Source organism: Bacillus aerius, assembly GCF_029894105.1.
GTDB classification, from domain to species: domain Bacteria; phylum Bacillota; class Bacilli; order Bacillales; family Bacillaceae; genus Bacillus; species Bacillus altitudinis.
The window spans coordinates 2762442-2873335 of sequence record NZ_JARYHO010000001.1 but is presented as its reverse complement, the minus strand read 5'-3'; the positions used below and the strand labels follow the sequence as shown (position 1 = coordinate 2873335).

Below are 110894 nucleotides of genomic sequence, written 5' to 3'. Positions count from 1 at the left end.
ATTTTTTCTTTCACTGCTTTTTTGTATTGCTTCTTAGTAATGACACCATCTTTTTCTAAAATACCAAGCAGCCGTTCCTGGCGTTTCTTTGTATGTTTGAATTGTTTCAATGGGTCATACAGCGTAGGGTTGTTAGGAATCGCAGAAATAAATGCCATCTGTGCAAGCGTCAAAGAACTAAGCGGCTTATCAAAATAGTAATTAGCCGCAGAACCGACACCGTAAACCCCGTTACTGAAATAAATCGTATTTAAATAGCTTTCGAGAATTTCCTCTTTTGTAAATTTTCGCTCGAGCTCATAGGAATAGAGCAGTTCTGTAAACTTTCGGCTGAATGAACGTTCATGACTTAAATATAAATTACGGGATAACTGTTGTGTGATGGTGCTAGCGCCTTGGCTAATGCCATGGTTTTTCACATTTGCGGCAAGGGCACGAATCACGCCCATAAAGTCAATGCCTTTATGGTCATAAAAGTTGCGGTCCTCTGATCGGAGGAACAGCTCCTTGACGGAATCAGGAATTTTATCGTACTTCACGAAAACACGGTTCTCATCGTTTGATACGATCTCAGAGATAAGAGAACCATCTCGATCATACATATAACTGTTTTGGGAAAAGTCTACCTTTTCCAGCTTGATTTTTTGATCAAGCACTTCGTTAACAGGTTTTACACTTGCGGCTTCTTCCTTTGATAGATAAAAAGTCAGAACAAATAATGGGATGAGGGCAGCAAGTAATAACCAACCAATGATTGCACGAAACATGAGGTCACTCACTTTCTTCGGATTTCTAGCCATATCGTACCATTCTTTTGCGATTACGAGAAGGTTATTTTTAGAAAAGAATAGACGTGAAGTCTAGTAAACAAGGCATTTAGACAGAAGAAAAGAGTATCTGATGATGGATCAGACACTCCTCTCTTTTGTCTTTGATTGTGAGCGGACCGCCCATAAAAATAATGCCCCGAAAAGGAAAATGCCGGCGGTGACATAAAAGACAGCTGGAATTCCGTAATGACTCGCCACAATGCCGCCTATAACGGGTCCGACGACATTTCCAAGAAAGCGGAAGCTGACATTGTAACCAAGCACTTCCCCTTGCATAGAGGCAGGCGCTTTGATGCGAATATAGGCCGTCGTACAAGGAATGATGCCGCCTAGTGCCATCCCGTATAAGAAACGGAAGATCACTAACATCCCGTAGGAATCCGCCATCGCTTGCGGGATAAATAAAATGGAGGAGAGGATGAGAAGGGCTAGCAGCACCTTATCGTGACCAATTCGATCTCCAAGGTCTCCCCATTTCCGTGTAAACAGCAAATTGCCAAGCCCCGTTGCAGAAAACGCCAGTCCTGCATAAAAGGCAAGGTTGACTGGGCCGTGTAAATCATGAATGTACAAGGCTAAAAGCGGCTGAATACTAAAGTTCCCGACTTGCGTAATGAATGTGAGAAGCATGGTGACGACAAGTAAAGGCTGTTTGAAAATATGGACAAGGACGTCCTTCCGTGAGTAAGAAACCCGTTTTGCTTCTTTTGAACGGATCGGCTGTTCTTTCACACCGAAGATAATGACAATCGCTGACACATATATGACAGCAGCTGTTAAGAAAAATGTATAAATGAATCCGACACTGTCTGCCATAAATCCACCCATTAATGGACCAAATAACCCTCCGGCGACATTACTCATCTGCATTGTACCAAGGGTCTTACCGGCTGTTGCCTTTTCGGTCTGTGCAGAAATCAGTGCCATCGAAGTCGAAATAAAGCCTGTCACAAGCCCCATGAAAAGCCGTAACGCAAATAGTTGATAAACGGTTTGAACAAGCCCCATTAATAAAATGCTTGTTGCAATCCCAATGCCGTTAATGAGCAAAATCTTTTTATAGCCATGCCGGTCACCAATCCGTCCCCAAATTGGAGAAATGAGAAAGGCTGTTAAAAACGTAACCCCAAAGACATAGCCGCTCCATCTTTGAACAAATTCATTCGAATAACTGCTATCAAGAGACTCTATGTAAAGTGATAAAAAAGGGACGATCATTGTAATGCTGGCAGATACAAAAAAGTTCACAAACCACATGATGTACAAGTTTTTCTTCCTGTTTGTGATAAAGACCACCTTCTTTATTTATTTCGTGTTCCTTAATAATTATAAAGGAAAATAAACGATCTTTCATCTGATGAATAGGTTGGGCATAGTGAATCTGCATTATTTTCACGAAAATGAAGTGATTTCAAAGTCCGTCTTAATATAATAGTAGCAGGATGGAAAACAGACGAGAAAGTGGGGTGAGACTGATGGAACAGAAGACGCTGCTTGTGGTCGATTTTGAATTTACGATGCCAGATGGGAAATATCATCCGCAAAATTTTTTCCCGGAAATCATTGAGGCCGGTGTCGTTAAAGCATCAAATGAAACGATCATAGACACATTCTCAAGCTATGTCAAACCGAAAAAGTTCCCGAAGCTGACAAAGCGCTGTAAATCGTTCCTTGGCATTACGCAGCAGGATGTAGAAAGCGGGATTTCTTTTGAGACGTTTATCGAGAAGCTCGTGTCACTCGATGGGGGAGAAGACTGTGAGATTATCACATGGGGAAATATGGACATGAAGGTACTGAAGCAAAACTGTATGCTCAATCATATTGGCTTTCCTTTTAAGGGGAATCAAAGGGATCTGGCTTTTGAATATAAAACCTTTTTTGGTGATAGAACACTCACAGGACTTCGGAAAGCAGCTAAGGAGTACGGCAGTGAAGGAGCTGGTAAGCATCATAAAGCACTCGATGATGCCATGACCACTTATCAGCTGTTCACCCTTTTTGAAAAAGATCGATCCTATGTGGAAAATCCGCAAACAACCAAAATTGGTGAACTCATTGACTTCTCTCACTTTTTTGATTCGGCAGATTAGCGGGCGTCTTCTGGAAAATAATCTTTTTCAAGAGAAGAGAGGCACGCTCTTGATTTTTCAGCCCACTTGGAATCATCCGCACTGAGCCCTTTTTTCAATTTGTCTACGGCGTCTTTCAGTGATACTTGATAATCAGGGATGTCGCCATCATAAGGCTTGACCATATGATGAGGGATGTTCGTCTGTTCCCTAAAGGCCAAAGCCCGTCTTTCCTGAAAAAAAGGTACGTCCGCTTCTTTTGGATGATGCAGGTCACCTTGAGTGGGGTGTGTTAAAACCGCTTTTACTTGAACGAGATAAGTAGATGGTTTAACGGCTGTCACTTCCCCAATGTAAACACCTGTTTTGTAAAAACCTTTCACGATTTGTCCAATCTGAATGTCTGTCATATGAAATTCCTCCATTTCCTTCGCATAAGAAGGTATTTCCTTTCTTTTAGCCAATATAGTGAAGTAAACGAGCAAAAGGGGGAAGAGCGGAACATGTCGTTCATCATATTCTTTCTACTGTATTTTCCTGAAGATAAAAGGGAGTATATCCCTGCGGCAATCACGACGGTGCTTTTCTTTGCTGCTGCATTTATTTGCTTTCGTCTGATCGTTCGTGCTTCTAAAAAGCAGGAGCAGATCGATGAAAAAAGGACAAAAAAAATGGATTGATCATTTTCTTCTTGTATCTTCAGGAAACTTCACGGTGACTGTTGTACCAGACTGCAATGAGCTTTTGAAACGAATCGTTCCATGATGATTTTCAATGATGGAAAATGTCACTGTCAACCCAAGCCCTGTTCCTTTATTTTTCAATGTGTAATAGGGTTCACCAAGCTTTTTCATTTGACTTTCTGACATGCCTACACCGTTATCAACGAAATAAAGGCAGATTCGATGATTTTCTTTTGAAGCAAATAGTTCGATTTTACCTTCGTGTTCGGGCGCTGCTTCGATTGCATTTTTGATTAAATTAATCATGACTTGTTTGATTTTCGTTTCATCACCTTGGATGTATAAGTCTGGTTCAATCGATTGATGAATCGTGACCGACTTAAAATTCGCATAGGATGTCATCAGCGATGCACACTCTTCAAGTAATTTAGATAAATTGAGAGACTCAATTTGATAATAATTTTGTTTCGCAATATCAAGATAGCTCGTAATAATATCCTGCGCACGGTCAAGTTCAGATAAAACGAGATTTTTATAATCTTTATTGGTTGACGGCTCTTTTGTATTGTCACTTGAAAAGAGCAGTTGGATAAATCCTCTCACCACCGTCAGTGGATTGCGGACTTCATGGGCGACACTTGCTGCAAGTTCACTCACAATCGTCAGTTTCTCTGATTGGACAAGCTGTGTTCTCATTTGCGCATTCTCTTTCACAAACTCAATGGAATAAATACTCAGCACAAGAAAGAATATGTAGTAAAGAGTTGAGAAAAATAATTCGAGCAGCTTTTGTTGCATAATGAATGCAGGACTGTACTCTATTAAGCTGACCACAAGCAGTCCAATGTAAATAAACATCCCTTTTGATAACGCAATCAGGACTCCGTATAACAGCTTTCTCTGCTTAGAATATTGGCGCCATTTCCGGTAAAGCAGGAAAGGAATGAAAAAGTAAATCGGTACAACAATCAATCCAACCCATAAAAAAGAGCCATACATCACGAACTTTACGGTTGAACTAACTAAGATAGCGACGATTCCGGCGGTATATCCCCCGTATAAAATAGCCAGTACAAGGGGAATCGATTGAAGCCCAGTCTGCAAATCTAAAATCGAACCAACTGGATACATAATACATAGTGCTGATGAAATGGATGCAAATATGGTGATGAGCAGTTTATTCGTTTTAGGGAAATGAGCAGGGGTCCGGCTTAGCCATAGTGCATGATATAAAAAGATTGGAAATAGAATAAAAGATACATGGAGCAGAAAATCCTTGAACATTTCCATTTAAATGCTCTCCTCGTAAATAATTGTAATTCCTCTCATTATATCATTTCATGTACAAAGTAGATATGATAATAGGAGGGTTTTTTTCTTTAAAAAGAACACCCGTTAGGATGTTCTTTTGATAGAAATGGTTTTATTCGGATGATAGAGTGAATGCTTGATGAAGGCGCTTCAGACCTTCTTTTACTGTTCCGGCAGGACAGCCTAGATTCATTCGAATAAAGCCGTCTCCTTCGTGCCCATATACGTTTCCGAGCTCTAGTATGACCTTGCCCTTTTTCAGCAGATTACGTTTCAATTCTGCTTGAGTGAGCTCATAATCACGAATATCCAGCCACAATAGATAAGAAGCATCTGGTTTCATATAACGCATGCTCGGCAGATATTCATCAATATAATCCATTGCGATCTTCATATTATTTTCGAGGTAAAGAACAAGTGAATCAAGCCACTCATCTCCGTGGCGATAGGCCGCCTCCATGGCAGGAATCGCAAAGGCATTCAGTTTGGACAATCCATTTCTTTGCAATTCATTGGTGAAAAGGGTTCTTTTTTCTTCATCAGAAATGATAATGGCAGATGCCTGAAGACCAGCTAAATTAAATGTTTTACTCGGTGCAATACACGTTATCGTGATGTTAGCTATCTCATCAGAAAGGCTGGCAAAAGGCACATGCGGCTGTCCGTAAAGCATCAGATCCGAATGAATTTCATCTGACACGACGGTGACACCGTACTGTACACATAGATCTCCTACACGCTTTAATTCCTCTTTTGACCAAGCTCTCCCTGAAGGATTATGCGGATGACAAAGAAACATCAGCTTTGCTTCTGGTCTGCTTAATTTTTTCTCTAAATCATCAAAATCCATCATGTAACGGTTGTTTTCTATTTTTAAAGGATTGGTTGAGACGATACGTCCATTTCTTTCAATCATTTGATAGAAGGGCGTATACACCGGTGACTGAATGACCACTTCATCATTCGGAGCTGTAAAGGCTTGTACCGCAAAACTAAGTGCTGTCACGATACCTGGTGTGAAAGTGACGGCATCTGTTTGTATCGTCCAACTGTGTCTTCTTTTGAGCCAGTCAGCTACTGTTTGCTGCGTTTCCTGATCCTGAAATGCATAGCCAAATACGCCGTGATCTAATCGTTCTTTTAAAGCATCAAGCACGACTTGGGGCGCTTTAAAATCCATATCTGCTACCCACATTGGCAGCGCATCTGTTGTCAGGAACAAAGACTCTGCTTGATCCCATTTGACTGATTTTGAACCTTTACGTATGATCTGTTCGTCGAAATTCATGAAACCCACCTCTAGCCGTTTTTCAACCACTCTTGGTTGTGCTAAAATAAACATCATAAAATTTATTATAAGCGGTGATCCCCATGAAAGATAGTCAAGCTGTAGAAGAGATGATTCAAATCATTAAGGCATGGGACCCTTTTCAGTATGGAGAGGACTTTTACGAAACGGAGCCTGCTGACGTCATCAGTGCCTTATACGACGCAGAAGACCCGTTATCTTTCGCGAAAGACATTCAAGCCATTTACCATCACTCATTTGATCAGCTTCTTCCGATGGAAAGCTGTCAGCATATCGCAAATCAGCTTTTTGTCATAAGAGAAGGTAGCTCCTGCTCGTTTTAAGACAGGCTGAAATGACCAATTTGATCAGACACAAAGACCGGATTTTCCTCAGGGATGAGGTGCCCGGTTTTTTTTAATGCGTGAAAGGTTGAATGCGGCAGATCTTTGTGCAGTCTTTCGCCAATTTGAATAGGAACGATCCGGTCTTCCTCCCCCCAAATTAGCAGGACAGGTGTCTCCATTTTCTTTAAGACATCTGACGCTAAATCACCTTCCCTGTGCCGAATCAAACGAAAAATACCTCTGAAAATTTGGTCATCTGAAAAAGGCTTTAAATATCCGTCCACCATTTCTTGATCAATAATCGAATGATCATGCACAACAGCGGTTAAATTTTTCATAATACCTTGCTTGAACAACTTTCTTTTTAAATAGAGATAAAAATAAGGAATATAAGTGCTGTAAACAAGCGACTTTTTGGACTTATTCATATACCCTGAACTGCATAAAAGAACGGCTTTTTCAAATAGGTCGGGACGCTCAGAGGCAGCATATAAAGCAATTTGTCCTCCCATGGAATGCCCCACGAGGATCGCATGCTGAATCTGCAAATAACCAGCTAGTTCAATGATGATTTTTGCCATGTTGCGATAGCTGTAAATGAACGTATTCGATTTTTCGGACTGCCCGAATGGAGGCAGATCAATCGCAATTAAATTGAAGTCTTGTTTCAGAAGCGGGATGAGCTTTCGATAGCTGAAGGTAGATGAGAAAAGGCCGTGAATCAAAATCAATGTCTTCTTACCTTCATTTGGATAGTGTTCGTAATAGATATCTAAACCGAATTTACTTTTCATATAGGATGGCTGTACAATGTCCACACTCATCAACTCCGATATTTGATACTCACTCTCTGTTAGGTGACTGTATTGTACCCTAAAAAGTGGATTTTAAGCTACGATTAGAATCTTTTCCCTGCTTAGCATAATGGGAAAAACGTGCTATAATGTTCAGAAGATTTTTTAAAACTAGCTTTTTACAATCAGAGGTGTGAAATCAATGAAACTAACCGAAAAAGAAACTGAAATATTAGAGATTTTAGATGAAAACAGCCGCGCCGATTTAAATACAATTGCAAAAATGGCAGGTGTGACATCAGAAGAAGCAGAAGCCATTATTCAAAAGCTGGAAGATCAAAAAGTCATTATTGATTATTCGACCATGATTGACTGGCGAAAAGTAGACGGACACGAAGGCGTTACAGCGATGATTGATGTGAAAGTGACCCCAAAAAGAGGCGTCGGTTTTGATGAAATTGCTGAACGCATTTACAGGTTCCAAGAAGTGGAGTCCGTGTATTTAATGTCAGGCGTGTATGATTTATCTGTTGTGATCAGAGGAAGATCCATGTCTGATATCGCCCGCTTCGTATCTGAAAAATTATCGACACTTGATTCTGTTGTTTCAACCACTACCCACTTTATTTTGAAAAGATATAAGCATGATGGGAAAGTCTTTGAAACAGGGGACGATGACAAAAGAATCGTGGTGTCTCCTTAAATGAAAAAGTCTTATTTATCTGAAACGATACAAAGCATTCAGCCGTCAGGTATTCGGAAATTCTTTGATTTGGCAGCCACAATGGAAGGGGTTATCTCCCTCGGGGTCGGCGAACCGGATTTCGTGACAGCTTGGAATGTGAGAGAAGCCAGTATTATGTCTTTAGAGCAAGGACTGACCTCTTATACAGCAAATGCTGGGCTGCTCTCTTTGCGAAAAGAATTGAGTCATTATTTATATAAGCGGTTTCACATTGAGTACAGTCCTGAAGAAGAACTCATTATTACCGTTGGCGGTAGCCAGGCGCTTGATTTGGCCTTTCGCGCCATTTTAAACAACGGGGACGAAGTAATCATCCCAGAGCCTTGTTTCGTCGCATATGGGGCTCTTACGACACTTGCGGGCGGTGTACCGGTTTATTTAAGTACATCGGCTGAAAAAGATTTTAAAGCCGATTCTGCTGATCTTCGTACGAAGCTGACGCCGAAAACAAAAGCCATCTTGCTATGCTCTCCATCAAACCCAACAGGGTCTGTTTACTCGAAAGAAGAGCTTGAAGATATTGCTCAGTTTGCAAAGGAGCATGATCTTTTAATTATCACGGATGAGATTTATGCAGAGCTGACGTACGATGAAGCTTTTACGAGTGTGGCGGCGATTCAAGATATGAAGGAAAGAACGATTTTGATTTCAGGCTTTTCCAAAGGGTTCGCTATGACGGGGTGGCGCTTAGGATATGTGGCAGCACCGCCAGTCCTCCGTGATGCCATGCTGAAAATACATCAATATTCTATGATGTGTGCACCAGCTATGGCACAATATGCCGCAGAAGAAGCATTAAAAAATGGACTTGAAGATGTGGAGAAAATGAAGAAAAGCTACAGAAGGCGCCGTAATTTGTTTGTCGGCTCTCTCAATGAACTTGGACTCACTTGCCACCAGCCAAACGGAGCGTTTTACGCTTTCCCGTCCATTAAAAGCACAGGCATGACTTCAGAACAATTTGCTGAGGAGCTGCTGCTTAGCGAGAAAGTAGCGGTTGTCCCTGGAAATGTATTCGGTCCAAGTGGTGAAGGACATATTCGTTGTTCATATGCGTCGTCACTCGATCACTTGCAAGAATCACTTTCAAGAATCCAGCGTTTTTTACAGAATAGACAAGTGAAAGAAGAAGCACCTGCTATCTTAAAATAAAAAAAGGCATCAATCCATCTGGACTCATGCCTCTCAAATTAGGGGGGAATACTAGAAAGCATTCTTGTTTTCAGGTATTCCCCCTTTTAAACTGATCTAAACCCAATTAAAAAATATTTTGCGTAAAAGAGCGTTCTGTGATATAGTTTTTAATTGCGTATAAACGAATATTAAAACATTTATTTAGGAGTTGTTATCATGGCGACAAAGTTTGAAGTAGGCAGTGTTTACACTGGTAAAGTAACAGGATTACAAGCGTATGGTGCGTTTGTTGCATTAGATGAAGAAACTCAAGGACTTGTGCATATTTCTGAAGTAACACATGGCTTTGTAAAAGACATCAACGAGCATCTTTCAATTGGTGACGAAGTACAAGTAAAAGTTCTTTCTGTTGATGAAAATGCTGGTAAAATTAGCCTTTCTATCCGTGCGACACAAGATGCACCAGAAAGAAAAGAAAGCAAACCAAAGAAACAAAGACCACAGCAAGCGAAAGAAGAAGCTGCTGCACCACAAGGTTTCAATACACTGAAAGATAAACTTGAAGAGTGGATTGAGCAATCTAACCGTAAAGACCTTATCAAGAAATAAAAAAAGCACCGCTTCAAACGGTGCCTTAGGCTGCCTCATAGGCAGTCTTTTTTTTATGTCTTTTTCATTAGCGGACCTCTGGATTTGGCTCGTCACGGCGGACAGCTTCTTCACTAGGTTTGAACAACAGACCAAGATTGACAAGACCTGCAATTCCAACAAGACCATAAATAATACGTGATAATGCAGCACCTTGACCGCCAAAGATCGCTGCTACTAAGTCAAATTGAAAAAAGCCGATTAGTCCCCAGTTAATAGCACCGATAATCGTGAGCACGAGGGCAATACGCTGAATAGCACTCATCGTGATTCCTCCTTTCGCTACAGTATCAATACATTTATATTTTGCAGATTTTTAGCCAAACTATGCGTAAGAAAATGGATGAAAGCAAATTACTTTACTTTTGGAATGAAAGAAGCGCATAATGTAGCGCGAGGAGGAGATCACATGGATCGATTTACTTATTGGAACCCAACGAAATTAATTTTTGGAAAGGGAGAAGTATCAGCCCTTTCAGATGAACTAAAACACTACGGAAAAAACGTATTGCTTGTATATGGTGGAGGCAGCATTAAACGAAATGGCCTTTATGACCAAGTTGTCAGCATCTTAAAAGAATCAGGAGCTGCAATTACTGAGCTTGCTGGTGTTGAGCCCAACCCGCGCTTAACAACGGTTAGAAAAGGGGTTGAGCTTTGCAAAGAGAACCAAATTGATTTTATTTTGGCAGTCGGCGGCGGTAGCGTCATTGACGCAACAAAAGCGATCGCAGCTGGTGCGAAATACGATGGAGATGCTTGGGATATCGTCACTCGTAAGCATGTCCCAATGGAAGCCATCCCATTTGGTACAGTATTAACACTTGCCGCGACAGGTTCTGAAATGAACTCTGGCTCCGTCATCACAAACTGGGAAACAAATGAGAAATACGGATGGGGCAGTCCAGCTGTCTTCCCTAAATTCTCTATTCTTGACCCAGTCAATACATTTACTGTGCCAAAAAACCATACGATTTATGGCATGGTCGACATGATGTCTCACGTGTTTGAACAATATTTCCATCACACGGAGAATACGCCTTACCAAGATCGTATGTGTGAAGGACTTCTTCGTACGGTCATTGAAACAGCACCGAAGCTGATCAATGATTTGGAAAACTATGAGCTTCGTGAAACGATTTTATTCACAGGCACCATTGCACTAAATGGAATGCTTTCAATGGGCGCACGCGGAGACTGGGCATCTCACAATATTGAGCATGCGGTATCCGCTGTGTATGACATCCCGCATGCAGGCGGTCTTGCGATCTTGTTCCCGAACTGGATGAAGCATGTCATTCAAGAAAACCCAGGTCGCTTCAAGCAATTAGCAGTGCGTGTATTCGATGTAGACCCTGCGGGCAAAACAGACGAAGAAGTTGGCTTAGAAGGAATTGAAAAACTTTCTGCTTTCTGGACAAGTCTAGGCGCACCAAATCGTTTAGCTGACTATGACATCAACGATGAGAAAATTGATCTGATTGCAGACCGTGCAATGGCACGTGGTGAATTTGGCCAATTTAAAAAGCTGAACAAAGAAGATGTTCTAGCTATTTTAAACGCTTCTTTATAATCGAACATGGAAAAGATAGCTGCTTTTAAGCAGTTATCTTTTTTGAGTTCTGCATGTACATATGTTACAGTAGTCTTTCATGTTTTTGGATATAAATGTTTTAAGGAGATGTAGAACAGATGGAAAACTTTATTTACTATAATCCAACGAAATTGATGTTTGGAAAAGGACAACTAGACGGACTAAAAAGCGAACTCGCTCGTTATGGAAAGCGAGTGCTTCTTGTATATGGTGGAGGCAGTATTAAGAAAAATGGTCTTTATGATAAGGTCATCAGCGCTTTAAATGAAGCAGAGGCTGACGTATTTGAACTGTCAGGAGTTGAACCGAACCCTCGTCTCACTACAGTGCAAAAAGGGATCGACATTTGCCAAAATGAGAACATTGATTTCTTATTAGCAGTTGGTGGGGGAAGTGTCATCGACTGTACAAAAGCCATTGCAGCTGGAGCTGAATATGACGGGAATGTTTGGGATATTATTTCAAAGAAAACAACCGCTCAAAAAGCACTGCCATTTGGCACAGTATTGACACTTGCAGCGACAGGCTCAGAAATGAACCCGGATTCTGTGATCACGAACTGGGAAACAAATGAAAAGTACGTGTGGGGCAGTTCAGTCACGCACCCTGCTTTTTCAATTTTAGATCCTGAGCACACATATTCTGTGCCAGAGAATCAAACGGTGTATGGCATGGTTGATATGATGAGCCATGTATTTGAACAATACTTCCATAACGTCAAAAACACGCCTCTACAAGATCGGATGTGTTTTGCTGTTCTTCAAACAGTCATCGAGACAGCGCCAAAGCTACTTGAAGACTTACAAAACTATGAGCACCGTGAAACCATCCTTTATGCAGGAACAATTGCTTTAAATGGCACGCTGCAAATGGGCTATTTTGGCGACTGGGCATCACATACGATTGAGCATGCAGTATCAGCAGTCTATGACATTCCGCATGCAGGTGGACTTGCGATCCTCTTCCCAAACTGGATGCGTCATACACTTGATCATAATGTCGAACGTTTTAAAAACCTCATGTTGAACATGTTTGACATTGAGACAGAAGGAAAATCGGATCGTGACATCGCATTAGAAGGAATCGACAAGCTGTCAGCCTTCTGGACAAGCCTCGGTGCACCGAGCCGTTTAGCGGATTATGATATTGGTGAAGATCAACTGGACAAAATTGCTGACATCGCAGCAAAAGAAATGGAATATGGTGGTTTTGGTAACTTTATGAAACTTGGCCGTGATGACATTTTAGCGATTTTGAAAGCTTCTTTATAATTTGGATGGCCGCTTCTCTTCATGAGGAGCGGCTTTTTGCTGCATCAATGACGATCACTTGATTTCAATAGCTAGTTCCGCTAAAGTGAAAGGGACAGAACTAACGTAATGGAGGGCTTACAAGCGATGACACATATTCAATTTGACTACTCGAAAGCGTTACCTTTCTTTCAAGAACATGAGCTTACATATTTAAAAGATTTTGTGAAGGTGGCCCATCATAATATTCATGAACAAACGGGTACTGGCAGTGATTATTTAGGCTGGGTTGACTTACCGAAGCAATATGATCGCGAAGAATTTGCCCGCATTAAAAAAAGTGCAGAAAAGATTAAATCTGATTCTGATGTATTACTCGTTGTTGGAATTGGTGGTTCTTATCTTGGCGCACGTGCGGCCATTGAGTTTTTAAACCATTCTTTCTATAATAGTTTGCCAAAAGGCAAACGCAAAACACCGCAAATCATCTTTATTGGAAACAACATCAGTTCTTCTTATTTAACAGATGTAATGGATCTGCTAGAAGATGCCGATTTCTCCATTAACGTGATTTCAAAATCTGGTACAACAACAGAGCCAGCCATTGCGTTCCGTATCTTTAAAAAGCTCCTTATCGAAAAATATGGTGCTGAAGAAGCGAAAAAACGCATCTATGCGACAACTGACAAGGCACGCGGGGCACTCAAAACATTAGCAACTGAAGAAGGCTATGAATCATTTATCATTCCTGATGACGTTGGAGGACGCTATTCCGTTTTAACAGCAGTTGGTCTATTGCCAATCGCTGTAAGCGGTGCAGACATTGATCAAATGATGGAAGGTGCTGCGAAAGCAAGTGAAGACTTCGCTTCATCTGAGCTCTCAGAAAATGCGGCTTACCAATATGCGGTTGTCCGTAATGTTCTTTACAATAAAGGACGGACAATTGAAATGCTGATTAACTATGAGCCAGGCTTACAGTACTTTGCGGAGTGGTGGAAGCAGTTATTCGGCGAAAGTGAAGGGAAAGATGAAAAAGGAATCTATCCTTCATCTGCGAACTTCTCAACGGATCTTCATTCACTTGGTCAATATGTACAAGAAGGAAGAAGAGACTTGTTTGAAACCATCGTGAATGTAGACAAGCCACGACATGAACTTGTCATCGAAGCAGAAGAACAAGACCTTGATGGGTTAAACTATCTTGCAGGAAAAACGGTTGATTTCGTCAATAAAAAAGCATTTGAAGGCACAATGCTTGCTCATACGGATGGAAAAGTACCGAACCTGATTGTGACAATTCCTGAAATGGATGCTTATACATTCGGATATCTCGTGTACTTCTTTGAAAAAGCATGTGCGATGTCTGGGTATTTACTAGGCGTCAATCCATTCGACCAGCCTGGAGTAGAAGCGTATAAAGTGAACATGTTTGCTTTATTAGGAAAACCGGGCTTCGAAGAGAAAAAGGCAGAACTTGAGAGCCGTCTCAAACAATCATAAGAATAAAAGGCACATCTTTGCATAAGGTGAGCCTCAGATTTGTTGACAAAGGGCTAAAATGAACTGTATTTTAGCCCTTTGTCTTCTTTTTAGCGTGATAGAAAACCTTTGAAGTCTAGGAAGGACGAGCACTGGAGCGGAGCGAATTTGACATTCGTGAGCACCAGTGCGCAGGACTGACAACGAATGCGAGGGTTTGTCTACACGCTAAGGCACATCTTTGCATAAGGTGTGCCTTTTTTTATGTTCTCATGGTGTCAGTGCAAGCCTCCCTAAGCTCTGTACATAGAATAATCAATGGAGGAGGTTGATGAAGCGATGAGAACAAATCATATTTATATCCATGACATTTCCGGGCAGGCCATCGTTAACTTTGGGAATGTTGGGCGGATTTGTCCAATGAGTGCTACGAAAGAAACATCAGGAGCGGGCAGTGTGAACGAGACAAATGCATCATCCAGCCAAAGCTTATTTGATGCTGCTTTTACAAACAATGTGCAAATCACGAAAGGCAAATGTATGAATTCCTCTCTTTAACGAACCCTATACAAAAAGGAGGGTTCTGTATGATTCATGTACCATCTAGGCTGACTGGTGAAAGCTTTTCACTGTACCATTTAGAAGAAAACATGAAGCCGCTCGGATATGTCATTAATGGGAATTGGGATTATGATCATGGATATTTTGATTATAAAATTGACAACCGTGACGGCTATACCTTTCTCAGAGTTCCGTTTACAGCCGAGAAAGGACAGCTGGATCAGCCAGGCGTTGTGGTGAAAATGGGACATCCATTTCTCTTAAAGCATGTCTATCAAGATAAATTAGATGACCATGCGATGGTTGGAAATGTAGGGGCATCTTTTAACCAATTCCAAGAACCGAAAGAGAAAGACGGGGATGTGTCAAAGGCTTACGCTGAAATTGGCTTTTCACTCGTCAAAGAATTAGAAGATGCACTGCTTTAAAAGCTGATCAGCTCATCCTCTGGATGAAGCTCATATCCAAAAGGAGGATTCATCATGGGTCCTTCTTTTTTTTGTACGCCTACAATGATCACATGATGCTCTAAAAAGTGATGAAGTGCCGTTAAGAATGTCTCTCCAGCTAATGAAGCTGGTACTGGAATGATAGTGATCTGTTTATGGAGGGTCATGTTTCTTTTGATTTTTAACGCCATGAGCTGTTCTTTTAAAAGAAAATGCTCCACCATTAAATGATTCACGGCATCAGAAGTATGGATGACTTGATTGGCTCCAGCCCGCTCAGCATTTTTCACATAGCGATCGGTTAAAATTTCAATTAAACAATATAACGAAGGATTTAATCCTTTTGCCGCAAGCAAGGTTAAGACACTCTGCATATCAGCCGTCACTTCATTTTCATGCTGGTCGGCGGTAATCATCAATGTATCAGCACTCATAATATTTGCTCTGCGAAGTGTGGCATCCTCTGTACCATGGCCTTTAATAAAATGGACATTCTCTAAAAGAGGTCCTTCCTTTAAGGAATCATCAATGAGTACAATCGGCATGGCGGGATCAATGGTTTGAAACGATTGAAGCAGTTTGTTCGTTTTCTCATTCCAGCCAACGATAATGACATGTCCTTTCCCCTTAAAAGCGACCTTTCCTTCTACATAATGGTGCTGCTTACTGAACACAGCGGCAGCGAGTGTGGCAAAATAAGCCGTGACAAAGCTTGCCCCGATCAGAATCAGCGCCATACCTGCGATTTGTCCGGGCATGGTTTGCGGCACAAAATCACCATAGCCTACCGTCGCGACTGTAATGAGAGCCCACCAGATCCCATCAAAGATCGTATGATACTGCTTTGGTTCAAGTATGACGATTAATTGTCCAAAAAAGAGAAGCAAGAAACAGATGATGATCGCAATGCGAACATAAAGAGGCCATCTTAGCCAGGCAATGAAGATACGGTTTGATTTCATCGAACTCGTCCTTTCAGGGAGACTGCTAATGTCAGTATGCCCGATTAGGAAACAATTTTTCATCATCGTCATGTATTGAAACAGAACCCATATCTTAAAATAAGAGAGAAGAAGGAGGGAATGCGAATGTCGTTTGTTCAAAAGACCGTACTTCTTTTTATCGGCGCACACTTTTTATCATCTGCGGTGATTTTACTCGTGTTTGATTTAAATGCGGTGAACCATTTTATGAATGATTTCTCGTGGCTTCGTTTTTTTCAAGACCTATATGGAACGGTGACATTTTATACAGCATGCATCGGAATGTTCTTCTTTTTCATTGGTATAGTGATTCCCCTTAAAAAGACCTAGTGCTTTTTGCTGTACACGTTACATAAAAGTCATTAAAATTGTAAATAAATATATAAAATAAAAAGGAAGCTGATGAGCATGCTGTTTTTTTATTTTTTAACATTTGCCGCATTGGGATTGTCTTTTTGGGCACAATTTAAAGTAAAGAATAATTTTGAAAAGTATTCAAAGGTTGAAGCTGCCAGTATGAAAACAGGTGCTGAAACCGCTCGATATATTTTAGATCGCAACGGGTTATACGATGTACCCGTTGAACCGGTAAGAGGAACTTTGACTGATCATTACGACCCGACGCAGCGTGTGGTTCGTTTATCTGAACCAGTGTATTATGGCCATTCCATTTCGGCCATTTCAGTCGCATCACACGAGGTTGGACATGCCTTGCAGCATCAGGAATCCTATGGTGCGCTTGTCTTGAGACATAAGATCTTCCCTGTCGTGAACTTTGCATCTGGTGTTGCCCCGCTTCTTTTCCTAGGTGGATTATTGCTCGGCAGCCTTAACTTAATCGGGCTTGGGATCGTTCTGTTCTCAGCTGCTGTGTTCTTTCAGCTAGTGACATTGCCTGTTGAGTTTAACGCAAGTTCTCGTGCAAAGAATATCATTGTTTCAGAAGGAATCATTAGAAGCAGTGAAGAAAGAGGCGTGAACAAGGTGTTAAATGCCGCAGCTCTTACGTACGTAGCAGCGGCCCTTGTCTCCCTGTTTGAATTGCTCCGTTTTGTAATGATCTTCCTAAATGGCCGTAATGATTAATTGACGCCAGAGGAGGTGAGCCCTTACCCGTGTTAGGTAAGGGTTTTTTTGTATATTTTAAACGTATTTTTAGTCCTATTACTCATTGCTGCGACAGCATTTTTTGTTGTCACTGAATTTGCGATTGTGAAAATTAGAGGCTCAAAAATCAATCAGCTGATTGAAAGCGGTGATAAGAGAGCCATTCATGTTCAGAAACTGACAACCAACCTTGATGAATATTTATCTGCCTGTCAGCTTGGCATTACCATCACGGCATTAGGCTTAGGGTGGTTAGGGGAGCCGACAGTGGAACATTTCCTGCATCCGCTTTTTGAAAAGGCAGGGCTTCATTCCGCTTTGACAGACATCATATCGTTTATCATTGCCTTTGTGATCATTACGTTTTTGCATGTTGTCGTTGGGGAACTTGCTCCCAAAACGATTGCCATTCAAAAGGCAGAAGCCGTCAGTCTTGTGACGGCAAAACCTCTTATTTTTTTCTATAAAGTCATGTACCCGTTTATTAAAGCATTAAATGGGGCTGCACGAGGCATTGTGAAATTATTTGGTTTTCATTCTGTCAAAGAACATGAAGTGGCGATCAGTGAGGAAGAATTGCGTCTCATCCTGTCTGAAAGCTACGAAAAGGGCGAGATCAACCAATCTGAATACAAATATGTCAATAAAATATTTGAATTTGATAACCGAGTGGCGAGAGAAATCATGATCCCGCGCACAGAAATCTCTGCCATTGAAATTGAACAGAGCCTGGAAGACGTGACTCATTATATGCTGAACGAAAGGTATACACGTTATCCTGTCATTAAAGAAGACAAAGATCATGTCATTGGTGTGATCAATAGCAAAGACGTATTTAAAGCAAGTTTTCTCAATCAAGAGGTGTCCATTGAAGACTTAATGCGCCCTGTCATTCGTGTCATTGAAAGTACACCGATTCAAGAACTGTTGATTTTGATGCAAAAGGAACGGATTCATATGTCGGTGCTTGTAGATGAATACGGCGGAACAGCAGGTCTCGTCACAGTTGAAGACATATTAGAAGAAATTGTTGGCGAAATTCGAGATGAATATGATCAAGATGAAACCCCGCATATTGTGAAAAAAGGTGACTTCCACTATGTCATGGATGGGAAAGCCTTGATCGATGAAGTAAATGATTTATTGGATTTAGCGATTGAAAATGATGATGTTGATACAATTGCAGGCTGGATGATGACGCATAAAATTGATTTTGACATTGGAGATATCATTGAAGCAGAAGGCTGTGAATTTAAAATTGTCGATGCAGAAGATCATCATATTCGAACCATAGAAGTAAAAAAGGTTCACTTTTCCTAAAAACCTCGGAGCTATTGACGAGGTTTTTTTGCTTGGTAAACTTTAGGTAAGAAGATTTGTTTCTGCCAACCGGCAGTGATTGGTTTCACATAAAAAGGGTATGGTTTTATAGACATGATCAAAAGGAGCCAGTGAAATGAAAAAAATCAACGTACAAACAGACAAACACGATGACATGATAGACATTACCCATGAAGTTCAGCAATATGTCCGGGAAACTGGGATTCAAAACGGAACGGTTATGGTCTATTGTCCACATACGACGGCTGGAATCACCATTAATGAAAATGTCGACCCAGACGTCAAACGAGATATGCTGCGCCGGCTTGACGAAGTCTTTCCGTGGGAACATTCAAAAGATCGTCATATGGAAGGCAATACAGCAGCGCATATGAAAGCTAGTTATATGGGAGCATCTCAGCACGTTCTTGTCCATCATGGTGATCTTGTGCTTGGAACGTGGCAGGGAATCTATTTTTGTGAGTTTGACGGACCGAGACATCGTCACTTTTATGTACAGGTGTCATCTAACGAGTAAGGGCGGGGGAGAAGATGGGAGAATTCACAGCGTTACTTCAAATTGAACATGGCATCATTCAAGCACCAATGGCAGGAGGAGCGGTGACGCCGCAGCTTGTCGCCGCTGTTTCACAATATGGGGGTCTCGGCAGCTTAGCAAGTGGTTATGTACAGCCTGAAAAGATGAGGCAGCAAATCAGACAGGTCAAACAGCTGACATCTCGTCCATTTCAAGTGAATGTGTTTGTCCCTGAACCCATTTCAGAAACGAAAACAGAAGATGTATCATTTTGGACAGATCGGCTGCCTGTCATACCAGAAGCACAGATAATCCCTAGCGAAGAAGAATTATGGAAGGACTATGAACAAAAAATCAACATTCTTCAAGAAGAAGAAGTCCCAGCTGTGTCGTTTACATTTGCCTGTCCAAACGAACAAACAATTCATCACCTGAAACAAAAGGGGATCTTTCTCATCGGAACAGCTACAACAAAAAAAGAAGCACTGCTTTTAGAAGAAAAAGGAATGGATGCCATTGTTCTGCAAGGAAGCGAAGCAGGAGGGCACCGAGGCACCTTTTTACCTTCAAAGGGAGATGCTCTGCAGGGACTTTTCTGCCTGATCAGTGATGTCAGGTCTGTCTGTCATATCCCATTGATTGCCGCTGGAGGTATCACAGACAGGACCACTATGAAAGCAGCACTAGCACTTGGAGCAGATTCGGTTCAAATAGGGACACGATTTTTAGCGAGTCAAGAAAGTGGTGCGGCAGATGTGTACAAAAAGGCGCTGTTACAGGCAGAAGGCAGTGAAACAGCGATGACACGGCTTTTCTCTGGAAAAAAAGCCAGAGGTATTGTCAATCAGTGGATGGAGGAAGAAAGACGAAATGAAGACCGGGTTCTTCCCTATCCTATACAGCACGTATGGACAACACCGATGCGAAAAGCGGCAGCTGCTGCAGGAAACCCAGAACAAATGGCTCTTTGGGCAGGTCAGGGGGTTGGCCGTATTCATTCCATTTTAACCGTTGATGAGATCATGCATGAACTTACGCAGATATAATTTGATGATGGGTGGTGTGACAGGATGGAAATCTTAAAACATTCATATCGGAAAAAAGGACAAATTGAATTTCTATTTGATGATTTTCCACACTCCCCTGCCGTCCTTACCCCCATTCGTCATTACTATTTCGTTCGTTATGTGAAATGGAATCAGCACGACCCTCCAGTCACAAGAAACGACCTAGAAGAAATGGAAATCCTAGCAAACGCAATGCTTGGCACGCTCCATGATTACCGCAAACGCAAGGCATACAAAGGCCCCTTGTCATAACCTATAGACAAGAGGCCTTTTTTAGCTGCCAAACATTTGCCTGAGATAAATAACATCCATCCTAGTAGTCTGCGGCAGTAAATAAGCGGACTGAACCGCCCCTGGCCGTCTTCTGGCATTTAATTTATCGATAATCTCTGCAGCTGTTAAGATCCCAAGCCCATGCCCATAATATTGATCCTCCCCTAGGTAAATCACATTTTCTCCGCGCCATTGAGACTGTTGATAGCTAAACTCTGGATTCTCGAAATATAGGCAATCCCCATAAATAAAATCATTTCCGCGCTCTGTATAAATGGACAATGTATCATAGTGCCAGTCATACAGTGTTAAACTTCTAAGTCTTCGATTGAACTTCTCGTCTCCTACCGTTTGCAAGACTCCCATATAAAACACAATGACAATCGCTGTGGCACATTCAAAGGCATATTTTGAGCCATTTTCAAAGATGTCTTTAATCCCTGTAGATGGCTCGACTTGATAGCGCAGTTCTAACGCTCCGGCCTCTGATACACGCCAATAGGCGTCATTCGCACGGGACCTTTGAAAGATAGCAAATGAGGCACCGCTCTTGTTCAAATCTCTTGCTGCATTCATGATATTCGATCTTAGAGTCACTTCAAATAACAAATCAGATGCCTGCCTATAACGGAACGTATCATTTGAGGCTTGTAACTGCATCAAAATGATCCGCTTTTGTCCTTCTAGCTGAAACGATGCCAGCTGCTCATTTGTCACTGGCTGTCCTGAAAGGATAATCATATGAAAAGCGCCCCCTTTTGTATTAGCGTATGCGGGATGCTTGGGCAAGGAATCAATTTGTGAAAATAAACAAAAAGTCATCCTTTTTATTTGAAAAACATGAAAATAATATGAAGCTGTCCGATATAAAACATAACGTTTAAAAGGAGGAAAAACATGAAAAGTATCATAAAATGGTTGAAAAAACCATCGATTTCTAAAAGGCTGATTATTTCATTCACACTTGTTCTCGTCTTGCCTATCATTACACTCAGTACGATTTCATATCAGATTGCCAAAGAAGAATTAGATCATGAAATCATGTACGGAGCAAACGCAAGAGTCAATGAGCTGAATGACATGATTGAGCAAAAGCTTTTGAATAAGGAGAACGCAGTCAAACTGTTTACCGAAACATCCAGTGCTGCAGACTTTAAAAAGAAAAACCAGGACGAACTGTATGAGCATTTTGAAATATACAGCAAAATCAATGAAGATGATGTGGTTGGTTTTTATGCAGCAAGTAAAAATCGTGATTTTATTCAGTATCCTAAAGTGGACATGCCAAAGGACTATGACCCAACAACTCGTGACTGGTATAAAGCGGCAATGCAGGACGAAAAAGGTGAACCTGTGGTCACCAATCCATACGTCTCTGCCACAACAAACGGCATGGTTGTCACAATTGCCCAGCGCTTGAAAGACGGGTCTGGAGTCATAGGTATCGACATTGAAGTTCAAGACATTGTCGATAAAATCAAAGACATTAAAATTGGACGAGAAGGATATCCAATTATTGCAAATAGAAATAAACAAATTGTAGCTCATCCAGAAGAAAAATCAGGCTCAGCAGTTACAGGGAACATTTCATCAATCCTTTACAGCGGCAAAGAAGGAACATCAACTTATGAGAATAAAGGAGAGCAAAAACGCCTCGTTTTTGTAACAAATGATTTAACAGGTTGGAAAATTGCTGGAACGATGTTTGTATCAGAAACAGAAGAAGCAGCACAGCCAGTTTGGAATTCTGCCATTATTCTTTTAATTTCTTCTTTTATCCTTGGCGGTATTGCGATCTTCTTTATCGTTCGCTCCATCACAATTGGACTTCGAAAGCTTGTTAACTTCTCAGAAAAGGTGAGTGAAGGGGATTTAACAGAAACCCTTGAAACCAAATCGAAGGATGAAATAGGAGATCTTACAAGAAGCTTTAGCAAGATGAGTGAATCTTTGCGTGAAGTCATTCGAGCGGTTCAGCAGTCTGTCGACAATGTAGCTTCAGCTTCAGAAGAGCTGACCGCAAGTGCCAGCCAAACGAGTCAAGCGACAGAGCATATCACAATGTCGATTGAACAATTCTCAAATGGAAATGAAGCGCAAAATGAGAAAGTCGAATCTAGTACGAATCAGCTTGTCGCAATGAATGAAGGGTTACAAGGTATGTCACAAACTTCATCAGAAGTGACTGCTGTCTCCATACAATCGACAGAAGCGGCTGGACAAGGCGGACGTATCGTTGAAAGCACAGCGAATCAAATGAAACATATCGATACATCTGTACAAGAAGCCGAACAAGTCATGAAAGAATTAGAATACAAATCTAAAGATATTACGAGCATTTTAAATGTCATTAATGGCATCGCAGATCAAACGAATTTACTTGCACTCAATGCAGCCATAGAAGCAGCAAGAGCAGGTGAATCAGGGCGCGGTTTCTCTGTCGTAGCAGAGGAAGTCAGAAAACTAGCAGTCCAATCCGCAGATTCAGCGAAAGAAATTGAAAAGCTGATCCAAGAAATTGTGTTGGAAATTTCCAAATCTCAAGAGATGTTCAAAGCTGTCAACCGAGAAGTAAATGCAGGACTTGGGATGACAGAAGAAGCAAAAGAAAGCTTCCAAAACATCTATGAAGCGGCAGAAGGTATGTCGAAAAAGCTCACTCAATTAAATGATACAGCGGTTGACCTATCAAGCGGGTCAAAACTTGTATCACAAGCCATGCAAGAGATGCGTCAAGTTTCAAGAGAAAGTGCGGCGAACATTCAAGATATTGCGGCATCTGCTGAAGAACAATTGGCATCTATGGAAGAAATTTCGTCCTCTTCTGTCACACTTGCCAATATGGCTGAGGAACTAAAAGAGCTGACAAGTCAATTTAAAATTGATTAAAAAACGATGAAAAAATATCCAGAATTGTCTGGGTATTTTTTTTATTTTTAAACGTCATTTCCAGCCCTCTAAAAATAAACCTTTCATCCGATAATAACTTTAGAGAAGTAAAGGGGGAAAGAGAAAATGGGAAAAATGATCCAATGGTTCAAAAAACCATCCATTTCTAAAAAATTAGTTATTGCCTTTTTGGTAGTCCTTATACTGCCAACTGTTGCACTGACCATTAGTGCGTTTTTCACATCAAAGACAGAGTTAGACAAACAGATTATGGGCAGTGCGATGAGTCAGGTCAATGCATTTGATACCTTAATCGATGAGAATATTGGGAACAAGGCAGAGGCTGTGACTCTGTTTACAGATGATCTCAAAGCGGCTAATCTTCAAGAAAAAAATAGAAAAGCCACCATTAAAGAATTGCAGCAATATGGAAAAATTAATGAAAAAGATGTCTCAGCCATTTATGCAGGTTCAGAAAAGGGTTTGTTCATGCAATACCCAGTTCAAAAAATGCCTGAAGGCTATGACCCGCGAGAGCGTCCATGGTATCAAGAGGCCATGAGTGCTGATGGTAAACAAGTCATCACGAAGCCATATGTCGCAGCATCTACAGGTAAAATGGTCATCACCATTGCCCAAAAAACGAAAGACGGCTCAGGGGTGATTGGTCTTGATATGGAAATTGACAGCCTCATTCAAAAGCTAAAAGAAATCAAAATAGGTCAAAAAGGATATGCTTTCATCATGGAGAAGGATAAAACTGTGTTAGCAGATCCAACCCAAAAGCCAGGAAGCAAAGTCAATGAGAATTTGGCGAACATTATTTTTAAAAACAAACAAGGAAACGGCAGCTATACACTCAATGGAACAGATAAAAAGGTAGCTTATGTCACCAATGAACTAACCGGCTGGAAAATCGGTGGTACGATGCTCGTATCAGAAGTAGAGGATGCAGCTAAACCCGTTTTTAATACAGCCATTATTGTGTTCAGTGTGACACTGATCGTAGCAGGAACCCTCATCTTCTTTATTGTCCGCTCTATTTCAAGTAGATTATCCAATCTGGCCCGTTTCTCGAAAAAGGTCAGCGATGGTGATTTACGTGATAAACTTCAGATTCAATCAGATGATGAAATAGGACAAGTTGGTAAAGGCTTTAATACGATGATTGACTCATTAAGATCCCTCATTGGTGCCGTCCAAACCTCCGTTGAAAATGTCGCTTCTTCATCAGAAGAACTGACCGCAAGCGCAGGACAAACAAGTAAAGCAACAGAGCATATTACATTAGCCATTGAACAATTCTCTACTGGTAACGAAAGCCAGAATGATAAAGTGGAATCAAGCTCAGAAGAGTTAGAAGAAATGAACAGAGGCCTTCAGCACATGAATGAATCGGCCGAATCGATTACCGCTTCATCCATCAAATCAACAGAGATTGCAGGAGAAGGCGGACAGCTAGTAGAAAAAACCGCTTCTCAAATGAACGTGATTGATCAATCAGTGAAAAAAGCAGAGAATGTCATCAGTGCGCTAGAAAGCAAATCAAAAGATATTACCCAGATTCTTGGTGTCATTAATGGCATCGCAGATCAAACGAATTTACTTGCGCTGAATGCAGCAATTGAGGCAGCAAGAGCTGGAGAATCTGGTCGAGGTTTCTCCGTTGTAGCAGAAGAAGTAAGAAAACTTGCTGTTCAATCTGCCAACTCAGCGAAAGAAATTGAAAACTTAATCAAAGAAATCGTTCAAGATATTGATGTATCACAAGAAGTATTCACAGCAGTAAATCAAGAAGTTCAATCAGGCTTAAGCTTTACTGAACAAACGAAAGTCAGCTTCCACAATATTTTCGACATGACCAAAGAAATCTCAGATCAGCTCCAAACAATGAATCGAACAGTTGTCCAGTTGTCAAAAGGATCTGCACATGTTTCTGAGGCTGTCCGTGAGATTGCAGACGTATCCCGTGAAAGCTCCGCCAATATTCAAGACATTGCGGCTTCAGCAGAAGAACAGCTGGCATCAATGGAAGAGATCAGCTCATCCTCTGCCACCCTTTCTTCAATGGCAGAAGAATTACGTGATTTGATTAGCAAATTTAAAGTCGAATAAACCAAATGAAAAGAACCTCCAGCTTTTTGGGGTTCTTTTTTTGAAGTGAATAAATCGAAAGAAATAGGTAAATATGCTTATTTTAGTGGTTTTTTGAACATTACACCTTGAAAAATAATCCGTATTACCTAAGAATAGAGGGGGATGATCCCAAATCATAAATCAAAAGGAGTAGAGTCATGAAAAAAATCAACTTTTTTAAGCACTTTACGATGTCAAAGAAATTAATTACTGCATTCTTAGCGATTCTCCTAGTGCCCATTCTTGTGTTGGCCGCATTTTCCTATGAAGTGGCGTCTAAGTCTCTCAATGATGAGATTATGTCTAGCGCTGCAAATGGTGTGAATCAATTAAATGAACTGATCAATAAAGATGTACAGCCTAAAATTGATATTGTTTCATATTTATCTAAATCGGTGAAAAAAAAGGAACTGGCCTCTAAAAATAAGGATTTACTTAAGGTGAAATTAGAGCAACTATCGGAAACAGACGACGATGTCGTAGAAGTATTTGTTGCAGATCAGAATGGTAAACTAACTGAATATTCCGAGATTCATAAAGGCAGTACCAAAAGCGCAAAAAATGAACCATGGTTTCAACAATCAATGGGAGATGACAAACTCATCATTTCAGATCCTTTTACAGACAAATCATCAGATGACCTGCTCATCACAATATCAGAACAGTTAGCAGATGGTTCTGGTGTTATCGGCATAAATGTACGATTGAACACAATTGTGAAAGATACAAACAGCATCAAAATTGGTCAAGAAGGTTATGCGTTTGTCGCTACCTCAGACCAACGTTACATTGCTCATAAAACGGAAAAGGCCGGGACGAAACTGACAGGCGATTTCATCGAAAAAATGTATCACAATAAAAAAGGCAGTTTCGAATATGAATTCAATGGACAGCCGAAGCAAATGTTTTATGACACAAATGAAGCGACAGGCTGGAAGCTCGCAGGCACCATGTATGTTAACGAAGTGAAAGAAGCCGCACAGCCAGTGCTTGACTTAACCATGATCATCCTAGCTGCTGCGATTGTCATCGGTGGAATCGCGATTTATTTTATTATTAAATCGATCCGAAAACCACTCATAGAGCTCTCTGAATCGGCTGAGAAAATCAGTCAGGGGGATCTCACCCAGCATATTGAGGTGCGCACACATGATGAAATCGGCAAGCTTGCACAGAGTTTTAACGATATGTCAGCAAAGCTGAAACAAGTCATTCAAGCCGTCCAGAATTCAATTGAAAATGTTGCTGCTTCATCTGAAGAATTAACGGCTAGTGCAGGACAGACAGCCCAAGCGACTGAGCATATTACCTCATCTATTGAACAGTTCTCAAACAGCAATGAACATCAAAATGAGATGATTGAAAAAAGCTCTGTCCAGCTAAATGACATGGATCGCAGCTTATCACATATGGTCAACACGACTTCTCACATGATGGAATCATCTATCGAGTCTAGCAAAACCGCTCAGGCTGGTGGAGAGCTCGTTCAAAAAACAGCAGGTCAAATGCAAACGATTGAACAAGCAGTGAAAGAAGCAGAGCTTGTGATTGCAGGGCTAGAACAGAAATCTAAGGACATTACAAGCATTCTTGGAGTCATCAACGGCATTGCAGATCAGACGAACCTCCTCGCTTTAAATGCAGCGATAGAAGCCGCGCGTGCAGGTGAGGCAGGAAGAGGCTTCTCTGTGGTCGCAGAAGAAGTCCGCAAGCTGGCAGAGCAATCAGGCAGCTCTTCAAAAGAAATTGAAAGCCTAACGAACGAAATTGTAGATGAAATTGAAAAGTCGCAGAAGATGTTTAGACAAGTAGCAGGTGAAGTTCAATCTGGATTAAACATTACAGATGAAACGAAAGTGAGTTTTGAGAAAATCACCCATAAGACATCAGAAATGACAGAACAAATGAAACAAATGAACGGATCAGCCCAAGAACTTTCTCATGGCTCAAACGATATTTCACAAGCAGTCAATCAAATCAAAGAGCTTTCACGTGAAAGTTCCGCAGGTTTCCAAGATATTGCGGCTTCAGCAGAAGAACAGCTGGCATCAATGGAAGAGATCAGCTCATCTTCCGCCACTTTATCTCAAATGGCAGAAGAACTGAGAGAGCTCATCAAACAATTTAAAATATAAGAGTCATAGTAGAACCCCTGACGTTTTGACGTCAGGGGTTTTTCCGTTATTTGCACATAATTTGGGTATTTTGGACTTATCTAGACTTTAATAAGTTAAAAAAGTAAAGAACCTAGTAGTACTTCCGATATATATACTATCTTACTAAAAGGAGTTTTCTTTTTTATGAATTTCATACAGTATTTCAAAAAACCATCGATATCAAAAAAGCTCGTTTTCTCTTTCTTATTTATTCTTTTATGCCCAATTATCGTATTGGCATTCTCTTCATATCATACGGCGAGCACCTCTTTAAATGATCAAATCATGCAAAGTGCAAAGGAAAATGTAGAACAGCTGGACAAAAACATTACGAAGGTTGTAAAAGTAAAAACAGACGCAGCCGATTTCTTTAGCAAATGGATTACGGAGAAAAAGCTGGGGCAAAAAGGAACGACTGATATTCAAGGACGCTTTGAGCAGTTCATGAGCATGAATGATGACACAGAAGGCATCTTTGTTGCTTCAAGTGATGGAAAAGTGTTCTCAAGATATCCTAATCAAAAAATGCCTGCTGATTATGTCGCAACTGAGCGGGATTGGTACAAAGATGGCTGGGCGAAAAACGGTGAGCTGTCTGTTTCCGCTCCATATCCAACCGCATCAACTGGTACGCTTGTTGTGACGATTTCTAAAAAACTAGAGGATGGTTCTGGTGTTATTGCCATGAACCTGGACATTGCGAATCTAGTAAAAGAGTCTAATAGTATCAATATTGGTAAAGAAGGTCATGCTTTTATCGGCAGCCCATATCGAACATACGTGGCACACCCAACGAAAAAAGCAGGAACAAAATTAACAGGTGATTGGGTAGACAAGCTTTATACACAAGACAAAGGTTCAATGAGTTATATGTTTGAAGGAAAAGAAAAGCAAATGGAGTTCACAACAAACAAAGCGACTGGTTGGAAAATTGCCGGTACAATGTTTGTCAATGAAGTAGAAGAAGCGGCGCAGCCAGTCTTCAACATGGCGGCTATTATATTAGCTGGTGCGCTCATCATTGGCGGTATTCTCATCTTCTTTATCATCCGTTCTATTACAAAACCACTTTCCATGCTTGTCTCCTCTTCTAAGAAGATTAGCGAAGGAGATTTAACAGAAAAAATTGATGTTAAATCAAAGGATGAAATTGGTCAGCTCGGTACAAGTTTTAATGAAATGAGTGAGTCACTCAGAGACGTCATCCAAGCTGTACAGACATCTGTTGAAAACGTGGCGTCATCGTCGGAAGAATTGACGGCAAGTGCAGGTCAAACGACAAAAGCAACCGAACACATTACATCATCCATTGAAACATTCTCGAACGGAAACGAAAATCAAAGTGAAATGGTGGAACAAAGTGCAGCCCACTTGAAACAAATGAACGAAGGGCTAAATGAAGTTGCACAAACATCTGATGTCATTACAGAATCATCGGTTCAATCAAAAACAGTCGCAGAAACAGGCGGACAGCTTGTTGAACAGACAGTTGGCCAAATGAAAACGATTGATCATTCAGTGAAAGAAGCTGAAAGTGTGATTAACGGATTAGAGCATAAATCAAAAGATATCACCAACATTTTAGGTGTCATTAACGGTATAGCAGATCAAACGAATTTACTGGCTCTGAATGCAGCCATTGAAGCAGCACGTGCGGGTGAGTCAGGCAGAGGCTTCTCGGTTGTAGCAGAAGAAGTCCGTAAGCTGGCGGTTCAATCATCAGATTCTGCAAAAGAGATTGAAAAACTCGTCAAAGAAATTGTCTCTGAAATAGAAACGTCTCAAAATATGTTCAAATCTGTGAATGAAGAAGTAAAAAATGGCCTATCAATTACAGACCAAACAAAAGAAAGCTTCTCACAAATCAATCAGCAAACGGCAGAAATTGCGACAAGAATCAATGAAATGAATACGACAGTTCGTGAGCTTTCAAAAGGATCTGAGCAAATTTCTAAAGCAGTGAATGAAATTGCAGATGTATCGAGAGAGAGTTCAGCAAGTATTCAAGATATCGCGGCATCAGCAGAAGAACAGCTGGCATCAATGGAAGAGATTAGTTCTTCTTCGACGACGCTTTCCCAAATGGCGGAAGAATTGCGTGACTTAATTAAAAAATTCAAGATCAGTGAATAATGGAAAGTGGTTCTCCTCAAGGGGAACCGCTTTTCTTTTTAAGAGATGATCTCGTACAATAGAGGAAATCCGAAGAAAAGGAGAGATGTTATGCGTTTATCAAATAAGAAGGTCATTGCGTTAGTCAGTGATGATTTTGAAGATTTAGAGCTATGGTATCCCGTTTTGCGATTAAGAGAAGAGGGGGCAACTGTCCATCTCGTAGGCGAAAAAGCAGATCATGAATATATCGGGAAGTACGGAGTGCCAGCTGTATCAGATGTAGACTTCTATTCCATTCAAGCAGATGATTATGATGCGGTTCTCGTTCCTGGGGGATGGGCACCGGATAAACTGCGCCGATATCCAGAAGTATTAGACATCGTTCGTACGTTTGATGCAAAGGGCAAACCGATCGGACAAATCTGTCATGCCGGATGGGTGCTCATTTCAGCTGGTATCCTGAAAGGTAAAAAAGTGACGAGTACACCTGGTATTAAAGATGATATGACGAATGCTGGAGCGGAATGGTTTGATGAAGCCGTTGTGACAGATGGTCATATTGTATCAAGCAGACGCCCGCCGGACCTTCCGCCATATGTGAAAGCATTTGCCGATGTATTAGCGGCAAACTAGATTCACACGAACAAACAAAGGGCTGTAAAACGCCCTTTGTTCATTCAATGCCTCATTACATTTGTCTGTCGGCTGGATAGATAATGCCCATTTGTCTTCTCGCCTCGTCCATGACGGACATGGTTTGAACGGATAAGGCAAATGTATTGACTGGCGACTGTCCCTTTTTTTGCTTGATGCATTGAATGAAGTGATCGATTTCATAATACATAGCAGGTTGATCATCTTTGATAGAAATATCGGTTTGCTTTCCATTTCGATCATGGATGGTGATACGAGAAGGACGGTGAAATTGATCAATCACCATTGTGGCATCCTCCCCTTGAATTTCAGCAGATACATGAGACGTTGAGATTTTTGAATGAAAAAGCAGTGCTTGATGCCCTTCATATTGTAAAAGTAATGAACCGCTCCCATCAACTCCAGAAGAAAGTGTATAGCCTCTCGCGGTGATTTGATGTGGCAGCCCGAATAAATAAATGATGGGAAAGACAAGATACACGCCGATGTCCATTAAGGAGCCATTGGATAATTCCGGCTTAAAAGCATTTGGAATCTCACCGTTTCGGTAGGCATCGTATCTTGAGGAATATTTACAGTAATGAGCGATCACTTGCCGAATGGGGCCTAGTTGATCAAGATGCTGTTTGATTTGAAGAAAATTCGGCAGAAATGTGGTCTTCATCGCTTCCATTAAGCACACCTGATATTTTTTCGCAGCAGCAATCATTTCTTCAGCCTCTTTCCGGTGAGAGGCCAATGGTTTTTCACATAATACATGTTTTTGATGCGCCATCATCAGCATCGCTTGCTCTTTGTGAAGGGCGTTTGGACTTGCGATATACACAGCATCAAACGCATCACTTGCCGCCATTTGCTGTAAATTAGTAAAGACGGTATCAATGCCATACTTGTCTGCAAATGCCTGTCCTTTTTCAGCAGACCGAGAATAGACGGCCGTACATGTAAAATCCGCCACTCCTTCACCAGCCTGTAAGAATCGATCTGTAATCCAATTCGTTCCGATGACAGCAAATCGAATCATCACATTCCCTCCTTCTGCTTTTCTCTGATTATACATGCTTTGAAAGCGTTTGTATGAAAGAATCTTCTTTTTTATTGAAAAGCGGATGAAACCTTTACCTTAGCTGATGCGTCTTACATAAAGAATATAAATGTACGAAAAGTGGATAGTTTCCTCCTTCATTCGGGTAATACTTGAGAAGGAGGGAGGAGGAAACGAACATGAAGCGCATCCTACATATAGGAAGTACATACGCTTTCGCGCTTTTATTCATAGCAGCCGGTGTTTTTCATGTGATAGAGCCAAGCGGCTTTGCCCGCATGATGTCTGGATGGCCATTTCCCTATGGCATCATTTATGCCACCGCATGCTTGGAATGGCTGCTGGCCGTATTACTGCTTCTTCCAAACGTAAGGATTGTGGCAGCAAAAATGATCGCTGTCTATCTGGTGCTCATTTTCCCTGCGAACCTTTTTGCTGCGAGAGAAGGGATTCCATTTCCAGGGCAAGAGAGCACAGAACAAGCCTTGTTATGGATGAGATTAATCGGACAACCGATATTGATTGGATGGGCCATGTCCATTGCGAAACGTGAAAAAAAGCTGAAACAATGATCACAAAATGATGATCAAGTAGTGTACAATTTACTAATAAAATAGCCCGTGTTTGGAGGAAAGATATGAATTCTATGCAAATGTGGAGCAGTCGATTTAGAAAATTTTTTCTTGATAACAAGTTTGTTCTCTTTTTACTCATTCTGCTATTAATAGGTTTGAATATCCTTGTTTTCATGAAAACATCTTTTATTTTCACACCGCTCATTGTACTCATCAAAACCATTGCCTTACCGATTATTTTAACGGGGGTTGTGTATTATTTATTAAATCCGATTGTGAATTTATTAGAGAAATTTAAGGTCAAACGGATCTTTTCGATCTTGCTTTTATATATTCTCATAATTGGGATTATTACAGTGACCATCGTGTCCATTATTCCTTTTTTACAAGCACAAACGATGAGTCTGTTTCATAATCTGCCAAAATACGTTGATACGGTAGAAGAACAGATTAGACAATTAACTGGAAGTAACTTTATTAGTCAAGTGCAGAAAACGATGAACTTTAACGTCTCTGAATTGGTAAGTAAAGCGTCAAGTCAAGCGACGAAGATTTTGGAAAGCACTTTTACCGGAGTCGGCACTTTCTTAGGGGCGCTTACTGAAATTATCATCTCGATCGTGACGGTTCCGTTCATTCTGTTTTATCTATTAAAAGACGGCAAAAAACTGCCTGACTATTTCTTGAAATTTATTCCGAATAAGCTAAGAGACCATACTCATATCGTGCTTCACGAAATGAACCATCGTCTGAGTTCTTATATACGCGGGCAGATCATTGTCAGCTTCTGTATCGGTATTCTTCTTTTAATTGGCTATATGATTATTGGACTTGACTATGCACTGCTGCTGGCGATTATTGCGGCATGTACAAGTGTAGTGCCATACCTTGGTCCAACCATTGCGATTACACCAGCGATTGTGATTGCGCTTGTGACATCACCAGTGATGCTTTTAAAACTCATCATTGTCTGGACAGTGGTTCAGCTCATTGAAGGGAAATTCATTTCTCCTCAGGTCATGGGGAAAAACCTTCATATCCATCCGATTACGATTATTTTTGTTCTATTAACAGCAGGTAAATTGTTCAGCGTAGTCGGCATCATTGTCGCAATTCCGACGTATGCCGTTCTGAAAGTGATCACGACCCACCTGTTTGATTGGTTCAAAATGCGATCCAATTTGTATAAAGAAGAAAAGGTTTGATGTCATAATCTTTTTTAGAAAAAAATATAGTATCATAAAGACGAGCTTTCGAAAAAGAAAGCTTGTCTTTATGTGGACATAGATGTTTGCCTTCAAAAGATCAGAATTGAAAGGAAAGAAAATCATGAATCTATGGGATTTATTCGTGGCACTGGTTTTAGGAATTGTCGAAGGATTAACAGAGTATGCACCTGTCTCGTCTACAGGGCATATGATCATTGTTGATGATCTTTGGCTAAAATCAAAAGACATCATTACGCCAGAGGCTGCAAACACATTTAAAGTCGTGATTCAGTTAGGATCTATTTTAGCTGTCATGATCGTGTTTAAAGATCGTATTTTGAACTTGTTAGGCTTAAAGAAAAATATCACAGAAGAACAAAAACGCAGCGGACATAAGCTGACCATGGCTCAAATTGCTGTTGGACTCGTCCCAGCCGTCATTTTAGGATTCTTATTTGAAGATTATATTGATAAATATTTGTTTGATGTGAGAACGGTCGCTGTCGGTTTGATTTTAGGGGCTGTGCTGATGCTTGTCGCTGATTGGATCAATAAACGTAAAACAGAAACAAGCTCTGTGGATAATATGACGTACAGACAAGCGCTGTATATCGGGTTATTTCAATGTTTAGCACTATGGCCAGGCTTCTCACGTTCGGGTTCTACAATAGCAGGTGGTGTTATTCTTGGTCTGAATCACCGCGCGGCGGCTGACTTTACGTTTATTATGGCCATGCCGATTATGGCGGGAGCAAGCCTCTTAACACTTGTTAAAAATGCCGAATATTTAACAACAGACATGCTTCCATTCTTTATTGTGGGCTTTGTGAGTGCGTTTATTGTGGCTCTCTTTGTTGTTCGATTCTTCCTAAAACTGATTAATAAAATCAAACTTGTGCCTTTTGCGATCTACCGAATCATCCTCGGTCTGATTTTATTTATCCTGTTTATGTAATGATGGAAAACTACTCTTTTAAAAGAGTAGTTTTTTTGTTGTTTTGCCCTTTTAAACAGTAAAAACGGCCTCTTAATTGGTAGAAAAAGAAGTTTTTTCTTAAATTAGTGTTTAAGTGACAAAGAAAAGGGTAGTACATAGACATACCAATTAAAGGAGGAGTTAGAAATAATGAGGGAAACAAGTAAATTTTTTGTTAGCTCTATGATTGCTACGTCAATGGTTGCTGTCCCTTTATCTCTTACGACTTTTGGTCAAAAGGCTGAAGCTGCTACGACAACAGGTGTCGATGGAAGTGTCTCGATTGATCCAGTAGCCATTGCCGATAAAATTGAACAAGCAGTCAAATCATCTCAAAATCGTGATGGATTTGTAAAAAATGCGGCATACAGTGCATTCTATGAAGCAGGTCAAAATTACAATGTAGTTGTTCAAAACTTGAGCCAAGATCATGACTTTAGCGGACTGAACAATGTTGTTTATTATGATAGTGTTGAATATGACGGCATTACGTTTGGTATTTGGGTATTTGAAGATGGTACGTTTGTCAACAATGGTGACGGCGGCTATATTAACTGGACTTTTGTTGGCAGCTTTGACCGCGAAGAAGGAAGCGGTACTGTCGATTTTCATAAAAGATTCTAATCTCAACGTCAAAAGTCTGCCGATCCATCGGCAGACTTTTTTAAAGCGCACATTCTTCTATTTCAAAACCTAAATCTTCAATGATGTGATGATCGGTTTGAACTTGCTGTCCTTTTGTCGTTAAATAATCGCCTACGAAAATAGAGTTCGCTGCATATAATGCGAGAGGCTGAAGCGTTCGCAAATTAAACTCTCTTCCCCCAGATACTCGAATTTCCTTAGCCGGGTTGATAAATCGCATCAGTGCCAAAACCTTCAACGCTTTGATCGGATGTGTGCGTTCTTGATGTTCAAGAGGCGTTCCTTCAATTGCATGGAGAAAGTTGACGGGAATCGAATCCACATCAAGGGCTCTCAGCGAAAAAGCCATTTCGACAATTTGTTGATTGGTTTCGCCCATTCCAATAATAACCCCTGAACATGGTGACATCCCTGACTGTTTGACCTTATCAATGGTCGATACGCGGTCATCATACGTATGGGTCGTTGTAATTTGAGCATGATGATCTTGATGTGTATTGAGATTATGATTATACCGATGAACACCCGCTTCCTTCAGTCGCTTCGCTTTTTCTTCATTTAATAACCCAAGGCATGCACACACCTTCAAAGGCATCGTCTCAGTAATTTCCTTTACTGCTGCGGTGACTTCATCTAATTCAAGGTGCGAAGGTGCTCTCCCGCTTGCTACAATACAATAAGTCCCTGCTTTTCTTTTTAACGCCTCACGCGCACCGGCCACAATGGTTTTTTGGTCAAGCATTGTATACCTCTCAACAGGAGCTGTTGAAATTACCGATTGTGAACAATACCCGCAGTTTTCAGGACAAAATCCGCTTTTGGCGTTAAAGATCATATTTAACTTCACCTTTTTTTTGAAAAAAATGAAATCTCACCTGATAAGCTGCATGCATAATAGGCAGCAACTCTGCGTCGTCTGCTCCAAGAATTTTTAGACCTTCTTCCATAGTAATCGGTTTATGATTGATGGCTTTCTTCACGATCGTTTCCCAAGACAAAGACGTTATTTTTCCCATCATAAGCCCCTCTCAATATGTAAACTTATTTTCATTAAAAGTTAACATAATAGATAGAGATTGGCAAGCACTGGTAAGCAGCTTAAGTAAAAACACAAAAAGGCGATGAACATATAGTCATCGCCTTTTCATATGAAAAAAATCGCTTAACGAACAGTAATATAGTTAATAACAAGCTCACCTAGTGAATTATAGTAAGACACTGTAACAGAACCGCGTTGTACAGCACGGATCCATGTGAAGTTTGGAGCAGTTTGGTCTAATTGAATGGCATACGTTGCGCCTGAGACAGAAATTTGACTTGCTGGAAGTGAAACAGCGATTGAAGAACCTACAGTAAGTGTGCGGTTCACCGTAATCACTTTATTCATAATAGGAGCTTTTGCTATAACTGGTTCTTTAGGCTGTGCAGCTGCATGAGCACCTTCTGTTTGGAAGAACGTAAGAGCACCTAAAGCAGCTAAAGACAATGTACAAGCTTTCATTAATTTTTTCATCGGTAACACTCCTTTTTTTGGTATATACATATATCAATAATAATAGAATTATATGTCAATAAAAATAAGTGGAAAAATGAGTATTTTTGGTGAAAATTGTCACATATTATGTAGGGGAAGACGATTTTATCCCCAAAAAACATGATTTTTTATTCATATGTCATTCTTTTTTAGGGGGAAAAAGAGACATAAAAAAAGCTGGGTATCTACCCAGCTATGTGATGCTTTATGAAAAGAGATCTTTTATTTGTCGTCTGTCTGTTTTGGCTGACGGCCTTTTTGTTTTTCTTTCTCTCTAATGTAGTTAATAAAGTCGATGGTTTGTCTTCGTGCTTCTTCAGAAAAATCGGAGGCAGCTTTAAACGCAATTTGCAAATCAGGATCATCTGCAAGATCGTCATCAGAGGCGTTTTTGTCTTTACCTGTGAGAAGATAATCTGTTGAGACCCCGTATAACTCGGCGATTTTCACAATCATTTCACCATCTGGCTTTCTCAATCCATACTCCCAGTTAGCATAGGTCGACATCGCCTTTAACCCGAGTTTTTTGGCAACGGTAGACTTACTCCATCCATGTTTCTCTCTTAATTCAGTTAGAATCTTTCCAGTCAAATTATCCATCGGAAACACCTTTTTTCATATTATGTGTAAATTTTATCATGAATTACACGGAAAAGATAAATAAATACACAAAAAGAATAAAAATATGATTGACTTACCCGTTTTGTGTATATTATCATAATGAATATAACTTACACATAATGAGTAAGAGGTGGAAACATGAAACTTGAAAATTTACGAGAAGAACGAATATTACAAGGAAAAACACAAACGTATATGGCGAAAAAACTTGGATATAAGTACACGAGTGGCTATGCAAATATAGAAATGGGCCGAACAAAGCCTAGCTTAGAAATAGCCAAGCATATTGCAGATTTGCTAAATATCGGTGTTCAAGAGCTTTTTTTTGGTCAAAAGTTACACAAAAAGAGTAATAGTTTTGAGGAAGACCGTTCTTAAAAAGGGGAGACAAACAGAATGAATATCGAACATCCGATGGTGACACAAATGAATGATTTCGGCTATCCAAAACGTTACTGGCCATATGAAATGTCCCGAAATGGTTATCGATTAGAGGATGAGGACCGTGAGAAAGGATTTGATGATGATGAGACATCAGATGACATTTGATGCCCGAAAAGAAGCACAGCATTGCCTAGTACAAGCTGGCGGCTGGATCACTTTTCATCAAAAAGAGCCGATTTTTGCTTTCCCCACGGCAGAAGAAAAACGCACATACATGACCCTCATGGCAGAAAAAGCCGTTGATGACAAGAAGAAGGAAAGGATGAATGCGACATGAATCGATTGAAGCAAATCATGACATTCCTGAAATGTTTGCTCAATGCGGGTCAAAACGAACAAGACATTCGGCAGTGGGCGAAGGATGACGGGAGATCGTAGCATGGTCCTTCATTTTATCATTGAAAAAGAACATTTATGCACAAAAGAGACATTGATAAACAGAATTCAAACAGCCGCTAAAGCGCAATGCACAAGCAAAATAAAAGGCGCATTATCACTCGACATTCGCTCATTTTACAATATGCCCATTGATCTAGCGAACAGCCAAGACACGCGTACATCTGCTGAAAAAGGCTTGATACGCCCGGTACACATCAGCATTCTTCAACCAAATTTGCAGTACATACAAGAAGCACTTCATGCCGTTACCGATGACGCCTCTTTACAGATTGTAGAATTAAGAGTTTCACAGTTTTATAGCATGCGTCCTCGAATGGAAATCATTTTAAATACGATGGGTGATGATATGAGATCCTCACCACCAAATAAGGAGACAAGCATATGAACGAGCCAAAACAAATCATGATTCAAGAAAACCAGACATTTGTCGGTGAAATGGAAAAAGGAAAGATTCAAGTCATTGTGTTAGATGGAAACGTAGGAACGGCTTATATGATGGATGTACCTGAGCATGGAAAAACGATTATTCAAACAGCAAAAGGACATTTTGCAAGAGTCGATCATGAGATTGGTTTTAAAATCAGCTAGTCTGATGAACAAGAACAACTGAATAAGTCCAAGACGGAAAGCCTGCGGACACTGATCAAGACCCTATAAAAAGGGGCTGATTGGTGTCCGTTTTTTATTTTCTTAAAAAAGGGAGAGAGCACAGATGCAAGATTTACTGATTGAATATAAAAGAAGTTTAAAAGATGCCAGAAAACGATATGAACAATTGAAAGACAAAGAAGAGAAACAGATGTCAGATCAGGACAAACATGATCAAAAAATGATCGCCAGTATGGTCAGTGATTTAGAATACGTAGTGGAATGGCTTCAAATCGGTAGAGAGCCAGGCGCACGCAGAGGATTAGATAGACGGTCTGTGTATCAGCGCACCATTCTTGCTAATCAAGAGGTATTAGAGGCTTTATCACATGAATACACCCTCATTCAAGAGAAAGAAAGAGAGATAAGTGAGCGGGACAAAAGGCGAATTGACGAAGCCTTATCCGTTTTGACAGATCGAGAGAAAGACGTATTTTTTATGCACACAACGCAGGGGCTATCATTTAGCGAGATTGCGATCATGCTAGATGTAAAAAAAGGAACAGTCCAAAAACATATGGAAAGAGCTCGGACCAAAATGTCCAAAAAAGTACAAGAACGCCTATTCAGAGCTGCTGAATAGGCGTTTTTTCTTTCATCACATCAATCTTCAAAAGCTTGTCTTACAGTTGCCACCTATAGTTAGAAAGACCAAACGAATGTTTGCTAGCCCGGCACAAATGATTTCTCTTCAGGGAATCATTCGAACTAAAAGGAGGCGGCAGGTGAATGTAAATGAAAGATAAACGGATAGAGGCTAAGCAGGATTATATGAAAGGGATGACGTACCAGCAACTAGCCGATCATTACAACGTCTCCATCCATACCGTTAAATCATGGAAAAGACGATACGGCTGGCAAAGACAAAAAACACCGTCAAAGCAGGCGCACTTGATCTTTCATCAATTTCTTTCAGATGAAACGATTGAAATCATGGAAAAAATGGATGGGCGCACATCTCTTGATATCATCTGGGATCAAATTCAAATTCAATACGCAGCCATTATTCGAGCGCAGCGCATCATGCATGTAGCAGATCAAGATGACATGATCAAAGAACTGAAAAAGGCGACGTACTTGCCTTCTTCATTAGAGGAAGAAACAGGCGAAGGCATTCATCCAGAGCCAGAGATCACGGCAGAGGAATTTTCGTTTCAATTTTCATGGGATCGGCATGCTACTTTTTTAAATGCCCAATCTCGTGCAATGGGAGAACTAAGACGGCTGATTAAACAGTTTGAAGAGCTCGCTCACGCAAAAGATGAACGAAGATTAAGGCTGAAGCAAATTGAGCTGACAATCGAAAAAACAAAAAAAGCAGTTCGTGAGGAAAAAGAAGAAGATCTTCATATCATGATCAAAAGAAAAGAGGACGATTCATGACGCCGTTGATTGAAAAAGAAGTCAATCCTCACTTTGAACACTTTTTGTTCGATTGGAATCAAAAGTTTCAGTTTTTAGTAGGCGGTTATGGCTCCTCCAAAAGCTATCACATTGCTTTAAAGCTGGTTTTAAAACTGCTTGAGGAAAAACGAACAGCACTTGTCATTCGAGAAGTGTATGATACGCACCGGGAGTCGACCTACTCTCTTTTACAAGAAATCGTCAGCGATCTTGGCATCGATCATCTAGTAAAGTGCCGCAGTTCACCGCTTGCTCTCACTTTTCGCAATGGGAGCAGCATTTTATTTAAAGGACTGGACAAGCCTGAGAAATTGAAGTCGATCAACAACATCTCAATGATTTGGATTGAGGAGTGTTCCGAGGTTTCTTATGAAGGGTTTAAAGAACTGCTTGGAAGGCTGAGACATCCGGTTTTACCTCTTTATATGATGTTATCGACGAATCCCGTTGGTCAGGATAATTGGACGTACAGACATTTCTTTCGAGATGAACAGCTGAAACGATTTGTCCTTGATGACGAAACCTTATACAAACAGCGAACCATCGTGATAAAAGATACGTACTATCACCACTCAACAGCAGAAGACAATCTATTTCTTCCTAGAAGCTATGTCAAGCAGCTGGATGAGCTGAAAGAATACGATCCAGATCTTTATCGAATTGCAAGGAAAGGATACTTCGGTATCAATGGCACAAAAGTGTTTCCGCAATTTGAGGTCAGACAGCATGCTGACGTATTAGATGCGATCGGGCAGATTGAAAGACCGCTGAAACGAGCGGGAATGGATTTTGGATTTGTCGAATCCTACAATGCGCTCATTCGGTTAGCTGTCGATCATGAAAAAAAGTACTTATATATTTATTGGGAATATTACGACCGCGGGAAAACAGATGATGAAACAGCTGTTGATTTGAAAGAATTTGTTGAATCAAAGGAACTCATTAAGGCAGACGCAGCAGAGCCTAAAACGATTCACTATTTTCGGCAGCGCGGATTTCAAATGGTCGCTGCGCATAAGTTCCAAGGGTCGCGTTTGCAATATACAAAGAAAATTAAACGATTTAAGAAAATCATTTGTTCTGATGCTTGCCCTTATACCATCTATGAACTTCAATCACTAACCTATAAGGCAGATAAGAACGGCCGCTTAGAGGAAGATGAATTTCAAATCGACCCACACACATTATCCGCCATTTGGTATGCGCTAGATGATTATGAGGTGACCGATTTGAAACAGACTGCTTCAGAGCGTGTCCGTCCAAACCGAGAGAGGAGGTCCATACAATGAAACAATTAAAAGCAACGATTATGAAGGCCAACATGTCTGATCATACAAAACAAATGTATGAGGATGAATTTTCATACGAAAAAGATGACATTGTCCCGCCGCCCTACCATATCAATGAATTAAAAAGCATGGCAGAATACTCAACGATTCTTCAGCAATGTATAGATGCGTATCGAACAAACATTTTAGGCTTTGGCTTTGGGGTGGAATACGCCTTTGATTTTAATGCGGAAGATGTGAAACCGGTCAAAAAGAAGACAGCCGAGAAGGAATGGACAAGACTCGAAGAGTTTACGAAATACATGAACTATGATGAGTCTGCTGACGTGATTCTTGGTTATGTCCTAGAAGACCGGGAGAAAACAGGAAATGGCTTTTTAGAGGTGCTGCGGGATGGACAAGGAAAGCCGGCAGGAATCGAGTATTTGGATGCACTCCATATTCGCATTTGCAAGCTGAGTGAGCCAGTCGACGTCGAATTCCGCTACACAGAAAACGGCGAATTAATGACGATGAATCGCAAGAAACGATTCCGAAAATATGTGCAGGTCATCAATGAGAAGAAAGTCTTTTTCAAGGAGTATGGTGATCCGCGCATATTAAATTGTGAAACAGGCAAGTACGATGATGCTACACCAGAACCGCTTCAAGCAACAGAAGTCATTCATTTTAAAATTGGCAGTGGGACGTATGGGATTCCCCGCTGGATTGGCAACATCGTCAATATGTATGGCGCACGAAAAGCAGAAGAGCTGAATTATCTTTATTTTAAGCAAGGACGGCATGTACCTGGTGCCATCATTGTCGAAAACGGCATGCTGTCAGAGACTTCTTATCAGCAGCTACAAGATTATATGGATGATATTGAAGGGTCTGATCATGCGCATAAGTTTTTATTGCTTGAAGTAGAAGGGCTTCCGACAGAAAAAGGATTAACAGGTGAAGAAGATGTATCAAATGTCAAAGTGAACTTTAAATCCTTGGCAGAAATCCTGCAAGAGGATGCGCTCTTTTTAGAATACGATGAAAAGACGAGAAACAAAATCCGCTCCGCTTTTCGTCTGCCGCCTATTTACACAGGAGAGTCACAAGATTATAACAAGGCTACAGCAGATACCGCGCGAAAAACAACGGAGGAGCAAGTATTTCAGCCAGAGCGGCATCTTATTACAGGGAAACTCAATACTCTTTTTCTACCGGATTTAGATATATGGCATGTCCGCTTTCTATTAAATGGTCCTGACTTTAGAGATCCATTAGAGATAGCGAAGGTTCTGACACCATTTATTCAGGCTGGGGCAGTATCGCCAAATGATTTACGAGATCTTGCGGGGCGTATTCTTGGTAAGACGTTAGAGGAATGGCCGGAAGAATTCTACCACCGACCTTTAGAAAGCCGCATAAAAACAGCTGATGGGCTGTCTCCATCCGAGTCAAACCAGCTGGAGAAATAGAAGGACGTGAGCTTTTTTTGAAAGGGGGTGAACATATGCCAAGGGAATTAAAAAACGCAAAAATTACACATGTTTCCTATGTGGACAAGGCCGCCAACCAAAAGAAATTTTTCTTGATGAAAGCAAAGAAAAAGCAGCCTGACTTTCAAAAAGAAGTCAGTGTCCTGACGAAGGCAGAGGATGCGCATCGCCTCGTATATGGCGTCGTGTATGAACCCAATACACCTGATGCACATCAAGACTTTATGTCGGCCAAAGAAATTGAAAGAGCAGCACACGGTTTTATGAAAGATGCCCGCCGCATTGATAAACAGCATGATTTTCAAGATGGTGTTGGCGAAGTCGTCGAATCATACATTGCCCCAGCGGATTTTGAAGTAGGCGGGGAGCTGATTCAAAAAGGATCTTGGGTACTTGTGACAAAGGCATCACAAGATATTTGGGACCAAATTCAGCAAGGCCATATTACAGGCTACTCAATGGCTGGAACAGCAGACATCATCGCAATAGAGGAACACGATCAGCTCCTATCTCAAGAAACGAACGAGAGAGGGCTTTTTTCTTTGCTGAAAAATTTCTTTTTGAAAGAGGAAGGTGCAAATATGCCACAACAATTTTGGAGCGTTTTAGATCATCTGCTGGAAACGTTGCAGTCAAATGATGGTGATGATTCTAGCGTAAGAGCGGCACTTGAACAATTGATTCCAATTGTGCAGGATGTGTTGAAAACAAATGATGTCCTCCAAACGATTGGTGAAAGACCAGCATCCGTTCAAAAGCAAGATGCCGGATTAACGACTGATCAAGTACGCGAACTAGAAAAAGCAAAAATGGCCATCGACAACGTTTTACAACAAGCGGATAAACAAGGGACAGATCAAACAGGTGAAGAAGAACCTGTACAAAAAGTGCTGGAGCAAGTGGTTGCGCCAATTCGTCATCAGCTTTCTTCCTTAGAGAAATCAGCAGGCAGAGAAAAAGCAGCGATTCAGGAAGTGCTTCAGCAACAGCTACTGCCTATTTCAGAGCGGATACACATGCTTGAAAAAGCGCGGGGCATTTCTAAACAAACAAATCACGATACACAAAATGATATGACAAAGCCCATATGGGATGGCTTACTATAAGCCTAAATAAGGAGGAAAAAGTGTGAGAAATCAAGAGTTGATTCGCAAGGCTGAAATGACACTTGCCAGCTTAAAAACAGGCGGTCTCATGAACGCAACCCAATCCAACACATTCATTAGAATGATGCAAAATACACCAACCGTTTTAAATGATGCACGTATCATTCCAATGGAAAGTGATTCACAAAAAATCGAAAAAATCGGCTTCGGTCAGCGCATTTTACGCCCAGCAGAAGAAGGCAAAGCGCTTGATGCAAAAGACCGTGTTGTCCCAGCGACAAGCACTGTCCAGCTCAATGCAAAAGAAGTCATTGCTGAGATCCATATGACGTACGACAGCATTGAAAACAACATTGAAAAAGACGGGATTCAGCAGACCATTATGCAAATGCTGGCGGAACGAGCGGCAGTCGATATTGAAGAACTGATCGTCAACGGTGATACAACATCACAAGATCCATTTTTAGCTCAAATGGATGGCGTACGAAAACAGGCAGTTTCTCATATTGTCGATGCGAATGGAGCGGAAATTAGCCGTCAAATGTTCAAACAAGCCTATAAAGCGATGCCGTCAAAATATTTACGTGTACCTCAGGATTTCCGTTTTTATACATCCCCAAGTTTAGAGGTCGAGTGGAAAGACCAAGTAGCAAACCGTCAGACAGGTCTCGGAGATGCGGCGATTCAAGGCGGACTTTCTTCTGCATTCGGTGTTCCGGTCAAAGGTCTTGCCAATATGCAGCCATATGATGAAGAAGGAACAGACGTATCAGATATTTTACTGACACATCCGAAAAACATTATCGTAGGGTTTTCTCGCAATATTCGTATTGAAGTAGAAAAAGATATTCGCAGCCGTAAGTTTATCATTGTTCTGACAGCGAAGCTCGACAGCAAATTTGAGGAAGAGGATGCTGTAGCCAAAGTAATGAAAGTGAAAGAGTAGGTGACAGCAGGCTATGATCATTTCTGCTGAGGAACTACAAGCCTATTCTGTATTTGATCGCGTGAAAAATCGTTCTGTAGAGAGACTAGCGGCAGATATTATTGAAGCAGAAGCAGCGGTATTTCAAATTGTCGGGCACGATTTTACACATGAAAAATATCAGCCCATTCCTGAAAAAGCAAGGATCGCCTTATTAAAAATGGCCCAGTATTTTGCCATGCTGAATGATGATGAATCCATGATAAAAGGCTTGACTTCAGAAAAAATGGGTGATTATTCATATGCAAAGGCAGCGGACAAAGTGAAAGGCAGACCTTATGTGTATGCCCTTCTTGTTGATTATATTGAACCTTCACTAACTGGCGGCAGCGCCAATTTAAAGGTGAGATCATTATGAGTTATGATTCTCTATTAACGGATCGCTGTGATCTTTTTCACTTAGAGAATGAGGAGGCAGTCCGCGGCAAATTTGGTATACCAGCAGGGGATCTGCAAACGGACATCTCTTATCCTGATACACCAAGTATGAGAGATGTGGCTTGCTATGTTGTAGAAAAAAGCCAGTCACTCGTGCAAGAAGAACCAAATACAGTCATCTATCAGTCCTATCTCGTCCATTTCCCTTTAGCAAGCGACATTCGCTTGCATGACAAAATGGTGTGGAACGGCATCTCACTCAAGTTGCAGCAGCCAAAAAGAGTGAAAAATCATCACATGGAAGTGATGGCCGTCAGAAAGGAAAACCTATGAAAATTGATGGACTTGACCGGCTGCTATCCCAGCTCCAGCAGGCAAATAGTGGCGGCTTAACGGCGCAATATCAAGAGTGGTTACAGGAAATGGGCTTACAGTTTTTAGACATCATTCAAGATGAAATCATCAAAGAAAAGGCTGTTGATACAGGCCGACTCCTCAATTCCTTTCAAAAAGGTGACAAGGAGAATTACTTTCTCACTTCCCGAGGCGGGCTCACGCTAGAAGTAGGGACACAGCTTGATTATGCCTCTTACGTGAATGATGGACATGCCGTTTCTTCAAATGGAGAACGAAGATGGGTGCCTGGGAGATGGAACGGCAGCCGCTTTGAATATGATCCGAATGCCAGTACTGGCATGATGCTTTCATCTCAATGGATTGAAGGAAATGGGTACTGGGATCATGCCGTCATGCTCTATGAACAAATGTTTGAACACTCGCTGGATCGAAAGCTTCAAAGCTGGATCGATCGACATTTTGGGAGGTGATGGAATGAATCAAGAAGTCGGGGCAATCATGCATTATATATACACACACTTTCCTGTGAAAATGTATGATCGTCTTCTGCCAGAGCGTTTCCAAGTGCCATCTGTTTATGTGCCGCCAGTGACTGTCATTAGTGGTCCAGATACAGTGTCTACTTTTATGAAATCTTATTCGCTGCAAGTGAAAGTGTTTCATATGGATACAGAAAAAGCGCATGATGCGGCGGAAACAGTCGTCGATGCATTGCTTGCTGATCGTCAAATCATTCAGATGATCAGTGAAGATGGAGAGGTGCTTGATGATTATGTCCGCATAAAAAGAGTGGAAACAAGAATCATAGATCAAGGTGTAGCAGCGATTGTCCTGACATGGGATAGCAGCTATTGGTACAACCGAGATAAACAGCCAAGCCTAGAAGATATCAATTTTTCAGATGGGGTGATCAAACGTGAGCAAGACTAAAAAAACACAGCTCGATCAAACAGCGGGCGAAGAAAAAGAATTTGGCTTTTCATTTGAAGCCTTAAAAGAGTACAGTAAGGATCTTTTTGGGGTAAAACCAGAAATCCTTGAAGGTGCTCTTTTTTATATCAAACATCAACCAATTACAAAAACAGAAGCAAAGAAGCACATCGATGCTTTTTTGTCCAAGGAGGTTTAAAGGATGAACGGAGGCACTTTTACACCAGGTACAGAGAAAAAGCGTCCTGGCATTTACTTTAATTTTAAAACAACAGCAGAGCAGCGAATTACTTTAGGCGAGCGAGGAACAGTTGCACTTCCTCTTGTCATGAGCTGGGGAGAACCAAAAACCTTTATTTCCGTTTCCGATATGGAAGACTTAAATAAAAAGGTCGGGCTTAACATTGATGATAAGTCACTTCTTCTTTTCCGTGAAGCGAAGAAAAAAGCGCAAACGGTCTTGCTTTACCGCCTAAACGAAGGAGAGCCAGCCAAAGCGGAAATCGCAGAAAACTTTGTGGTTACTGCCAATTACGGTGGTCAAAAAGGAAATGAGATTACCATTCAAGTGGCAGAAAATGTACTCGACAGCACAAAACGTGACGTCATCACCTATCTTGGAACAGATATTGTCGATAAGCAGGTGGTCAAAGATGTCAAAGATCTTGTGAAAAACAAATACGTTCAATTTTCTGGTGAAGGCGAAGCGGTCATTACTGCTGGAGCGGCTTTAAGCGGCGGGAAAAACGGTGTGGCAAGTGTCGCAGATTATACAGCTTTCCTAGAAGCAGCTGAAACGGAATACTTTGATGTCATTGCACTCCCAGTCGATAATAGTGAGCAATTAAAAGCAACATTCGTGTCATTTATTGAGCGTTTACGTAATAAGCAAGGACGTAAGGTACAAGGCGTTGTGGCTAACTATGCAGCTGATCAAGAAGGTATCATCAATGTCACAAGCGGTGTTGTTTTAGAAGACGGAACAGAACTTGCGCCTGCTCAAACAACAGCTTGGGTCGCGGGAGCAAGTGCAGGAGCGACTTTTAATCAGTCACTGACCTTTGTTGAATACGAAGGCGCAGTCGATACATTAGAGCGTCTTGATAATGATCAAGTAGAATACTGTTTATCACAAGGAGAGTTTCTTTTCACTTTCGATGCAAGAGACCGCACGGTGAGCGTTGAAAAAGATATTAACTCTTTGACAAGCTTCACGGTTGAAAAGAACCAGCAAATGGCGAAAAACAAAATCATCCGTGTGCTAGATGCAATCAACAATGATTTAACATTTGAACTGAAAAATTTGATTAAATTACGCAAAGCCAATGGCAATGACATTCCAGCATCTGATGATGGAGTGCAGCTTGTGAAAACACTGATTACACAGTATCTCACACAACTTCAAGATGGCAGCGGTATTACAGGCTTTAACTCAGAAACAGACATCGTCATTGGCCTCAATGAAGATCGTGATGGATTTATCATCGATTTAGCAGTACAGCCAGTAGACGCAGCAGAAAAATTCTATTTCAATGTGGAGGTGAAGTAAGATGGCTTTTAAAGCGCAAAATACAATCTCAGGTAAAGAAGGTCGTCTTTTCTTAGAAGGTGAGGAGCTTGCCTTTATCAAAACGTTTGAAGCAAACGTGGAGAAAAATAAATCAGAAGTGAACGTAATGGGCCGCCGAATGACTGGCCATAAAACAACTGGGGCAAACGGAACAGGAACAGCAACATTCTATAAAGTTACGTCACGTTTCGTTCAACTCATGCTCAACTATGTGAAAAAAGGGGAAGATCCTTATTTCACTCTTCAAGCGGTAATTGATGATAAATCATCAGGCCGAGGCACAGAGCGTGTGACATTATTCGATGTCAACTTTGATTCAGCTAAAATTGCTGGACTAGATGTCGATTCAGAGGCACTTGAAGAAGAAGTTCCATTTACATTTGAAGACTTTGATCTGCCTGAAAAGCTGAAGAATTCTTTCTAAGAAATGTGGAGGAAATTAGCTAATTAATTAGCTAAATAAAAACCAAATATGCTATAATGCAAATGTAATGAAAAATGAATGCATTTGTAATGCACATTGCGATAAATGACACACAAAATTATGTTTACATGCAAAGAGATTTGCATACAATAAAAAGAAGCCAGGATGCGCTAACATCCCGGCAATGTACAATGAGGCCCCTCAAGGGGCTGGCCAATCGAATAGGATGTTCAGGATAGACTTTCCCTTTCACCTACCAAAGCTCAAGGGGGAGTCTATTTTTTGTCTATATATGTCAACAGGGCAATGATAAATGACCCGAAAGCAAGCATTAACATCAGTGCTTGGAACGTTGACATGAGCATCACCCCCTTCCTATCGGGGATGAGCCAGACACCCTTGAGCAAGCCGTTCAATTGTACGAGTTATATTATACATGAAAAGATTGGAAAGCACATTCAAAAAATGGATGTGCTTTTTTGTATTCAAAAAAACAAACAAAAGGGAGTTTTTAAACATGAGCGAAAAACAAACATTTGATCTTTCATTTTTTATGCCAGGACAAACAGTAGAAGCGGAAGAGGTCAAAGTACCAATTTCTAAGCGTTTTGTTGATAAAAAAGGGAATGTCATTCCTTTTGTCTTCAAAGCGATTACCACGGAACGTATTGATGAACTGGAAAAAGAAAACACCACGTTCAAAAATGTCAAAGGCAGAGGCCGCGTAAAAGACTTAGACAGCCAGCGCTTCTACGCACGAATTGCCATTGAATCGACGATTTATCCAGATTTCCGCTCAAAGGAATTAAGAGAAGCCTACAGCACACAAGATCCAGTTGAAGTTGCAAAACGTGTTTTATCTGTCGGCGGTGAATACGCAAACTGGTTAAACAAAGCGATTGAAATCAATGGATTTGAAGACGAAATTGAAGATTTAGAAGACGCAGCAAAAAACTAATAAAAGATGGGGATAAGGAAGCGGTGTTTTTATATTACGCCATGCATGAGCTTCACTATTCTCCATCAGAACTCCTCGATTTATACGAAGCACCAAGACAATTTAAGGCATTCTTATTCGGACTCATCAGCTACAAACTCGACATGCTAGAAAAAGAAGCAAAGAAAGGAGGGAAATAAACTGGCGAAGCTCACTGCACGATTTGAATTAGAAGACAAAGTATCAAAGAAGCTGTTGCGCATTCAAAAACGATTTCAAACGTTTGAGAAGCAGCTCAAACCATTTAGAAAACCGGTGAAAATAAGCCTGGAAATGGATGAAAAGAAGCTAAGGAACCTCAATTTATCGATGAGAAGGTTATCTGTATTATCCATGAAGCTAGATCAAGGAATCTATCGTGATCTCAAATCATTAACAAACCAGCTGAACATGATACCGAAACAGATGGTCATAACCATTCAAGCAAAAGGACTAGATGTCATTAAATCCAGTATAGATCGCTTGAAACAATCACAAGCAAGTCCAATCCTGCTGACGTTCAAACTGAATGATCAGTTGTCAGGAAAAATGTCATCAATCAAAAAATCAATCCTTCAGCTCATGAACAGAACGTACTATATGAGATTAAACATGGTTGACCAAGCCACCGCTGCCATTCAACGAATCAAAAAGACACTCAAAAGCTTGACAATGGCTAAACATGAGATCAGAGTGTCTGTTCAAGACAATGCAAAGAGTAAGTTGAAAAAACGAGATCAGGCAGAGTCAGTTGTGAAAGAAAAGAAAATCAAAAAGAAACCTAATGCGACAGCTGCTACAAAAACGCAGGAAAACAAACAAAGCTGGCTGGGGAATTTGGGGAACAAGGCGTTAAAAGAAATTGAAAAATATGCAGGTGACGTCTCAGATAAATTGAAGGAAAAATTAAGCCCTAGGAAATTTTGGGATGAGAAGGCGCTACCTTGGATTGAAACGAAAATAGACGAATACAAGCAAGAAGTAATCGGACGAATTCGTGAGAAAATTAAAATCAATCCTGAAGAGTATCTAGATAAATGGTTTAACAAAGGATTAGATTTGATCCTTGGTCCGAAAAACCAATCGAGCGAAAACAATACTAACTCATCAGCTCAAAATCAAACGACAGAAACCCCAACAAATCCAACTCCTAATACGCAGCAAAATAATCGAAATGGAAAAGGTTTGTTTCGTAGTAGTTGTTGCCCTTGTTGTGCTCGTGGTTTAAGTAGGCGTGGCTCTAATAGGACAAGAAATAGAAATGGTCGTTCACAAAGACAACCCTCAAATCCTACCGCCACAACAAGAACGGAGAGGTATAGAAGACCTCAAGGTAGATTAGGAAAACTTAAAACAAGTGCAGGTAAGATTTTTGAAAAAGTACCTAGTGGATTGAAGAAAACCACAGGTATAGTAGCCTCTGTAGCCGGACTTGCGGGCTTGATGAAAGGTAGTGGGGGGCTAAGTGGATTAGGAGGTGTACTTAAAAATATAGGAAAAGGAAGTAGCCAGCTTTTAAAGAGAGTGCCTATCTTGGGGAACTTATTAAGTGCTACAGATTTGATAGGAACAACGAAAGAAAACGTTGGAGAAAAAGTAGGTGGATTCTCTGGAGGGCTTGCAGGAGGAATCAGTGGAGCAGCAATAGGCCAAACTCTAATTCCTATACCGTTTGTAGGAGCTGCTGTTGGGGGTGTTGCTGGGAGCATCGCCGGAACTTTAGGTGGATCAAAACTTGGGGAATTATTTGATACCTCAAAATTAAAAGAGAATATTTCAAATACGTTATTTAGTGAGGATTGGTGGAGTGAAAAGTGGGGAAGTGTTAAAACCTCCGCAGAGAAATCTTTAGGGAACTTAAGTGAAAAATGGGAAGATATAAAAACAACAGCATCTAATACACTATTTAATTCAGAATGGTGGGCAGAACAGGCCGGGTACGTTACTGGAGCTTTAGAATCTACTGTATTTAATGGAGAATGGTGGAGCGAGAAATGGGATGCTATCAAGGATTGGACGCAAGAAAAATGGGACGGTGCAGTCGAGATATGGAATTCTATCACAAAAAAACTTGGTGAGACCGTTTTTAACGGAGAGTGGTGGGGAGAAAAATGGGATAGCGTAAAAAAATGGACCAAAGAAAAATGGGATGGTGCCGTTGATATATGGAACTCAATTAAAGGAAAAATCCGTGAAACTGTCTTTAATAAAGATTGGTGGGGCGAGAAGTGGAATGATGTAAAAAATTGGTCGAAAAATAAATGGGAACAATCAAAAACAATTTGGTCAGCTGCAAAAGCAACTGCTTCTTCTACCCTATTTAATAAGAACTGGTGGACAAATAAGTGGAATGATGTAAAGTCTTGGGGTAAAAATATTTTAGGAGATACATGGGATTTAATTAAAACTAAAGGCGCGGAAGTTATTGGTAAGCATATTGTGAAATTTGAAAAAGGTCGGGAAAAAGGTCGGAAAGATTTTAAACCTGATCAAAAAGCCACAGGCGGCTATATCACCCAACCTACCTTATCATGGATTGGTGAAGCAGGTAACGAATTTGTCATTCCAACTCAAAATAATCGGGGACGCGGGAAGATGCTGCTTGCACAGGCTGCTTCTCATCTTGGAATGTCTGTTGTGCCAAGCAGCAGCGGAGCAGCAAGTCCAGTTTCTAGCTCTCCAGCTCCAATAACGCCTAATGCTCCAGCAGCTCCAAATGCTTCTGCCGGTTCGATTGGTGGAACGGTTTCAATGAATGGAAACATCCAAGCTGCCAGCATAGGCGAGCAATTTAATCAAGATTTTGAACAAGGGCTGAATCAAAAGGTGGTTTCACTTGATCAATGGAAGCAAAAAAACATTCAGCAGCCATTTAATCAAATGACATCAGATTCAGGAAAGTACGGACAACAAACGGTATCGGCATTTGCTACTGGCCAGCAAATGACACCAACAGGAACTGACAGCTTTTTGCAAAGTCGTGTAAAAGCACCATACCAACAAGTGATGACAACATCACCAACTTGGGGTTCTGGAACTGTTAGTGGCTTTGCAACAGGTCAAAATGCCACATCAATTGGCACAAGCCAATACGTAGACCAACACGTCAAACAACCATTCCTGCAAGCCAAACAAGAATCACCAGGATGGGGTTCAGGAATGATCGACGCCTTCAATAGCGGCATGCGTTCAAAAGCAAGTGAAGTCACACAAGCTGCCAAAGAAATGGCGAAGAAAGTGGAACAGGCGTTTAGAGAAGAACTTGACATTCATTCTCCTTCACGTGTCATGATGAATTTAGGGAAATTCGCATCGATCGGTGTCGTCAAAGGGCTCGATTCAGTTGATGTGAAAAAGTTTGCTGAAAATCAAGCGGGTTCATTAATCGGAGCGTTCAGTGGTATGGGTGCTTCAGGTCTTAGTGTTCAGCAATGGCTCATGGCAGCTCTGATGGCGACTGGCACATCGATGAGTTGGCTTCCAGGTCTTATGACAATCGCTCAGCACGAATCAAATGGTAACCCGAAAGCCATCAACTTGTGGGATTCCAACGCCAAGAAGGGAACACCTTCTAAAGGGTTAATGCAAACCATTGGACCGACCTTCCATTCCAATAAAGGCAAGGGCATGAATGATATTTGGAACCCAATTCATAATGCCGTAGCAGCCATTAACTACATTAAGGGCAGATATGGAACAGTCTTCAATACACCGGGATTACGGAGTATGAGAAGAGGCGGTCCTTATAAAGGCTACGCCAATGGCGGTCTGATTACTCAGGAGCAGGTAGCTAGAGTCGGTGAAGGAAACAAACGTGAATGGATTATTCCAGAAGAAAGAGGCATTCGCGGGAGATATTTATTGACGCAGGCAGCCAAGGCACTTGGGATGCAAGTCTATGATCCATCAAATGCATCTGCTCCTTTACCAGAATCACAGATGCAGCAAGTCACCTCAGCACAGCCAGCTGGGACTGCAACAACGTCTGGTAATAAACAAATCACCATCCAGTTCAATGGTGATCAGCATTTCCATAATGGACAGGATCAGCAATCGCTTGTCGAAAAAATTAGACAAATGCTTGTAGACGAATTGGAAGTAGAGCTTCAGACAGGAACGAAAGGGGTCGTGATCGATGGGTAAATCAGTGTATCAATTGTGGATTTCCCAAGGCAAGGAGAAGTTGCGATTCCCTGTGCTTCCATCCGAACTTGAGATTACAAATAACGTACAAAATGAAACAGTGAAGGTCTCCTCCTTTGGAGAACTGACTTTTATTGATGTACCATCGGCTAAACAAGTATCATTCACCTCATTATTTCCTAAGAAATATTCGCCAATTGCTGAATATAAAAGCATTCCATCACCAGAGAATGCAATAGCAAAAATTGAACGAATGATGCGTTCAAAGAAGTCTGTGCGACTGATTGTGACAGGGACTAAAATCAATATGACGTGCAGCATTGAGAGCTTCACTCACAAGGAAGGGTCTTATGACATAGGGGATCGTGAATTTACGATCGAGTTAAAGGAATATAAAACCGCATCGCCTAGGAAAATCAAACGAAAGAAAAAAGCGAAACAAACCAAAAAGAAAAGACCCTCAAAAACACCACCAAAATTGTACACTGTCAAAAAAGGAGATACTCTTTGGGCCATTTCAGGCCGTTTTTATGGCGATAGTACAAAATGGCGGCGTATTTGGAATGCCAATAAAGCAGCGATGATCAAACGAAGTAAACTCAATATTAAACAGCCGGGATATTGGATTTTTCCAGGGCAAAAATTGAAAATACCACAATAGGGGGGCTGACATTGATTGAGCTTTTTGCCATCAGAAGCGGCACGATGTATGAGCTTGTCACAGAGAGTGTGACACTTCAGGGGCAAAGGTATCAGGCCCCTCGCTCTATTCAGGCGAATATTATCACAAAGCAAGGCAGTCAAACATATTACCGTGTCTCAGAAGGAGACACGGTTCTTTTTAAATGGAAAGGAAAAGAGCTGTTCAGAGGCATCGTGTTTTCTAGGACGCCTGTTGAAGGAAAGCTGACCTTTACCGCATACGATATGCTCCAATATTTAGTGAAAAACCAAGATGTATATGTTTTTTCAAATCAACGGGCAGATCAAATTTTGAGGCGGATCGGGGCAGACTTTCAAATTCCTATGACATCCATCGCAAATACAGGACATATCATGAAGTCTCTCGTTTTTAAAAATGACACGAGTTTATATGACATCATTTTAAAAGCATTGAAAGAAACGAAGCGGCAAACCGGTAGAAATTATCAAATTTATTCTGCTAAAGGCAAGATGGGACTGAGAGCTTGGCCCGATCCAGAGGACGTGTGGGTCATTGAATCAGGCGTCAACCTCATCGGTTATCAGTACAGCACCTCCATTGAAGAGACAGCAACACGTGTGAAGATGCGCACGTCTGTAGACGAACAGGGGAAGAATAAGAAAAAAGGTAGCAAATCAGATATTGTGGTGATCGAACAGGACAAAGCGGGTCAGAGTCAGTACGGCATTTTACAGCATGTGGAGACGGTCACAGGTCAAATCAACCAGCCGCAGCTTCAAAAAAGAGCGAAAGTACGCCTAGCTGAAAAAAAAGGCGTCAAACAAGAAGTGAAAAGCATACAAGCACTCGGAATCCCTGAACTGCAAAGCGGTCTGCCAATCTATTTGAAAATCCCTGAAATCAACATCAAAAAAACCTACTGGATCGATCAAGACAAACATGAATTCAATGGAGTGAAGCACACTATGACAATTGACGTCGTTGAGAAAAATTCCATGCCAAAGGGTGATCAAGCATGAGGTTAAGTGAAGCAATTAAACGACTCGCTGTCAATGCAGTAGATGCAGCTTCTCCAATTGATCTGGTGATTGGAGAGGTCACAATGGCTTCGCCTCTTCACATCCGATTAAATGAGAACAGTAAGCTGATCATTCCAGAAGAACTGCTCATTTGGCCTAAACGCTTAAATAAGGGTGAGGATGATGAGTTGAAAAAGGGAGACAGCATTATGGTACTTGCAATGGCAGGAGGGCAGTCCTTTTACATCATCGACAAATTGTAAGGGAGGTGATGAATGTGGCACTTTCACCAGAGGAAGAAATCGAGGAAACAGAAGAAGACGAAGAGGTAGAAACCTCGACGACGTATCGCATAAATTTTGAAAATGGTAGGCTGACAAATGAAGCCATTACAGGCATTGAAGCGATCCGACAATTTATTTATATGACATTGCGAACAGAGCGCTATGCACATCCCATTTACAGTCACGACATTGGCACTGAAATTCAGGAGCTATTGACCGATACAGAAGCAACAGATGAATACAAAGAAATGGAGATTCCAAGATTGCTAGAAGAAGCATTGGTCGTTGATGAGCGGATTGATCATATTGAAGAGATAGAAGTCACGAAGCAAAATGATGCCTTTCAAGTCAAACTAGCCATTGTCACAGATGAAGGCACATTAGAAATAGAGGAGGTGATGGAGGGAGATGTTTGAGGAGCAAACGTATGAGGCGTTGATGGAAAGAATGCTGGACAGGCTGCCAGATGACATAGATAAAAGAGAAAACAGCGTCATTTGGAATGCCTTGGCACCTGCTGCTGCTGAACTAGCTCAGTCGTATATTTGGCTTGATCAAGTATTGGAGCTTGTCTTTGCTGATACAGCACAGGGGGAATTTTTAGATCGACGAGCAGCAGAAGTGGGGATTGAACGAAAGCCAGCCACCAAAGCGGTCTGGTCCGTAACCATTCAACCAGAGAACGTAAACATTCCAGCAGGATCAAGATTCTTTATTGAAGATGTTTATTTTCAATTTTCAAAGGACGGTACACTAGAATGCGAGACAACAGGTACAGTCGGCAATGGGCAATTAACAGGTCAGCCGCTGCTATCGCTTGATACCATTCCGGGTCTAGAGTCGATGATCATGAAGGAATTGGTGATACCAGGGCAAGAGGAAGAAGATGATGCGTCATTATACGATCGGTATTTAATACGCGCAAGGCGAGAGGCTGTCAGTGCCAACAGAGCACATTACAAAAAGTGGGCCGAGGAAGTGGTTGGTGTCGGCAGAGCGAAAGTTTTCCCGCTATGGAATGGAGAGGGAACGGTCAAAATTGTCATCACAGATGGCAATCTAGATGTAGCATCTGAGCTTCTTGTCAAAAGGGTCCAGGAGTATATCGATCCTGTACCGGGAGAAGGAGAAGGGCAAGCTCCTATTGGTTCAAAAGCAACCGTTGAAAGCGCCAAGTGGCTGGATATTGACATAGAAGTGTCCGTCGAACTTCAGATGGACTGGACACTTGAAGGTGCGCAAAAAGAAATAGAAGAAAAGGTCAAAGCACTGTTAAAATCAATCGCATTTGAAAAAAGTACGATTCGAATGTCCGCCTTAAATGATATTTTGTACCATTCAGAGAGTGTGTCCGATTATGCAAACGTCTTATTGAATGGGGAGTCAAAAAACTTAGTATTAAAGGACATTGAGATACCACGTCTGAGGCAGGTGAAGGTTATTGAGCAAACTTGATGAAATGAAAAACTACTTGCCGCATTATTTCACAGAGATTTATGATGTGGATCATTTACTAAAAACTGAGGCGCCAGAGTTTGAACAATTGGACGAATCCATTTTTGATGTAACGGATCAGTTCTTCCCTTTAACAGCGACGTGGGGATTGAATCGGTGGGAAAGAATGCTCAAGGTGCAGCGAGAGTCAGATGATTCGATTGAGCTGCGCAGGGCACGATTACTTAATATGATGTCGAACATTCCACCAATTACGTATCTGTCATTAGAGAAATCTGTGAATCGATTTCTTAAAAATCCAAGTGCGATCATCCGACTTACAACCAACCGTTATCATTTTGCATTGCGTGTCAACCTGGATGACCTGCAAAACACAAGATATATCGTTGAAATACTCGAAACGTTAAAGCCAGCACATTTGGCGTATACGTTCACCGCCATTCATCATACCGATGTTCATGAAACAAATGATCATCACCAGCGGCTCACACTGCGAAGCAGAGTGGGCTTTTTCGATCATATTCCAATTTTACTCAATGGTGAATTCGTATTAAATGGAACGTTCTATCTCAGCGGGATACGAGGTACTACGGAGGTCCCTGCTCGCTTTCGGCATTCATTAAAGATGAGAATGCCGCTTCAACAAGAGAAAGAAACAGCATATCGTCTGAATTATGTCATGACTGGAGCATCGCATGAAACGAAGCAAGCAGCTACGCTGACTTTGCGCGCAAAGAACCAGCTTTCACATCAAACGAAAAAGAGGATGACGTTCCGCTTACCAGTACTTGTTCAAAATGAACAAGGCGGCAGTTTACTGATCAAGGAGCATTACTGGATTCTGGATGGATCCGTTCCGCTTGACGGATCAAAAATGCTGGCAGCAACTTCTAAAAAAATAGACCTATAAGGAGGATCACAATGGCTGATCAATTAACCGTAACCACACTATATGCACGTCAACAAATGGCAAAGGCACGAGCAGAAGGAACAAAACTCACAAAAGTCGTCAAAATGGCATTCGGAAATGGAGGAACAAAGGATGGAAAACCGATCTCTCTTGACGGAACCGAACAAGCACTCAAAAAAGAACTGATTCAAAAAAATATTGACTCGTTTACCTTCATGGAACCGGCAAAAATCCGCTACACCTGCACCATCGCTGAAGGAGAACTCGCAGGCGAAGTCATCAATGAACTAGCCCTTGTCGACGAAGCCGGCAAATTCACCGCCATCCGCACCATGACAGACAAACAAAAAGACGGCGACATCGAATTTGTTTTTGAGATTGATGATATTTATTAATGGAGGGGAAAAGAAGTGGACATAAAATCACCTTTACCGTTTGAAACCTCTGACAAAGCCCATGCCAACTTATTTAACCGGATGGTCAACACACTTGTGGAGAATGACAATGCGCTCAGTAAACAAATAGAAGGGATCACGAATGAAAGTTTATTCAAATTAACAGGCGATCAAGCCATTCAAGATGCATCAGTCAGCGGCGAGGAATATCCAATAGGTATTACGTTTATGGATATTGGACAAGCGAATGATACCGGTTATCCTACGAGATTTGGCTTTGTAAAAAATGAAAAATATAGTAACTTTCGATTTATCCAATATTACTATGGAACTGGAAACGAAGCAGGCAGCTATTTTGATAGTACAGGTACGTGGTGTCGTCACTGGTGGACGGGGTCTGGCTGGACTGAATGGCACAAAATCTCAGGGTTTTGTCATGCCAATATAGGTACAACTGGAAAGCAGTTATTAACCAAAGGAGAGTATCAAAAAGTCCTTTTTAATCGAAAAATTAAAGACAGTCATAACAATTTTGATATCAAAAATAATCGGTTCATCTGTCCTGAAAACGGAATGTATTCAGTGAATGCAGGTGTTTATATTGAAAGCTTTCAACGATACGCGAACTTTGAATTATCGATCTATTTGAATGGAAAAAGATATAAAAATATTGCACATCAAAGGCAAAGTCCGGTAAGCCCATCTGATACGTTGAGCTTTAGTATGGGACTTTATGGTGCTGCCAATGTACCGGCTAATAAGGGGGACTATTTAGAAATGTACCTATATGTAGGGTATGACGGAGACGTTAGTCGTTATGTATCTGATAATTCAGGTTGGTACAACTATTTCGATATTACGGAAATAGGCGGACGAAATTTCCCGAGAGTGTAGGAGGATTCTGATGATTTTATATGAAGCCATTAAGTATAAATACCCCGATGCGGATCCGCAAAAGGATTTTGAGCTTAGAAATGACGGCGACGGTTCGTATATAAACGAATGGCATCTAGATGTGCCAAAGCCAACGGCAGAAGAATTGAAGGAATGGTGGGAGGCATCTCAAATCAATCCTCGATATCAACCACCTCTGCCGCTTGAATTTCTAGCGCAGGAAGTAGCCAAAGAAAAGCTAATGAGAAAACAGCTTGAACATCAATGTGATCTTCTAACAAACGAACTAAAGGCGCTAAAAAGTGAGATCCTTTTATATAAAGGAGATAGAGAATCATGAATTATTGGGTAATGGCATTATATTTTAAATGGGTGACCCCGGAATTGGTCAAACAAGCAGTCGAGCTAGGTGATTGTTCAATGGAAGATTTAAATGAAGGATATGAGCAAAGAATTCTTACTCTAGAGCAGCTGAAAGAAATGGAAGAAGGCATTAAAGAAAGGGAGTGAAAATTGAATGGATGTAAAAGAACCAAAACCTTTTGAAGTAAATGATAAAGCCCATGCTGATTTGTTTAATGACATGGTCAAAGTCCTTCTTGAAAATGATCATGGATTAATAGAGCAGTTCTTAAAACATACAAATGATGTGAAAGTACACGCATCTGAAATAGAAAAGAAGAAATGGAATGAATCTCAGAGCTATAAAATCACAGCGGATAATGGAAGACAGCTTATGAATGTCCCAGCTGGCGGAAGAATATTTGATGCGATAAAAGATAAAGGAACATGTACATTTTATGCAGCTGCTGGCGCAGAGGATTCTCCGACCTCATCGAATGTCTCAATCAGAGGGCTGCAGACAGTAGGTCAAGAAAACATCGGCTCTGGCTTTGCTGTGGATAGTTCTGGGATTGCTTATTTCTTCTATTATCAGACCGGTCATACATCGATTACTTGGACAAAACTGCCTACAGAAAGCGATAAAAGCAGGTGGGATAACGGTCAATTAGTAAAAATCACTCAAGATAATGGAAAGCCCTTTTATTATGGATTTTCTAGCGAAACAGACTACAATACCCTTACTGAGACAGGGATGTATCTCATATATAATACAGGAGTAAACGGTCCCTCTCCTTCCTTGAATCGAGTGTTTTTATTGGTCATGAGTTATGGCAATACATTAGTTCAAATAGCTTATGAATCTGTTTATGGGAAGAACACCTACTTTAGAGTTCTAAAACACAATGCAGAATCATGGACACCTTGGGAGAAGCAAATTACGCTTTCAGATTTATTGGAAGGTTCTTGGGAAAGACCTAAAGAGATTAAAAGTGATTGGGAGGAATATGATCCTATTAATCTGCCGGTAAAATATCGAAAGAATCTCTTAGGGGAAGTCGAGATCGTAGGTGCGATAAAAGGTGGAATATTAGGAAATACCCCAGTATTTAACTTGCCTGCACCATATCGGCCGCAACAAGCGATGCATTTTATAGGAGTTGCTCAAGTATAGGAACACCAGGAGTACCTCAATTTCATCGTACATTAATAGATAAGAATGGAAATGTATGTGTGCAGTCGTCTTCAAATAATGCCAATCCTACTGAGTTTATTACATTTGGTTTTAAGTTCAGTACAAGATAATGTAATAAAACTGAAATGTGGAAGGAGAATCAGATGGAGATAAAGACGCCTCGTACTTTCAAAACCAGTGACAAAGCTCATGCGGAACTGTTTAATGACATGGTTAAAGTAATTCTTGAAAATGATACTAGACTATTGGATCAAATCAATCAACACAAAAATGACACGACATCTCATGCATCCGAAACAGAAAAGCAGAAATGGAATCAATCCCAGCTCTATAAAATGACGAATGATAACGGGGCCCAGTTGGTCAATATCCCTGCTGGCGGGAGTATTTATAATGGAATTAAATCTTTAGGTGCCTGTTCTTTTTATGCGCCAGGAGGTTCTGGAGTAGTCGATTCTCCCGCAATCGGGAATGCAGCTTTAAGAGGCTTTCAGTTAGTAGGTCAAAATAACATCGGTGTAGGAATTGCAATTGATACATTGGGCAACGCATTTTGTTTTTCCTATCATGTGAATGATGTCGGAATCAACTGGCTTCGATTACCTACTCAAAATGAAAGAAATAAATGGGATGCAGGACAATTATCTAAAATTACTGCTGATGACGGAAGGGCTTACGAAAGAATTAATGCAAATGATCCTAGTATTTTAGATAAGCTCATAAAGTTACCAGGCGTCCATTCGTGGTATATCCATGAAGCACACCCTGATCTGCCGACAAGAAGTTCTATGAGAGCCTTATCAGTTTTTAGTGAAAATACCTATGGCTGGATTATAGGGGCAAATAATACAGGTGATATGTACATCAATCGATCAACGACTGATGTCACGGGCACTCAGCAAGAATGGAGCGGGTGGAAGAGGCTGAACGATCATCCATTATTAAATGCAAATGGAACTAGAATGCTGATTCCTACTGGTACAGATATACTCACCTTGCCCTCTGGTTTTTATTATGTCTCTGGAACGAATGCAGTGAATATGCCAACGACGACCGATGCCTCGTGGTTTAATGTAGATATTTTAGAAACGGGAAATAATCGCAAAACATTTCATGTGAGTCGAAGCTATGATAATAGCCATTGGTACGGAACTACTCATACAGATGGTATTTTCAGAGGCTGGAAACAGCTAATGACCAATACTGAGTTTGAAAATGTCTCGTGGCTTAGTGTTACCTTAGACAAAAGCTCTTCTATAGGGGATAGACCAGTTGAATATGTGAAATGAGGAAATTTATTATTGCTGAGAGGCCACCTAAAAGCAAATAGAGAAGTTATTTTTGGATGGATTCCAGCTGATCGTTTACCAGATAAAGGAATAGTAGTATCAGTTCCGGTATCAGGTACAACGGGTCATAGTAAATTATATATCTATAATACAGGAGAGCTAAAACTAACCGGTTTACATGCAGTGAATAATAGTGCAGTAACTGGCTACTATTTAGACATGGTTGTTCCATTAAATTAAGGAAGTGATACAAATGATACAAGCCTATGAATACAATCAGCAAAATGAATTGATCAGACCTATCGAAGTGTTCGAAAGGGATGATGAAGGAAATTATATTATTCCAGAGCAATGCACAACAATTGCACCACCCAATAATCCTTCTTTTTATAAGGCTGCATTTGATGTAAAAAAACAACAATGGTATGAATCAGCGACCCAAGAGTATATAGACAGCTTAAAACCGGCCCCACTCCCGCCAAGTGATATCGAACTTTTAAAGAAACAAAATGCTTTGTTATCAAAACAATTAACGCAGCTATTAGCTATGCAAAAAGTAGGTGCTTCAGAATGATGTTTCCAACTGTAGCGGATATCAAACAATTCTGGGACTGGAAGTGTTACGGCCCAGAGGACATTGCATTTTATGTAAGCATTGGCTGGATCTCGGCAGAAGACTATCAAAATATAACTGGAGAAATATACAAAGCCTAATGGCTTTATTTTTTTGCCGGAAAGAAGGTGATTCAAATGGAAGTAGATGTCGTTCAAAACTTAATGACACAAGGCCCATTCGCCGTTCTTTTTTGCTGGATTCTGTTTTATGTTCTCAACACTACAAAAGAACGAGAAAACAAACTCAATGAGCAAATCGAGGCGCAAAATGATGTGTTAGCAAAGTTTAGTGAGAAGTATGACGTCGTGATCGACAAGCTCGATAAAATTGAACGGAATTTAAAATAGGAGGAAAACATCATGAAAACATTCGACAAAGGTACTGTGATTCGCACAGTGCTTCTTTTTATTGCGCTTATCAACCAAACGCTTGTCATGTTTGGACAAACAGTGCTGCCGATTAGCGAGGAGCAAGTGCAAACCGCAGGAGAGGCACTATATGTGGCAGGTTCCACAATTTTCACTATGGTCACTGCCGTGATCGCTTGGTTTAAAAATAATTATGTGACCTATAAAGGTCAATTGCAAAAAGATGCCCTGAAACAAAGAGGGTTAACAAAATAATTTTTGAAGGAGAAACAATATGGTGAAGATCATTCAAGCACTCATCCCAAAACAAAATCGCAACAGACCAGGAAACAGGATGAAGCCGCTCTATATTACGGTGCATAATACATCGAACACTGGACGGGGGGCTGATGCGGCAAATCATGCAGCATTTGTTGCTCGGGCAAGTACAGGGGTTAGCTGGCACTACACGGTCGATGATCAGGTCATTTATCAGCATTTACCTTTAAACGAAAATGGCTGGCACGCAGGAGATGGCAGGGGAACCGGCAATATGAAATCAATTGGAATTGAAATTTGTGAAAATGCAGGCGGTAACTTTGAACAAGCCGTTAAAAACGCCCAATGGCTCATTCGAAAACTGATGGGGGATTTAGGAATTCCTTTATCAAACGTGGTGCCGCATAAGCATTGGAGCGGGAAAGAGTGTCCGCGTAAGCTGTTAAATCGTTGGGATGGTTTCAAGGCGGGTATTGCATCAGCATCAAGTCAAATGACAACAGCTAAACCGGTGAAAGAAACATCTATCAAAACCATATCAACGAGATCAACATCTAAAACCAACAAGGTCAAAAAAACATACAGTTTGCCCGCAGGTATTTTAAAAGTGACGAAGCCTCTTACGAAAGGGTCAGCTGTAAAAGCCGTACAACAAGCCTTAGCATCGATTTATTTTTATCCTGATAAGGGAGCGATCAATAATGGAATCGATGGGTACTACGGACCCAAGACTGCGAATGCAGTGTCTCGATTTCAAATGATGCATGGGTTAACCCCAGATGGCATATATGGTCCAAAGACCAAAGAAACATTAAGTAAGGTCATAGAAAGTTAACACATATGGAATGAATCAACCCTTATCCATTATAAAAAGTAAAATAAAACCATTTTTGGATTTATTTGTTGTATAATGGTGAAAATGAATGGAGGGGTTGTATGAAGCGGATAAGTGTAATGATGTCTCTTTGTTTCATCGTCATGTTCCATTTTAATATGGAAAAGGTTGCAGCTAAGACCATTTATCGAGAAGTAGAAGTTGATTTCATCATGACGGAACAGGAAAAATATCTGTGGGTACCAGGAGGTCAAAATAACCCTGAACAATATCCATCTACTCACGGTTATCAATTTTCTATACTAAATGCAGAGGGTTGTACTTTAGAGGTGACACTCTTCAGAACATCCTTATAAGGAACGGATTTTCCGTCATCAGTCAAAGAGTATACAGGTAACCAATATGATCTAAGTGCAACAGACCGAATTTTATCAAGTGGGCGCTACATTTATAGACCCCATGGTATTAAACTGACCAAAAAAGAAGGCTGTGGGGATGTTGAGATAAAAGGAGTCTTTGGTTATCAAATTCAAGAACCAGACAAATAAGCTTTTATGAGTAAAATCAAATGAAAAAGCCTATCCATCATTGGATAGGCTTTTGATAATGGAGCATAGCGGGATCGAACCGCTGACCTCTACGCTGCCAGCGTAGCGCTCTCCCAGCTGAGCTAATGCCCCGAAGTATTACGACATAACTTATTATAATCAATCCTCCTGTAAAATTCAAGCTGTAAAACACAAACACCCCGGCTATTTTTCTTTCTGATCAATCGGAATATAGTCAAAGATTTCTCCCGAATGAACCGAGTGGGCTAATCGTCTAAGCCAGTCATAATAGGCTTTTGAGCTTTCAAGCTGTTCAATGAGCTGTTTCGCTTCCTCTTTTTCATGTTCCTCCGCCTGATCATCACGAGCTACATCTTGAAGGCGTTCTTGCGCTTCTTCAATCGCTGCTAGATTGACCTCAACCTCTCGCTCCCATTTTTGCGGGAAGAAGTTCATGAAAAACTTAAAAAAGTCTTTCTCAGCAACAAAGCTGTGTTTTCTTCGGCCACGGTGAAAAGTCTTTTTGACAATATTCATGTCTTGCAGTTTTTTCACACCCGTACTCATACTAGGCTTACTCATTTGTAGCTCTTCACGCATTTCATCCAGCGTCATTTCCTCATTTAAATACATCGTCCCATATAAAATACCCGCACTTCTAGTAATGCCATAGAGATCCATTGTTTCAGCGATGGAATCAATGACGAGATCTTTAGCAGCTAAAATGCGTTCTTCTGCTTGTGGCTGTTCCTGCTTTTTCATCTTGTCCCTGCTTTCTATTAAGTGAATTCAATACGTTCAAAAAAATCTTTATGGACTATATGTTAACGAAAGAATGCAAAATGTCAAAATAAATGAAACATATCTCCCTTTGACAGAAAAATTTGAACATGTTAAGTTAATTATGTTCAAAACGTTAAATTTTTATTTAACAAACTTACCAAAGAGAATCAGAGGAGGTTCCTTCTATGAGTCAAACACTATTTATCGATGGACAATGGGTTGGCGCTAAGAGTGGCGACACAAGAGATATCATCAATCCATTTAATCAAGAAGTGATCGCGACAGTCAGTGAAGGATCAAGAAATGACGCACAGTTAGCCATTAAGGCAGCAAGAAAAACCTTCGATCAAGGTGATTGGGCAAACATGCCTGGACTTGAAAGAGGAAATATTGTGTTTAAAATTGCTGAATTGATTAGGCGAGACCTAGATGAATTAGCCAAATTAGAATCACTTGATACGGGTAAAACATTAGAAGAAAGCAAAGCTGATATGGACGATATTGCGAACGTGTTCCAATATTATGCGGGGCTTGCTGATAAGGATGGCGGGGAAATCATTGCATCGCCTATTCCAAACTCAAAAAGCGAATTAGTCCGAGAACCTGTCGGTGTATGCGGTCAAATCACTCCTTGGAACTATCCATTGCTTCAAGCGAGCTGGAAAATCGCTCCTGCCCTTGCAGCTGGAAATACAATCGTACTAAAGCCAAGTGAAATTACACCATTAACCACGATCAAAGTTTTCAAACTTATGGAAGAAGCGGGTGTTCCAGCAGGCGTTGCCAACTTAGTGCTTGGACCTGGAGCAACTGTTGGAGATGAGCTGGCTGTCAATGACCAAGTCGATTTAATTTCATTCACAGGCGGTATTGAAACAGGTAAGAAAATCATGCAGGGAGCCAGCGGGAATGTGAAGAAAATCGCCCTTGAGCTCGGCGGGAAAAACCCGAATATCGTCTTTCAAGATGCTGATTTAGACGTAGCGGTTGACCAGGCAATGAATGCTGTGTTTTTCCATGCAGGGCAAGTGTGTTCAGCAGGTTCACGCTTGTTAGTGGAAGAATCCATTCACGATGAATTTTTAGAAGAACTGGTGAAGCGTACGAAAAAAATCAAGCTAGACAACGGCTTTGATGAAGGAACCCAGAGCGGACCGCTTATCTCAGCTGAGCATCGAGAAAAAGTAGAAAAATACGTCAGCATCGGTTTAGACGAAGGCGCAACATTAGAAACAGGTGGGAAACGACCTGATGCAGAAGAGCTTCAAAAAGGATTCTTCTACTTGCCGACGATTTTCTCAGGCTGTACATCAGAGATGCGAATTGTACAGGAAGAAGTGTTTGGACCAGTCCTCACTGTCGAATCCTTCCGATCAGAGGAAGAAGTCATCGAGCTGGCAAATGACACGATTTATGGTTTAGCAGGAGCGGTGTGGTCTTCTGATATCGGCAAAGCCGAACGAGTGGCTCGTCAATTAAGATTAGGCACGGTATGGATCAACGACTTCCATCCTTATTTTGCCCAAGCACCGTGGGGCGGATATAAACAATCAGGTCTTGGACGTGAATTAGGACGTACGGGCCTTGAAGAATATACGGAACTAAAACATTTATATCGAAATACAAAACCAGAAGCGGTTCATTGGTTTAAATAAATATCACTTATCTGGAGGAGATTCTATATGACTTTAAATATGAAAATTGAAAGCATGCAAAAATTCCATACGTTTGAAATTCCGACTGTCATCAAGCATGGCATTGGGGCAGTGAAACATGTTGGGGAAGAAGTGAAAACATACGGCGTTTCAAAGGTATTGCTTGTGACAGATCCTGGTATTTATCAAGCAGGTGTTGTAGATCCAGTGATTGCTTCATTAAAAGAAGCGCAAGTTGATGTGGTTCTATTTAATAAAGTAGAACCAAACCCGCCAGTCCGTTTAGTGAATGAAGGATCTGCGTTATATGAAAAAGAAGGTTGTAATGGTTTAGTCGCAGTAGGCGGCGGAAGCTCAATGGATACAGCGAAGGCTATCGGTGTGGAAGCGACTCATGAAGGATCAGTTCTTGATTACGAAGCGGCTGAGGGGAAAAAACCGCTTGAAAATAGAATCCCTCCGTTAACCACAATTCCGACAACGGCTGGTACAGGTTCAGAGGTCACGCAGTGGGCAGTGATCACTGACGAAGAAAGGGAATTCAAATTCAACACAGGTGGACCGCTCATTGCAGCTCACCTAACAGTGATTGATCCTGAGCTTCATGTATCTATGCCGCCGCATGTGACGGCAATGACGGGTATCGATGCGCTTGCGCACGCGATCGAATGCTATACGATGAAGTTTGCTCAGCCAATTACAGATGCGGTAGCGCTCATGGCCATTGAATATGCTGCTCATTATATTCGCCGTGCCTTTGCCGATGGAGAGGATTTGGAAGCAAGATATGGCATGGCACAAGCTGCGATGCTTGCCGGACTTTCCTATGGCAGTGAATCAGCTGGCGCAGCCCATGCGATGAGCCAAACGCTTGGAGGCATTATTCCAGTCGCGCATGGTCAATGTGTAGCGGCAATGATGGGACCTGTCATGGAATATAACTGGAAAGGGTACCCAGAGAAATTCGCTCGAATTGCGCAAGCATTCGGGATTGATACAAGCAGAATGACAACAGAGGAAGCTGCAAAAGCAGCAGTGAATTGGATGTATGATTTAGTGGAAGACCTAGAAGTTCCTTCATTAGAAGAACAAGGTGTACCAAAAGATATGATCGACCGTTTATCTAAAGAAGCAATGAAAGATCCGCAAACAGTTGGAAACCCAAGAGACCTCAACGAAAAAGCATACAACTGGATTTACGCTCGCTGCTTTGATTTAACACCTAAAACAGTGTAACAATGAAAAAAGGCTCCCAAAAGGGAGTCTTTTTTACATCTTATAGCTGTTCTTTAATTTCTTTAATTTGATGAATATGGCGCTTTTCATGTGCGCCGATAAAATCAAGGTATTGCTTTAATGAAAGTTCTTCAAACACAGGATGTGCAATCACGCGTTTGAAATCTTCCTCTGTAAACGTTGATAAAATTTGATTTAATTTCTCACGAGCTGTATCAAGCTCATCTTTTAAATGTGTAGGTGTCACATGCTTGCGCTCTGGTTCAACAATACTAGGCGCGGTGGCTTTTCTTGAACGATCCTCTGCCATTTCCACCGGCTTTGGCTCATATTCTTTAATCGGTGCTTTTTTCCCCTCGGCAGCTAGATGTTTTGCTGCAACTAGGTCCATCTTCTTTAAATGATCTGCAACTTCTTGAATACTCCAAGTATCATCAGATAATTTTTGATTTAATTGTTCTTCGCTCAATCCTTGCAGCTCCTGCCACAATTCTTGTCTTGCTTCATGTAATAAACTCATTTCTCTCACCTCAAGATCAAATTTTATCATACTGGTACAAGACAATCATTCTTTAGCTATCCGAGAAATCCTTTAATGAATTGTGATGAAAAATGAAACCTTTACAAAAGTGGTTCGTATTACCTGTTAGAAGGAATACACTTGGATGTGAGCATGGTCTAAATGAATGAAAGGCTGCTCATTTCATAAAGAAAGGGTGAGGAAGATGGATGTGTTTGGGCTGCCTCTTCAGACGCTGTACTTATACATATTGATGGTATCAGGAATCCTGACGCTTGTTTTCGTCTTTTTTGGCGATGTATTTGATGGATTGTTTGAAGCGATTCCTGTCCCGTTCCTTCAACCAACATTGATCCTCGCATTTCTTACCTTTTTCTCGGCTGGAGGATTTATCTCTGAAAAAACAGCAATTGTAGGAAGTGGACTTGGCGCCGTATTATCTGCCATCCTCGCAGTGGTTCTCGTTACTTGTTTACATGTATTTGTCTTAGTCCCGCTTTCCTCTGCTGAAGAATCTCTTTCATATACGGAGGCCGACCTAAAAGGAAGAACTGGGGAGATCATTGTATCTGTACCAAAAGATGGGTTTGGAGAAGTGCTGTTAATTAGTAACAGCGGAAAAATCTCAAAGCCTGCCGTCAGTTTCGACGAAGAGGAGATTCCATATGGAACCCGGGTGCTGGTCGTCGAAGTGAACAAAGGCGTGTTATCTGTTATACCAAATGAAGAAATCTAGGAGGGAATGCTATGCCAGGAACAACCATATTAATTATTATTGGAATTGTGCTTGTGATTCTCATTGCACTTATTGGTGTATTTGTTTCGAAATACCGGACAGCTGGTCCAGATGAAGCATTAATCGTCACAGGAAGTTACCTCGGAAGTAAAAATGTCCACGTGGATGAAGGTGGAAACAAGATTAAGATTGTAAGAGGTGGAGGTACCTTTGTACTCCCTGTTTTTCAACAAGCAGAGCCGCTCAGCTTACTATCTAGCAAGCTAGATGTTTCAACGCCTGAAGTCTATACTGAACAGGGTGTACCGGTCATGGCGGATGGAACGGCCATCATTAAAATTGGCGGATCAATTGAAGAAATCGCCACTGCGGCAGAGCAGTTTTTAGGGAAAACAAAAGAAGATCGTGAAAATGAAGCAAGAGAAGTACTAGAAGGACACCTTCGCTCCATTTTAGGGTCAATGACAGTTGAAGAGATTTATAAAAACAGAGAGAAATTTTCTCAAGAAGTACAGCGTGTCGCTTCTCAAGATCTAGCGAAAATGGGTCTTGTCATTGTATCGTTTACAATCAAAGATGTCCGTGATAAAAATGGCTATTTAGAATCACTAGGTAAACCTAGAATTGCTCAAGTGAAACGCGATGCAGATATTGCGACAGCAGAAGCAGATAAAGAAACACGTATCAAACGTGCAGAAGCAGATAAAGATGCGAAGAAATCTGAGCTTGAGCGTGCCACTGAAATCGCTGAAGCAGAAAAAATCAATGAGCTGAAAAGAGCAGAATTCAGACGTGAACAAGATACAGCAAAAGCAAGCGCTGACCAAGCGTACGATCTTGAAACAGCTCGTAATCGTCAGCACGTAACTGAACAAGAAATGCAAGTCAAAATCATTGAACGTCAGAAGCAAATTGAATTAGAAGAAAAAGAGATCCAGCGTCGTGAGCGTCAATACGATTCTGAAGTGAAAAAGAAAGCAGATGCGGACCGTTATGCTGTTGAGCAGTCGGCTGCGGCGGAAAAAGCGAAGCGTCTTGCAGAAGCAGATGCGAAGAAATACAGCATTGAAGCAATGGCAAAAGCAGAAGCAGAGAAAGTTCGGATTGATGGGCTTGCCAAAGCGGAAGCCGATCGTGCAAAAGGGGAAACAGAAGCAGAAGTCATTAGGTTGAAAGGACTTGCGGAAGCAGAAGCGAAAGAGAAAATTGCAGAAGCATTCGAACAGTATGGCCAAGCGGCGATTCTTGATATGATTGTGAAAATGCTACCTGAATATGCGAAACAAGTATCTGCTCCACTTTCTAACATTGATAAAATTACAGTTGTTGATACAGGTGGTAACGGGGAAGGCAGCGGCGCCAACAAAGTGACCGGCTATGCGACAAACCTTATGTCCAGTCTTCAAGAAAGTCTGAAAGCTTCCTCTGGAATTGATGTTAAAGAAATTATTGAGAATTTCTCTGGCAAAGGCAATGTGAAACAAAGCATCCAAGAACTGACGAATGAAATCAAACAGCCAAGAAAAAAAGAAATCGCTGATCGTCAAATAGAAGAATAAAAATCAAAAGACACCTTCTGATAGAGGGTGTCTATTTTACTTGGGGCACATGCCGGTGTCTTTTGATAGATGAAGAGAGATTCACAAGAATGCCTGCAGATATCATCATGAACACCAATGAAGATCCGCCGTAGCTAATAAAGGGAAGAGGAATGCCTGTAATGGGGAGAAGCCCAAAGACAGCTCCTAGATTAAAGGCTGCTTGAATCATAATTTGAAAAGTAAGCCCGATCGTTAATAGCTTTCCAAATGGATCTTGTAAACCTTGAACGATTCGAACGGCGCGATACATGATGAGTAGGTAGGCACCCATCACAAACAACAGCCCCATGATTCCCAGCTCTTCACTAATGATGGCCATAATAAAATCTGTATGGGCTTCAGGAAGAAATCCTAGTTTTTGTATGCTTCCGCCTAAACCATTCCCGGTCAGTCCTCCTGAATCCATGGCGAGATAGGAATGGATCAGCTGATAACCATCTCCATCTTCATACATGAAAGGATCACGAAAAGAAGTGATCCGTTTCAAACGATAAGGAGCGGTCACAGCAAAAAAAGTGATCCCTGCCGCAGCCGTCGAACCTAGTAGAATGAGGTGGCGTGTTTTAAGTCCAGCACATAATAAGACGATACCGCAGCTCAATAAAATAGAAACTGCTGTACCTAAATCTGGCTGTTTTAAAATCAATAAAAAAGCTAGACTTAAAAGAAGAAGTGGAGGTAGTACTCCTTTTTTAAAGGATGTAATGTACGCTTGTTTCCTTGCATATACATAGGCAAAATAGATGATCATCACTAATTTCACAGCCTCAGACGGCTGGATGATCAGAGAGCCCAATTGAATCCATCGCTGTGAATTGTTTTTGACAACACCGATTCCAGGAAGCAGGACAAGGAGAAGACATAACAATGACAGCATCACAAGCCACCGAATCCATTTACGGTAAGCTTGATATGGAACAAGGGCCGCAGCGATGAAAAAGAAGAACCCAATCAAAAGCCATTGCCACTGTTTCATGAAGAAGTAGCTGCCCTGTCCATATTTTATTTCGCCTAAAGGATAACTCGCACTGTACACCATCAGTAATCCGAAGAAACAAAGACAAACAATCGTCCCAGCAAGAATGTGGTCGATTTTTTTTAGGTGAGAAAGAATCAATGACATCACCTTCAATCCCAGTTACGTCCAAACATGTAGGATGAGGACCTCAGATTGACACTAAACACAAGGCCAATGGCGATCATATTGGTTAAAAGCGCACTGCCCCCATAGCTGATAAAAGGAAGGGCAAGACCAGTCACAGGCATTAGCCCTACTGTCATCCCAACGTTTTGGAAGACTTGAAAGACGATCAGCCCAACCACCCCAGCACATATATAAAGCCCATAAAGGGTATTCGCATGCATAGCCACATGAATCATTCGATAGACCATCATAAGATATAAACAGATCAATAGGGAGGCGCCGATAAAACCAAACTCCTCGCCAATGACTGCAAATATAAAATCTGTATGGGCTTCAGGGATATTTCCCCCTTGTACTTGATTTCCTTTTGTATACCCGCTTCCTGATAATTGCCCTGACCCAATGCCAAGCATTGCTTGTTTCAGTTGATACCCATATGTCGAATCAAATTCATCTGGGGAGAGCCACCCATAAATGCGATCAAGCTGATGAGGTTTAATCACTTTTGTAAAGTGCTCAAAATGTTCATTGTGCAAGTAGGTCAAAAATGCAAGAAACGCGAGAAAAGAAGCGATTAATGCAGCGATCATCTTACTTGAAATACCTGACACAAGCATCAGTGTAAAAGCGATAGACAAGATCACAAGTGCCGTCCCCAAATCTGGCTGAATTAAAATCAGGAAAAAAGGAACAGAGGTCCAGCATATGATGTTCATTGTAGGAATCATGCTTTCTTTAAACGAAAAGCGCTGATGTTTGTATCGATTTAAAATAGCCGCTAACAGAAGAATGACAAAAATTTACATAAATTCTGATGGTTGCACTTTCATGGGCCCCAAGCTGATCCATCTTTGGGAGCCATTTTGATTCGTGCCAAAAAAATGAACGAGAATGATGAGGAAGAGACCACCTGCAAATAATCGAAAAGATAACCGCTCAAGCAGTTCATAATCAAAGTAAGCAACTGCCGCCATAAGGCCAAAGCCGACGATATACCAGAAAACTTGTCTTTTGACGAAATAAAACATATCTTGCGTTTCATACTGTCCCGATCCGCTATACACAGCCAGCAGGCTGATCACAAAGAAACAAATGACAGTGAATAATAATGCGAAGTCAATGCTGTTCTGTTTTTTCATGTCTCCGTCACCTACTATGACCTATTTGTCAGCTGGTTTAATACGACCTGCACCGCTGCAGCGTCATCAATATAGCCGATCGGAAAAATATAATCTGGTATTAAATCAACGGGCATAATGAAGTAAAGTAATGCGCCTCCCATCAACATCAATTCTCGAGAAGTCCCCCGTCCGCTCATGAACGAGCAGTACATGCTTTTCAATTGATCAAGAAATGGCCCAACACCGCTTATCATATCTATCTTTTTTTCAAAATTTGCTGAGATTGTTTCTTTTCCCTCATCTGATTGACTATAGGTTTCATATTCATTTAACTTCTGTTTCAATTCATTCTCGCTGAACGTCCCGTCATAGACATCATGATCTTTCAGCGTTCGCTCAATCTCTTCTACGGCTTGAATGAACGTATTACCGTGAACTCTTTCGTTTTTAATTGAAAATCCAGCCGTGGCCAATAGATGATCTAAAGAAATGTGGAGAGCATCTGAAAGCCGCTGTAAATGGTTCAAAGTCGGTTTTCTTTTTCCGTTCATGATTCTAGACAGTGTGGCTTTATCAATTTCTGTTTGTGTACTGAGTTCTCTTAATGAAAGAGAACGTATTTGCAGTTGTTCTTTTAAAAACTGCCGAAGCTCAGTTGTTTTAAATTCCATCTCTTTCTTCCCCCTTTTCATAAAGTTCAACTCTTCAATAGAAGAAGTCGTACCCAATATATAGGGGTGTTGACGAAATGTCAACGAATATCCATTAAGGATTGAATTTTATAAAATAGCAACTTATCATATGAAACATAGACTATAAAATGGCTAAAAGGGGTGTGCAGATGAAGGTTAGACATGCAGTACATAATGATATTCCTAAAATTGCCGAAATTCATGTGAAGAGCTGGCAAACGACTTATCACGGCATTATTTTACAAGAGTATTTAGATGCTTTGAATGTAGAGGAGCGGGAAGAGAGCTGGAGAAGCAGGTCGCTTGAAGGCACGTTTGTCGCAGAGGATGCTGACGGAGTATTTGGTTTTGCTTCCTTCGGAAAACAGCGTGATGAGAGATATTCAATATATGATGGTGAGCTTTATGCCATCTATTTGTTGCAGAGAAAACAGAAATCAGGAGCGGGTATGGCTTTGATTGCAAAAGGTGTGGATTATTTAATAGAGAAAGGCTATCAGAATATGCTGCTCTGGGTATTTGAGCAAAACTCAGCGAAGCAATTTTATCAAAAACTTCAACCTAGTTTTGCCGTCACCAGCCAGTTTGAGCTGGCTGGTGAGAACCATGAAGAAATAGGGTATGGATGGGAACTGTCTGTCCTAAGTGATCATGTTCAACAGATTATATCGTCAGCTTCCAGTAATAATGAGAGAAAAAAGTAAAAAGGGTGGCGAGTAAAATATAAGATATAAAAGGAGAAGCCTCTACTTTTCCTTTCACACCTGCTATTTTTAATGCCTCATAGAAACTTGCCAAAAAGTAGGCGAGACTGAGGATGTAACAGCACAGCATAATGGAGTAAGGATTCATTGTCGTACCTCCAGCATGAAATCTTCTACTATTAATAGATTCAATAGAGCAGCAAATTATGCATAAAAAAATAACCCGCTGAAACAGCTGGGTTATTTTTGTCGAGGAAAAACCAAACGAGACGCACTAGGGATGAGTAAACAAAGAACAATACTACAAATGATAAATGAAGGAATCATATATGTGCTGTTATAAACTAATGAATACACCCAGCCTGGTGTTCCTTTTGGTGCATAATGAGAAAAGAAAACTACACCTGAAATAAAGAACGTCAGCAGTCTGAAGAAACTGGCGACAAATACAGCTAGGATAATATAGAAGAATTGTTTCTTTCGCTGTTTATCCTGAATGGCTTTTTTAATTGATCCTGAGAATAGCCCGCTTAAACAAATCACAACAGATGCGACAAAGTAATCGAGAAATCCTTGTACAGGTGTAGCAATAATAGGATTGTTCATCAGCTGCAGTCCTGCGATTAACACACCGATGATAAATCCAGCAGACACGCCCCATCTAATGGACATGAGAATGACAGGAATCATGATCAGTGCAATTGACCCGCCGTTCGGCATTCTTAAAAAGAGACCTGATAAATAATCTAAAACAAGTGCAAGAGAAGTCATGATGGCGATCTCCATCAGTCGTACTAATTGATTTGATTGCTGCATAAAAAAATCCCCTTTTCACGAATTGTGCAAGGAGAGACCATGTCAGGATGAGTATGTGATTCATAGAAAAACATATCGGCTTGAATACAATGCATGTATGCAAGTGATTCCACATTCCTACTTCAGTATTAACTGACAGGTTCAAAGGGTCAGAACAACGAATTGTTCACTCTCAGCACAAAGCTCCCCCTGCGGTTATTTAATTTCAATCTATTATAAATATACTAAAGACCTACAGGATCAACAATAGTGAATTACGGAGTTAAGCCCTTTTTGTACGAATATATAGGAAGAGATCAAGAAAAATAAATTATTTAGAAAAAGTACTTGTTTCTTCTTTTAAAAGGTGTTATATTTGTATTCGCCGCTGAAACAGCGCGGTTGAGAAATAACATTCAAGAAAAAAGTTGTTGACTTCATCTTGATAGAATGTTATATTAATAAAGTCGCCTCTGAGCGAAAATGAAGATGATCTTTGAAAACTAAACAAGACAAAACGTACCTGTTAATTCGAGTTTTTATAAAAAAATCCTATGATACATCATAGGTAGTCAGTCAAACTGGCGAGGCAGGAAATGATCACATGCTAAGTTCGCTACATCGTGTAGCAACGCATGTGTGATATGCATCCTGCATACCTCGGAGAGTTTGATCCTGGCTCAGGACGAACGCTGGCGGCGTGCCTAATACATGCAAGTCGAGCGGACAGAAGGGAGCTTGCTCCCGGATGTTAGCGGCGGACGGGTGAGTAACACGTGGGTAACCTGCCTGTAAGACTGGGATAACTCCGGGAAACCGGAGCTAATACCGGATAGTTCCTTGAACCGCATGGTTCAAGGATGAAAGACGGTTTCGGCTGTCACTTACAGATGGACCCGCGGCGCATTAGCTAGTTGGTGAGGTAACGGCTCACCAAGGCGACGATGCGTAGCCGACCTGAGAGGGTGATCGGCCACACTGGGACTGAGACACGGCCCAGACTCCTACGGGAGGCAGCAGTAGGGAATCTTCCGCAATGGACGAAAGTCTGACGGAGCAACGCCGCGTGAGTGATGAAGGTTTTCGGATCGTAAAGCTCTGTTGTTAGGGAAGAACAAGTGCAAGAGTAACTGCTTGCACCTTGACGGTACCTAACCAGAAAGCCACGGCTAACTACGTGCCAGCAGCCGCGGTAATACGTAGGTGGCAAGCGTTGTCCGGAATTATTGGGCGTAAAGGGCTCGCAGGCGGTTTCTTAAGTCTGATGTGAAAGCCCCCGGCTCAACCGGGGAGGGTCATTGGAAACTGGGAAACTTGAGTGCAGAAGAGGAGAGTGGAATTCCACGTGTAGCGGTGAAATGCGTAGAGATGTGGAGGAACACCAGTGGCGAAGGCGACTCTCTGGTCTGTAACTGACGCTGAGGAGCGAAAGCGTGGGGAGCGAACAGGATTAGATACCCTGGTAGTCCACGCCGTAAACGATGAGTGCTAAGTGTTAGGGGGTTTCCGCCCCTTAGTGCTGCAGCTAACGCATTAAGCACTCCGCCTGGGGAGTACGGTCGCAAGACTGAAACTCAAAGGAATTGACGGGGGCCCGCACAAGCGGTGGAGCATGTGGTTTAATTCGAAGCAACGCGAAGAACCTTACCAGGTCTTGACATCCTCTGACAACCCTAGAGATAGGGCTTTCCCTTCGGGGACAGAGTGACAGGTGGTGCATGGTTGTCGTCAGCTCGTGTCGTGAGATGTTGGGTTAAGTCCCGCAACGAGCGCAACCCTTGATCTTAGTTGCCAGCATTTAGTTGGGCACTCTAAGGTGACTGCCGGTGACAAACCGGAGGAAGGTGGGGATGACGTCAAATCATCATGCCCCTTATGACCTGGGCTACACACGTGCTACAATGGACAGAACAAAGGGCTGCGAGACCGCAAGGTTTAGCCAATCCCACAAATCTGTTCTCAGTTCGGATCGCAGTCTGCAACTCGACTGCGTGAAGCTGGAATCGCTAGTAATCGCGGATCAGCATGCCGCGGTGAATACGTTCCCGGGCCTTGTACACACCGCCCGTCACACCACGAGAGTTTGCAACACCCGAAGTCGGTGAGGTAACCTTTATGGAGCCAGCCGCCGAAGGTGGGGCAGATGATTGGGGTGAAGTCGTAACAAGGTAGCCGTATCGGAAGGTGCGGCTGGATCACCTCCTTTCTAAGGATATATGGAGCAGCGTACGTTTTTCGTCTTGTTTAGTTTTGAAGGATCATTCCTTCAAACATGTCTCTAGCGAGACAGGATTGTTCTTTGAAAACTAGATAACAATAAGTAATACATTCACATTGAATGCAATGCAAAGTTCATCACACATAGTGATTCTTTCTAAAGTAAGAAATGGTTAAGTTAGAAAGGGCGCACGGTGGATGCCTTGGCACTAGGAGCCGATGAAGGACGGGACGAACACCGATATGCTTCGGGGAGCTGTAAGCAAGCTTTGATCCGGAGATTTCCGAATGGGGAAACCCACTGCTCGTAATGGAGTAGTATCCATACTTGAATACATAGAGTATGAGAAGGCATACCCGGGGAACTGAAACATCTAAGTACCCGGAGGAAGAGAAAGCAAATGCGATTCCCTGAGTAGCGGCGAGCGAAACGGGAACAGCCCAAACCAAGAGGCTTGCCTCTTGGGGTTGTAGGACACTCTATACGGAGTTACAAAGGAACGATATAAGCGAAGAGGTCTGGAAAGGCCCGCCAAAGAAGGTAACAGCCCTGTAACTGAAATGTTGTTCTCTCCAGAGTGGATCCTGAGTACGGCGGAACACGTGAAATTCCGTCGGAATCCGGGAGGACCATCTCCCAAGGCTAAATACTCCCTAGTGACCGATAGTGAACCAGTACCGTGAGGGAAAGGTGAAAAGCACCCCGGAAGGGGAGTGAAATAGATCCTGAAACCGTGTGCCTACAAGTAGTCAGAGCCCGTTAACGGGTGATGGCGTGCCTTTTGTAGAATGAACCGGCGAGTTACGATCCCGTGCAAGGTTAAGCAGAAGATGCGGAGCCGCAGCGAAAGCGAGTCTGAATAGGGCGCATGAGTACGTGGTCGTAGACCCGAAACCAGGTGATCTACCCATGTCCAGGGTGAAGTTCAGGTAACACTGAATGGAGGCCCGAACCCACGCACGTTGAAAAGTGCGGGGATGAGGTGTGGGTAGGGGTGAAATGCCAATCGAACCTGGAGATAGCTGGTTCTCTCCGAAATAGCTTTAGGGCTAGCCTCAAGGTAAGAGTCTCGGAGGTAGAGCACTGATTGGACTAGGGGCCCCTACCGGGTTACCGAATTCAGTCAAACTCCGAATGCCGATGACTTATCCTTGGGAGTCAGACTGCGAGTGATAAGATCCGTAGTCGAAAGGGAAACAGCCCAGACCGCCAGCTAAGGTCCCAAAGTATACGTTAAGTGGAAAAGGATGTGGAGTTGCTTAGACAACCAGGATGTTGGCTTAGAAGCAGCCACCATTTAAAGAGTGCGTAATAGCTCACTGGTCGAGTGACTCTGCGCCGAAAATGTACCGGGGCTAAACGTATCACCGAAGCTGCGGACTGTTCTTACGAACAGTGGTAGGAGAGCGTTCTAAGTGCAGTGAAGTCAGACCGGAAGGACTGGTGGAGCGCTTAGAAGTGAGAATGCCGGTATGAGTAGCGAAAGACGGGTGAGAATCCCGTCCACCGAATGCCTAAGGTTTCCTGAGGAAGGCTCGTCCGCTCAGGGTTAGTCGGGACCTAAGCCGAGGCCGAAAGGCGTAGGCGATGGACAACAGGTTGATATTCCTGTACCACCTCCTCACCATTTGAGCAATGGGGGGACGCAGGAGGATAGGGTAAGCGCGGTATTGGATATCCGCGTCCAAGCAGTTAGGCTGGGAAATAGGCAAATCCGTTTCCCGTGAAGGCTGAGCTGTGATGGCGAGCGAAATTTAGTAGCGAAGTTCCTGATTCCACACTGCCAAGAAAAGCCTCTAGCGAGGTGAGAGGTGCCCGTACCGCAAACCGACACAGGTAGGCGAGGAGAGAATCCTAAGGTGATCGAGAGAACTCTCGTTAAGGAACTCGGCAAAATGACCCCGTAACTTCGGGAGAAGGGGTGCTTCTTAGGGTGTTAAAGCCCCGAGAAGCCGCAGTGAATAGGCCCAGGCGACTGTTTAGCAAAAACACAGGTCTCTGCGAAGCCGTAAGGCGAAGTATAGGGGCTGACGCCTGCCCGGTGCTGGAAGGTTAAGAGGAGCGCTTAGCGTAAGCGAAGGTGCGAATTGAAGCCCCAGTAAACGGCGGCCGTAACTATAACGGTCCTAAGGTAGCGAAATTCCTTGTCGGGTAAGTTCCGACCCGCACGAAAGGCGCAACGATCTGGGCACTGTCTCAACGAGAGACTCGGTGAAATTATAGTACCTGTGAAGATGCAGGTTACCCGCGACAGGACGGAAAGACCCCGTGGAGCTTTACTGCAGCCTGATATTGAATGTTGGTACAGCTTGTACAGGATAGGTAGGAGCCTTGGAAACCGGAGCGCTAGCTTCGGTGGAGGCATCGGTGGGATACTACCCTGGCTGTATTGACCTTCTAACCCGCTGCCCTTATCGGGCAGGGAGACAGTGTCAGGTGGGCAGTTTGACTGGGGCGGTCGCCTCCTAAAATGTAACGGAGGCGCCCAAAGGTTCCCTCAGAATGGTTGGAAATCATTCGCAGAGTGTAAAGGCACAAGGGAGCTTGACTGCGAGACCTACAAGTCGAGCAGGGACGAAAGTCGGGCTTAGTGATCCGGTGGTTCCGCATGGAAGGGCCATCGCTCAACGGATAAAAGCTACCCCGGGGATAACAGGCTTATCTCCCCCAAGAGTCCACATCGACGGGGAGGTTTGGCACCTCGATGTCGGCTCATCGCATCCTGGGGCTGTAGTCGGTCCCAAGGGTTGGGCTGTTCGCCCATTAAAGCGGTACGCGAGCTGGGTTCAGAACGTCGTGAGACAGTTCGGTCCCTATCCGTCGCGGGCGCAGGAAATTTGAGAGGAGCTGTCCTTAGTACGAGAGGACCGGGATGGACGCACCGCTGGTGTACCAGTTGTTCTGCCAAGGGCATCGCTGGGTAGCTATGTGCGGACGGGATAAGTGCTGAAAGCATCTAAGCATGAAGCCCCCCTCAAGATGAGATTTCCCATTCCGCAAGGAAGTAAGATCCCTGAAAGATGATCAGGTTGATAGGTCTGAGGTGGAAGCGTGGTGACACGTGGAGCTGACAGATACTAATAGATCGAGGACTTAACCTATATTCTAATGTGAAAAATGAACATTGTTATCTAGTTTTGAGAGAACATTCTCTCCATCAGGTTTGGTGGCGATAGCGAAGAGGTCACACCCGTTCCCATACCGAACACGGAAGTTAAGCTCTTCAGCGCCGATGGTAGTTGGGGGTTTCCCCCTGTGAGAGTAGGACGCCGCCAAGCTTTTCAAAGGATCAGTTCCAGTCGGAACTGGTCTTTTTTGTGTTTTTTGAAAGAAGATGAACCTAATTGATATGTTGTATGAACCAGATTGATTTAATTGGCGACAAGTGTGCAGGATGCTCTCAAACAACGAGAAAGTCTGTGAAGCATGTTCACTTTTTTAAATGTAGAGAAAAATAATAGAGAGAAAGAATAGCAGGTGTATAGTCAAAACATTCATTGCGTTTAACAGTTAAAATGAAGAAATATCTATATCATTAAAGCATAAAAATTGAAAGTCTGCTGATATTTTTAAAGGATTTACTCGTTTTTAAAGAGAATATAGAGAAGAGAAATACAGCTGTTAATCGCTGAATTGAAGCTGTTTTGACTGGTAACATCAACATCATCTGTTAAAAGAAATACGTCATGAAAAATGAAATAAAATTTTTTTAATATAGCCTTTACAAATGAGTGAAACCTGTATATAATAATCTTTGTCGGATCGAGAGATTCCTACATAGTGGAGGATTAGCTCAGCTGGGAGAGCATCTGCCTTACAAGCAGAGGGTCGGCGGTTCGAGCCCGTCATCCTCCACCATATTTATTCTTACATAATGTTAGGATAGATAAAGCCGGTGTAGCTCAACTGGTAGAGCAACTGACTTGTAATCAGTAGGTTGGGGGTTCAAGTCCTCTTGCCGGCACCACTTTCATATGGTAAGATAGACAAGTCGCTTTAAAAGCGAGCCATTAGCTCAGTTGGTAGAGCATCTGACTTTTAATCAGAGGGTCGAAGGTTCGAGTCCTTCATGGCTCACCATTTTCATGCGGGTGTGGCGGAATTGGCAGACGCGCTAGACTTAGGATCTAGTGTCTTTATGACGTGGGGGTTCAAGTCCCTTCACCCGCATTGCCAAACAACATAAAGAAATCCTGTAATGCGGAAGTAGTTCAGTGGTAGAACACCACCTTGCCAAGGTGGGGGTCGCGGGTTCGAATCCCGTCTTCCGCTTATACCATCCACGCCGGGGTGGTGGAATTGGCAGACACACAGGACTTAAAATCCTGCGGTAGGTGACTACCGTGCCGGTTCAAGTCCGGCCCTCGGCATTATAAAATAAGCGCCCGTAGCTCAATTGGATAGAGCGTTTGACTACGGATCAAAAGGTTAGGGGTTCGACTCCTCTCGGGCGCGCCATTAAGATCGGGAAGTAGCTCAGCTTGGTAGAGCACTTGGTTTGGGACCAAGGGGTCGCAGGTTCGAATCCTGTCTTCCCGACCATCTTTTATGGGGCCTTAGCTCAGCTGGGAGAGCGCCTGCCTTGCACGCAGGAGGTCAGCGGTTCGATCCCGCTAGGCTCCACTTTTTAAAAGATTATTTTATATCATGGCGGTGTAGCTCAGCTGGCTAGAGCGTACGGTTCATACCCGTGAGGTCGGGGGTTCGATCCCCTCCGCCGCTATAAAGGACCTTTAGCTCAGTTGGTTAGAGCAGACGGCTCATAACCGTCCGGTCGTAGGTTCGAGTCCTACAAGGTCCACCATCTATACGGAGGAATACCCAAGTCCGGCTGAAGGGATCGGTCTTGAAAACCGACAGGGGTGTCAAAGCCCGCGGGGGTTCGAATCCCTCTTCCTCCGCCATATTTTTAAAAAATGATATCATCGCGGGGTGGAGCAGTTCGGTAGCTCGTCGGGCTCATAACCCGAAGGTCGCAGGTTCAAATCCTGCCCCCGCAACCAAATTTTTTCTCTAATGGTCCGGTAGTTCAGTTGGTTAGAATGCCTGCCTGTCACGCAGGAGGTCGCGGGTTCGAGTCCCGTCCGGACCGCCACTTTCAAATGAATACTTGGCTCGGTAGCTCAGTTGGTAGAGCAACGGACTGAAAATCCGTGTGTCGGCGGTTCGATTCCGTCCCGAGCCACTTTTATAAATAAATATCAGTATGGCGGTTGTGGCGAAGTGGTTAACGCACCAGATTGTGGCTCTGGCACTCGTGGGTTCGATTCCCATCAATCGCCCCATACATATTTTTGCGGGTGTAGTTTAGTGGTAAAACCTCAGCCTTCCAAGCTGATGTCGTGGGTTCGATTCCCATCACCCGCTCCATTTGCATATCGTTCATGGGCCTGTAGCTCAGCTGGTTAGAGCGCACGCCTGATAAGCGTGAGGTCGGTGGTTCGAGTCCACTCAGGCCCACCATGACTTTCCGCAGTAGCTCAGTGGTAGAGCTATCGGCTGTTAACCGATCGGTCGTAGGTTCGAATCCTACCTGCGGAGCCAAATGGAGAAGTACTCAAGTGGCTGAAGAGGCGCCCCTGCTAAGGGTGTAGGTCGCGCAAGCGGCGCGAGGGTTCAAATCCCTCCTTCTCCGCCATTTTTCTGGCCCGTTGGTCAAGCGGTTAAGACACCGCCCTTTCACGGCGGTAACACGGGTTCGAATCCCGTACGGGTCATTTTTTAAAGAGGTCTAATAAAGACCTCTTTTTTATTTTCCACAAAACGAAAGACCGCCATCATAGCGGTCTTTTTTACATATTCATGGAATAGATCGTATAAGACAAGTATGTCGCAAAGAATCCCCATAAAACATAAGGAATTAATAAAATTGGGACAACTTTGCTTAGTTTACGTGAGACGATGACAAGTGCGAGTGCTGTCAGTGCTACAAGCAGGCAGTCGATCGTAGCTGCAAATAGATCTTTTTGTGTAAATTGAAAAAAGCTAAAGGCTTGATTGAATACATAATTTAAAAGAAACAGAATCCAAAATGGTAATGTGATTTTTTGAAAACCATACTTTGCATAAATGATGGCGGCAGATAACGAAATGAGGGCGAATAAGACAGCCCAGACCGTACCGATGACACCACCACTAGGTGTCCATTCAGGTTTATTTAGTGCGTCATACCATTCTCTGTCGATAGGGAACAGGAACCCTGCAATAGAAAATAATGCGTATGTAATAAAGAAGACGATAACCGCCCAAATGATACTTTTTTTAGCCATCCAGAAATCTCCTCCCAATCAAATTCACTCTTCAACTTATTTCCCAATTATTACATGATATAAACATCAAGCCCCCAATATGTGGGGACTAATCATTTTTTTTAGTATAAGGATCTTCTTCGTAAGGCTTCAAGTCACCAAACACCGTCATGACGCCTTCTTCATCTAATGCTTCTTCATAAGCTTCGTGTGCTTTATTTGGATAGACCTTGCTTGCTTTTCCTTCAATATCAGCAGCTGCAAACCCTTCGTAGTCTTCCACATAATCTTCATCTTCTGATTGTGTATACACATCATCGTATGTCAATGGAGGAAATTCCATATCGGACGGGGTATCAGAGTTCCCATAGCGTTCTAAGTCTTGGTAGGCATCTTCTCCATCATATGCAGCACTTTCTTCATTTTCAAATTTCCCTGATGGTGGACTTAATAAATCTTCTTCAATGGGACGGTTTTGTGAAACGGTCTGTTCTTTTGAATGCTCTGTGCATGTGACGGCGGTGGGAAGGGCTTCTAAGCGTTCTTTAGGAATAGGGGCTTTACACACTTTACACAAACCATAAGAGCCGTCTGCCACTGCTTGGAGTGCTTCATTGATATCGGAAAGATGCTCATGTTCCAAACTGTTTAAGGCAATGTCTTTTCCGCGTTCGAATAGTTCTGTCCCTTGGTCGCCAGGGTGGTTATCATAGGCTGACAGTTCACCCACTGAATCATAAGGAAATGATACTTTCTGTTCATCATCATGGCTTTTGGCTTCAATTTCTTGTTTTTCATCGAGAAGTCGCTGCTTCAACTGATGTAATTCGTTTTTAGACAACAAAGCGATCACCCTTTCATATCAAACATATTGTTAGTATGAGCAAATTTTTATGTAAGACTTGTGCCAATTTGAAGCAATTCTTCAATAAAAAACGCCTGCGGCTGCAGGCGTTTCGTGTTATGCGAGATAATATTGTAAGATCAATGCGATCGTTAACAGGAAACCAAAAAACGTATTGGTTTGTGCTGTCGACTTCATGGCATTCATTAATTCAATTGGTTTTTCTTTTTGCTTAAATTCTTTAATGGCTGTATAAGCTTTTGGCACACTGAGTAAGACAAGAAGACTCCAAAGACCCACGATATCCATAAAGATATAAACAAAAATGAGTACATATGAGATCACAAACATGGAAAGTAGGATGTTGACTGCCGCTTTACGTCCAGCTAGGATAGCAAGTGTCTTTCGTCCATTCTCTTTATCACCGTCTAAATCACGGATATTGTTCGACAGTAAGATGGCACCAACTAAAATAGAGATGGGTATTGAAATGAGCACAGATTTTGATGTCAATGTTCCTGTTTGGATATAGAAACTAATTAAAATGATGCCTAGTCCCATAAAAGCACCTGATACAAGTTCTCCAAATGGTGTATAAGCAATTGGTACAGGGCCACCGGTATAAAAATAGCCTGCTGCCATACAAATTAGTCCTATGAGTGCAATCCACCAGCTAGACATCATGCAAATATAGATCCCAAGTAATAAAGAAAGCGCGAATAAGGCATAAGCGAGGCCTAAAACTGTTTTTGGTTTTACACCGTTTCTCACGATCGCTCCGCCGATACCGACAGATTTCTCATTGTCCAATCCGCGGACATAATCAAAGTACTCATTAAACATGTTCGTTGCAATTTGGATAAACATCGATGCAAATAGCATAGCTAAAAATAGCCCAACATGTATTTGACCACTAGGAAGTGCTAGGACAGTTCCTAAAGTAACGGGAATAAATGCCGCTGTTAATGTATGCGGTCGTAGTAAATTCCACCAAATCCGCCAGTTTTTATCAGGCTTAATTGGTGAAAGCTGATCTGATATCGATTGATGCTGCATAAAATATACTCCTTTAAATAAAAAAATACGTACACGTCCAAATTCCAGTTTAGCAAAGTTCAAAAAGGTGTCAATATATTGATGCGATGAAACAAGAAAAAGATGTTTGCTAATCGTTCCCATCTAGAGAGAAAGCTTGATCTTCGAACAGGTCTTACCATTTTTTAAGGATGTTCTCATTTCAATAAGCGGGAGCGAAAAAATCTTGAAAGCGTGATATAATAAGGATTCGAGGTTTTAAAAGCTGTTTTCTTTACTAAGTTCATCTGTTAAGGTTTATAATAGAAAAGCAGGTCATTCGACATACTCGAATGTTCATGTATTTTTTTACATGATGGTTTTATTTTTATATGTTATTTCATGGATTTTGGAGGAATGTATCATGGTGACAACAGTGCAAAGTACTTTCCGGCAGGAAGCGCTTGCGACATTAGAAGAAGCGAATAACGTCAACCATGCTGTTTTGATAAGCTACTCCAGAAGAGTTGACGATCTGGATCCTCTTGCCTTTTTCCAAAGCGGCGAAGCGGATTTTTTAGGCGAGCGGTTTTTTTGGTCTGATCCAGAAAGCCAAATGATATTTTCTGGACTTGGCAGAGCGGCCGTGATTAAATCATCAGAGCAAGGCAAAGAACGATTCAATATCGTCCATCAAGAATGGGAGCAGCTGAAACAGCATATGTTCCATTTTCATGATGAGAAGGAGTTAAAGCAAGCGGCAGTTGGTCCGCTTTTATTTGGAGGATTTTCATTTGATCCATATGAAGAGAAGGCGCGTCACTGGGAAGCATTTGGCGAGGCTCATTTTTTTGTGCCATCGATGATGCTGACTGTTTCAAAAGAAGGCACGTTTCTAACGATCAATGAATGGAACGAGGTGGACGGGAATGTTCATCAGCTCATTCAAGAGTTAGAACAGAAAGCTTCTAATTTTGATGCATTGCCTGTCAGAAATCATGGACAAGCTGAGCTTGTTCATATGGAAGAGTTAGATGTCCAGGAATGGATGAAAGCAATCCATGAAGCGACAGAACACATTCGTGTGAACGAATATGAAAAGGTTGTTTTAGCAAGAGAAGTCTTGCTTCACTATAAAAATCAAATTGAACTCGCTCCACTATTAGCAGAATTACTAAAACATCAAACAACGAGTTATGTATTTGCTATAGAGCAGGGAAGACAAGCGTTTGTCGGGGCGACTCCTGAACGTTTAGTGAAAAAAAGCGGTGGTGAAGTCTTTTCATCTTGTTTGGCAGGTTCTATTGTACGTGGTCAAGATGAAGTAGAAGATCAGGCACTAGGTGAGGAACTGCTTCATGATGAGAAAAATTTGATTGAACATCAAATTGTCGTGAATATGATTGAGCAGGCATTTGAAGCAAACTGCCATCATGTGCATAAGCCAAATCAACCAAGTCTTTATAAAACGAAAAACATTCAGCATTTATTTACACCCATTGTGGGAGAAATCAAAAGCAGCTGTTCACTCTTTTCATTAATTGAACAGCTTCATCCAACACCAGCGCTTGGAGGATATCCTAAGGAAAAAGCGGTAGAGGTGATTCGTGAAATCGAACCGTTGAAACGCGGTTGGTATGCGGCGCCAGTGGGATGGATTGATTCTAAGGACAATGGAGAATTTGCTGTCGCCATTCGATCAGGTCTTATTGAGGAAGACCAAGTTCGTTTGTTTGCTGGATGTGGAATTGTAGAGGATTCCCTTGCAAAACAAGAGTATGAAGAAACGCAAGTGAAATTAAGACCAATGCTGTCTGCTCTTGGAGGTCGTCCTATTGAATAATCAAATCATGACAAGATATATTGGCAGATTAATGGATGAATTTGTGCAAAGTGGTGTGAAGGAGGCAGTTGTTTGTCCTGGCTCCCGTTCAACACCGCTTGCGATGCTCGCTCTTGCTCATCAAGAAATCAATGTCCATGTGTTAGTGGATGAACGGTCTGCTGCTTTTTATGCACTGGGTCTTGCGAAAGCGAGCCAAACACCAGTGCTACTCATTTGTACATCAGGTACGGCAGCAGCTAACTTTTACCCAGCTGTTGTCGAGGCACATTATTCCCGGGTACCACTGATTGTTTTAACTGCTGATCGGCCGCACGAATTGAGGGAGGTTGGGGCACCTCAAGCGATTGATCAGCAATTCTTATTCGGTAAGTTTGTTAAATGGTTCACAGACTTAGCCTTGCCAGAAGAAAGCCAAACGATGCTGCGGTATGTCCAAACTGCTGCTGCTAGGGCAAGTCATGTGTCAACGCAGGAGCCAAAGGGACCAGTTCAGGTGAATGTGCCGCTGAGAGAACCATTGCTACCTGACTTGTCTATCGATCCTTTTGATAGAGAAGAAGGAGCTGCGAACAAAGTTTTAGCAGCAGGTCAAGCTCGTCCGGATGATCGGGTTATGTCAGAATTAGTGTCTATCATGAACAAAGCGGCAAAAGGAATCATTGTTGCTGGTGAACTTCACTCGGCGGAAGAGCAGGCGTCAGTGTTACGTCTTGCAAAAGCTTTGCATCTGCCAATTTTAGCTGACCCGCTTTCTCTTTTGCGAAATGGACATGAAAGTGAAGAATACATCATAGATGCGTACGATTCTTTGTTAAAAGATGAGGCATTGCAGCAGCATCTCTTGCCTGAAATGGTCATTCGTTTTGGACCGATGCCTGTGTCTAAGCCTTTATTTAAGTGGCTGGAAAAGCATGCGGAAGTGAAGCAGATTGTCGTCGATGCTGCGGGTGGTTATCGAGATCCTGGTTTAAGCGCATCATACATGATTGAAAGTCATGCAGCCTCTTTTGTAGAAGAAGTCTTGATTAGAGCGGAAAAGCGTCAGGATACATCTAATTTACGACGCTGGCAGAGTGTCAATTCTTCTTTTAGAATGCATGTAAATCAATACAATGATGAGGACCTGACATTTGAGGGAAATGTGTATCGTCAGCTGCAGCACCTTTTGCCAAAAGAGAGTGTGCTCTTTATCGGAAATAGTATGCCTATTCGAGATGTCGATACCTTTTTTGAAACGCAGTCAAAACCGTTTCGGATGATGGCGAATCGCGGAGCAAATGGCATTGATGGTGTTGTGTCCACAGCTCTTGGAACATATGCAGCCTTGAAACAACCCATCACTTTAGTCATCGGCGATTTGTCTTTTTACCATGATATGAACGGTCTTCTTGCAGCTAAGCTAATGGACATTCCGCTCACGGTTGTGTTGTTAAACAATGATGGAGGAGGAATCTTTTCTTTCCTTCCGCAGGCATCCGATGAACCGTATTATGAAAAGCTCTTTGGTACGCCGACTGGGTTGAATTTTGAGTATGCATCAAAGCTATATGGGGGAACCTATTCGAAGCCGACAACGAAAGAAGAGTTAAAAGATGTGTACTTGGCGCATATCCAAGAACCAGGGCTTCATTTAATTGAGATTGAAACTGACCGGCATTCTCGCGTGGGCAAACATCGCCAAATGATGGACGAGATATTGAGGGAAGTGAAAAAAGAATGCCTTCACTCATAATACGAATGCACGATGGTGTGGCGTATGAGGTGATAGACCATAACCCATCTGCTGAAAATGCCACGTTATGTTTACATGGCTTTACAGGGAGTGCAGCTTCTTGGGCTTTTTTGAATACTTATACAGAAAAACATACAAGATTGATTCAGGTCAGCTTGCTTGGACATGGCCGCACAGACTCACCAAAGAGTATAAGAAGATATGCAATGTCCCAGCAGCTGGCAGATCTTGTTGAGATTTTAGATCAATTAAAGCTTCACAAAGTGAATATTCTCGGATATTCTATGGGAGGGCGTATTGCTTTATCATTTGCCTCCCGTTATCCAGAACGTGTAAACAAGTTGATTCTTGAGAGTACATCTCCAGGGCTGAACTCTTTTAAAGAGCGGATGGCGAGGCTGAATCATGATCATCAGCTAGCTCAAAAGATCAGACATGAAGGATTAGCGCAGTTTGTGGATTTTTGGGAGAACATTCCGCTGTTTGCTTCGCAGAAATCCTTGCCAGCGGACAGGCTAACGCAACTGAGAGAGGGAAGGCTAAAAGCCGATCCTAACGGGCTGGCTCGCAGCTTAGAAGGTATAGGAACGGGCTCACAGCCGTCTATGTGGGAAGCATTAAAGCAGATAAAACAGCCTGTTTTACTCATTTGCGGAACACTTGATAAAAAGTTCTGTCACATCGCCAAACGTATGCAGCAGGCGCTTGAATACAGTCAATTCACAGTAGCAGAGCATGCTGGGCATACAGTTCATGTGGAACAACCACATTTTTTTGGTAAAATAGTAAGTGAGTTTATTTTATCGCAAGATTAGAGGAGGAAATATTGATGGCTATTGAATGGCAAACTGAGCGTCAGTATGACGAAATTTTATATGAAACATATAATGGGATTGCAAAAATCACCATTAACCGTCCGCATGTACATAATGCATTTACGCCAAAGACTGTAAGTGAATTAATTGATGCATTCTCACGTGCTCGCGACAATTCAGATGTTGGTGTCATTGTCCTTGCAGGTGCTGGAGGAAAAGCATTCTGTTCAGGTGGAGACCAAAAAGTACGCGGTCATGGCGGCTATGTAGGAGACGATCAAATTCCGCGTCTAAACGTCCTAGACTTACAGCGTTTAATTCGTGTCATTCCAAAACCAGTTATTGCGATGGTTGCGGGCTATGCGATTGGCGGCGGGCATGTGCTTCATGTCGTGTGTGACCTTACCATTGCAGCAGACAATGCGATTTTTGGACAAACAGGACCAAAAGTGGGCAGCTTTGATGCTGGTTATGGATCTGGCTATCTTGCACGTATTGTGGGCCATAAGAAAGCAAGAGAGATCTGGTACTTATGTCGTCAATACAATGCACAAGAAGCGCTTGATATGGGACTTGTCAACACAGTTGTACCATTAGAGCAGCTGGAAGAAGAAACAGTGAAGTGGTGTGAGGACATGCTAGAAAAGAGCCCGACCGCTTTACGATTCTTGAAAGCTGCATTTAATGCTGACACAGATGGATTAGCTGGTATTCAGCAATTTGCAGGAGATGCGACCCTTCTTTATTACACAACAGATGAAGCAAAAGAAGGACGCGATTCCTTTAAGGAAAAACGGAAGCCAGACTTCGGTCAGTTCCCTCGTTTCCCTTGATTCAATGATATTGATGAAAACAGCTTAGTGCATCAGACTGAGCTGTTTTCTTTTATGAAAAGGAGGTGTCATGATGAAGCAACCCAATTGGCTGCTGCACCGTGCGTATTTAACGCCAGACCGGGTCGCACTCATTTATCAAGACAAAGAGTGGACATTTCGTGATTTAGCGAATGATGTAGACCAACTTGCGAATCGACTGACACGTGTCTCTTTTAAAAAAGGGGATACGGTTGCGATTTTAATGAACAACCATCCTCATATGGTCATGCTTGTTCACGCTTGTTTTTTATTAGGCTTCAAGATTGTGTTATTGAACAATAAGTTAACAAAAGCAGAGAGACGTTTTCAGTTGGAAGATGCGAAAGTCATGGCTTTATTAACAGAGCCTGCATATGCAAATGAGCATCATGGTGATTTACCTGTTTATACAATAGAGACTTTACCTGATGCAGATCATGATATGGAAAAGAAGGTCGTACATGATATTGATTTAAATGAGACGGCGACGATTATGTATACATCTGGAACGACAGGACGCCCTAAAGGGGTGGAGCAAACGTTTGGCAATCATTTTCATAGTGCTGTTTCCTCGGCATTGAATTTAGGGATCAGGGAGGACGACCGCTGGCTCATTGCCTTGCCTCTTTTTCATATAAGCGGTTTATCCGCTATATTTAAATCTGTCATATACGGTATGACTGTCGTGCTTCATCAAAAGTTTGATGTCGATGAAGTCAAGAATGCTATTGAACAGCATCGAGTGACGATGTTGTCAGTTGTTCAAACCATGCTGTCCCGTTTATTAAGTGGACTTGAAGAATGTCCGTCTTCTTTGCGCTGCCTGCTGTTAGGCGGAGGCCCTGCACCTTATGCGATGCTTCAAGAGAGTAAGGAGAAAGGATTTCCTGTGTTTCAATCGTACGGTATGACGGAGACCTGCTCGCAAATTGTGACACTTGCGCCAGAATTTAGTGTGGAAAAGCTTGGATCAGCGGGAAAACCCCTTTTTGGGTGTGAATTAAAGATTCAAGATGAGGACCGTCCGTGTCGTCCTTTTGAGCATGGTGAAATCATGGTAAAAGGTGCAAATGTCATGAAAGGCTACCTTCATCGTCAAGAGGCAACAGCTGCTGCATTTGAGCAGGGCTGGCTGAAAACGGGTGATATTGGCTATGTAGATGAGGACGGATTCTTATTTGTGCTTGATCGGCGGTCAGACTTAATTATTTCTGGCGGAGAAAATATTTATCCAGCAGAAATTGAAGCAGTTCTTTTAACACATCCAAATGTAAAGGAAGCTGGAGTGACGGGTATGTATGATAAAAAATGGGGAGAGGTACCTGCTGCCTTCCTTGTGACAGATGAGCAGATTCCGGAGAATGAGCTCTATGCTTTATGTCAGTCGCAATTAGCCAAGTATAAATGGCCCGCCGCTTTTCACTTTGTGGATGAGCTGCCAAGGAATGCGTCGAATAAATTGCAGAGGCACAGACTCAAATCAAAGGGGTTTTTAGATGATTCAAATTGAACGTGTGATCTTATATCATGTCACGATGAAACTCAAACAGCCATTTACAACGAGCCTTGGGACCATTTCAGAGCGTGAGTTTATTATTGTCGAGGTCAAAGATCAAACAGGATTAACTGGATGGGGAGAGGTATCTGCCTTCTCTTCTCCGTGGTATACAGAAGAAACCATCGAGACCTGCTATCACATGCTCAGGGCTTTCTTTATCCCGAACGTGCTGACCCGATCTTTTACACATCCTTCGGACATACCAGACAGCTTGTACCATTTTAAAGGCAATAGAATGGCCAAAGCGGGAATTGAGGCAGCTGTGTGGGATATTTATGCGAAGCGAGAAAATAAGTCCTTACGTGACGTCTTAGGCGGTACTAGAGATAGAATTCCATCTGGTGTCGTTGCGGGGTTAGGACCAATAGATGATATGATTCAGCAAATCGAGCAGTTTGTTGATCAAGGCTATCAGCGTGTGAAAGTGAAGATTAAGCCGGGACAAGATATTGGACTTCTACAAAAGATAAGGGAGTCTTTCCCTCACCTCCCGTTAATGGCGGATGCAAACTCTGCTTATGAATTAAAGGATATTAGCAAACTGAAGCAGCTCGACGATATTCGTTTATTAATGATTGAACAGCCTTTAGCTGCAGATGACATTGTCGATCATCGGCATTTGCAAAAGCATTTAAAAACACCAATCTGTTTGGATGAAAGTATTTGTTCTTTAGATGATGCGAGAAAAGCTGTAGAACTTGGAAGCTGTCAGATTATTAATGTGAAGCCTTCACGAGTTGGAGGGCTGACTGAAGCACTTAAAATTCATGCGTTCTGCAAGGAGCAGCAGATTCCGTTATGGTGCGGTGGAATGATTGAAACAGGCATTTCTCGCGCACAAAACGTGGCACTTGCATCACTTCCGCAATTTACGATTCCTGGGGATATTTCAGCATCGTCGAAATATTGGGAGCAGGATATCATTTTTCCTGAAATTAAAGTTGAAAATGGGTTTATTGAAGTACCGCGTTCTCCAGGTATGGGTGTAGAAGTTGATTATCAAGCGCTTCGTTCTTTCTCAGATAAAATTGATGTGTTTACAAAACATGATTTTGTGAAATGAAAACGAATGAATCGCCATTTGCACCAATCAATAGAACCACTGTATAGTTGAGGAAAGTTTTTCCTTCCTGTCTGAACAAAAAGAAAGAGCGGTTATCCGCTCTTTCTTACTCTTCTACAAGCCCGCTGTCGTAAGCAAGCTGGCCAATATACTGATGCATGTCATTGGGCATGTCGGAAACATGTCCGTATTCATAATCCCAAAGATTTAAAAAGGAGTGAGCTGCTTGATAAAATGCAGCCTCGTCCGCGTCCTGAATTTCTTCAAGAAACGTTTGAGCAAGCCGATCGTTTTTCAAAGCGAAGCGCCTCCTTTAATGAGACTTAAAGGTCTTGAGGTTTAAACGTTTTACAGTCAGTTTCTTCACTTTTCTCAGCCGTATTTCCTGTATGGCTGACGACATAAATTGCATCTGCACCACAACGATTTCCAGCATTCCAGTAGGAACAGTTGTTTACTTCACAAAGGATTTTTTGACTCATACAGATGACCTCCTTTTGAGTATGTCTTTCATCTATAATGTAACCGAAGTAAGGGGCGTTCATTCATGTTAATCTTCCTGACGAATATAACGCTTATCTTTCATAAACAATTTCCAGAAGAAGTAGAACCCAGGGAAGAGGATGATAAACCCTACAATATACGTAATAAATAATGCCCTAAATGTGACGGGATCTGTAAACCCAGACATGATGGTAATATCAGGATAGGCCATATAGGGCAAATGCGCATGTCCATACACATAGCTTGCTAAGAAATATTGAATTGTAATGGCGATAACCGCTAAACGTGGTCTCCCTTTCCGATGTTTAAAGCGGCTGTTTGGTAAAAATAGAGCCAAACCTGCAAGCAAAAACATGAGCAGAGAAACAAGCAGGATCGGGATGTTCTGCATCATTTTTGTGAACAGCCAATTGGCCTCACTTCTCAGTGTGAGCATGATAAAGAAAGCCATCATGAGAGAAAGCGGACCTGTAATCAGTGCTCCTCTTCTATAAATGTTATAAGCCTCATCTTCGTTTGCAACATTAGAAAAATCAGCTAAAAGCAAAGATGAGAGGAAAAGGGTACTGAAAATCGCAAAACCTACGAAAGAATAGACATTTGCGCTTGTAAAGACCAATCCTAAATCTAATGAGTAGACATTATTCTCCTGAAAGATGAATCCACCATGTGTAATGGGGAGAACCATGATGAGGATGGACGGAATAATAAAGCCGCTAATTCCTGAAATATATGTCACGGCTTTTCTATATTTTTTAGGTAGTGAATGAGAGAAGACGAGAAATCCGCTTCGCAGTGCAAGAAGCAACAAAATAATGCTGCCGGGTATTAATAGAACAGTGCCTAGCACAAATGTTGCACCTGGAAACAGGCTAAACAAGGCAACGACGATGGCCACAATGAAGACGTTTGTTACTTCCCAAGTTGGAGAAAGATACTTATTTGCGATATTTGCGGCCTTTGTCTGCTCTTTGTTCATGTAAATCATTGACCAAAATCCTGCACCGAAATCCATTGATGCCATCACTGCATAGATAAACACGAATCCCCATAAGATGGTGATTGCAATGAGTGCATCAGTTGTTACATCCATTTGCATCAAGATCGCTCCCTTTTTAAGATTCTGTTAACCGTAAGTCTTCTTCAATTGAATGTTTTCTAAAGTAGTACGTCAGTACAATCACAGTTGCGATGCCTAAAATGAGATAGACAATGGCAAAAAGGATGAAAAGTGTACCGATAGATCCTGATGATGTGACGACTTCAGAGGTTTTGAGCATTCGATAAATCACCCATGGCTGACGGCCTGTACAGGCAAAGATCCAGCCAAATTCAATCGCCAAAAGACTAAGAGGCCCGCCAAATAAATAAAGGACAAGCAGCCATTTTGGATAATGATCGCGTTTTAAAATTTTGCGGTAAAACAGTGCTAACACAGCAAAGAAAATGAGCAATGAGCCGATAATGACCATTCCGTTAAATAATGTGTGAATAAATAAAGGCGGCCACTCGTCCCTAGGAAAATCATTTAACCCTTTAACCACAGTATCAAAGCTATTTCCTGCAAGAAAACTAAGTGCCCAAGGGATTTCGATAGCTCCTTTGATTTCTTGCGTATTGGCATCAGTAAAACCGCCAATGGCCAGAGGCGCATGTGATTGCGTTTCAAATAAACCTTCAGCACCCGCTAATTTTTCAGGCTGATATTCATACAGAAGCTGAGCTGATTCGTGACCGTTTAAGGCTGTGAGAAAAGAGAAAAGTCCACCAACAATCAGTCCAAGAAAAAGGGCTTTTCGATGAAAGGTATAGAGCTTTTCGTTTTTTCTTGTTTTCAACATTTTAAATGCAGCGACAGAAGCAATGACAAAAGCGCCTGTTGTAAAAGCAGACAGTACGACGTGAGTAGCAGTTACAACAAAACTAGGATTGAAAAATGCCTTCCAAGGTTCGATATTCGTTATTTCTCCATTGACCATTTGAAAGCCAGCGGGTGTTCCTTCAAAAGCATGTACGTTTGTAATGAGAATCGCTGAAGCTGCTGCACCAATGACAACGAAAATAACGGTAATGATGCGCATGGCTGGTGATAAACGATCTGCTGCGTACACATAAATAGACATAAATAATGCTTCAATAAAGAAAGCATAAATTTCTATTTGAAATGGCAGTGACATGACTTTTCCGATGACCTCCATAAAACCAGGCCATAGAAGGGCAAGCTGCGTACCAGCAATGGTACCGGTTGGAATGGCAACACCTAACAGAACAGCCTGCGCTTTTGTCCATCGTTTGGCCATGATGGCATAATGCGGGTCCTTCGTTTTTTGAAAGATGAGTTCAGCTAACAAAATCATTAGCGGGATGCCTACGCCAAGCGAGGCATAAATAATATGGAAGCCCATTGTTGTGCCGAACAGACTTCTAGCTAAAACGAGATCAGTCAATTTTTTCTCCGCCTTTCTTATCGCATCTCTTTTGATGGTGTTTATTATTCTCCACCATTTTTAGATTATTCTTCCTGACTAAGAAAGCTTGTTTTTTGACAAGTTGTAAAAGGGGGAGTAGAATATAACTATAAAACGTAATCATTACGTTTTAATGATGAAGGGAGTTTTGACATTGAAAAGAGATATTCATCCAACCTCACATGAAGTTGTATTTATGGACGTAAACAGCGGTTACCGCTTCTTAAGTAGATCAACAAAGACATCACATGAGACCGTAGAGTGGGAAGATGGGAAGACTTATCCTGTCATTAAAGTAGAGACAAGCTCTGATACGCATCCATTTTATACAGGACGCCAGAAATTCGGAGAAAAAGGCGGCAGAGCGGAGCAGTTTAAGAAAAAATATCAAATGTAAACAAAGAAACACACCTGATCATGGTGTGTTTTTTTGTGCAGTAAAAAACCCCGGCTGATCGCACGGGGTTCATGAATTCATTCAACATTTAAAGCTGTTTTTAATGTGTTTAAATTTTGTTTCATTAAGCTGACATAGCTTTCGCCATTTTTAGCATCATCTTCTGTAATGGATTCTAGATTTTTCAGTGTAAGGCTTTTTGCCCCAATTTCACTGCGAATCGTATCTGATACTTTACTGCTGACGTTATTTTCAAAAATGACATACTTGATGTGATGCTTTTCTGCCTGTTGTACGATATTTTCAAGCTGTTTTTGGGAAGGCTCTTCAGAAGCAGAGAGTCCTAGTACACTGATTTGCTCAATGCCATAGCGTTTTTCCCAGTAGCCGTATGCAGCGTGAGAAACAAGAATTTCTTTATGTTCTGCTTTAGATAACGTTGTTTTGAATTCCTGATCTAACGATTGTAATTCTTTTTTTAGTGATTCATAGTTTTTTGTGTATTCGTCTTTATGATCTGGATCTAGTGAAACGAGTGTGTCTTTAATATTTTTTGCCATTTGCTGTGCATAAACAGGGTCTAGCCATGCATGGGGATCTTTATCTCCGTGGTCGTGTCCATCATGGTCATGATCTTCACCTTCATGATCGTGATCATGGTCCTCACCTTCTTCATGAGCATGTTCTTCTTGTGTTGATAATAGCTTGATGCCTTCGGCTGCTTTCACTGTTTTCACGCCTTGGTCTTTTAACGTAGAAGCCGTTTTATCAGCAAATGCTTCAGCACCTGTTCCGCTGTAAATAAAGGCATCTCCTTCAGCCATTTCAACCATCGTTTTTGAACTTGGTTCAAAGCTGTGTGCATCTGCATTGGCAGGGTACACACTTTGAGCGTTCACGTGAGAGCCGCCAATTTTTTCAGTGAAATCTTGAATAGGGAAGATCGTCGTGTAAATGGTTAATTTCCCATCTGCTTTTCCTTTTGAAGCATTTGTCCCCGCACTGCTTGAGCAAGCGGCAAGACCGACCGCTAATAAAGCAGCTGTTAAAATAAAAAAGATTTTTTTCATCTAAGAATGTCTCCTCTCAACCTATTAGATAGAAATGATTACGATTTAATGTCCTGAGTTATTGTATCGTAATAATTACGATTTGAAAAGAGGAAAATAAAAAATTTTCATCAGAAGATGTTTCCTCTAAAAAAATAGACGTCAAAACGTGACGAAATTTAAAACATTGTGCTATATTTATTTTTAAAAAAAGAAAAAGGAATGGACAAACTTATGAAACTTTTAGACGAAATCATCGAATATAACCAACAATTTATTGAAGAGAAGCGATATGAAGAGTTTACAACAACGAAGTTTCCACAGAAAAAAGCTGTCATTCTATCATGTATGGATACAAGACTTGTTGAACTGCTTCCACGCGCCATGAACATGAAAAATGGCGATATTAAAATTGTCAAAAGTGCTGGCGCTCTTGTTTCTCACCCATTTGGAAGTATTATGCGAAGCATTTTAGTGGCTGTTTATGAATTGAATGCTGACGAGGTGTACGTCATTGGGCATCACGATTGTGGTATGAGTAAAATAGACAGCAAAACACTCTTAAATAAAGCCATTGAGCGTGGTATTCCAGAAAAACGGATTGAAGTACTGGAATACTCAGGAATCGATTTTCAACAGTGGCTCAAAAGCTTTAGCTCAGTTGAAGAAAGTGTGAAAGACAGTGTATCTGTCGTTAAAAATCATCCGCTTCTTCCATCTGATGTGCCTGTACATGGTCTTGTCATTGATCCTGGAACAGGTAAGCTTGACTTAGTTGTCAATGGTTATGAAGAAAAGTAAGTTATTTTTCCTTTTTAGGCGGGACCGGATCCATGCCTCCAGGATGCAGCGGGTGACATTTTAAAATTCGTTTAATCGTGAGCCAGCCGCCTTTTAAAGCGCCATGCGTTTTGATCGCCTCTAGCCCGTAGTTTGAGCAAGTGGGGTAAAACCTGCAGCTCGGTGGTGTTAGAGGGGAAATGCATTTTTGATAAAAGCGAATGATGCCGATAAAAATTTGTTTCATAGAGGTTCCTCCTTGTCTGTCTTTTCACAGTATAAGAAAAAAGGACAAGGAAGGGAAGTTTTATAAACTAAACTGGTCGGAACAATATGTTATAATATAGGAAATTGCAATTATAGGAGTGGTGATTAATGCCTTCAGTCGAAAGCTTTGAACTTGACCATAATGCTGTAAAAGCACCTTACGTTCGTCATTGCGGCGTTCATAAAGTGGGATCAGATGGGGAAGTGAACAAATTTGATATCCGTTTTTGTCAGCCAAACAAGCAGGCAATGAAACCTGATACGATTCATACATTAGAGCATTTACTTGCGTTTAATATTAGAACACACTCAGAGAAATACGATCATTTTGATATCATTGATATTTCTCCGATGGGCTGCCAGACTGGCTACTATTTAGTTGTCAGCGGTGCACCGACACCAAGAGAGATCGTTGAACTGCTTGATGCAACATTCAAAGATGCAGTGGAAGTAACAGAAATTCCTGCTGCAAATGAAGAGCAGTGCGGTCAAGCGAAGCTTCATGATCTTGAAGGAGCAAAACGTTTAATGCGTTTCTGGCTGTCTCAGGATCAAGAAGAGCTATTAAAAGTATTTGGATAATCAGTAAGATGATGAACCGGACATATTGAATGTCCGGTTTTTTATATGAAATGAAACGAGAGCTGTTAAAATAGGGGATATTTGTTAAAATGGACATGTCAGTAAAAAAAGGGGGATACACGAATGCGGAAAATGGTAGGAATCATTTTGATGCTCGCATTACTTAGTGCATGTGGAAACTCGGCAGCGAGCAATGACAAGGGAGAAGTGCCTGAGCTATTAGAAGTCAAACTAACAGGGCCGGAGCAAGTGGAGAAAAATGAAAACGTTATCGTAAAAGCAGCTGTCACATATGGTGATACGCCTGTTGATGATGCAGATGATGTTGAATTTGAAGTGTGGAAAGATGGCGACAAGGATAACAGCAAGATGATTCAGCCAAAGAAAAAGGAGAAAGGTGTATATGAATTGCATACAGCTTTCAAACAAGATGGCCTTTATATCATACAAGTCCATGTGACAGCTAAACAGCAGCATAATATGCCGAAGACAAACATCCATGTAGGTGATGTGAAAAAAGAGAGTTCATCTACTGAAGAAGAAGATACCTCACATCATTGAAAGCGGTTTTATTTTGGGTTAGGACGTTGGTTTGGTTCAGCATCCTGTGGTGAATCGACTTTATGCTTGTAATCATAAGCCTTTGATGTCGTCCACAGTGATAAAAAGACAACGATTGAGATAATGATAAAGCTGATAATCCCAAGTAACAGCATCTAACTCCCTCCTTATTTCCATATTAACATATATTTCATGCGGTCAAAATAGAAGAAAATGATGGCAGGTTTCAGTATAATAAAAAAAGGGTAATCCCATACTAAACGCAACTACATAAGGAGGAATCAACATGTCTGAAAAATTATTAAACGTCGTCAATAAACAAGTAGCAGATTGGACTGTGCTTTACGTAAAATTACATAACTATCACTGGTATGTAAAGGGAAAAGATTTCTTTACACTCCATGAAAAATTCGAAGAATTATATACAGAAACAGCCACTTATATCGATGATTTGGCTGAGCGTATGCTCGCATTAAATGGACAACCTGTTGCGACAATGAAAGAGTGCTTAGAAATTTCTAGCATTCAAGAAGCGGAAGGCAATGAATCAGCCGAGCAAATGGTGAAAAATCTGTATGATGATTTCTCTAATATTGCAGAAGAACTTAAGCGAGGCATGGAGCTGGCTGCAGAAGTTGGCGATGAAACAACAGGCGATATGCTGCTTGCGATTCATCAATCCATTGAAAAACACAACTGGATGCTAAAAGCATACTTAGGATAAGCGAATGTGAAAGGAATGTCGATCATCAAACAGATCGGCATTCTTTTTTTGTGGATTTGTGACAGACAGCCCATTGAATTGATGGGGCTTTCAGCCGAAGAGAAAAGGGAAGGGAGGGGAGAAGATGTCCTCAATTGCAGGAATGATGAGCCAGCAAGTGGCGAGTATTCAAAAAACACTTAATATCAGTTTATTGAATTCACAGCTTGCCACGAACACAGCTCAAGCCATGGTGATGCTCGATCAAGTGCAGCAGCAGCCTCAAGCTGTTCAGCCCAAAGATTCAGACGCTACGTTTATTGATGTCAGAGTTTAACCAAGAAAGCCGCCGTCACAGGCGGCTCTTTTTATGCGCTTCACGAATTTTTTGAACAGCTGACCATGCCTTTATTTTTTGTCGTCCAAGCTATTCATCAAATGCGGCATATACTATTGAGGTAAGAAGTTCCACTATGAAAGGATGTTGATGCCAAGTGAGCAAGGATTTAGGCATCTTTTCGTTGTTTACAGTCAGTTTGTCGGCAATGGGCTTTCTGTTTGGTGGAGCAGGATATTTACTCATGATATTAGTGACACTCATGGCTATAGAATTAATTTGTTCAAGCCTAAGAGAATCTGTGACTGGACAACTTACGATGAAGCGTTTTTTGACCAGGCTTGTTCGAAAGGTTGTGACGATCTCTTTAATATCCATGGCACATTTCTTCGATGTCATGCTGAAGACTGGGGGGACAATTAAGGATTTAGCGCTCATCTTTTATATTATTTATGAATCGTACCAGATTGTCTCAACAGCCAGAGCTCTCGGAATTCCCATTCCACAGTTGTTTATTGATGTGTTAGACATGATTAAAAATAAATTGCGCAAAAAGCCGTAATTTCTTCATATCTGGTCATACTAAAGGAAAAAGGATGAATAAGATGGCGACACACACATACTATGTATCCGTTCAAGACGGATCAATCTCACAGCACAGAGACGCGGCTGCTTGGCAATTTCAGATAGAAGCAGATGATGACCAAATCTTGCAGTTAAGAGAGTATTTTGATGAACAGTATATGACAGATTGGAAAGGTTTCTTTCGGGCGCATGTTCCATTTCTTGAATATCATTATGATAGTCCAAACGACGAAATGGATAGGAAAAGAAAAGAAATTTACTCGATGATTCATGATCTCGGTAACGAAGAGACAAAGAACTTTATTGAGACCAATGGACTGATGAATTGAAAAAGCATGTAGACAAACCCTCGCATTCTTTATCAGGTGCTCATGAATGTCAAATTCGCTCCGCGCCAGTACTCGTTTTTCCTAGACTGCAAAGGTTTTCTATCACGCTGAAAAGAAGACAAAAGGCTAAAAGAAAGTTCATTTTAGCCTTTTGTCAACGATCTGAAAGTATGTAGAGACATTCTACATGCTTTTATTTTCGAGGCTGTAAGATACCGCCGATTAGATCACTGATTCCGCCTCTATTTTCCTGCTGTGAGTTGGTGATTTCGTGTGAGGTACTCTGACTCTGGGGTTTGTACCGGTTATCATCTATCCCGACCCGCATTCCAGATGTTCGTTCAGATGGCTGGATAATCACAATTTGGTCCTGTTCATGAAATTCAAACAAGTAGGATTCGCCTGATGTTTGTCCAATGAACGTTTTCCAGTTCACATCTAATTTGACTTTCGGTGCTTTGCCCGTCCAAGCGACAATGGCGTCAGGATCTACACGGCAAGGTGCTTTTAAAATCAGCGGGTTTCCATTTGTTTTGATGGCAACCTGCGCCCCGTGACCTTGATACGAGAGCTTTGAAGTAAATAGCCCTTTCTGTGATAAAATCCCAACGCCTACTGGTGTCACGCCATAGTGACATTCTTCGGTAAAGGCAAGTAAATCTTCACTTTCCACGCTAACATGTTGCCAAGGACCGTTCGGCTCAAGATTGATGACGGTCACATGCTCGCTAGAATCAGCCAAGTAGCAAGTGCCTTGTCCACTCACTTCCATCATCTCAAGGTTTTCACCTGTTAATTTTCTGCTAATATGATTAAATACTTGGCTGACCATATTCCCTTTATTCGTCCCAAGTAATCGTTTACGGTATTGAAATGTACCTTGATCGGCAATCATAGCGCCTTTTTTGGCAAAAAAGACCCCGGTGCCTTCTGCTTGTAAGGTCAGTTCTTCGATCGTGTTGAAATGAAATCCCATTTGTGCCAGCTCCTTTCCTTTGTCAAGATGTGAATCCGTAGATGCGGCATAGGTTGTTTAAATCAAGGGTCGTACCTTGTCCGGTAGCGGTGATTTTCCATTCGTTCTCAACTCTCGTTAGTTCAGCACAAATGATGGATGTACAAAATGAATAATCCTCTGTTAATTGAAAGGTACAAATCTCCTGTTGTGTGATTTGATCTGAAAGGCGCAAGTAGGCATTGGTCACCTGTCCAAAATGGTGTGCCCGCTCGTGTGCATCATGTATCGTGGCTGTTACGACGATTTTCTGAATATCGGGTGAGACTCTGCTCAGCTGCATAATAATGATCTCATTGTCCCGATGGCCTCCGCCGACCTGATGATCACCTAGATGGCGAACAGCTCCATCTAAGCTTTGCTGCTGATGATAATAGATCAGGTGTTTTGGAGACAGAAGCTTGTCCTCTTCATTTAAGAGAAACACTTGCGTATCTAAATCAATTGGCTGACCAGATAAGTCCCAGCCAAGTCCGATATGAATTTGATCTACATTTGGATTGTCTTTTGTTAAATCTAACTTTTGTCCTTTCATGAGGTGTTTCTTCACTGCCTCAAGAGAAGCGTCTTCTTTCTCATGTTGCCTCATTGGCCATGCTTTGTTATTTTCTTGTTTTGATCCATTTGTGATGCTCATGCTGGTTTCCTCCTCGTCTGTGTAGGACAAACACTTATTGATTTACGTCATCATGGGCAAAAGGTTTCATGATTAAAATGGGGTGAGGATGGAGATGATAAAAAGGTTTTAGCAAGAATACTTATTTTACATACAGACGAGATAGAAGCACTCGTTTGTTTCACTTTTCATAAAAATTCTTCAGAGAAATGTGATCTGTGGTATGATGTTTTACAAGAAGCAAGGACAGGATATGAGGGATTTCACATGCATGTATTTAAAGACTATTATCATAATACGGTCAAGCTCTCTTTTGAAGAGCAGCCTTTTTCAAGTCATCCTAAGCATGTTTGGGCTATTTGCCGCTATCAAGGAAAATGGCTACTTACAGAACATGAGGATCGAGGCTACGAGTTTCCAGGAGGGAAAGTAGAGCCAAATGAAGAAGCAGATCAAGCCGCTATACGAGAGATTCACGAAGAGACGGGTGCTGTTGTTCGTGAATTAACGTATATTGGTCAATATCAGGTGCTTGGCAGAGAGAAAGTCATTGTCAAAAATATTTATTTCGCTGATATTGAAAGGCTCGTCAAGCAGGACACGTATTTTGAAACGAAAGGACCCGTTCTTTTCGCAGACTTACCAAGATCCATCGCAAAAAATAAAAATTTCAGTTTTATTATGAAAGATGATGTCTTGAGGCAAAGTATGGCTTATTTAGAAAAGAACGGTTTGATTCGTTAAAAAAAGCGTAGGGAAATGACCCTGCGCTTTTTATTTTTGCAGAAAACGGCGTTCCAGCCATTCAACAAGCTGATACATGATGGTGGCGAAGACGGCGATAATGAAAAGACTTAAGAACACGAGTGTAAAGTTGAAGACTTGAAAGCCATAGATGATCATATAGCCGAGTCCTTTTGAGGAAACAAGGAATTCTCCCACAATGACCCCAACCCAAGAAAGACCAACATTGACCTTAATGGCAGAGATCATTGTTGGAATACTTGCTGGTAAAATGACCTCACGGAAGACCGTTCTTTTTTTCGCGCCAAAGGTTTTCATGACTTTTAAATAATTCTCATCGACTTCTTGAAAGGCTGTATAAATGACGATGGTGGTAATGATCACACTGATAATGGCACCCATCGCGACAATGCTGATCATGCCTGGTCCAAGGGCAACAATTAAAATGGGGGCGAGAGCGACTTTCGGCATCGCATTTAAAATAACCAAATAAGGATCAAGTACATTTGCAAGACGGGTGGACCACCATAAGGCGGCGGCTAATAAAATGCCGCAAAAAGTACCAAGTAGAAAGCCGAGCACTGTTTCAAATAGCGTAATGCTCATATGATTAATTAATGAACCATCTGATAATTTTTGTACAAACAATTGGCAGACGGCAGATGGTGAACTGAAAATGAGCGGGTCAATCAGTCTGAAATGGCTCGCAAGCTCCCAAAGTGAAAAGAAACTGGCGAAAATGATCAACTGGTAGACTCGAGTCATGCGTTTTTCCATTCGAACTTTTTTTCGATAGGCTTCATGTAAAAGATCACTGTGTTTCAACTGTCTTCAGCTCCTTCCAAATCGTTTGAAAGAGCTCTTGGAAACTTGCTGTCTGTCTCGCTTCAAAAGGAGAGAGCGTCCTCAGATCATCGGGGACGGTAAACATTCGCTGGATAGAGCCGGGATGCTTTGAGAATAAGAAAATGCGATCACTCATCGCAATGGCTTCACCGATGTCATGCGTGACAAGAATAGCCGTTTTTTGGTAGTTTTTTAATGTGTGAAAGACGAGGTCTTCTAATGTCAGTTTCGTCTGGTAATCTAGTGCTGAAAATGGCTCATCTAGCAGAAGCAGGCCGGGATCAACTGCAAGCGTTCGGGCGAGAGCCGCACGCTGCCTCATCCCGCCTGACAGCTCCTTCGGGTATTTTTCTTCGACATCATTGAGTCCAAGCTTTGGCAGTAAGCTAAGGGCAGCTGAGGTGGCTTCATGTGAATCTTGTTTTGCAATTTTTAACCCGAGAATGACATTTTCCTTGATCGTTTTCCATGGGAACAAATAATCTTGCTGGAGCATATAACCGATTTGATGCTCCTGTTGATTCGGTTCTTTTCCTTCGATTAAAATTCGACCTTCAGAGGGTGGCGTAATGCCTGCGATGATGGAAAGCAAGGTTGTTTTCCCGCAGCCGCTAGGACCAATAAATGAGATGAATTCACCTTGGGTGATCTCCATATTGATGTGCTGTATGGCCGTTGTTTTTTCTTTTAAAGAGAAGTACGTGTGGGTCACATGGTCAATTTGAAGGAAAGACATGTGCTACCTCCTGTTCTATTTGTGATCTGTGACCTTCTTGGCAATGGATGAATCGACAAGTTGTTTGTACGGGATAAATTCCGGCAGTTCACCACTTGCCTTCATGATTTCCTGTAATTTGTTCCATTCCTCTTCATTTAGAAGGGGATCTGTTGCATAGGAGTTCTGCTGTTTGTAGCGTTTGATAGCTGTTGATAAGACATCAAGGTCTGTATCAGGAAATTGAGATTGGATTGTCTTGGCAATCTCCTCTGGGCTCTTTGCTTTGACCCATTTTTGCGCTTTGTAAATGGCACGGGTAAAGGCTTCAGCCGTCTCTTTGTTTTCTTCTAAGTAACTCTTCTTTGCCATAAAGGTGGTATAAGGCACCTTGCCGGAAGCCTCACCAAAGGAGGCGGTAATGTACCCTTTGCCTTCTTTTTCAATTAAGGAAGCTGTCGGTTCGAATAACTGTACAAAATCGCCAGTTCCAGAGGAAAAAGCACCTGAAATGTTGGCAAAATCAATATTTTGAATCATGCGAAGATCTTGTTTCAAATCAATGCCTTCTTTTTTCAGGACATATTCACCGACCATTTGCGGCATGCCGCCTTTCCGTTGTCCGAGAAAGTCTTTTCCTTTCAATTGATCCCAAGAAAATTGATTGATTTTTTCCCTTGAAACAAGAAATGTACCGTCTGTTTGTGTCAGCTGTGCAAAGTTCATGACAGAGTCTTTCGTGTCTTGTGCTTCCACATAAATAGAAGATTCAGATCCGGTCAGAGCGATATCAGCGCCGCCGGATAAGAGAGCTGTCATTGTTTTATCGCCGCCCCAAGTGGTTTTTAATTCAACCTCTAAGCCTTCATCTTTGAAAAATCCTTCGGATAGGGCGACATAAAGCGGTGCATAAAAGACCGAATGGGTCACCTCGGCTACTTGTACGGTCTGCTCTTGGTCTTTTTTACAGGCGACAAATGGAATAAAGAGCAGGACAACGAATATGAATGCCAGTCTGACTTTAATGGAACGATTCAAGAGTAATTCGCCTCCTTTGTTCTAGATCACTAATTAAAGTATGTCAAAAGGGATTTTTGGTGAGTGCCTAGATGAAATAAGAAGCGCATTGTTTATTTATAGAACGTGTCTTTTTTTCTATACTAGAAGCATGAATGCTTTCTTGAATTTGGCAGAAATAAAGGAGCGGTTTCGTGTATAGATTGAGTTGGGTATTTGTTGGTTGGTATGTAGTAGGTCTTATTTTAATGGTCTTTTTTGAAGTGCCGGCATGGCTTCAGTTTGCGAATGGTATCTTTCTTGTGCTTTACGCCTGCTGCGTCATTGAGATTGGCCGAAATATTTACGGGGCATGGAGCTTTGTAATCGTAAGAGCAGCCATTGTGGGTGTGTTGACGTTTACAGTTGAATGGGTGGGGATCACAACTGATTTTCCATTTGGGGCCTATGATTATTATCCGACGCTTGGATTTCTTGTGGCGGGAGTGCCTTTGACGATCGCTTTTGCATGGGTTGGTGTGTTTTTAAATAGTCTTTTTTTATCAAGACAACAATCGAAGTGGAAACGAGCCGTCGAAACGGGTATATGGATTGTACTGCTTGATCTCATATTAGATCCGGTAGCGGCTGAACGAAAGTTTTGGGTGTGGTATGACGGCGGAGGTTTCTTTGGTATCCCTTTTGAGAATTTTGTCAGCTGGGGTATCATTGGAGCAGGACTTTCATTTCTGTTCCCGCTCGTATCAATTGATCAGCAGGCATTGCGCTGGAATGGGCGTATTTATCAGGCCATGGTGTTCTTCTTTGGTCTTTTAGCATTAAAGGGCGGGCTGGATGTCATTTTTTATTTAGCACTGATCATTGTCATCTTGTGTGAAGGAAGGGTTCGATTTGAAAGAAAGCGACAAAAACCGATCGTTTAGACGACTCTTTTATTTTTATCTTGAACGATATTTACTGAACAAACATTTTCGCTGTGTCATGATGAAAGGTACGGTTGACCCAAAGGAGAAGCATCCTGTTCTTTATCTTGCTAATCACAGTTCATGGTGGGATGGACTGATCATTTTTCTTTTAATAGAACAAATGTCTGAGCTGGATCATGCCATGATGATGGAAGAGAAGCAGTTGAAGCAATATGCTTTTTTTCAAAAACTTGGTGCATTTCCAGTTCATAAAGAGAAGCTGAAAAGTGTCAAGCAGGCATTAATGACCGCAAAGGAGAAGATGGAGGCTGGCGGGGCTGTGTGGCTCTTCCCGTAGGGGAAAATTATGCACCAAGACATAAGGCCGCTTGAACTGGAAGGCGGAGCTTCTTTTTTAGTCAGGCAATTTGAGCAGGTCGTCATCAAACCTGTGACGCTGCATTATACATTTAATCAATTTCAAAAACCGACGGTATCGGTTGAATTTGGAGAAGATGTCCTAGTAGCTGGCCGATCACTTCGGAGTAAGGAAGTAACAAGTTTACTCGGAGACCTGCTTGAAACACAGTTAAACGCACATCAAGCACAGGTTATTGCTGATCCAGATTTTTCAACAAACGAACATTTTAGGCAGGTGACAAGGACAAGCCGGTCAACTAGTGATGCGTTTGATTCCTTTAAAAAGTGGGTGAAAACATGGCGATCTTCTTAATTGTCATCAGTGTTTTGCTGCTCTGCCAATTGATGTTTACGATTTGGAATATGAAGCAATTTCCTGTACTCAAGCCGGCATCTCTTTCACCTGATGAACGCATTTCATTATCGATCCTCATTCCAGCGAGAAATGAAGAAAAACGGCTGGAAGCCTGCCTTCAGTCGATTGTTGATCAGCGTCTCCATCCGAAAGAGTTGATCGTGCTGGATGATCACTCGACAGATCAGACGAGAATGATTGCAGAGGGCTTCGCAGAGACATATCCATGGATTCGCGTTCAGTCAGGTCAAGTATTGAAGCGCGGCTGGCTTGGAAAATCATATGCTTGTTCCCAGCTTGCTGAGGCAGCATCTTCTGATTGGCTGTTATTTTTAGATGCAGATGTCCGCTTAAAACAAGGAGCTATTGAAGCGGTGTACAAGCAGTTATGCATACAAAAAACGGGCATGCTTTCAGGTTTCCCAGAGCAAAAAACGGGAACGCCTTTTGAGCATCTTGTCGTTCCTATGATGATGTTTACGATTGGCTGTCATCTGCCAGTGAAGTGGGTCAGAACATCTCAACATCCCGCTTTTGCTGCAGCACATGGCGGCTTTATTGCCATTGAAAAGAACTGTTATCACGAAATAGGTGGTCATGAAGCGATCAAGGATTCTCTTGTGGATGATATGGCTTTGGCTAAACGAGTGAAAGAGAAGGGCTTTCCGTTCACACTGGCAAGTATTCATTCTTTTGTCTACATGAGAATGTATGAGAGTGGACAGGAAGTATGGGAAGGATATCGGAAAAATTTGTTCCCGGGAGTGAATCGAAACATTGCTTTGTTAAGCAGTGTCTTTTGTTTATACTCCGTCCTTTATGTAGTTCCTGTTATTTGCTTTATGATCGCACTGATTCATTTTGATGTGGTCAATCTCTGTTTAGCCCTTCTTTGCTACGGGCTGGGTGTATCCATTAAAGCGATCATTGATATCGAAAATGGAAGAACGTCTACGATGGCCTTTTTATTGCCTGTCAGTATCATGAGCCTGATTGCCATTGGTTTTGCTTCTATGAAAATTGGGCTGAAAAAAGAAGGCTATGAATGGAAAGGAAGAAGGTACGAATGAAAAAAGTGATCATTATTGGCGGCGGACTTGGCGGGTTATCGGCTGCGATTCGCTTACAGTCACGTGGTTTCCAGGTCACCATTTTAGAAAAAGAAGCTTCTTTAGGCGGGAAATTACAACGCCATCAAGCGTCTGGCTACTCTTTTGATTTAGGACCGAGTACCATTACAATGAAGGCGTATTTTGAGGAAGTATTTACCTCCTGTCATAGACGAATGGAGGATTATGTGACGTTTTATCCGATTTTCCCCCTTACTAAAAACGTTTTTTCAGATGGACATACGGTCGAGTTTACGCCAGATATTGAGCAAATGGAATCACAAATTGCAGTTTTTAGTCCAGAGGATGCAAAGCAATACCGGGCATTTTTACAGGAATCGAAGAAGCTTTTTCAAATGGCAGAGGATCAGTTTTTAAATCGTTTATTATTGACCTGGAAGGATAAAGCGGATGTCAAGCTAATGAAAGCCCTTCTTGCTGTCAAACCTTTTACATCTGTTCAGCGCTTGCTGCGTCAATATTTTCGTCATCCTCATACATTGGCGATGTTTGGCCGGTATGCGACTTACATTGGCTCTTCTCCATACGAGGCACCTGCTATTTTTAATATGATGGCTTATTTAGAAGGAGAAAAAGGCATTTATGGTATTAAGGGCGGTACGTATCGTTTAGTTGAGGCATTTGAGACATTGGCAAAGGAATTGGGTGTCCAAATTCATCTCAATGAATCAGTCAAAAAGATTCATGTAAACAATAAGCGAATCCAAGGAGTTGAAACGGATCAGCAGTTATATGAAGCAGATCAAGTCATTGCGGGGGC

121 protein-coding genes, 22 tRNA genes, 3 rRNA genes, 8 pseudogenes and 1 riboswitch (2 of these 155 cut by a window edge) are annotated in these 110894 nt (G+C 41.8%); of the genes and pseudogenes, 118 read left to right on the top strand and 36 right to left on the bottom strand.

From position 1 onward, the window contains the following. On the bottom strand, nt 1-800 hold the 5' portion of the coding sequence (locus tag M2353_RS14955) for a transglycosylase domain-containing protein (RefSeq protein ID WP_017358954.1). It extends 1102 nt beyond the left edge of the window; 800 of the gene's 1902 nt are visible here — the first part of the coding sequence; it begins with the start codon at nt 798-800; its stop codon lies off the left edge, out of view. Nucleotides 801-908: 108 nt separating this feature from the next. Then, nucleotides 909-2087 (bottom strand): MFS transporter, encoded by a 1179-nt coding sequence (locus M2353_RS14950; protein ID WP_220482436.1) that lies wholly within the window; start codon nt 2085-2087, stop codon nt 909-911. Nucleotides 2088-2305: 218 nt separating this feature from the next. Between M2353_RS14950 and kapD the strand changes: the two genes are divergently transcribed. Then, nucleotides 2306-2923 carry a 3'-5' exonuclease KapD gene (gene kapD, locus M2353_RS14945; RefSeq protein WP_025207898.1) on the top strand — a complete coding sequence of 206 codons (618 nt, stop codon included), beginning with the start codon at nt 2306-2308 and terminating at the stop codon, nt 2921-2923. On the opposite strand, the gene kapB is transcribed toward kapD, so the two are convergent. Beyond that, nucleotides 2920-3312, bottom strand: a complete 393-nt coding sequence (kapB, locus tag M2353_RS14940; RefSeq protein WP_017358956.1) for a kinase-associated lipoprotein KapB — start codon at nt 3310-3312, stop codon at nt 2920-2922. The two genes, kapD and kapB, sit on opposite strands and share 4 nt — an antisense overlap. A gap of 93 nt (nt 3313-3405) precedes the next feature. Here kapB and M2353_RS14935 point away from each other — a divergent pair, with 93 nt between their 5' ends. Then, nucleotides 3406-3582 (top strand): hypothetical protein, encoded by a 177-nt coding sequence (locus tag M2353_RS14935; RefSeq protein WP_008345810.1) that lies wholly within the window; start codon nt 3406-3408, stop codon nt 3580-3582. Here the strand turns inward: M2353_RS14935 and M2353_RS14930 are convergent, their stop codons facing one another. Together M2353_RS14930 and M2353_RS14925 are read right to left on the bottom strand one after the other, a co-directional pair. Continuing rightward, entirely contained in the window at nt 3583-4875 is a 1293-nt protein-coding gene (locus M2353_RS14930) for a sensor histidine kinase (RefSeq protein WP_008345807.1), read from the bottom strand. A gap of 133 nt (nt 4876-5008) precedes the next feature. Continuing rightward, on the bottom strand, nt 5009-6184 hold the full coding sequence (locus M2353_RS14925) for a MalY/PatB family protein (RefSeq protein ID WP_284725652.1): 1176 nt from the start codon (nt 6182-6184) through the stop codon (nt 5009-5011). A gap of 83 nt (nt 6185-6267) precedes the next feature. Here M2353_RS14925 and M2353_RS14920 point away from each other — a divergent pair, with 83 nt between their 5' ends. Next, nucleotides 6268-6528, top strand: coding sequence for a YugE family protein (locus M2353_RS14920; RefSeq protein WP_045034535.1), 261 nt, complete (start codon nt 6268-6270; stop codon nt 6526-6528). Here M2353_RS14920 and M2353_RS14915 read toward each other — a convergent pair. Further along, nucleotides 6525-7349, bottom strand: a complete 825-nt coding sequence (locus tag M2353_RS14915; RefSeq protein WP_017358960.1) for an alpha/beta fold hydrolase — start codon at nt 7347-7349, stop codon at nt 6525-6527. The genes M2353_RS14920 and M2353_RS14915 overlap by 4 nt on opposite strands. Before the next feature lie 178 nt (nt 7350-7527). Here M2353_RS14915 and M2353_RS14910 point away from each other — a divergent pair, with 178 nt between their 5' ends. The 3 genes from M2353_RS14910 (at nt 7528) to yugI (ending at nt 9813) form a co-directional block, all read left to right on the top strand. Then, nucleotides 7528-8028, top strand: coding sequence for an Lrp/AsnC family transcriptional regulator (locus M2353_RS14910; RefSeq protein ID WP_007500517.1), 501 nt, complete (start codon nt 7528-7530; stop codon nt 8026-8028). Then, complete coding sequence (locus M2353_RS14905; RefSeq protein WP_284725651.1) at nt 8029-9222, top strand: aminotransferase; 1194 nt, start codon at nt 8029-8031, stop codon at nt 9220-9222. It begins immediately after the preceding gene. Nucleotides 9223-9420: 198 nt separating this feature from the next. Then, nucleotides 9421-9813, top strand: a complete 393-nt coding sequence (gene yugI / locus M2353_RS14900) for a S1 domain-containing post-transcriptional regulator GSP13 (RefSeq protein WP_024719717.1) — start codon at nt 9421-9423, stop codon at nt 9811-9813. A 67-nt stretch (nt 9814-9880) separates the two neighbouring features. Here the strand turns inward: yugI and M2353_RS14895 are convergent, their stop codons facing one another. Continuing rightward, on the bottom strand, nt 9881-10117 hold the full coding sequence (locus M2353_RS14895) for a DUF378 domain-containing protein (protein WP_008345792.1): 237 nt from the start codon (nt 10115-10117) through the stop codon (nt 9881-9883). Between the two features lie 144 nt (nt 10118-10261). Between M2353_RS14895 and M2353_RS14890 the strand changes: the two genes are divergently transcribed. The 5 genes from M2353_RS14890 to M2353_RS14870 all read left to right on the top strand — a co-directional run bounded on the left by M2353_RS14890 (nt 10262) and on the right by M2353_RS14870 (nt 15167). Further along, entirely contained in the window at nt 10262-11425 is a 1164-nt protein-coding gene (locus M2353_RS14890; RefSeq protein WP_017358962.1) for an iron-containing alcohol dehydrogenase, read from the top strand. A 119-nt stretch (nt 11426-11544) separates the two neighbouring features. Then, a complete protein-coding gene (locus tag M2353_RS14885) occupies nt 11545-12717 on the top strand; it encodes an iron-containing alcohol dehydrogenase (protein WP_008345787.1) in 1173 nt (390 codons plus the stop codon). A gap of 126 nt (nt 12718-12843) precedes the next feature. Further along, the gene (locus tag M2353_RS14880) at nt 12844-14199 is read left to right on the top strand and encodes a glucose-6-phosphate isomerase (RefSeq protein WP_024719715.1); all 1356 of its coding nucleotides are present in this window, start codon (nt 12844-12846) and stop codon (nt 14197-14199) included. Nucleotides 14200-14517: 318 nt separating this feature from the next. Beyond that, entirely contained in the window at nt 14518-14736 is a 219-nt protein-coding gene (locus tag M2353_RS14875) for a spore germination protein (protein WP_024719714.1), read from the top strand. A 29-nt stretch (nt 14737-14765) separates the two neighbouring features. Continuing rightward, nucleotides 14766-15167, top strand: coding sequence for a YugN-like family protein (locus M2353_RS14870; RefSeq protein WP_008345780.1), 402 nt, complete (start codon nt 14766-14768; stop codon nt 15165-15167). On the opposite strand, the gene M2353_RS14865 is transcribed toward M2353_RS14870, so the two are convergent. Beyond that, the gene (locus tag M2353_RS14865) at nt 15164-16150 is read right to left on the bottom strand and encodes a potassium channel family protein (RefSeq protein WP_041507696.1); all 987 of its coding nucleotides are present in this window, start codon (nt 16148-16150) and stop codon (nt 15164-15166) included. The genes M2353_RS14870 and M2353_RS14865 overlap by 4 nt on opposite strands. 126 nt (nt 16151-16276) lie before the next feature. Here M2353_RS14865 and M2353_RS14860 point away from each other — a divergent pair, with 126 nt between their 5' ends. The 6 genes from M2353_RS14860 to M2353_RS14835 all read left to right on the top strand — a co-directional run bounded on the left by M2353_RS14860 (nt 16277) and on the right by M2353_RS14835 (nt 20455). Then, nucleotides 16277-16501, top strand: a complete 225-nt coding sequence (locus M2353_RS14860; protein WP_249855614.1) for a YuzI family membrane protein — start codon at nt 16277-16279, stop codon at nt 16499-16501. Nucleotides 16502-16582: 81 nt separating this feature from the next. Then, nucleotides 16583-17257, top strand: coding sequence for a zinc metallopeptidase (locus M2353_RS14855; RefSeq protein WP_024719711.1), 675 nt, complete (start codon nt 16583-16585; stop codon nt 17255-17257). 48 nt (nt 17258-17305) lie between these two features. Then, nucleotides 17306-18598, top strand: a complete 1293-nt coding sequence (locus M2353_RS14850) for a hemolysin family protein (protein WP_024719710.1) — start codon at nt 17306-17308, stop codon at nt 18596-18598. A 136-nt stretch (nt 18599-18734) separates the two neighbouring features. Further along, entirely contained in the window at nt 18735-19136 is a 402-nt protein-coding gene (locus M2353_RS14845; protein WP_284725650.1) for a secondary thiamine-phosphate synthase enzyme YjbQ, read from the top strand. Between the two features lie 14 nt (nt 19137-19150). Further along, the gene (locus M2353_RS14840; RefSeq protein ID WP_284725649.1) at nt 19151-20182 is read left to right on the top strand and encodes an NAD(P)H-dependent flavin oxidoreductase; all 1032 of its coding nucleotides are present in this window, start codon (nt 19151-19153) and stop codon (nt 20180-20182) included. A 24-nt stretch (nt 20183-20206) separates the two neighbouring features. Further along, on the top strand, nt 20207-20455 hold the full coding sequence (locus tag M2353_RS14835; protein WP_041091815.1) for a hypothetical protein: 249 nt from the start codon (nt 20207-20209) through the stop codon (nt 20453-20455). A 21-nt stretch (nt 20456-20476) separates the two neighbouring features. On the opposite strand, the gene M2353_RS14830 is transcribed toward M2353_RS14835, so the two are convergent. After that, complete coding sequence (locus M2353_RS14830) at nt 20477-21217, bottom strand: protein-glutamine gamma-glutamyltransferase (protein ID WP_008345763.1); 741 nt, start codon at nt 21215-21217, stop codon at nt 20477-20479. A 156-nt stretch (nt 21218-21373) separates the two neighbouring features. On the opposite strand from M2353_RS14830, the pseudogene M2353_RS20295 reads away from it, so the two are divergent. The 9 genes and pseudogenes from M2353_RS20295 to M2353_RS14805 all read left to right on the top strand — a co-directional run. Beyond that, nucleotides 21374-22423 (top strand): annotated as a pseudogene (locus M2353_RS20295) (cache domain-containing protein); the annotation flags it as partial. After that, nucleotides 22415-23365 (top strand): methyl-accepting chemotaxis protein, encoded by a 951-nt coding sequence (locus M2353_RS20290; RefSeq protein ID WP_370529240.1) that lies wholly within the window; start codon nt 22415-22417, stop codon nt 23363-23365. The pseudogene M2353_RS20295 and the gene M2353_RS20290, both read left to right, overlap by 9 nt. 126 nt (nt 23366-23491) lie before the next feature. Next, a pseudogene (locus M2353_RS20285) lies at nt 23492-24535 on the top strand (HAMP domain-containing protein); the annotation flags it as partial. After that, entirely contained in the window at nt 24530-25480 is a 951-nt protein-coding gene (locus M2353_RS20280) for a methyl-accepting chemotaxis protein (RefSeq protein WP_370529239.1), read from the top strand. The pseudogene M2353_RS20285 and the gene M2353_RS20280, both read left to right, overlap by 6 nt. 179 nt (nt 25481-25659) lie before the next feature. After that, nucleotides 25660-26697 (top strand): annotated as a pseudogene (locus M2353_RS20275) (HAMP domain-containing protein); the annotation flags it as partial. After that, nucleotides 26689-27636: a methyl-accepting chemotaxis protein gene (locus M2353_RS20270; RefSeq protein ID WP_370539194.1), complete on the top strand. Its 948-nt coding sequence runs from the start codon at nt 26689-26691 to the stop codon at nt 27634-27636. The pseudogene M2353_RS20275 and the gene M2353_RS20270, both read left to right, overlap by 9 nt. Nucleotides 27637-27801: 165 nt before the next feature. Next, a pseudogene (locus tag M2353_RS20265) lies at nt 27802-28845 on the top strand (HAMP domain-containing protein); the annotation flags it as partial. Continuing rightward, nucleotides 28837-29790, top strand: a complete 954-nt coding sequence (locus M2353_RS20260) for a methyl-accepting chemotaxis protein (protein ID WP_370529237.1) — start codon at nt 28837-28839, stop codon at nt 29788-29790. The pseudogene M2353_RS20265 and the gene M2353_RS20260, both read left to right, overlap by 9 nt. Nucleotides 29791-29880: 90 nt before the next feature. Continuing rightward, the gene (locus M2353_RS14805) at nt 29881-30405 is read left to right on the top strand and encodes a type 1 glutamine amidotransferase domain-containing protein (RefSeq protein WP_284725645.1); all 525 of its coding nucleotides are present in this window, start codon (nt 29881-29883) and stop codon (nt 30403-30405) included. Between the two features lie 55 nt (nt 30406-30460). Here M2353_RS14805 and M2353_RS14800 read toward each other — a convergent pair whose 3' ends face one another. Then, on the bottom strand, nt 30461-31450 hold the full coding sequence (locus M2353_RS14800; protein WP_217816362.1) for a Gfo/Idh/MocA family protein: 990 nt from the start codon (nt 31448-31450) through the stop codon (nt 30461-30463). 200 nt (nt 31451-31650) lie between these two features. On the opposite strand from M2353_RS14800, the gene M2353_RS14795 reads away from it, so the two are divergent. The 4 genes from M2353_RS14795 to M2353_RS14780 all read left to right on the top strand — a co-directional run bounded on the left by M2353_RS14795 (nt 31651) and on the right by M2353_RS14780 (nt 34854). Next, entirely contained in the window at nt 31651-32043 is a 393-nt protein-coding gene (locus M2353_RS14795) for a DoxX family protein (protein ID WP_008344160.1), read from the top strand. 65 nt (nt 32044-32108) lie between these two features. Further along, nucleotides 32109-33251, top strand: a complete 1143-nt coding sequence (locus M2353_RS14790; RefSeq protein ID WP_116306123.1) for an AI-2E family transporter — start codon at nt 32109-32111, stop codon at nt 33249-33251. 124 nt (nt 33252-33375) lie between these two features. Beyond that, nucleotides 33376-34209, top strand: a complete 834-nt coding sequence (locus tag M2353_RS14785; protein ID WP_284725644.1) for an undecaprenyl-diphosphate phosphatase — start codon at nt 33376-33378, stop codon at nt 34207-34209. A gap of 171 nt (nt 34210-34380) precedes the next feature. Then, nucleotides 34381-34854, top strand: a complete 474-nt coding sequence (locus M2353_RS14780) for a stress protein (RefSeq protein ID WP_284725643.1) — start codon at nt 34381-34383, stop codon at nt 34852-34854. A 40-nt stretch (nt 34855-34894) separates the two neighbouring features. Here the strand turns inward: M2353_RS14780 and bioB are convergent. The 3 genes and pseudogenes from bioB to M2353_RS14765 all read right to left on the bottom strand — a co-directional run bounded on the left by bioB (nt 34895) and on the right by M2353_RS14765 (nt 37009). Beyond that, nucleotides 34895-35891: pseudogene (bioB, locus tag M2353_RS14775) on the bottom strand (biotin synthase BioB). Nucleotides 35892-36037: 146 nt separating this feature from the next. Then, entirely contained in the window at nt 36038-36388 is a 351-nt protein-coding gene (locus M2353_RS14770; RefSeq protein ID WP_003213146.1) for a hypothetical protein, read from the bottom strand. Between the two features lie 243 nt (nt 36389-36631). Beyond that, complete coding sequence (locus M2353_RS14765; protein WP_007500560.1) at nt 36632-37009, bottom strand: helix-turn-helix domain-containing protein; 378 nt, start codon at nt 37007-37009, stop codon at nt 36632-36634. A 159-nt stretch (nt 37010-37168) separates the two neighbouring features. Between M2353_RS14765 and M2353_RS14760 the strand changes: the two genes are divergently transcribed. The 18 genes from M2353_RS14760 to M2353_RS14675 all read left to right on the top strand — a co-directional run bounded on the left by M2353_RS14760 (nt 37169) and on the right by M2353_RS14675 (nt 48439). Beyond that, nucleotides 37169-37408, top strand: coding sequence for a helix-turn-helix transcriptional regulator (locus M2353_RS14760; protein WP_100324839.1), 240 nt, complete (start codon nt 37169-37171; stop codon nt 37406-37408). An 18-nt stretch (nt 37409-37426) separates the two neighbouring features. Beyond that, on the top strand, nt 37427-37579 hold the full coding sequence (locus tag M2353_RS14755; RefSeq protein WP_162835675.1) for a hypothetical protein: 153 nt from the start codon (nt 37427-37429) through the stop codon (nt 37577-37579). After that, nucleotides 37557-37751, top strand: a complete 195-nt coding sequence (locus tag M2353_RS14750; RefSeq protein ID WP_226650593.1) for a hypothetical protein — start codon at nt 37557-37559, stop codon at nt 37749-37751. The genes M2353_RS14755 and M2353_RS14750 overlap by 23 nt, the downstream gene beginning before the upstream one ends. A gap of 102 nt (nt 37752-37853) precedes the next feature. Continuing rightward, nucleotides 37854-38258: a RusA family crossover junction endodeoxyribonuclease gene (locus M2353_RS14745; RefSeq protein WP_041507685.1), complete on the top strand. Its 405-nt coding sequence runs from the start codon at nt 37854-37856 to the stop codon at nt 38256-38258. 17 nt (nt 38259-38275) lie between these two features. Next, nucleotides 38276-38461: an XtrA/YqaO family protein gene (locus M2353_RS14740; protein WP_370648332.1), complete on the top strand. Its 186-nt coding sequence runs from the start codon at nt 38276-38278 to the stop codon at nt 38459-38461. A 124-nt stretch (nt 38462-38585) separates the two neighbouring features. Further along, nucleotides 38586-39104: a sigma-70 family RNA polymerase sigma factor gene (locus M2353_RS14735; protein WP_284725642.1), complete on the top strand. Its 519-nt coding sequence runs from the start codon at nt 38586-38588 to the stop codon at nt 39102-39104. A gap of 152 nt (nt 39105-39256) precedes the next feature. Further along, the gene (terS, locus tag M2353_RS14730; protein ID WP_251210409.1) at nt 39257-39904 is read left to right on the top strand and encodes a phage terminase small subunit; all 648 of its coding nucleotides are present in this window, start codon (nt 39257-39259) and stop codon (nt 39902-39904) included. A gap of 8 nt (nt 39905-39912) precedes the next feature. Further along, on the top strand, nt 39913-41214 hold the full coding sequence (locus M2353_RS14725; protein WP_284726009.1) for a PBSX family phage terminase large subunit: 1302 nt from the start codon (nt 39913-39915) through the stop codon (nt 41212-41214). Then, on the top strand, nt 41211-42668 hold the full coding sequence (locus M2353_RS14720) for a phage portal protein (RefSeq protein ID WP_284725641.1): 1458 nt from the start codon (nt 41211-41213) through the stop codon (nt 42666-42668). The genes M2353_RS14725 and M2353_RS14720 overlap by 4 nt, the downstream gene beginning before the upstream one ends. A 35-nt stretch (nt 42669-42703) precedes the next feature. Next, nucleotides 42704-43795, top strand: coding sequence for an XkdF-like putative serine protease domain-containing protein (locus M2353_RS14715; RefSeq protein ID WP_284725640.1), 1092 nt, complete (start codon nt 42704-42706; stop codon nt 43793-43795). 22 nt (nt 43796-43817) lie between these two features. After that, nucleotides 43818-44741 (top strand): phage major capsid protein, encoded by a 924-nt coding sequence (locus tag M2353_RS14710; protein WP_096881785.1) that lies wholly within the window; start codon nt 43818-43820, stop codon nt 44739-44741. Between the two features lie 13 nt (nt 44742-44754). Then, entirely contained in the window at nt 44755-45138 is a 384-nt protein-coding gene (gene yqbG / locus M2353_RS14705) for a protein YqbG (RefSeq protein WP_056702591.1), read from the top strand. Beyond that, nucleotides 45135-45491, top strand: a complete 357-nt coding sequence (locus M2353_RS14700) for a YqbH/XkdH family protein (RefSeq protein WP_284725639.1) — start codon at nt 45135-45137, stop codon at nt 45489-45491. The genes yqbG and M2353_RS14700 overlap by 4 nt, the downstream gene beginning before the upstream one ends. Beyond that, on the top strand, nt 45488-45985 hold the full coding sequence (locus M2353_RS14695) for an HK97 gp10 family phage protein (protein WP_047946735.1): 498 nt from the start codon (nt 45488-45490) through the stop codon (nt 45983-45985). Before M2353_RS14700 ends, M2353_RS14695 begins: the two co-directional genes overlap by 4 nt. A gap of 4 nt (nt 45986-45989) precedes the next feature. Further along, a complete protein-coding gene (locus tag M2353_RS14690) occupies nt 45990-46445 on the top strand; it encodes a phage tail terminator family protein (RefSeq protein ID WP_041091933.1) in 456 nt (151 codons plus the stop codon). Beyond that, nucleotides 46432-46644, top strand: coding sequence for a YqzN/YkzM domain-containing protein (locus M2353_RS14685; RefSeq protein ID WP_056702583.1), 213 nt, complete (start codon nt 46432-46434; stop codon nt 46642-46644). Before M2353_RS14690 ends, M2353_RS14685 begins: the two co-directional genes overlap by 14 nt. Before the next feature lie 3 nt (nt 46645-46647). Further along, complete coding sequence (locus M2353_RS14680) at nt 46648-47994, top strand: phage tail sheath family protein (protein WP_284725638.1); 1347 nt, start codon at nt 46648-46650, stop codon at nt 47992-47994. Between the two features lies 1 nt (nt 47995). Next, nucleotides 47996-48439, top strand: coding sequence for a phage tail tube protein (locus tag M2353_RS14675; protein WP_003213309.1), 444 nt, complete (start codon nt 47996-47998; stop codon nt 48437-48439). A gap of 275 nt (nt 48440-48714) precedes the next feature. Here M2353_RS14675 and M2353_RS14670 read toward each other — a convergent pair whose 3' ends face one another. Further along, nucleotides 48715-48804 (bottom strand): putative holin-like toxin, encoded by a 90-nt coding sequence (locus tag M2353_RS14670; RefSeq protein WP_072368332.1) that lies wholly within the window; start codon nt 48802-48804, stop codon nt 48715-48717. A 152-nt stretch (nt 48805-48956) separates the two neighbouring features. Between M2353_RS14670 and M2353_RS14665 the strand changes: the two genes are divergently transcribed. The 22 genes and pseudogenes from M2353_RS14665 (at nt 48957) to M2353_RS14560 (ending at nt 64438) form a co-directional block, all read left to right on the top strand. Next, the gene (locus M2353_RS14665; RefSeq protein ID WP_008344099.1) at nt 48957-49397 is read left to right on the top strand and encodes a phage tail assembly chaperone; all 441 of its coding nucleotides are present in this window, start codon (nt 48957-48959) and stop codon (nt 49395-49397) included. A gap of 41 nt (nt 49398-49438) precedes the next feature. Beyond that, nucleotides 49439-49576 carry a hypothetical protein gene (locus M2353_RS14660; RefSeq protein WP_008344097.1) on the top strand — a complete coding sequence of 46 codons (138 nt, stop codon included), beginning with the start codon at nt 49439-49441 and terminating at the stop codon, nt 49574-49576. 1 nt (nt 49577) lies between these two features. Next, a complete protein-coding gene (locus M2353_RS14655) occupies nt 49578-53558 on the top strand; it encodes a transglycosylase SLT domain-containing protein (RefSeq protein WP_425332885.1) in 3981 nt (1326 codons plus the stop codon). Then, nucleotides 53551-54219, top strand: coding sequence for a LysM peptidoglycan-binding domain-containing protein (locus tag M2353_RS14650; RefSeq protein WP_008344093.1), 669 nt, complete (start codon nt 53551-53553; stop codon nt 54217-54219). Before M2353_RS14655 ends, M2353_RS14650 begins: the two co-directional genes overlap by 8 nt. An 11-nt stretch (nt 54220-54230) precedes the next feature. Next, a complete protein-coding gene (locus M2353_RS14645; RefSeq protein WP_135226206.1) occupies nt 54231-55241 on the top strand; it encodes an XkdQ/YqbQ family protein in 1011 nt (336 codons plus the stop codon). Further along, the gene (locus M2353_RS14640) at nt 55238-55504 is read left to right on the top strand and encodes a DUF2577 family protein (protein WP_039169977.1); all 267 of its coding nucleotides are present in this window, start codon (nt 55238-55240) and stop codon (nt 55502-55504) included. Before M2353_RS14645 ends, M2353_RS14640 begins: the two co-directional genes overlap by 4 nt. 14 nt (nt 55505-55518) lie before the next feature. Next, complete coding sequence (locus M2353_RS14635) at nt 55519-55941, top strand: DUF2634 domain-containing protein (protein WP_268363365.1); 423 nt, start codon at nt 55519-55521, stop codon at nt 55939-55941. After that, on the top strand, nt 55934-56980 hold the full coding sequence (locus M2353_RS14630) for a baseplate J/gp47 family protein (protein ID WP_284725636.1): 1047 nt from the start codon (nt 55934-55936) through the stop codon (nt 56978-56980). Before M2353_RS14635 ends, M2353_RS14630 begins: the two co-directional genes overlap by 8 nt. Further along, nucleotides 56967-57890 carry a YmfQ family protein gene (locus tag M2353_RS14625; RefSeq protein WP_284725635.1) on the top strand — a complete coding sequence of 308 codons (924 nt, stop codon included), beginning with the start codon at nt 56967-56969 and terminating at the stop codon, nt 57888-57890. Before M2353_RS14630 ends, M2353_RS14625 begins: the two co-directional genes overlap by 14 nt. 11 nt (nt 57891-57901) lie before the next feature. Then, the gene (locus M2353_RS14620) at nt 57902-58285 is read left to right on the top strand and encodes a phage tail-collar fiber domain-containing protein (RefSeq protein ID WP_017359000.1); all 384 of its coding nucleotides are present in this window, start codon (nt 57902-57904) and stop codon (nt 58283-58285) included. Between the two features lie 15 nt (nt 58286-58300). Beyond that, the gene (locus M2353_RS14615) at nt 58301-59179 is read left to right on the top strand and encodes a hypothetical protein (protein ID WP_284725634.1); all 879 of its coding nucleotides are present in this window, start codon (nt 58301-58303) and stop codon (nt 59177-59179) included. A gap of 10 nt (nt 59180-59189) precedes the next feature. Then, nucleotides 59190-59519 carry an XkdW family protein gene (locus M2353_RS14610; protein WP_159159935.1) on the top strand — a complete coding sequence of 110 codons (330 nt, stop codon included), beginning with the start codon at nt 59190-59192 and terminating at the stop codon, nt 59517-59519. Further along, nucleotides 59516-59689 carry an XkdX family protein gene (locus M2353_RS14605; protein WP_268363374.1) on the top strand — a complete coding sequence of 58 codons (174 nt, stop codon included), beginning with the start codon at nt 59516-59518 and terminating at the stop codon, nt 59687-59689. The genes M2353_RS14610 and M2353_RS14605 overlap by 4 nt, the downstream gene beginning before the upstream one ends. Nucleotides 59690-59696: 7 nt before the next feature. After that, nucleotides 59697-60826: pseudogene (locus M2353_RS14600) on the top strand (pyocin knob domain-containing protein). 99 nt (nt 60827-60925) lie between these two features. Next, the gene (locus M2353_RS14595) at nt 60926-62005 is read left to right on the top strand and encodes a hypothetical protein (protein ID WP_284725632.1); all 1080 of its coding nucleotides are present in this window, start codon (nt 60926-60928) and stop codon (nt 62003-62005) included. Nucleotides 62006-62017: 12 nt separating this feature from the next. Continuing rightward, nucleotides 62018-62245, top strand: coding sequence for a hypothetical protein (locus M2353_RS14590; RefSeq protein WP_284725631.1), 228 nt, complete (start codon nt 62018-62020; stop codon nt 62243-62245). Between the two features lie 13 nt (nt 62246-62258). Further along, entirely contained in the window at nt 62259-62579 is a 321-nt protein-coding gene (locus M2353_RS14585; RefSeq protein ID WP_098680566.1) for a hypothetical protein, read from the top strand. After that, entirely contained in the window at nt 62579-62719 is a 141-nt protein-coding gene (locus M2353_RS14580; protein ID WP_034647752.1) for an XkdX family protein, read from the top strand. The genes M2353_RS14585 and M2353_RS14580 overlap by 1 nt, the downstream gene beginning before the upstream one ends. 36 nt (nt 62720-62755) lie before the next feature. After that, nucleotides 62756-62968 carry a BhlA/UviB family holin-like peptide gene (locus tag M2353_RS14575; RefSeq protein ID WP_017367922.1) on the top strand — a complete coding sequence of 71 codons (213 nt, stop codon included), beginning with the start codon at nt 62756-62758 and terminating at the stop codon, nt 62966-62968. Between the two features lie 12 nt (nt 62969-62980). Further along, on the top strand, nt 62981-63244 hold the full coding sequence (locus M2353_RS14570; protein WP_019743388.1) for a phage holin: 264 nt from the start codon (nt 62981-62983) through the stop codon (nt 63242-63244). A 19-nt stretch (nt 63245-63263) separates the two neighbouring features. Further along, complete coding sequence (locus tag M2353_RS14565) at nt 63264-64082, top strand: peptidoglycan recognition protein family protein (RefSeq protein ID WP_284725629.1); 819 nt, start codon at nt 63264-63266, stop codon at nt 64080-64082. A gap of 101 nt (nt 64083-64183) precedes the next feature. Then, nucleotides 64184-64438 carry a hypothetical protein gene (locus tag M2353_RS14560; RefSeq protein WP_284725628.1) on the top strand — a complete coding sequence of 85 codons (255 nt, stop codon included), beginning with the start codon at nt 64184-64186 and terminating at the stop codon, nt 64436-64438. 251 nt (nt 64439-64689) lie between these two features. Here M2353_RS14560 and M2353_RS14555 read toward each other — a convergent pair. Both M2353_RS14555 and cudC read right to left on the bottom strand, forming a co-directional pair. Then, nucleotides 64690-64762 (bottom strand) — tRNA-Ala (locus M2353_RS14555). Nucleotides 64763-64834: 72 nt separating this feature from the next. After that, the gene (gene cudC / locus M2353_RS14550) at nt 64835-65392 is read right to left on the bottom strand and encodes a transcriptional regulator GbsR (protein WP_045035275.1); all 558 of its coding nucleotides are present in this window, start codon (nt 65390-65392) and stop codon (nt 64835-64837) included. 206 nt (nt 65393-65598) lie between these two features. Here cudC and betB point away from each other — a divergent pair, with 206 nt between their 5' ends. Next, nucleotides 65599-67068, top strand: a complete 1470-nt coding sequence (gene betB, locus M2353_RS14545) for a betaine-aldehyde dehydrogenase (RefSeq protein WP_284725627.1) — start codon at nt 65599-65601, stop codon at nt 67066-67068. Between the two features lie 27 nt (nt 67069-67095). Continuing rightward, nucleotides 67096-68304, top strand: a complete 1209-nt coding sequence (gene gbsB, locus M2353_RS14540; RefSeq protein ID WP_061420009.1) for a choline dehydrogenase — start codon at nt 67096-67098, stop codon at nt 68302-68304. A gap of 40 nt (nt 68305-68344) precedes the next feature. On the opposite strand, the gene M2353_RS14535 is transcribed toward gbsB, so the two are convergent. Beyond that, a complete protein-coding gene (locus M2353_RS14535) occupies nt 68345-68824 on the bottom strand; it encodes a DinB family protein (protein ID WP_035389190.1) in 480 nt (159 codons plus the stop codon). A 205-nt stretch (nt 68825-69029) separates the two neighbouring features. On the opposite strand from M2353_RS14535, the gene M2353_RS14530 reads away from it, so the two are divergent. Continuing rightward, nucleotides 69030-69560 carry an NfeD family membrane protein gene (locus tag M2353_RS14530; protein WP_017367919.1) on the top strand — a complete coding sequence of 177 codons (531 nt, stop codon included), beginning with the start codon at nt 69030-69032 and terminating at the stop codon, nt 69558-69560. A gap of 11 nt (nt 69561-69571) precedes the next feature. Continuing rightward, nucleotides 69572-71119 (top strand): flotillin lipid rafts scaffold protein FloT, encoded by a 1548-nt coding sequence (locus tag M2353_RS14525; RefSeq protein ID WP_008344044.1) that lies wholly within the window; start codon nt 69572-69574, stop codon nt 71117-71119. A 31-nt stretch (nt 71120-71150) separates the two neighbouring features. Here the strand turns inward: M2353_RS14525 and ftsW are convergent, their stop codons facing one another. The 3 genes and pseudogenes from ftsW to M2353_RS14510 all read right to left on the bottom strand — a co-directional run bounded on the left by ftsW (nt 71151) and on the right by M2353_RS14510 (nt 74097). Next, a complete protein-coding gene (gene ftsW, locus M2353_RS14520; protein ID WP_370539268.1) occupies nt 71151-72284 on the bottom strand; it encodes a putative lipid II flippase FtsW in 1134 nt (377 codons plus the stop codon). Between the two features lie 5 nt (nt 72285-72289). Next, a pseudogene (gene rodA, locus M2353_RS14515) lies at nt 72290-73444 on the bottom strand (rod shape-determining protein RodA). A 14-nt stretch (nt 73445-73458) separates the two neighbouring features. Further along, on the bottom strand, nt 73459-74097 hold the full coding sequence (locus M2353_RS14510; RefSeq protein WP_284725626.1) for a DUF1232 domain-containing protein: 639 nt from the start codon (nt 74095-74097) through the stop codon (nt 73459-73461). Between the two features lie 170 nt (nt 74098-74267). Between M2353_RS14510 and M2353_RS14505 the strand changes: the two genes are divergently transcribed. Next, entirely contained in the window at nt 74268-74822 is a 555-nt protein-coding gene (locus M2353_RS14505) for a GNAT family N-acetyltransferase (protein ID WP_284725625.1), read from the top strand. A 240-nt stretch (nt 74823-75062) separates the two neighbouring features. Here M2353_RS14505 and thiT read toward each other — a convergent pair whose 3' ends face one another. Next, nucleotides 75063-75638, bottom strand: coding sequence for an energy-coupled thiamine transporter ThiT (thiT, locus tag M2353_RS14500; RefSeq protein WP_284725624.1), 576 nt, complete (start codon nt 75636-75638; stop codon nt 75063-75065). A 97-nt stretch (nt 75639-75735) separates the two neighbouring features. Next, nucleotides 75736-75838: riboswitch (TPP riboswitch) on the bottom strand. A 436-nt stretch (nt 75839-76274) separates the two neighbouring features. Here thiT and M2353_RS14495 point away from each other — a divergent pair. From M2353_RS14495 to M2353_RS14380, 24 genes are all read left to right on the top strand, one after another. Beyond that, nucleotides 76275-77823: ribosomal RNA gene (locus tag M2353_RS14495) — 16S ribosomal RNA — on the top strand. Nucleotides 77824-78005: 182 nt separating this feature from the next. Next, nucleotides 78006-80936 (top strand): 23S ribosomal RNA (locus tag M2353_RS14490). Between the two features lie 61 nt (nt 80937-80997). Further along, nucleotides 80998-81113: ribosomal RNA gene (gene rrf, locus M2353_RS14485) — 5S ribosomal RNA — on the top strand. Together the 16S, 23S and 5S rRNA genes form the textbook arrangement of a ribosomal RNA operon. A gap of 504 nt (nt 81114-81617) precedes the next feature. Continuing rightward, nucleotides 81618-81693: transfer RNA gene (locus M2353_RS14480), tRNA-Val, on the top strand. Nucleotides 81694-81726: 33 nt separating this feature from the next. Beyond that, nucleotides 81727-81802, top strand: a tRNA-Thr gene (locus M2353_RS14475). Nucleotides 81803-81839: 37 nt separating this feature from the next. Further along, nucleotides 81840-81915: transfer RNA gene (locus tag M2353_RS14470), tRNA-Lys, on the top strand. 7 nt (nt 81916-81922) lie between these two features. Further along, nucleotides 81923-82005: transfer RNA gene (locus tag M2353_RS14465), tRNA-Leu, on the top strand. A gap of 30 nt (nt 82006-82035) precedes the next feature. Beyond that, nucleotides 82036-82107, top strand: a tRNA-Gly gene (locus M2353_RS14460). Between the two features lie 12 nt (nt 82108-82119). Further along, nucleotides 82120-82205 (top strand) — tRNA-Leu (locus M2353_RS14455). A gap of 11 nt (nt 82206-82216) precedes the next feature. Then, nucleotides 82217-82293, top strand: a tRNA-Arg gene (locus tag M2353_RS14450). 7 nt (nt 82294-82300) lie between these two features. Next, a tRNA-Pro gene (locus tag M2353_RS14445) sits at nt 82301-82377 on the top strand. An 8-nt stretch (nt 82378-82385) separates the two neighbouring features. Then, nucleotides 82386-82458: transfer RNA gene (locus M2353_RS14440), tRNA-Ala, on the top strand. Nucleotides 82459-82484: 26 nt separating this feature from the next. After that, nucleotides 82485-82558: transfer RNA gene (locus M2353_RS14435), tRNA-Met, on the top strand. 4 nt (nt 82559-82562) lie between these two features. After that, nucleotides 82563-82639 (top strand) — tRNA-Ile (locus M2353_RS14430). Between the two features lie 7 nt (nt 82640-82646). Beyond that, nucleotides 82647-82739 (top strand) — tRNA-Ser (locus M2353_RS14425). A gap of 22 nt (nt 82740-82761) precedes the next feature. After that, nucleotides 82762-82838, top strand: a tRNA-Met gene (locus M2353_RS14420). 15 nt (nt 82839-82853) lie between these two features. Further along, a tRNA-Asp gene (locus tag M2353_RS14415) sits at nt 82854-82930 on the top strand. Nucleotides 82931-82947: 17 nt separating this feature from the next. Continuing rightward, a tRNA-Phe gene (locus tag M2353_RS14410) sits at nt 82948-83020 on the top strand. Between the two features lie 24 nt (nt 83021-83044). Beyond that, nucleotides 83045-83120, top strand: a tRNA-His gene (locus M2353_RS14405). A gap of 11 nt (nt 83121-83131) precedes the next feature. After that, nucleotides 83132-83205: transfer RNA gene (locus M2353_RS14400), tRNA-Gly, on the top strand. 16 nt (nt 83206-83221) lie between these two features. Continuing rightward, a tRNA-Ile gene (locus M2353_RS14395) sits at nt 83222-83298 on the top strand. 6 nt (nt 83299-83304) lie between these two features. Continuing rightward, nucleotides 83305-83379, top strand: a tRNA-Asn gene (locus tag M2353_RS14390). Between the two features lie 3 nt (nt 83380-83382). Then, a tRNA-Ser gene (locus tag M2353_RS14385) sits at nt 83383-83473 on the top strand. 7 nt (nt 83474-83480) lie between these two features. Then, a tRNA-Glu gene (locus M2353_RS14380) sits at nt 83481-83552 on the top strand. Between the two features lie 75 nt (nt 83553-83627). On the opposite strand, the gene M2353_RS14375 is transcribed toward M2353_RS14380, so the two are convergent. From M2353_RS14375 to M2353_RS14365, 3 genes are all read right to left on the bottom strand, one after another. Next, nucleotides 83628-84104, bottom strand: coding sequence for a TspO/MBR family protein (locus M2353_RS14375; RefSeq protein ID WP_284725623.1), 477 nt, complete (start codon nt 84102-84104; stop codon nt 83628-83630). A gap of 88 nt (nt 84105-84192) precedes the next feature. Next, on the bottom strand, nt 84193-84927 hold the full coding sequence (locus tag M2353_RS14370) for a TraR/DksA C4-type zinc finger protein (RefSeq protein WP_284725622.1): 735 nt from the start codon (nt 84925-84927) through the stop codon (nt 84193-84195). Nucleotides 84928-85044: 117 nt separating this feature from the next. After that, nucleotides 85045-85983: a 1,4-dihydroxy-2-naphthoate polyprenyltransferase gene (locus tag M2353_RS14365; protein WP_284725621.1), complete on the bottom strand. Its 939-nt coding sequence runs from the start codon at nt 85981-85983 to the stop codon at nt 85045-85047. Nucleotides 85984-86365: 382 nt separating this feature from the next. On the opposite strand from M2353_RS14365, the gene M2353_RS14360 reads away from it, so the two are divergent. From M2353_RS14360 to menC, 6 genes are all read left to right on the top strand, one after another. Then, nucleotides 86366-87784 carry an isochorismate synthase gene (locus tag M2353_RS14360; protein WP_017358381.1) on the top strand — a complete coding sequence of 473 codons (1419 nt, stop codon included), beginning with the start codon at nt 86366-86368 and terminating at the stop codon, nt 87782-87784. After that, complete coding sequence (gene menD / locus M2353_RS14355; protein WP_284725620.1) at nt 87777-89519, top strand: 2-succinyl-5-enolpyruvyl-6-hydroxy-3-cyclohexene-1-carboxylic-acid synthase; 1743 nt, start codon at nt 87777-87779, stop codon at nt 89517-89519. The genes M2353_RS14360 and menD overlap by 8 nt, the downstream gene beginning before the upstream one ends. Then, nucleotides 89504-90334, top strand: coding sequence for a 2-succinyl-6-hydroxy-2,4-cyclohexadiene-1-carboxylate synthase (gene menH / locus M2353_RS14350; protein ID WP_284725619.1), 831 nt, complete (start codon nt 89504-89506; stop codon nt 90332-90334). The genes menD and menH overlap by 16 nt, the downstream gene beginning before the upstream one ends. A gap of 14 nt (nt 90335-90348) precedes the next feature. Then, entirely contained in the window at nt 90349-91167 is an 819-nt protein-coding gene (gene menB, locus M2353_RS14345) for a 1,4-dihydroxy-2-naphthoyl-CoA synthase (protein ID WP_008342913.1), read from the top strand. Between the two features lie 70 nt (nt 91168-91237). Next, complete coding sequence (locus tag M2353_RS14340; protein ID WP_268418602.1) at nt 91238-92698, top strand: o-succinylbenzoate--CoA ligase; 1461 nt, start codon at nt 91238-91240, stop codon at nt 92696-92698. Further along, a complete protein-coding gene (gene menC / locus M2353_RS14335) occupies nt 92685-93809 on the top strand; it encodes an o-succinylbenzoate synthase (RefSeq protein ID WP_008342917.1) in 1125 nt (374 codons plus the stop codon). The genes M2353_RS14340 and menC overlap by 14 nt, the downstream gene beginning before the upstream one ends. Before the next feature lie 106 nt (nt 93810-93915). On the opposite strand, the gene M2353_RS14330 is transcribed toward menC, so the two are convergent. The 4 genes from M2353_RS14330 to M2353_RS14315 form a co-directional block, all read right to left on the bottom strand. After that, nucleotides 93916-94107 (bottom strand): hypothetical protein, encoded by a 192-nt coding sequence (locus tag M2353_RS14330; protein ID WP_017358376.1) that lies wholly within the window; start codon nt 94105-94107, stop codon nt 93916-93918. Between the two features lie 25 nt (nt 94108-94132). Beyond that, nucleotides 94133-94291: a DUF1540 domain-containing protein gene (locus M2353_RS14325; protein ID WP_008360682.1), complete on the bottom strand. Its 159-nt coding sequence runs from the start codon at nt 94289-94291 to the stop codon at nt 94133-94135. Between the two features lie 68 nt (nt 94292-94359). Then, nucleotides 94360-95406: a cytochrome d ubiquinol oxidase subunit II gene (locus M2353_RS14320; protein WP_169476099.1), complete on the bottom strand. Its 1047-nt coding sequence runs from the start codon at nt 95404-95406 to the stop codon at nt 94360-94362. A gap of 22 nt (nt 95407-95428) precedes the next feature. After that, nucleotides 95429-96760 carry a cytochrome ubiquinol oxidase subunit I gene (locus tag M2353_RS14315; RefSeq protein ID WP_017358375.1) on the bottom strand — a complete coding sequence of 444 codons (1332 nt, stop codon included), beginning with the start codon at nt 96758-96760 and terminating at the stop codon, nt 95429-95431. 175 nt (nt 96761-96935) lie between these two features. On the opposite strand from M2353_RS14315, the gene M2353_RS14310 reads away from it, so the two are divergent. Further along, entirely contained in the window at nt 96936-97178 is a 243-nt protein-coding gene (locus M2353_RS14310) for a type B 50S ribosomal protein L31 (RefSeq protein WP_017358374.1), read from the top strand. Nucleotides 97179-97255: 77 nt separating this feature from the next. Here M2353_RS14310 and M2353_RS14305 read toward each other — a convergent pair whose 3' ends face one another. Next, complete coding sequence (locus tag M2353_RS14305; protein ID WP_024719324.1) at nt 97256-98248, bottom strand: metal ABC transporter solute-binding protein, Zn/Mn family; 993 nt, start codon at nt 98246-98248, stop codon at nt 97256-97258. A 213-nt stretch (nt 98249-98461) separates the two neighbouring features. Between M2353_RS14305 and M2353_RS14300 the strand changes: the two genes are divergently transcribed. Continuing rightward, entirely contained in the window at nt 98462-99028 is a 567-nt protein-coding gene (locus M2353_RS14300) for a beta-class carbonic anhydrase (protein ID WP_284725618.1), read from the top strand. 1 nt (nt 99029) lies between these two features. On the opposite strand, the gene yidD is transcribed toward M2353_RS14300, so the two are convergent. Further along, nucleotides 99030-99254 carry a membrane protein insertion efficiency factor YidD gene (gene yidD / locus M2353_RS14295; RefSeq protein WP_008342933.1) on the bottom strand — a complete coding sequence of 75 codons (225 nt, stop codon included), beginning with the start codon at nt 99252-99254 and terminating at the stop codon, nt 99030-99032. Nucleotides 99255-99382: 128 nt separating this feature from the next. Here yidD and M2353_RS14290 point away from each other — a divergent pair, with 128 nt between their 5' ends. Both M2353_RS14290 and M2353_RS14285 read left to right on the top strand, forming a co-directional pair. Then, nucleotides 99383-99856 carry an S-ribosylhomocysteine lyase gene (locus M2353_RS14290; RefSeq protein WP_008342935.1) on the top strand — a complete coding sequence of 158 codons (474 nt, stop codon included), beginning with the start codon at nt 99383-99385 and terminating at the stop codon, nt 99854-99856. Nucleotides 99857-99979: 123 nt separating this feature from the next. After that, the gene (locus tag M2353_RS14285) at nt 99980-100417 is read left to right on the top strand and encodes a FixH family protein (RefSeq protein WP_008342936.1); all 438 of its coding nucleotides are present in this window, start codon (nt 99980-99982) and stop codon (nt 100415-100417) included. Between the two features lie 8 nt (nt 100418-100425). On the opposite strand, the gene ytzI is transcribed toward M2353_RS14285, so the two are convergent. Next, a complete protein-coding gene (gene ytzI, locus M2353_RS14280; RefSeq protein ID WP_017358370.1) occupies nt 100426-100572 on the bottom strand; it encodes a YtzI protein in 147 nt (48 codons plus the stop codon). Between the two features lie 131 nt (nt 100573-100703). On the opposite strand from ytzI, the gene M2353_RS14275 reads away from it, so the two are divergent. The 4 genes from M2353_RS14275 (at nt 100704) to M2353_RS14260 (ending at nt 102371) form a co-directional block, all read left to right on the top strand. Next, complete coding sequence (locus M2353_RS14275; RefSeq protein WP_007501934.1) at nt 100704-101141, top strand: Dps family protein; 438 nt, start codon at nt 100704-100706, stop codon at nt 101139-101141. Nucleotides 101142-101265: 124 nt separating this feature from the next. Further along, nucleotides 101266-101457, top strand: coding sequence for a hypothetical protein (locus M2353_RS14270; RefSeq protein ID WP_008342942.1), 192 nt, complete (start codon nt 101266-101268; stop codon nt 101455-101457). 157 nt (nt 101458-101614) lie between these two features. Further along, nucleotides 101615-102019 (top strand): phage holin family protein, encoded by a 405-nt coding sequence (locus M2353_RS14265; RefSeq protein WP_008342944.1) that lies wholly within the window; start codon nt 101615-101617, stop codon nt 102017-102019. A 43-nt stretch (nt 102020-102062) separates the two neighbouring features. Then, nucleotides 102063-102371, top strand: coding sequence for a hypothetical protein (locus M2353_RS14260; RefSeq protein WP_017358369.1), 309 nt, complete (start codon nt 102063-102065; stop codon nt 102369-102371). A gap of 193 nt (nt 102372-102564) precedes the next feature. Here M2353_RS14260 and M2353_RS14255 read toward each other — a convergent pair whose 3' ends face one another. Continuing rightward, complete coding sequence (locus tag M2353_RS14255; RefSeq protein WP_216896102.1) at nt 102565-103347, bottom strand: AIM24 family protein; 783 nt, start codon at nt 103345-103347, stop codon at nt 102565-102567. A gap of 22 nt (nt 103348-103369) precedes the next feature. Next, nucleotides 103370-104023, bottom strand: a complete 654-nt coding sequence (locus M2353_RS14250; protein ID WP_284725617.1) for a TerD family protein — start codon at nt 104021-104023, stop codon at nt 103370-103372. A 246-nt stretch (nt 104024-104269) separates the two neighbouring features. Here M2353_RS14250 and ytkD point away from each other — a divergent pair, with 246 nt between their 5' ends. After that, on the top strand, nt 104270-104746 hold the full coding sequence (gene ytkD / locus M2353_RS14245) for an RNA deprotection pyrophosphohydrolase (protein WP_039168329.1): 477 nt from the start codon (nt 104270-104272) through the stop codon (nt 104744-104746). A gap of 30 nt (nt 104747-104776) precedes the next feature. Here ytkD and M2353_RS14240 read toward each other — a convergent pair whose 3' ends face one another. From M2353_RS14240 to M2353_RS14230, 3 genes are read right to left on the bottom strand one after another with little or no spacing between them, the layout of a single operon-like run. Further along, nucleotides 104777-105523 carry an ABC transporter permease gene (locus M2353_RS14240; RefSeq protein ID WP_370529235.1) on the bottom strand — a complete coding sequence of 249 codons (747 nt, stop codon included), beginning with the start codon at nt 105521-105523 and terminating at the stop codon, nt 104777-104779. A gap of 34 nt (nt 105524-105557) precedes the next feature. Then, entirely contained in the window at nt 105558-106328 is a 771-nt protein-coding gene (locus tag M2353_RS14235; protein ID WP_284725616.1) for an ABC transporter ATP-binding protein, read from the bottom strand. Between the two features lie 15 nt (nt 106329-106343). Further along, nucleotides 106344-107345, bottom strand: coding sequence for an ABC transporter substrate-binding protein (locus M2353_RS14230; protein WP_024719321.1), 1002 nt, complete (start codon nt 107343-107345; stop codon nt 106344-106346). 173 nt (nt 107346-107518) lie between these two features. Here M2353_RS14230 and M2353_RS14225 point away from each other — a divergent pair, with 173 nt between their 5' ends. The 4 genes and pseudogenes from M2353_RS14225 to M2353_RS14205 form a co-directional block, all read left to right on the top strand. After that, a complete protein-coding gene (locus M2353_RS14225; protein ID WP_017358367.1) occupies nt 107519-108247 on the top strand; it encodes a carotenoid biosynthesis protein in 729 nt (242 codons plus the stop codon). Next, a pseudogene (locus M2353_RS20220) lies at nt 108216-108962 on the top strand (lysophospholipid acyltransferase family protein). The gene M2353_RS14225 and the pseudogene M2353_RS20220 overlap by 32 nt, the downstream one beginning before the upstream one ends. Continuing rightward, nucleotides 108947-110074, top strand: coding sequence for a glycosyltransferase family 2 protein (locus tag M2353_RS14210; RefSeq protein WP_284725613.1), 1128 nt, complete (start codon nt 108947-108949; stop codon nt 110072-110074). Before M2353_RS20220 ends, M2353_RS14210 begins: the two are co-directional and overlap by 16 nt. Then, nucleotides 110071-110894 carry the 5' portion of a phytoene desaturase family protein gene (locus tag M2353_RS14205; protein ID WP_284725612.1) on the top strand. The gene runs 658 nt beyond the window's last position, so only the first 824 of its 1482 coding nucleotides appear in the window; its start codon is at nt 110071-110073; its stop codon lies beyond the right edge, outside the window. Before M2353_RS14210 ends, M2353_RS14205 begins: the two co-directional genes overlap by 4 nt.

What these genes read in the sequence shown, in the direction of transcription:
- M2353_RS14950 (WP_220482436.1), bottom strand. Translation starts at nt 2,087, where the DNA reads ATGTGGTTTGTGAACTTTTTTGTATCTGCCAGCATTACAATGATCGTC.
- kapD (WP_025207898.1), top strand. Translation starts at nt 2,306, where the DNA reads ATGGAACAGAAGACGCTGCTTGTGGTCGATTTTGAATTTACGATGCCA.
- kapB (WP_017358956.1), bottom strand. Translation starts at nt 3,312, where the DNA reads ATGACAGACATTCAGATTGGACAAATCGTGAAAGGTTTTTACAAAACA.
- M2353_RS14935 (WP_008345810.1), top strand. Translation starts at nt 3,406, where the DNA reads ATGTCGTTCATCATATTCTTTCTACTGTATTTTCCTGAAGATAAAAGG.
- M2353_RS14930 (WP_008345807.1), bottom strand. Translation starts at nt 4,875, where the DNA reads ATGGAAATGTTCAAGGATTTTCTGCTCCATGTATCTTTTATTCTATTT.
- M2353_RS14925 (WP_284725652.1), bottom strand. Translation starts at nt 6,184, where the DNA reads ATGAATTTCGACGAACAGATCATACGTAAAGGTTCAAAATCAGTCAAA.
- M2353_RS14920 (WP_045034535.1), top strand. Translation starts at nt 6,268, where the DNA reads ATGAAAGATAGTCAAGCTGTAGAAGAGATGATTCAAATCATTAAGGCA.
- M2353_RS14910 (WP_007500517.1), top strand. Translation starts at nt 7,528, where the DNA reads ATGAAACTAACCGAAAAAGAAACTGAAATATTAGAGATTTTAGATGAA.
- M2353_RS14905 (WP_284725651.1), top strand. Translation starts at nt 8,029, where the DNA reads ATGAAAAAGTCTTATTTATCTGAAACGATACAAAGCATTCAGCCGTCA.
- yugI (WP_024719717.1), top strand. Translation starts at nt 9,421, where the DNA reads ATGGCGACAAAGTTTGAAGTAGGCAGTGTTTACACTGGTAAAGTAACA.
- M2353_RS14895 (WP_008345792.1), bottom strand. Translation starts at nt 10,117, where the DNA reads ATGAGTGCTATTCAGCGTATTGCCCTCGTGCTCACGATTATCGGTGCT.
- M2353_RS14890 (WP_017358962.1), top strand. Translation starts at nt 10,262, where the DNA reads ATGGATCGATTTACTTATTGGAACCCAACGAAATTAATTTTTGGAAAG.
- M2353_RS14885 (WP_008345787.1), top strand. Translation starts at nt 11,545, where the DNA reads ATGGAAAACTTTATTTACTATAATCCAACGAAATTGATGTTTGGAAAA.
- M2353_RS14880 (WP_024719715.1), top strand. Translation starts at nt 12,844, where the DNA reads ATGACACATATTCAATTTGACTACTCGAAAGCGTTACCTTTCTTTCAA.
- M2353_RS14875 (WP_024719714.1), top strand. Translation starts at nt 14,518, where the DNA reads ATGAGAACAAATCATATTTATATCCATGACATTTCCGGGCAGGCCATC.
- M2353_RS14870 (WP_008345780.1), top strand. Translation starts at nt 14,766, where the DNA reads ATGATTCATGTACCATCTAGGCTGACTGGTGAAAGCTTTTCACTGTAC.
- M2353_RS14865 (WP_041507696.1), bottom strand. Translation starts at nt 16,150, where the DNA reads ATGAAATCAAACCGTATCTTCATTGCCTGGCTAAGATGGCCTCTTTAT.
- M2353_RS14860 (WP_249855614.1), top strand. Translation starts at nt 16,277, where the DNA reads ATGTCGTTTGTTCAAAAGACCGTACTTCTTTTTATCGGCGCACACTTT.
- M2353_RS14845 (WP_284725650.1), top strand. Translation starts at nt 18,735, where the DNA reads ATGAAAAAAATCAACGTACAAACAGACAAACACGATGACATGATAGAC.
- M2353_RS14840 (WP_284725649.1), top strand. Translation starts at nt 19,151, where the DNA reads ATGGGAGAATTCACAGCGTTACTTCAAATTGAACATGGCATCATTCAA.
- M2353_RS14835 (WP_041091815.1), top strand. Translation starts at nt 20,207, where the DNA reads ATGGAAATCTTAAAACATTCATATCGGAAAAAAGGACAAATTGAATTT.
- M2353_RS14830 (WP_008345763.1), bottom strand. Translation starts at nt 21,217, where the DNA reads ATGATTATCCTTTCAGGACAGCCAGTGACAAATGAGCAGCTGGCATCG.
- M2353_RS20290 (WP_370529240.1), top strand. Translation starts at nt 22,415, where the DNA reads ATGAGTGAATCTTTGCGTGAAGTCATTCGAGCGGTTCAGCAGTCTGTC.
- M2353_RS20280 (WP_370529239.1), top strand. Translation starts at nt 24,530, where the DNA reads ATGATTGACTCATTAAGATCCCTCATTGGTGCCGTCCAAACCTCCGTT.
- M2353_RS20270 (WP_370539194.1), top strand. Translation starts at nt 26,689, where the DNA reads ATGTCAGCAAAGCTGAAACAAGTCATTCAAGCCGTCCAGAATTCAATT.
- M2353_RS20260 (WP_370529237.1), top strand. Translation starts at nt 28,837, where the DNA reads ATGAGTGAGTCACTCAGAGACGTCATCCAAGCTGTACAGACATCTGTT.
- M2353_RS14805 (WP_284725645.1), top strand. Translation starts at nt 29,881, where the DNA reads ATGCGTTTATCAAATAAGAAGGTCATTGCGTTAGTCAGTGATGATTTT.
- M2353_RS14800 (WP_217816362.1), bottom strand. Translation starts at nt 31,450, where the DNA reads ATGATTCGATTTGCTGTCATCGGAACGAATTGGATTACAGATCGATTC.
- M2353_RS14795 (WP_008344160.1), top strand. Translation starts at nt 31,651, where the DNA reads ATGAAGCGCATCCTACATATAGGAAGTACATACGCTTTCGCGCTTTTA.
- M2353_RS14790 (WP_116306123.1), top strand. Translation starts at nt 32,109, where the DNA reads ATGAATTCTATGCAAATGTGGAGCAGTCGATTTAGAAAATTTTTTCTT.
- M2353_RS14785 (WP_284725644.1), top strand. Translation starts at nt 33,376, where the DNA reads ATGAATCTATGGGATTTATTCGTGGCACTGGTTTTAGGAATTGTCGAA.
- M2353_RS14780 (WP_284725643.1), top strand. Translation starts at nt 34,381, where the DNA reads ATGAGGGAAACAAGTAAATTTTTTGTTAGCTCTATGATTGCTACGTCA.
- M2353_RS14770 (WP_003213146.1), bottom strand. Translation starts at nt 36,388, where the DNA reads ATGAAAAAATTAATGAAAGCTTGTACATTGTCTTTAGCTGCTTTAGGT.
- M2353_RS14765 (WP_007500560.1), bottom strand. Translation starts at nt 37,009, where the DNA reads ATGGATAATTTGACTGGAAAGATTCTAACTGAATTAAGAGAGAAACAT.
- M2353_RS14760 (WP_100324839.1), top strand. Translation starts at nt 37,169, where the DNA reads ATGAAACTTGAAAATTTACGAGAAGAACGAATATTACAAGGAAAAACA.
- M2353_RS14755 (WP_162835675.1), top strand. Translation starts at nt 37,427, where the DNA reads ATGAATATCGAACATCCGATGGTGACACAAATGAATGATTTCGGCTAT.
- M2353_RS14750 (WP_226650593.1), top strand. Translation starts at nt 37,557, where the DNA reads ATGAGACATCAGATGACATTTGATGCCCGAAAAGAAGCACAGCATTGC.
- M2353_RS14745 (WP_041507685.1), top strand. Translation starts at nt 37,854, where the DNA reads ATGGTCCTTCATTTTATCATTGAAAAAGAACATTTATGCACAAAAGAG.
- M2353_RS14740 (WP_370648332.1), top strand. Translation starts at nt 38,276, where the DNA reads ATGATTCAAGAAAACCAGACATTTGTCGGTGAAATGGAAAAAGGAAAG.
- M2353_RS14735 (WP_284725642.1), top strand. Translation starts at nt 38,586, where the DNA reads ATGCAAGATTTACTGATTGAATATAAAAGAAGTTTAAAAGATGCCAGA.
- terS (WP_251210409.1), top strand. Translation starts at nt 39,257, where the DNA reads ATGAAAGATAAACGGATAGAGGCTAAGCAGGATTATATGAAAGGGATG.
- M2353_RS14720 (WP_284725641.1), top strand. Translation starts at nt 41,211, where the DNA reads ATGAAACAATTAAAAGCAACGATTATGAAGGCCAACATGTCTGATCAT.
- M2353_RS14715 (WP_284725640.1), top strand. Translation starts at nt 42,704, where the DNA reads ATGCCAAGGGAATTAAAAAACGCAAAAATTACACATGTTTCCTATGTG.
- yqbG (WP_056702591.1), top strand. Translation starts at nt 44,755, where the DNA reads ATGATCATTTCTGCTGAGGAACTACAAGCCTATTCTGTATTTGATCGC.
- M2353_RS14700 (WP_284725639.1), top strand. Translation starts at nt 45,135, where the DNA reads ATGAGTTATGATTCTCTATTAACGGATCGCTGTGATCTTTTTCACTTA.
- M2353_RS14695 (WP_047946735.1), top strand. Translation starts at nt 45,488, where the DNA reads ATGAAAATTGATGGACTTGACCGGCTGCTATCCCAGCTCCAGCAGGCA.
- M2353_RS14690 (WP_041091933.1), top strand. Translation starts at nt 45,990, where the DNA reads ATGAATCAAGAAGTCGGGGCAATCATGCATTATATATACACACACTTT.
- M2353_RS14680 (WP_284725638.1), top strand. Translation starts at nt 46,648, where the DNA reads ATGAACGGAGGCACTTTTACACCAGGTACAGAGAAAAAGCGTCCTGGC.
- M2353_RS14675 (WP_003213309.1), top strand. Translation starts at nt 47,996, where the DNA reads ATGGCTTTTAAAGCGCAAAATACAATCTCAGGTAAAGAAGGTCGTCTT.
- M2353_RS14670 (WP_072368332.1), bottom strand. Translation starts at nt 48,804, where the DNA reads ATGCTCATGTCAACGTTCCAAGCACTGATGTTAATGCTTGCTTTCGGG.
- M2353_RS14665 (WP_008344099.1), top strand. Translation starts at nt 48,957, where the DNA reads ATGAGCGAAAAACAAACATTTGATCTTTCATTTTTTATGCCAGGACAA.
- M2353_RS14660 (WP_008344097.1), top strand. Translation starts at nt 49,439, where the DNA reads ATGCATGAGCTTCACTATTCTCCATCAGAACTCCTCGATTTATACGAA.
- M2353_RS14650 (WP_008344093.1), top strand. Translation starts at nt 53,551, where the DNA reads ATGGGTAAATCAGTGTATCAATTGTGGATTTCCCAAGGCAAGGAGAAG.
- M2353_RS14640 (WP_039169977.1), top strand. Translation starts at nt 55,238, where the DNA reads ATGAGGTTAAGTGAAGCAATTAAACGACTCGCTGTCAATGCAGTAGAT.
- M2353_RS14630 (WP_284725636.1), top strand. Translation starts at nt 55,934, where the DNA reads ATGTTTGAGGAGCAAACGTATGAGGCGTTGATGGAAAGAATGCTGGAC.
- M2353_RS14620 (WP_017359000.1), top strand. Translation starts at nt 57,902, where the DNA reads ATGGCTGATCAATTAACCGTAACCACACTATATGCACGTCAACAAATG.
- M2353_RS14610 (WP_159159935.1), top strand. Translation starts at nt 59,190, where the DNA reads ATGATTTTATATGAAGCCATTAAGTATAAATACCCCGATGCGGATCCG.
- M2353_RS14605 (WP_268363374.1), top strand. Translation starts at nt 59,516, where the DNA reads ATGAATTATTGGGTAATGGCATTATATTTTAAATGGGTGACCCCGGAA.
- M2353_RS14595 (WP_284725632.1), top strand. Translation starts at nt 60,926, where the DNA reads ATGGTTAAAGTAATTCTTGAAAATGATACTAGACTATTGGATCAAATC.
- M2353_RS14585 (WP_098680566.1), top strand. Translation starts at nt 62,259, where the DNA reads ATGATACAAGCCTATGAATACAATCAGCAAAATGAATTGATCAGACCT.
- M2353_RS14580 (WP_034647752.1), top strand. Translation starts at nt 62,579, where the DNA reads ATGTTTCCAACTGTAGCGGATATCAAACAATTCTGGGACTGGAAGTGT.
- M2353_RS14575 (WP_017367922.1), top strand. Translation starts at nt 62,756, where the DNA reads ATGGAAGTAGATGTCGTTCAAAACTTAATGACACAAGGCCCATTCGCC.
- M2353_RS14570 (WP_019743388.1), top strand. Translation starts at nt 62,981, where the DNA reads ATGAAAACATTCGACAAAGGTACTGTGATTCGCACAGTGCTTCTTTTT.
- M2353_RS14565 (WP_284725629.1), top strand. Translation starts at nt 63,264, where the DNA reads ATGGTGAAGATCATTCAAGCACTCATCCCAAAACAAAATCGCAACAGA.
- M2353_RS14560 (WP_284725628.1), top strand. Translation starts at nt 64,184, where the DNA reads ATGAAGCGGATAAGTGTAATGATGTCTCTTTGTTTCATCGTCATGTTC.
- cudC (WP_045035275.1), bottom strand. Translation starts at nt 65,392, where the DNA reads ATGAAAAAGCAGGAACAGCCACAAGCAGAAGAACGCATTTTAGCTGCT.
- betB (WP_284725627.1), top strand. Translation starts at nt 65,599, where the DNA reads ATGAGTCAAACACTATTTATCGATGGACAATGGGTTGGCGCTAAGAGT.
- gbsB (WP_061420009.1), top strand. Translation starts at nt 67,096, where the DNA reads ATGACTTTAAATATGAAAATTGAAAGCATGCAAAAATTCCATACGTTT.
- M2353_RS14535 (WP_035389190.1), bottom strand. Translation starts at nt 68,824, where the DNA reads ATGAGTTTATTACATGAAGCAAGACAAGAATTGTGGCAGGAGCTGCAA.
- M2353_RS14530 (WP_017367919.1), top strand. Translation starts at nt 69,030, where the DNA reads ATGGATGTGTTTGGGCTGCCTCTTCAGACGCTGTACTTATACATATTG.
- M2353_RS14525 (WP_008344044.1), top strand. Translation starts at nt 69,572, where the DNA reads ATGCCAGGAACAACCATATTAATTATTATTGGAATTGTGCTTGTGATT.
- ftsW (WP_370539268.1), bottom strand. Translation starts at nt 72,284, where the DNA reads ATGTCATTGATTCTTTCTCACCTAAAAAAAATCGACCACATTCTTGCT.
- M2353_RS14510 (WP_284725626.1), bottom strand. Translation starts at nt 74,097, where the DNA reads ATGGAATTTAAAACAACTGAGCTTCGGCAGTTTTTAAAAGAACAACTG.
- M2353_RS14505 (WP_284725625.1), top strand. Translation starts at nt 74,268, where the DNA reads ATGAAGGTTAGACATGCAGTACATAATGATATTCCTAAAATTGCCGAA.
- thiT (WP_284725624.1), bottom strand. Translation starts at nt 75,638, where the DNA reads ATGCAGCAATCAAATCAATTAGTACGACTGATGGAGATCGCCATCATG.
- M2353_RS14375 (WP_284725623.1), bottom strand. Translation starts at nt 84,104, where the DNA reads ATGGCTAAAAAAAGTATCATTTGGGCGGTTATCGTCTTCTTTATTACA.
- M2353_RS14365 (WP_284725621.1), bottom strand. Translation starts at nt 85,983, where the DNA reads ATGCAGCATCAATCGATATCAGATCAGCTTTCACCAATTAAGCCTGAT.
- M2353_RS14360 (WP_017358381.1), top strand. Translation starts at nt 86,366, where the DNA reads ATGGTGACAACAGTGCAAAGTACTTTCCGGCAGGAAGCGCTTGCGACA.
- menH (WP_284725619.1), top strand. Translation starts at nt 89,504, where the DNA reads ATGCCTTCACTCATAATACGAATGCACGATGGTGTGGCGTATGAGGTG.
- menB (WP_008342913.1), top strand. Translation starts at nt 90,349, where the DNA reads ATGGCTATTGAATGGCAAACTGAGCGTCAGTATGACGAAATTTTATAT.
- M2353_RS14340 (WP_268418602.1), top strand. Translation starts at nt 91,238, where the DNA reads ATGATGAAGCAACCCAATTGGCTGCTGCACCGTGCGTATTTAACGCCA.
- menC (WP_008342917.1), top strand. Translation starts at nt 92,685, where the DNA reads ATGATTCAAATTGAACGTGTGATCTTATATCATGTCACGATGAAACTC.
- M2353_RS14325 (WP_008360682.1), bottom strand. Translation starts at nt 94,291, where the DNA reads ATGAGTCAAAAAATCCTTTGTGAAGTAAACAACTGTTCCTACTGGAAT.
- M2353_RS14320 (WP_169476099.1), bottom strand. Translation starts at nt 95,406, where the DNA reads ATGGATGTAACAACTGATGCACTCATTGCAATCACCATCTTATGGGGA.
- M2353_RS14305 (WP_024719324.1), bottom strand. Translation starts at nt 98,248, where the DNA reads ATGAAAAAAATCTTTTTTATTTTAACAGCTGCTTTATTAGCGGTCGGT.
- M2353_RS14300 (WP_284725618.1), top strand. Translation starts at nt 98,462, where the DNA reads ATGAAACTTTTAGACGAAATCATCGAATATAACCAACAATTTATTGAA.
- yidD (WP_008342933.1), bottom strand. Translation starts at nt 99,254, where the DNA reads ATGAAACAAATTTTTATCGGCATCATTCGCTTTTATCAAAAATGCATT.
- M2353_RS14290 (WP_008342935.1), top strand. Translation starts at nt 99,383, where the DNA reads ATGCCTTCAGTCGAAAGCTTTGAACTTGACCATAATGCTGTAAAAGCA.
- M2353_RS14285 (WP_008342936.1), top strand. Translation starts at nt 99,980, where the DNA reads ATGCGGAAAATGGTAGGAATCATTTTGATGCTCGCATTACTTAGTGCA.
- ytzI (WP_017358370.1), bottom strand. Translation starts at nt 100,572, where the DNA reads ATGCTGTTACTTGGGATTATCAGCTTTATCATTATCTCAATCGTTGTC.
- M2353_RS14275 (WP_007501934.1), top strand. Translation starts at nt 100,704, where the DNA reads ATGTCTGAAAAATTATTAAACGTCGTCAATAAACAAGTAGCAGATTGG.
- M2353_RS14270 (WP_008342942.1), top strand. Translation starts at nt 101,266, where the DNA reads ATGTCCTCAATTGCAGGAATGATGAGCCAGCAAGTGGCGAGTATTCAA.
- M2353_RS14260 (WP_017358369.1), top strand. Translation starts at nt 102,063, where the DNA reads ATGGCGACACACACATACTATGTATCCGTTCAAGACGGATCAATCTCA.
- M2353_RS14255 (WP_216896102.1), bottom strand. Translation starts at nt 103,347, where the DNA reads ATGGGATTTCATTTCAACACGATCGAAGAACTGACCTTACAAGCAGAA.
- M2353_RS14250 (WP_284725617.1), bottom strand. Translation starts at nt 104,023, where the DNA reads ATGAGCATCACAAATGGATCAAAACAAGAAAATAACAAAGCATGGCCA.
- ytkD (WP_039168329.1), top strand. Translation starts at nt 104,270, where the DNA reads ATGCATGTATTTAAAGACTATTATCATAATACGGTCAAGCTCTCTTTT.
- M2353_RS14240 (WP_370529235.1), bottom strand. Translation starts at nt 105,523, where the DNA reads ATGGAAAAACGCATGACTCGAGTCTACCAGTTGATCATTTTCGCCAGT.
- M2353_RS14235 (WP_284725616.1), bottom strand. Translation starts at nt 106,328, where the DNA reads ATGTCTTTCCTTCAAATTGACCATGTGACCCACACGTACTTCTCTTTA.
- M2353_RS14210 (WP_284725613.1), top strand. Translation starts at nt 108,947, where the DNA reads ATGGCGATCTTCTTAATTGTCATCAGTGTTTTGCTGCTCTGCCAATTG.